The organism is Variovorax sp. OV329, assembly GCF_900114785.1.
Taxonomy (GTDB): Bacteria; Pseudomonadota; Gammaproteobacteria; order Burkholderiales; family Burkholderiaceae_C; genus Variovorax.
Window position 1 is genome coordinate 1 of the sequence record NZ_FOUG01000021.1, and the last position, 104,994, is coordinate 104,994.

The window sequence follows — 104,994 nt, forward strand, 5'->3', positions numbered from 1 at the left end:
CTGCCACTAAAAGCAGCAGGTTAGGGTTCTTACGTGGGTCAGATTTAGATGGAAATCGCCGGGGTTAGTGGGTCACTTCTAGATGGAAATCAACACTCTATGCATCAAATTGACGCTTTTGCATCTTGTTCTGCGCAAATTTTGGGTCAATGTAGGCAGCGTCCGCCCCATGTCTTCGGGATCGATCTGCCCTAAATGCGAGTTGAAGCGCCGCGGAAAACACGACTTGCATGGGCCTTTATGCCGATCCGGAGCAGCCGGACGCGCCCACCGATCGATCGGCCTACGGTCTTTGCTGGCCGAACGGCGCGCCTGCTTTGCCACTAGGCGCCGGAGGTGGGAGGCTCCAGGAGTTTCCAGATTCGCTTCGCGGATCTCGTGGTGTAGATCAGACCGCAGTTGGGTATCGGGTTGTCCTTGTCGAACGTCCAGAAGTGCTCCATGAGCTGTTTCGAGCTCCAGGTCGGGTGCATGAGGCGAAGGCGCATCGCTTGCATAAACTGACCGTGGCTGAAGGCGTACACGAGTGACTCTTGCGGGAGCACGTTCAGTCTCCCGAGGGTAGTTTGGACGCGCAGCAGCAACGTACTGAAGCTTTCAGCGCCTGGTCCATCGCAATACATTGGATCGGCGGTCGACCAGAACGCCTCGATGTGCGGAAGTCGTGACGACCGGGAGGTCCCGTTCCAGCGGGACGGCTCTAGATAAGTGAACTCCTCCATGGGCAGAACGTGCACTGCCGCATTGGGAAACCGAGAAGCTGACGGGGCCGCAGTTTGCTTCGTTCGCAGGTACGGCGAGGTAGCAATCACGTCTGGACTTTCGGACCAGCCCAACGCGATGGAACGCGCTTGGGCCACCCCTTGCTCAGTGAGCTCAATCGATGAAAGATCGTTGGTGGGAAGTCCCGCGTTCCCTGTGCTTTCTCCGTGACGTACGAAGACGACGTTCATTGATCGGATTGTGATGCCGGGTCGGCTCCTCCTTTGCCTGCTTTGCGACAAAGTAAGTACGAGCCCCACGCAGGAGCTTCGGGGGCTTCCAGGACAGCGGCGCAATTCGGTCTAACCTCCGCACGGGATTTCGCGTAGCCTTAAAGTTCCTCGTCTTCCGTTAGAAGCAGATCTATTTGGGCTTTGAGCCGGGCTTTGTCTGCTTCATGAAACTCATGCGGAATGAGCAACCATGCTCGTCTACCACCGGAAAGTCTCACGGGGATACGGTCGTGGCTCGATTCGTCAATCACCCGGTCATCCTTCGGGGGCTGAGCTCGAGAATTGGCGACAGACATGGACTGCGCCACTTGTACGGCAACCTCTTCTTCTTCGTCTGTCGCGACAGGCTGAGGGCCGGGCTCCTCAGCGGCACGCTGACCAAGTGCCTGCGCGAACTCAGCTGATCTGCGGAAAATGCCGACCAGGCTCTCTGCGGTACTGGGAAGAAAGTCCCGCTGTATGAGTTCATACCTCAGGTTGCCATCGGACGGTAACCCGGAAGAGTAGCGGTCAAGAAGCTCCGCAAAGATCGGCGGAGCAGCGAGGAACCGTCGAAGGTATGCTCGGCTCATTTCCCCTGTGGGAGCGAACTTGTAGTTCTCGACGTCCTTAGTGACGCTGAGCAGGCCGTTACTGTGGCGCTCTACCAGACCGTAGTATCTGAGCGATGCCAAGGCACCTAAAGCTCGCCCGTTGTTGGCGTCTTTGTAACCCATATGCTGAGCTACTACGTCCGTCGGTGCCGGATGAAGTCGCTCCCTGTCATAGACCTTGAGGGCTTTCTCTATGGCCTCGTCCAGCGGGATTGAAGGCGCACGGGGACTCTTCTTACGGGGAGACAAATCTGTAGCCGCCATACTCGCTCCTAGCTCTAGAGGTTGGAGTATAACTCGTCGTCTACTTCGGGTCAATACTTGATCCATATACTCATGAAGCATGTGAATGCGAGGTAACGGGTTAAAGGCTCATCGCTCGTGACATACACATGACCTGCATGCGTATTCGGATTTCGCGAAAACCGAATCGGTTGGAAAAGAAGTAGAAGTGCCAGTCGTTCTGTTTTCGCGAAACCCGAAACCGCCTGTCGGCCGCGACCTGCTAACCTTGACGTATGGCACACGACAAGCAGGACTCTATAAAGCCGTTCGACTTCGTTCTCGCGGTCAAGATCGCTGTCAACAAGGAGCAGGACTACCTGATCTCTCAACTGGCTGAAGAGTTTGGGGTATCGGTATCAACAGTTCATGCGGGGCTTCAGCGCGCAGTGCTAGCCAAACTGCTCAGCCGCTCTTCAGGCTCGCTCAGAGCGATACGTCCTGCATTGCAGGAGTTCGCCGTGCACGGCGTGAAGTACGCGTTCCCGGGTGCACTCGGTCGCTCAACGAGAGGCGTTCCCACTGCGATTGGAGCGCCCATTCTTGCCTCGCACTTTGAAAGCACGAATGCCTTGGTGCCTGTCTGGCCACATCCGGAGGGGAAGACATACGGATTTGAGTTGATTCCGCTCCATCCTGCCGTGCCCAGGGTCGCACTTCACGATCAGTCGCTGTACGAGGTGTTGGCACTTGTGGACGCTATCAGGGTTGGTGCGGCCAGAGAGCGAGAGATTGCGGTAGAGGAACTGAAATGGAGACTCTGATGAACGAAGACCCAAACCTGTCGGTCGTGAGTCTTGTGGCGCATGCCCTGGGCAATCTGCGCGAGGAGTTCATGTTGGTCGGCGGCTGCGCTGTGGGCCTACTGATTACCGATACGGGCCGGCCGTCAGTACGTCAAACGGCAGACGTCGATATGGTCACGGAGGTGACATCATTCGTTGACTACTACAAGGCGCTGGAGCCTTTGAAAAAAACCGGATTCTCTGAGGATCACACTGCTGAGCACATGTGTCGCTGGCGGAAGGGCGAGCTAATTCTGGATGTGATGCCAAGCCAAGAGGTCCTTGGGCACTCAGTGAATCGGTGGTACGCGGAAGCGGTCAAGGCGCCACAGAAAGTAGTGCTGCCAAGTGGGGATGCGATCCACATAATCACGGCTCCCTTCTTTGTGGCCACCAAACTCGAATCGTTCAACAGTCGGGGTGAGCAGGACTACCTGCATCATGATATGGAGGACATTCTGAATATCGTCGATGGCCGGGAAGAGTTGCTTACGGAACTCGCCTCCGCACCTGAGGCGGTAAGAATGTTTGTTCAAGAGGAAATCGACGGGTACTTGGCGGACGAGACATTTGTCGATCGGCTGGAGTGGATGTTCCCCGACGGTCGAGCCGAGCTGGTCATCAAGCGCCTGAGGACGCTCGCCGGTGTGTAGGTTGATGGGCGCATCCGCTCTCTCGGCGAAACAGCTGCAGTTTCAGCACAGTTCGCGACCCCGCGTTTAGGCCCCGTCGTAGGCCGTCAAAGTGGCGCAATGGGATCGGCACGTTCCGGCGCCAATGATCGCGCGACTGCCTTCTGGCCATTAACCAAAGCGGCTAGGGCGCAGCCAACGAACGGTTCCCTCCGCCTCCTCATCGGCTCTACGGAAGTTCAACAGCACTAACCGTTGAAGCAAGGTATCGGTGTCGGCGGCCAAGTTAAGGTCAGGCCAGCCGTAGGCCTGCAGAACGCGTCATCAAGATCGTCGTGCAGTGTCTTGAGAACAGCGGGCCGTCTCGGGTCAAAGCGCCTCGAATCGCCCTTTGAGGAACTTACCCGCTCCGCCCTTCAGCTCGCTTCTGTCAAAGAGGCGACCTCGGAATTGGAAGTCTCGATCAATGCGAACGATGAGCAACTGCTGAAAGCTGCCTTGGCTCTTGACGTGTACCTCGTCGCCGGCTTTCTCAGGCGAGATGGTCTTGACCTCCACAAGCCGTCCGGCAATGGTGCCGTCCGAGCCCGGCGAGTGCGTCGCGTGACGGCGCAGCCCGAACTTGATTTCAGCGTAGATCTCGCCCAGCTCGCCCCACACCTGCAAGTACCTACCTGTGTTTTCGAAGTGGCGCCTTGCGCAGTCGACCAGGTCTTCCAGGATCTGAGCTTGCTTTAGCACGCTAAAGGGAAAGCCCTCCCGACTCTGAAAGGGCTGAACCGATGAGGCATCGTCCTCAGGTTCGTCCTCAAGCTGAGCATCGATCCACTCCCTGCTTACGTACTCCTCGTGCCAAGGCGCATAGCCAGCGCCTGCAGCGTCATTGATTTCCTCTGCGCTGTAGCCACGGTCCCGCATCTCGTGAAGAAAATCCCAATCGCTCATCGTCGTCTCGCTGGTTGTGTGCAAGCGCCTCGCGGCGTCATCGCTCTTGTGCTTGCTTGCAGCTGGTTCCTTGCTTGAGGGTGTCGGATCCCGAGCAGAAATAGACCTTGCCATTGCACATGGCGGTCCAAGAGGACGTGTACATATTCAACCGGTAGGCCGCGACAGAGATGTCGTCTGGACGGCAGCCGATTGCGCCGGAGGACGCCGATTGCAGGCTCGCTGTCGATGCAGCGCAACCGACAAGTAGCAGCAAAGGCGCAAGGCGCAGGCCTAGCCAATTATTTCTCAACTGGTCCCTCGATTCGCTACCTTGAGCTGGCAAGCCAGTCAGGCGAGAGGCCATGCAGGAATCGCCGCGTCAACGAGGACTTCGATTTCCATAGTCCGCTTAAGGGCCACAAGAATCCTCTTATAGGTTCCGAGGTCCTCGAACGTCAAAGCTCTGCCTACGCGGTCCCCCAACCACTTCCTAGCAACGGTGTACCCACCAACTCGGTAGCTCCAGACGCTTTGCGAAACCCCGTCAAAGAATTGACCTTCATTGATGTAGACACGCCCCACTTTGTCAAAGGAAAGATCATCGGCCGCTGCGCTCTCATCGACTGCAGCATTCGCTTGCTCGGTTGATTCAGCAAGCTGGAAGCTAACCGCTTCGACGAGGTTGGTCCCAGCAACTGGGAAGGAGATCGTGCCAGTATCCGAGTCCGATTTCAGCGTATGAAGAGAAACCAACTCTTCGCCTAACTGACAGAGGCTCTTGAACACTTTCTTGTCTGAAGTGAATGGCACTCTCGGGTGCTCACGCTTAAGCGGATCTGCATATCTGTCACGATACGTCGGCGAGAACAGCACCGCGTATATGTAGTGGAACACGTTTACAGGGCCGAACGAAGCGGCGAGGTCGCCACCGCCCTCGGGCAACCACTCGAATCCAAACCCCAGCGCGAGCTCGTCCACTAGTGCTGGATCCAAGTTTGCTCTGCGCTTTACCTCAAGGGCGGTGTCCTTCTCACCCAAGGAAGGCTGCGCTTCAGGCAAAGGGTAGACATACAGGGGGTAGAGGTAGTTGACCTCTTTGAGCGAGACCGTGTGGTGCGTAAAGAGCTTATCAACAACGAATGCATGCTCCCAGCCCACAGCGATGTCGATTGCTCGCGTCGAGCCAAGCGCAATGTTCTCTCCGTCCAGCATGTGTTGTGAGACCCTCTCGCGCCGATGGACTGCCACGTTTGAGTCGTAAACAGTCCACCGCGTATCAAACGGGCGATAGACAATGGGGCGAACGTTTTGCTCCCAAGAGTTGTCCTTGCTAAGGGCCTTTTTCGCTTCCGCATAGCTCCATTGATTAGTCCTGCAGAGGCGCCAGAGTTCTCTTGCCTTTCCTTCCGACTCGGTCGCAATTAGGGCCCGAACCTTTGCCTTCGCCTCGTCGGCTGACCACGAAATTGCGAACTGGTCGTGAGTAGTAACGATGCCAGGCGCTGGGTCTTTGGAGTTCTGATTGAAGATTTCGGGCAGCGACTTGTAGCTATGGAATTCCTTGACGTTGGTGTCGTCGTAGGGAACGAAAAGCCGCTGAGGAGGAATGGGGTCGAGCAACGCCCAAGGTGTATCGGCGATGTCGTGCGCGTCAAGCCACTCGTATTTGTCCTGACGCGAGCCCGTAATGCTGAAGTGGCGAACGGTCTGCTTGTCGGCGCGCACTGGACGCTTCACCATCACCGCGATCGAGACCCCCTGTTGAATATCGAAGACGTTCTCGTCCTTCGTGCCGTTTTCACCAACGTCCTGAGCCTTCGTGCTGCCCTTTAGGTCAAGGATAAAGATGTCGTCGAAGCTCTTTTGAAGGCTCGCCCGCATATCCATAAAGGTGGCGTTCTGCAGATATCGATTGTTGGTGACGAAGGCGAGTACCCCATGGCCTGTTTGGTCAATGCGCCACTGTGCGAAGCGAATGAACTTCGCATAGTCGTCTGAAAGCCATTTCGCTTGTCCAGGCTTCAAGAGAGCCGGGCTCTTCTTGTACTCGTCCATGAGCTCCCGAATCCAAGCTCCTTTGTTCACGCTATGGCCTGAGTAGGGCGGGTTGCCGACAACGACCATAATTGGGGTGGATTGTTTTACCTCGCTTGCCTGTGAGGCTTCAGCTGAAAGCCATTGAGTAAAGAGCGGAAGACCTGCCAACTCGTGCGCTTTCTCAAGGGTATTTGTTAGGAAAACACGAAGTCGCTCGTTGCTGGCGAAGTCATAACCCGTTTCGCGAAGTTGAACGCCAAGCTTCATATGAGCCACAGCGTAGGGTGCCATAAGCAACTCAAAGCCGTAGATGCGCGGCAAGAGATGCTCTGCAACGTAGCTCGGCCACATTCCTTCGTTGCCTGCAAAAGCATGGTGAATTTGGTCGACTACGTTAAACAGGAACGTTCCAGTACCAGCGGCAGGGTCCAATATCTGGACTCGATGTGTGAGCACCTTTTCCTTGAGAGGAACGCCCTTCTTGTTGGTCTTTCCAGTTGGTCTTTCTACTTCCACCTTGCTGTAATCTGCAAGGCCCTGGCCAAGTCCGAAGACGTCGCGCAGCACTCTGTCGACCGAACGGACGATGTAGCCGACGACCGGCTCTGGGGTGTAGTACACCCCCCGCTGCTCGCGAAGCGCAGGATCATATTCAGCGAGGAAAGTCTCATAAAAGTGGACAACAGGGTCTCGACGCTTCGATGCTTTACCGAAGTGCTTAAGCACTTTAGATATGTCTGCATGGTCGAGGAGGTCGGCCAAGTCGTCTACTGCCCAAGCGATACGCTCATCCAATTCCGCTCCAGCAATACTGGCAAAGAGCTGCCTTAGGAACGGGTTGGTCTTGGGTAGGTCGTATGCCGCGCCCTGGCGGGTGAAAGGCGTGCCTGGCTCGTGATTAAAGCGGGCAGCGAAGAGGCCGTAACATATAGTCTGCGCATACATGTCCGCAAACTGTTCCGGCTCCAACTCGTCGCCGAACAACACACGTTTGAAACCCTCAAATTGGGCGTTGAAATCGCCGTGGCCGTTCTCTAGTTCGAACGCCTTGGATATCAAGTCCCGAATCAATCGCGCCATTTGCGCCATACGAGTAGCCAAGTCTCGCGGACTCGTGGCGACGGGAAGTCCGGAGGTGATGAACGTCTGAAGCAACTGCTTTGCTGCGTCAAACTCCTCCGGAATGCGGATTATCGTCGCGCCGTTCCACTTTCCGAGTTGCGCGCTGGCGATTAGTTCGCCGTCTCGATACAGTCGAAATGCCAAGTAATCAGTGAGCACCAAGTTTCGCAGACTGGCGCGATATCGCTTGAGTTGACTGTCCTTTTCAACGGCGCTGAGGTCCTTGCCCACATCCTTAGCCTCTACGTATCCGATCGGAGTGGCAGCAGCATTTGATTTGGTAATAATGTAGTCTGGAGCCCCGCAGTCAATACGCTTTGGCTCATTTGTCGCGACAATTTTGCCCGCCGCTTCGAGGAGCTCCTTGAGCGCAGGTCGATGAGTATGCTCAGTCGCATTTCCGAGCTTCAATGCTTTGTCGATCGCGGCTAGGTACTTGTCAAAATCCATGGTTTTCAACGGCCTCCTTCATGCGGGCCAAGAGATAGATATTCGATTGAGGGTCGCGGGCCATCAGCGAAGCTGTTGGGCCGATTGCAGCAGTAGGCCTAAACGAGTTTACGAATGCCCTTGCATGCGGGGTAGGTCGAGCACCCCCAGAAGGTCTGGCCAACATTGCGGCCCTGCTTCGCAGTTCTCTTCACCATCTCAGCTCCACAAGAGGGGCATTGAAGACCTGGAGCCGGCGCCCATTGGGATTCGCGATGTGCGGCGGCAGCTGGCTCTGGCCGCGCGCCTATCGAAGTCTTTGCCTTGATGAGAAGTCCGAACAGCTTTGCTCCGTCAATCAAATGCAAGTTGCGACCACGCGCGAAGTCTCTCGCGTCACCGCTGAACGTGCCTGAGGTCACAACGAACCCGCCCGTTGCTCCTCGTGCGGCCATGACGCCATACAGCTCCCGCACCACATCGACGCCGACCTTATAGGCCTTCCATTGCTTGCACTGGACAAAGAATTTCTCCCCGCCTTTGATCAGCACGAGATCTACGCCGCCATCGGGACCCCCGCCACCTGCTTCAAGTACGCGAAACCCTTGCAGTCGAAACGCCTCGCCAACGAGCAGTTCGAACTGGCGCCACGACATCCCATCGAGCGCACTCGCGGTCTCGGCCTGTGTGACGCTGCCGACGAGCGCCTGACGGGTTCTGCGGCGCCAGGCCGACATACCCGCGCCGACAAGGCACAAGACCGGGACGATGTACTGCGCATATCCAGCGAGGCTGGCTCCGGCACTTCGGACAGCAGTCGTAGCCACGCTTCCTGGGTGAAAGGCCGTCGTCACCGGCTGTGCCCAGCGGTGGAGGATCAGATAGGCGACCAGCGCAAGGACGACGCCGCCCCACCAGGGCAGCATCGCAACCAGTTCCAGTAGATCCTCCAGCGGACTCGATTTTCTTCTTCTGCCCATTGTTCTTACCCAGCGTGGCCCGTTTAGAACAGGTCGAGTGCATCCCCTTCGTAGCCGGCATTTTGTATGGAATTGCATGAAACCCCGTGCAATCGATCACGTGGCCTACCCACTTACTGCCCCCAAATTTGGGGAGGTTTTCCGCGGTTGTGGGATTCAGGCGCAGGGTTTAGGCGCCCCGTCAATAACTTTGACCAAAGCGCAACTACTTTGACTCTCAACAACCTGATCGGGCGTGCAGCGGCAATTGCGCAGCCGCGAGCCCAGGTGGCCGCAGGGGCAGGGGTTCATGGCCGCGATCAACTGGAACTTCGCCGGGAACTCGGAACGCCGGGCGGCCCGGGCGATGGTGATGTGGCCGGTCTCCAATGGCTCTCGCAAAGCCTCCAGGGCGGACCTGGTGAATTCCGGAAGTTCATCGAGGAACAGGACTCCGTGATGCGCCAGCGAAATCTCGCCCGGACGCGGCGGCGACCCGCCGCCCACCAGCGCCACCCCGCTCGCGCTGTGATGCGGCGCGGCCGTGGGCCGCTGCATCCATTGCTCGGCACGGAAGCGCCCGGCCAGGCTGGCGATGGCGGCGCTCTCCAATGCCTCCTGCGGGCTCATCGGAGGCAGCAGCCCGGCGAAGCGCTGCGCCAGCATCGACTTGCCCGAGCCCGGCGGGCCGGCCATCAGCACGCTGTGCCCGCCCGCGGCGGCGATCTCCAGCACCCGCTTGGCGGCCGCGTGGCCCTTCACGTCCGACAGGTCCGGCAGCAATTGCGACATGCCGGCCGCGGCCGGGGGTTCGATGCGCGACCAGCCCGAGTCCTGCGCCCCGTCGGGCGGCATCGCGCCCTCGGGCAGGAACTGGGCCACCACATCCAGCAGATGCCGCGCGCCGTACACCTCGGTGCCGGGCACCAGGGCCGCCTCCAGTGCGCTGGCCTGCGGCAGCACCAGCCGTGCCGACGCAGGCCCCGGCGCGGCGGCCCGGGCCATCGCCATGGCCAGCGCGCCGCGCACCGGCCGCAGTTCGCCTGACAGGGAAAGCTCGCCGGCAAACTCGTGGCCCGCGAGCCGTTGCGCGTCCACCTGGCCGCTGGCCGCCAGGATGCCAAGCGCGATGGGCAGGTCGAAGCGCCCGGAGTCCTTGGGCAGGTCCGCGGGCGCCAGGTTCACGGTGATGCGCTTGTTGTTGGGGTATTCCAACCCCGCGTTCTGGATGGCGCAGCGAACCCGCTCCCGCGCCTCCTTCACTTCCACCTCGGCCAGACCCACCAGGGTGAAATTCGGCAAACCGTTGGCCAGATGCACCTCGACGGTCACGGAAGCCGCTTCCAGGCCCAGCAAAGCGCGGCTTTGCACCAAAGACAGACTCATATTCCTCCCTATCACCACTTTGGTGCGACATTGCGCGCACCAGATGGCATCTTGTATTTTTTTCAGACCTAGTTCATGACCGCCGGTGCTCTTAGTGTGAATGCTTTGACACACTTTGGCACGCTCCCTGCTTTGGAGGGTTGTCTCACAAACCACCACCAATCCAAACCGAGGAGTCCCCCGAATGATGCACCGCAAATCCGCTCTGGCATTGGCCGCCCTGGCAGCCGCGCTGACCGTCTCGAATTCCGCGCTGGCCCAGACTGCGGCCGCTGCGCCGGAGACCTCCCCGATCACGGCCAACGTCACGCTGACCACCAACTACAAGTTCCGCGGCCAGGACCAGGACGTGTTGGGCAGCAACGGCAACTTCAAGACCAGCGCGGTCAAGCCGGCCATCCAGGGTGGTTTCGACTACGCCCACGAGAGCGGCTTCTACATCGGCAACTGGAACTCCAGCGTCAACTGGCTGGACGGCAACAGCATCGAGATGGACGTGTACGGCGGCTACAAGTTCAAGGGCGCCGGCCTCGACTGGGACGTGGGCACGCTGGGCTACATCTACCCCGGCGCCACGCAGGGCAACACCTGGGAAATCTACGGCTCGGGCACCTATGCCAGCGACTTCGGCGCGTTCACCCTGAAGTACTCGCACACGGTGTCGGACGACTATTTCAACTGGGCCGGCGCCAAGGCCAACTCGGGCCTGTCGGGCCGCAACACCGGCTACCTGAACCTGGGCTATGCCTACGAGGTGATCCCCAAGCTGACGCTCAAGGCCGCGGTGGGCTACACCTTCTTCTCCTCCGACATCAAGGACAACACCTCGGCGGCCAACTACTACGACTACAACGTGGGCGCTGCCTACGACTTCGGCGCCGGGCTGGCGCTGGGCGCCTACGTGCAGGGTGCCAACAAGGGCAGCGCCTTCGAGGTGACGGGTGCCGACGGCAAGACCCTCAACCCCAACAAGGCCCGCTTCATCCTGGCCCTGACCAAGACGCTGTAATCGCCGCCAGGGCGGTGCCCTCGCCGGCATCGCCCTTCGAACATCTGTAGGAGAAACGTCCATGAAGCTGGTCACAGCCATCATCAAACCCTTCAAGCTCGACGAGGTGCGCGAGGCGCTCTCGGCCATCGGCGTGCAGGGCATCACCGTCACCGAGGTCAAGGGCTTCGGCCGCCAGAAGGGCCACACCGAGCTCTACCGCGGCGCCGAGTACGTCGTCGACTTCCTGCCCAAGGTGAAGATCGAAGCGGCCGTGGCCGACGAGCTGGTCGAACGCGTCATCGAAGCCGTCGAAGGCGCCGCCCGCACCGGCAAGATCGGCGACGGCAAGGTCTTCGTCTACGACCTGGAACAGGTCGTGCGCATCCGCACCGGCGAGACCGGCCGCGACGCGCTCTGAACACAAGGCAGGCAAGAAAGAATCCCAATGAAGAAACTGCTCATTTCCCTCGCGCTCGGCCTGAGCGTGCTCACCGCCGGCGTGTCCAGCTTCGCCCAGGCCCCGGCCGCGCCGGCTGCTGCCGAGGCACCCGCCGCCGCAGCTGCGGCCCCCGCGGCCGCTCCCGCCGCAGCGGCGCCCGCAGCCGCGGCACCGGCCGCCGCCGAGGCCGCACCGGCCGCACCCAAGTTCGACAAGGGCGACGTCTCCTGGATGCTGGTCTCCACCCTGCTGGTCATCATGATGACCGTCCCCGGCCTGGCCCTGTTCTACGGCGGCCTGGTCCGCAGCAAGAACATGCTGTCGGTGCTGATGCAGATCATGGTCACCTTCTCGATGATCGTGGTGCTGTGGCTCATCTACGGCTACAGCCTGGCATTCACCGAAGGCAACTCCTTCATCGGCGGCTTCGACAGGCTGTTCATGAAGGGCATCTTCGACGCCTCCACCGGCACCTTCGCGCCCGGCGCCACGTTCAGCAAGGGCGTGTACATCCCCGAACTGCTGTTCGCGGCCTTCCAGGCCACCTTCGCCGGCATCACCTGCTGCCTGATCGTGGGCGCCTTCGCCGAGCGCATCAAGTTCTCGGCCGTGCTGCTGTTCATGGTGATCTGGTTCACCTTCAGCTACGCGCCCATCGCCCACATGGTCTGGTTCTGGATGGGCCCGGACGCCTATGCCAGCAAGGACGTGGTCGACGCGATGAACGCCAAGGCCGGCCTGATCTGGCAATGGGGCGCGCTGGACTTCGCCGGCGGCACCGTGGTGCACATCAACGCTGCCGTCGCTGGCCTGGTGGGTGCCTACTGCGTGGGCAAGCGCATCGGCTACGGCAAGGAAGCCTTCACCCCGCACTCGCTGACGCTGACCATGGTGGGCGCCTCGCTGCTGTGGGTGGGCTGGTTCGGCTTCAACGCCGGCTCGGCGCTCGAAGCAGGCACCAGCGCCACGCTGGCCTTCATGAACACCTTCTCCGCCACCTCCGCTGCCGTGCTGGCCTGGTGCATCGGTGAAGCGCTGATGCGCGGCAAGGCCTCGATGCTGGGTGCCGCTTCCGGTGCCGTCGCCGGCCTGGTGGCCATCACCCCGGCCGCCGGCAACGTGGGCCTGATGGGCGCCATCGTGATCGGCTTCGTCGCCGGCTTCGCCTGCCTGTGGGGCGTCAACGGCCTCAAGAAGATGCTGGGCGCGGACGACTCGCTGGACGTGTTCGGCGTGCACGGCGTGGGCGGCATCGTCGGCGCGCTGCTCACCGGCGTGTTCAACAACCAGGCGCTGGGTGGCCCCGGCCTGGTGGGCGACTGGGTCACGGCAGCCGTCACCTCCAACGGCATCCTCGACCAGGTCTTGATCCAGCTGAAGGCCGTGCTGCTGACCATCGTGTGGTCCGGCGTGGTGGCCTTCATCGCCTTCAAGATCGCCGACCTCACCATCGGCCTGCGTGTGAGCGAAGAAGAAGAGCGCGAAGGCCTCGACATCTCCTCGCACGGCGAGACCGCCTACAACCGCTGATACAGCGTTCCGCCCCGCGGCGACCACCGCCGCGGGGACGACAAAGAGCAATCACTGCAAGTCTCCACTTGGATGTTTGCCCGCCAGAGCCTCGGCTCCGGCGGGCACTTTTTTTTGGCTGCCGCCCACCCTCGCGCAACAATAGGCGCCCATGTGGCAGACCCTTTCGAATTCGCAGTGCGAGCTGGGCGAATCGCCTTTCTGGCATCCGCAGGAGCAATCGCTCTACTGGCTCGACATTCCCGGCCGCGCCGCCTTACGCACGCGCGGCGACATCGCCGATCCGCGCATCGAACGCTGGCCCCTGCCCACCGAGCCCGGCTGCATCGCACCGGCGCGGCGCGGCGGCCTGGTGATTGCGCTGCGCGACGGCATCTACCGAGCGCATGAATGGGGCGGGGCGCTGCAGCCCGTGGTGCGCGTCGACCACGACGTGCGCACCATGCGCTTCAACGACGGCAAGTGCGATGCCTACGGGCGCCTCTGGGTGGGCAGCATCAACGAGGCCAAGGATGCGGCCAGCGCGAAGCTCTACTGCCTGGACGCCCGTGGCGGGCGCGAGCCCCGGCTCGCGGTGATGCAGGAGGGCGTGACCACCGCCAACGGCCTGGCCTTCTCGCCCGACGCCCGCACGCTGTACTGGGCCGACACCCCCACGCACCTGGTGCGCGCCTGGGACTGGGAGCCGCAGGCCAACACGCTGCAGGGCGAGCGCGTCTTCCACCGATTCGCCGCCAAGCCCGAGGGCTGGACCGTGGAGCAGCCGGCCGGCTACGGCGGCCGCCCCGACGGCGCGAGCGTGGATGCGCGCGGCAACTACTGGGCCGCGATGTACGAGGGCGCGCAGCTGGTGCGCCTGGGCCCCGACGGCGCGTTGCTCGATGCCCTGCCGGTGCCGGCGATGTGCCCCACGATGCCCTGCTTCGGCGGCGAAGACCTGTGCACGCTCTTCCTCACCACGGCGCGCCACGGCCGCCCGCCGGCCGAGCTGGCACGCCTGCCGGACTCGGGCAGCGTGCTCCATCGGCGGGTGGACGCGCCCGGCCTTCCGGTGGCCTTCTTCGACGACTAGGGTGGCGCTGACGGCCATGTCCTACCGCGCCATCCCGCCCATCCAGTGCCTGGTCACCTTCGAGACGCTGGCGCGGCTGCGCAGTGCCAGCCGCGCGGCCGACGAGCTGTGCGTCACCGTGAGCGCGGTGAGCCACCGGGTGCGCCAGCTGGAGGCGCACATCGGCTTCCGCCTCTTCGCGCGCGGCGACTTCGCGCTCACGGCCGAGGGCGCGGCCTACCTGGCGCAGGTGCGCGCCGGCCTGGGCACGCTGCAGCACCTGCCGGTGCGCCGCGGCGGCGAGCAGCCCACGCGGCTGAAGGTGGCCGTCACGCCCACCTTCGCCCGCACCTACGTGATGCCGCGGCTGGAGACCTTCCGCACCGCCTACCCCGAGGTGGAGCTGACCTTGCAGGTGTCCATTCCGCTGCTGGACGTGATCGCCGAGGACGCCGACCTGGAAGTGCGCTTCGGCGCCGGCGGCTACGCCGACCGCGAATCGCGGCTGGCGGCCAGGGGCGAGGTCACGCCCGCCTGCAGCCCCAACTTCCTGGCCGAGCACGGCCCCTTCACCGGCTTCCGCACGCTCTCCGAGGTCAGCCAGACCCGCCTGATCCGCAGCCCGCTGGAGCCCTGGAGCAACTGGTTCTCCGCCTGCGGCCTCCAGCTTCCCGAGCCCGACGTGGGCGCCCAGTTCAACGACCTGGGCCTGGTCTACGACGCCGCCGCGGCCGGCTTCGGCGTGGCGCTGGTGCGGCTGGACATGGGCGCGGGCTGGTTCGACAGCGGGCGGCTCATCCGGCTGTCCTCGCGCTCGGTGCCTTCGCCCAACGGCAACTACGTCTGCTGGAAGCCCGGCACGCTGGAGCGCTGGGAATGCGCCGCCTTCGTCGACTGGCTGGTGCAGGGGGCGGGCGCGCCGGTGCGCCCGGGCGACGAAGAAAACTCAACGCCGGCCTGAAAAATCTTCAAGACAGGCGTAGGGTGGGCGCCCTACATTCACGGCCGGGGCCGAAGAAGCCCCCCATTCCGAACATCAAACACAAAGAAACGGAGACACCGCCATGACGTGGCAGCAGATATACGACCCCTTCGGCAACATGATCATTTCCACGGCGCTGGCGGCCATCCCGGTGGTCGTGATGCTGGCCGCCCTGGGCTTCTTCCACATCAAGGCGCACGTCGCCGCTGGCATGGGCCTGCTGGCCGCCGTGCTGGTGGCCGTCTTCGCCTACGGCATGCCGCTGGACATGGCCGGCCGCGCGGCGGTGTTCGGCGGGCTCACCGGCCTGCTGCCCATCGGCTGGATCGTGCTGAACATCATCTTCCTGCACCAGCTCACCGAGCAGAACGGCAGCTTTGCAGTGCTGCAGGACTCGCTCTCGGGCGTGACCGAGGACCGGCGCATCCAGCTGCTGCTGATCGCCTTCTGCTTCGGCGCCTTCTTCGAGGGTGCGGCCGGCTTCGGCACGCCGGTGGCGGTGACCGCGGCCATCCTGATCGGCCTGGGCTTCTCGCCGCTGGCGGCATCGGGTCTCTCGCTGATCGCCAACACGGCGCCGGTGGCTTTCGGCGCCCTGGGCACGCCGGTGATCACGCTGGCCAAGGTGCACGGCTACGACCTGATGGAAGTCACGGCCATGATCGGCCGCCAGCTCCCGTTCTTCTCGCTGCTGGTGCCCTTCTGGCTGGTCTGGGCCTTCGCCGGACGCAAGGGCATGATGGAGATCTGGCCGGCCATCCTGGTGACCGGCGTGTCCTTCGCGGTGCCGCAGTACCTGGTGTCGAACTTCATCGGCCCCGAGCTGGTGGACATCATCGCGGCCATCGTCTCCATGATCAGCCTGGTGGCCTTCCTGCGTGTGTGGAAGCCCAGGAAGGTGTGGACCTCGCCCTCCCTGCGCGGCCACGACCCGAGCGCTGCCGAGGCCAAGCCGCCGCAGCCGGTGCGTCAGCACAGCCGTGAAGAGCTGATGCGCGCCTGGATGCCCTGGCTGATCCTGTCGGTGTTCGTGTTCGTCTGGGGCCTGCCCGCGGTGAAGACCTGGCTCAACGGCCTGTTCTCGCCTTCCTTCCCCATCAACGGCCTGCACAACCTGGTCGAGAAGATGCCGCCGGTGGTGCCCAAGCCCACCAAGGAAGGCGCGGTCTACGTGCTGAACCTGCTGTCGGCCACCGGCACCGGCATCCTGCTGTCGGCGGTGGTGAGCGCCTTCCTGATGAAGTACAGCCCCGTGGCCATCGTGCGCACCTTCTTCAAGACGCTGTGGCTGGTGAAGTACTCGCTGCTGACCATCGTGCTGATGCTGGCGCTGGGCACGCTCACCCGCTACTCGGGCACCGACACCACGCTGGGCCTGGCCTTCGCCAACACCGGCGTGCTCTATCCCTTCTTCGGCACGCTGATGGGCTGGCTGGGCGTGGCGCTCACCGGGTCGGACACGGCGTCCAACGTGCTCTTCGGCGGCATGCAGAAAGTAGCGGCCGAGCAGCTGGGCCTGTCGTCCAATTTGATGGGCGCGGCCAACAGCTCGGGCGGCGTGATGGGCAAGATGATCGACGCGCAGTCCATCGTGGTGGCTTCCACCGCCACGCGCTGGTTCAACCATGAAGGCGACATCCTGCGCTACGTGTTCTTCCACTCGATCGCGCTGGCCTGCCTGGTGGGCCTGTACGTCACGCTGCAAGCCTACGTGTGGCCGTTCACGCTGATGGTCGTGCACTGAGCGGCGACAGCGGCCCGGCCGGCGGCCGGGCCTGGATGAACAGAACAAGGAGACCACGATGAACGCTCCGCTCACTCCCCGCCAGGAAGGGGCCCTGTCGCGCACCGAGCGCCAGGCCGAGGTGGTGCGCGCCCTGCAGGCGGTGCTGCCGGCGCATGCCCTGCTGTGGCAGTCCGAAGAGACCGTGCCCTACGAGTGCGACGGCCTCACCGCCTACCGCACGCGGCCGCTGGTGGTGGCCCTGCCCGAGACCGAAGAACAGGTGGCCGCCGTGCTGCGCACCTGCCACGGCCTGGACGTGCCGGTGGTGGCGCGCGGCGCGGGCACCGGCCTGTCGGGCGGCGCCATGCCGCACGCGCTGGGCGTGACGATGTCGCTCGCCAAGTTCAACAACATCCTGAAGATCGATCCGGTGAGCCGCACGGCCGTCGTGCAATGCGGCGTGCGCAACCTAGCCATCAGCGAGGCGGCGGCGCCTTACGGCCTGTACTACGCGCCCGATCCGTCGAGCCAGATCGCCTGCACCATCGGCGGCAACGTGGCGGAGAACTCGGGTGGCGTGCACTGCCTCAAGTACGGCCTCACGCTGCACAACGTGATGCGGGTGCGCGGCTTCACCGCCGAGGGCGACGCCATCGAGTTCGGCTCCGAGGCGCTGGACAGCGCCGGCCTGGACCTGCTGGCGCTGGTGATCGGCAGTGAGGGCATGCTGGCCGTCACGGTGGAAGTGACGGTGAAATTGGTGCCCAAGCCGCAGCTGGCGCGCTGCATCATGGCTAGCTTCGACGACGTGCGAAAGGCCGGCGACGCGGTGGCGGCGGTGATCGCCGCGGGCATCATCCCCGCCGGCCTGGAGATGATGGACAAGCCCATGACGGCGGCCGTCGAGGACTTCGTGCAAGCCGGCTACGACCTCACGGCCGAGGCCATCCTCCTGTGCGAATCCGACGGCACGCCCGAAGAGGTGGAGGAAGAGATCGGCCGCATGAGCGAGGTGCTGCGCAGCTCCGGCGCCACCGCCATCACCGTGAGCCAGGACGAGGCCGAGCGCCTGAAGTTCTGGAGTGGCCGCAAGAACGCCTTTCCGGCATCGGGGCGCATCAGCCCCGACTACATGTGCCTGGACTCGACCATTCCGCGCAAGCGCCTGGCCGACATCCTGCTGGCCATCCAGCAGATGGAGAAGAAGTACGGGCTGCGCTGCTGCAACGTGTTCCACGCGGGCGACGGCAACCTGCACCCGCTGGTGCTCTTCGATGCCAACGACCCCGACGAGCTGCACCGCTGCGAGCTGTTCGGCGCCGACATCCTGGAGACCAGCGTGGCCATGGGCGGCACCGTGTCGGGCGAGCACGGCGTGGGCGTGGAGAAGCTCAACAGCATGTGCGTGCAGTTCAGCGCCGAGGAAAACGAGCAGATGTTCGGCGTCAAGCGCGCCTTCGACCCCAAGGGCACGCTCAATCCGGGCAAGGTGATTCCCACGCTCTCGCGTTGCGCCGAGTACGGCAAGCAGCTGGTGCGCGGCGGACGGCTGCCGCACCCCGAACTTCCCCGCTTCTGAAAGAACAAGAGACGTGGCGGCACTGGACGACATCATCGAGCGCATCCGCGAAGCGGGCGCCAAGGGCACGCCGCTGCGCATCCGCGGCGGCGGCAGCAAGGACTTCTACGGCGGCGCGCTCGCGGGCGAACTGCTGGACACGGCGGGCCACAGCGGCATCAGCAACTACGAGCCCAGCGAGCTGGTGGTGACGGTGCGTGCGGGCACGCCGCTGGCCGAGCTGGAAGCGCTGCTGGCGCAGCAGGGCCAGTGCCTGCCCTTCGAGCCGCCGCGCTTCGGCCTGGGGCAGGGCACGGTGGGCGGCATGGTGGCGGCCGGCATCGCGGGGCCCTCGCGCGCCAGCGTGGGCTCGGTGCGCGACTACGTGCTGGGCGCCACGCTGGTCAACGGCCGCGGCGAGCTGCTCAGCTTCGGCGGGCAGGTGATGAAGAACGTGGCGGGCTACGACGTCTCGCGCGTGCTGGCCGGCTCGCTGGGCGTGCTGGGCGTGATCGCCGAGCTCAGCCTCAAGGTGCTGCCGGTGGCGCCGGCCGAGGCCACGCTGGCCTTCGAATGCACGCAGGCCGATGCGCTGCGCCTGCTCAACCAGTGGGGCGGGCTGCCGCTGCCGCTCAACGCCAGCTGCTGGGCGGAGCAGGATGGCCAGGGCTGGCTCTACCTCCGGCTGCGCGGCGCCCAGGCGGCGGTCGAGGCCGCCTGCCACGGCCTGGGCGGGGAACGCGGCGACGCCGCCGAGGCCGCCGCCAGCTGGACCGCGCTGCGCGACCAGTGCATCCCCTTCTTCGCCGAACGCGCCAGCGACGAGGAGCTGTGGCGCGTGTCGGTGCCGCAGACCGCGCCGGTGCTGGCCATTGCCGGCGCGAAGCCGCCGCTGGTCGAATGGCATGGCGGCCAGCGCTGGTACCGGGTGCCGCGCGGCCAGGCGACGAAGGTGCGCGAGGCAGCGCGTGCCGCCGGCGGCCATGCGACGCTGTTCGCCGCCGCGAGTGCCGACGCCGGTGCATCGCGCAACGCCCAGCCCTTCGACAGCCTGAGCCCGGCGCTGCAGAAGATCCATGCCGCGCTCAAGCGGGAGTTCGACCCGCACGGCATCTTCAACCGCGGCCGGCTCTACGCCGACTATTGATCGAGAACGCCCTTCGATGCAAACCGAACTCGCTCCCGAATTCCGAGGCACGCCCGAAGGCGAGGAGGCCGAAGCCATCCTGCGCAAGTGCGTGCACTGCGGCTTCTGCACCGCCACCTGCCCGACCTACCAGCTGCTGGGCGACGAGCTGGACGGCCCGCGCGGCCGCATCTACCTCATCAAGCAGGTGATGGAAGGCCACGCGCCCACGCGCGCCACTCAGCTGCACCTGGACCGCTGCCTGACCTGCCGCAACTGCGAGAGCACCTGCCCCTCGGGCGTGCAGTACGGCCACCTGGTGGACATCGGCCGCAAGGTGGTCGATGCCAAGGTGCCGCGGCCGGCGGGGCAGCGTGCGCTGCGCTGGGCCTTGAAGGAAGGCCTGCCTTCGCCGCTCTTCGGCCCCGCCATGGCGCTGGGCCAGAGCGTGCGCGGCCTGCTGCCGGCAAAGCTCAAGGCCAAGGTGCCGCCGCGCGAGGACGCCGGCGCGTGGCCCACCCGCACCCATGCGCGCAAGGTGCTGCTGCTGGCCGGCTGCGTGCAGCCTGCGATGGCGCCCAACATCAACAGCGCCACGGCGCGCGTGCTCGATGCCGCCGGCATCCAGGGCGTGGTGGCACCCAAGGCCGGTTGCTGCGGTGCGGTGAAGTTCCACCTCAACGACCAGGAAGGCGGCATGGCGCAGATGCGTGCCAACATCGACGCCTGGTGGCCGATGGTTGAACGGGGCGAGGTCGAGGCCCTGGTCATGAACGCCTCGGGCTGCGGCGTGACGGTGCGCGAGTACGGCCACACGCTGCGGGGCGATGCGGCCTATGCGCAGAAGGCCGCGCGCATCAGCGCGCTGACGCGCGACCTGAGCGAGCTGCTGCCCGACCTGGTGCCGGTGCTCAAGGCCCGCGTGAAGCCGCCGGCCGGCGTGGTCGCCTACCACCCGCCCTGCACGCTGCAGCACGGGCAGAAGTTGCGCGGCGGCGTCGAGACGCACCTGCGCGCGCTCGGCTTCGACATCCAGGTGGCGCAGAGCGAGTCGCACCTGTGCTGCGGGTCGGCCGGCACCTATTCCGTGCTCCAACCCGAGCTGAGCTACCAGTTGCGCGACCGCAAGCTGGGCCACCTGAAGCAGCTGCAGCCCAGGGCGATCGTCTCGGCCAACATCGGTTGCATCACCCACCTGCAAAGCGGCAGCGGCGCCACGCCGGTAAGCCACTGGGTGGAACTGCTGGACGCGGCGCTGGCCACGGCCTGAACGTACTACAGGCATTGCAGGCCCGGTCCGACGCGGGCGCGCGGCCCTGCGGGGCACCATGGGTGGATCACAGGACTCCTGAAAGGAGTTGCCATGTCAAAGCCCAACCGCATCCAATCCTGGCGTTTCAGCTTCGCAGCCTTGTGCTGCGCCTTGGGGGCAGCCGGCGTGCAAGCCCAGCCCGAGCCACCGGTGACCATGCCGGCGGAGAAGGTCTCCCCACGCATCATTCCGGCCGAGGTGCCTGCCAGCAACGCCTCGGTGGCTGCGCGCCACCGCTGCGGCGGCGTCGGCTCCGACGAGTCGACCGCGATGCGGGCGCAAATGAAGGAACACCCGCTCTCGCTGCTCTTCGCCGCCAGCGGCGGTGCCTATCTGGCCGACGTCGACGTCGCCATCCAGGGCCCGTCGGCAGTTCAGCCGCTCATGTTCCGCGCCAACGGCCCGGTCTGCCTGGTCGACCTGCCGGCCGGCAGCTACACGGTGGTGGCCACCAGCGGCGGCGTCAGCAAGAAGGAAAGCGTCACCCTGGGCGCAGGGTCCAAGACGCTGGACTTCCGCTTCTGACCACCTGGGCGAGCGCTCAGGCCGCGGCCAGCGCCGCCTCGATGTCCTTGGCCAGCCCTTCGGGCTTGTCGATGGGCGCGTAGCGCTTGATCACCTTGCCGTCGCGGCCCACCAGGAACTTGGTGAAGTTCCACTTGATCGCCTTGCCCAGCAGCCCCGGCTTCTGCTCCGTGAGCCACTGGTAGAGCGGCGCCGCGCCTTTGCCCTTGACCTCGATCTTCTCCATCATCGGAAAGCTCACGCCGAAGTTGCGCGTGCAGAACGCGCCGATCTCCTCGTTGCTCCCCGGATCCTGCCCCCCGAACTGGTTGCTGGGAAAGCCCAGGACCGTCAGCCCCTGGTCCGTGTAGCGCTTGTACAGCGCCTCCAGCCCCGCGAACTGCGGCGTGAACCCACACTCGCTCGCCGTGTTCACGATCAGTAGCACCCGCCCCCGAAACGCCGAGAGCGGCGCCGTCTGGCCGTCGATGGTGCGTGCTTCGAAGTCGTAGACAGTGCTCATGGGTCACCTCGGAAAAGGAGCGCCAGTTTAGGCGCGTGGGAGGTTAGCGGATGAAGCCAGTGCCGCACCGGGGAACTGGCTTTGCCAGGCCCCAGGTGGGGTCTCCCCCTCGGGGGGTGGCGAATTACACGCAGCGAAGCGAAGTGAAAAGCCGGGGGGCTAATGGTGTTTATCGCTGCGAGCAATGGCCAGCAGGTGCTCGACCTCTTCCGGATACTTGCGCAGGTTGCTCTGGTGCCAGCGGCGGATCAGCCACATGAAGCCGGCGACCAGGGCGCCGAAGGCGCTGATGGCCGTGTAGGCCGACAGGCCCAGGCCGGTGCAGGCGCTGTAGAAGGCGCCCAGCAGCAGGATGCAGGACTGCTCGTTGAAGTTCTGCACCGCGATCGAGCGGCCGGCGCCCATCAGGTTGTGGCCGCGGTGCTGCAGCAGCGCGTTCATCGGCACCACCAGGAAGCCGCCCAGCCCGCCCAGCAGCACCAGGAAGGGCACGGCCAGCCAGACGTTGTCGATGAAGTTCATGCCGATCACCAGCACGCCCATGCCGATGCCCATGGGGATCACGCTGGTGGCCATGTCCAGCCGCATGCGCATCGAAGCGACCACGGCGCCGATGGCGGTGCCGATGGCCACCACGCCGGTCAGGGCCGAGGCCTGCGCCGTGTTGTAGTCCAGCGCCAGCGCCGCCCAGGCCAGCACGATGTACTTGAGGTTGCCGCCCGCGCCCCAGAACAAGGTGGTGGTGGCCAGGGAGATCTGCCCCAGCTTGTCGCGCCACAGGCGCGAGTTGCAGTGCCAGAAGTCGGGCAGCAGGGCCAGCAGGTTGCGCACCATGCCGTGGTCGCGGTTGGAGCGCAGCGGGCGCATCTCCACGCCGGTGTGCGGGATGCGGGTGTTGAACCAGGCAGCCAGGGCGTACACGCCGATCAGCACCGTGATCGCCGCCTCGGGCGGCGAGTTGACGCCGGTGTCGATCATGGGGAAGTCGAAGGCCAGCAGCCGGCTGGAAACCGGGTGCCCCACCAGGATGCCCCCAAGCACGATGCCCAGGATGATCGAGGCGATGGTCAGCCCCTCGATCCAGCCGTTGGCCTTGACCAGCTGAGAGGCTGGCAGCAGTTCGGTCAGGATGCCGTACTTGGCCGGCGAGTAGGCCGCCGCGCCCAGGCCGACCACCGCATAGGACAGGAGCGGATGCGAGCCGAACAGCATCATCAGGCAGCCCGCCACCTTGATGGCGTTGCTGATGAACATCACCTTCCCCTTGGGCAAGGCGTCGGCGAAGGCCCCCACCAGAGGCGCCAGCGCCACGTAGAACACCGCGAAGATGGGAACGAGGGCAGCGCGCTGCCACTCGGCCGCACCTGCACTACGCAAGAGTTCGACGGCCGCAACGAAAAGCGCTTGGTCGGCCAGTGACGAAAAAAACTGGGCCGACATGATGGTGTAGAAACCGCGCTTCATCGATGGGCAAGATGGCCAGAGGGCGTCTCGTGGCGGTAGTGGAGTTCTGTCCCCTACTTTGAGGGGTGCGTGGTTATAGCATGGGGGTACGGTGCCAAAATGACCGCGTCTTCCCTCATCTCTGTGCAACTTTTATCGCTGTGCCACGCCCGATTCTCGCCACCGTCCATTCCGCAGCCCTCGCCCACAACCTCGACCGCGCGCGCCGCGCCGCCGTCGAATCCCGCGTCTGGGCGGTGGTCAAGGCCAATGCCTACGGGCATGGCATCGAGAACGTCTTCGAGGCCTTCCGTGCCGCCGACGGCTTCGCCCTGCTGGACCTGGACGAGGCGCAGCGCGTTCGCCAGCTGGGCTGGCGCGGCCCCGTCCTGCTGCTCGAAGGCGTGTTCGAGGCCCGCGACCTGGAGCTGTGCTCGCGCCTGGACCTGTGGCATGCGGTGCACTGCGACGAGCAGATCGACATGCTGGCGGCGCACAAGACCCAGTCGCCGCACCGGGTATTCCTCAAACTCAACTCCGGCATGAACCGCCTGGGCTTCGCGCCCGAGCGCTTCCGCTCGGCCTGGACGCGGCTGAACGCGCTGCCGCAGGTGGACGAGATCTCGCTCATGACCCACTTCAGCGACGCCGACGGTCCCAAGGGCATCGGTCCGGCGCTGGCCGCCTTCGAGCGCGCCACCCAGGACCTGCCCGGCGAGCGCTCGCTGGCCAACAGCGCCGCCGTGCTGCGCCATGCCCCGCAGACCCGCGCCGACTGGGTGCGCCCGGGCATCGTGCTGTACGGCAGCGCGCCCGACTTTCCGGAAAACGACGCGGCGCACTGGCAACTGCAGCCGGCCATGAGCCTGCGCACCCGCCTGATCGGCATCCAGGACCTGCAGCCCGGCGACAGCGTGGGCTACGGCTCGCGCTTCACCGCCGAGGCGCCCATGCGCATCGGCATCGCCGGGGTGGGCTACGGCGACGGCTACCCCCGCCATGCCGCCACCGGCACGCCGGTGCTGGTCAACGGCGTGCGCACCCGCATGGTCGGCCGCGTGAGCATGGACATGATCACCGTGGACCTCACGCCGGTGCCCGACGCCGGCTTCGGCAGCGAGGTCACGCTGTGGGGCCGCGCGTCCGAAGGCACGGTGCTGGGCATCGACGAGGTGGCGCAGGCGGCGGGCACCGTGGGCTACGAGCTCATGTGCGCGGTGGCGCGGCGCGTGCCGATGGCGCAGGACTGACGGCCGGTCCCGCCAGCGCATGCAGGTCCTCTCCAACTGGGGCTCGATCCGGATCTGGGAAACGCGGCTGGAGCGCCGCCTTCACGAGCGCTACAGCCTGCGCGGCCATGGCGTGCTGATCGGCACGCTGACGCTGCTGCTGACCTGGGGGGTGTCCACGCTGCTGATGCACGCGGGCGTCGACGCGCTGGCCAAGCGCTATCTCCTGAGCCTGGGCGTGGGCTACTGGCGTACCTGGGAATGCTGCGGCTCTGGGCGCGTCGGCTGGTGCGCCGGATCGAGGAGGAGGAGCAGGATCGCGGCCAGGACGGCAGCTTCGACGCGTCCTTCGACGTGGTGCCCGGCTCCGGTGGAAGCGGGGGTGGAGGCGGCAGCCTGCGCGAAGCCTCGCCCCCGCTCCTGCGCTCTGGCGGCGGCGGCGACTTCGGTGGCGGTGGCGCCTCGGGTGACTTCGGCAGCGGCGCCGCCGATGCCGCGCAGGCCGCGGCGGACGGAGGCGGCGGCTTGTCGGAGATGGCCGGCGAAGCGCTGGGTGCCGCGGCAGGCGCCGACGAAGGCGCCGTGATCGTGGTGCCGGTCGTAGCGGTCTTCCTGGCGGGGCTGGCGGTGCTGCTGGGCGCCGGATCGCTGGTGCTGCTCTTCTTCGGCTTCGACGTGCTGCTCGCGGTGGCGATGGAACTGGCCTTTGCCTATGCCAGCGCGCGGGCGGCCGCGCGCGTGGTGCGGGAGGGCTGGCTCACCGCTGCCGTGCGCCTCACCTGGAAGCCCTTGCTGGGCGCCCTGCTGTGCGCCGTGCTGCTGGGCGCCGTGGTCGACCATCTCGCGCCGCACGCCGACTCGCTGCCGGGCGCGCTGCGCATCCTCGCGCGCGGCTAGCGCTTAGTCACGCACCATCCTGGGTCTGACGCCAGCGCCCGCGCGGCATCGGGCCGTCCGCCTACGTGAACAAGCGCAAGCAGCACCGTCCGCGCAGCGCTCGATTGTCTAGCATGTCGCCATGCTTATCCGCATCGGTTACGACATCGAACTGGCCTTCACCACGCCCGGCGCGCCCACCGCGCTGGTCTACATGCTGCAGGTCCATCCCTCGCACGAGGACAGGTTGCTGGGTGGGGAGCACATCGGCATCAGTCCGCCGCTGCGCACCGACCACTACCTGGACGCTTTCGGCAACCACTGCGCGCGCGTGCACGTGGATGCCGGCGTGCAGACGGTGCGGCTGCGCAACGAGGCACTCATCCAGGACAGCGGCCAGCCCGATCCTCAGGATCTGGGCGCCATCCAGTGGGGCCAGGCCGACCTGCCGGTGGAGACGCTGCGCTTCCTGCTGCCCAGCCGCTATTGCGAGGTCGACAGCGATCTGCTCGCCTTCGCCTGGCAGAACTTCAACAACACGCCGCTGGGCTGGGCGCGCGTGCAGGCCATCTGCGACTTCGTGCACAACCACCTGCGCTTCGACTACCAGAGCGCGCGCCCCACCCGCAGCGCGCTCGAGGGCTTTCGCGAGCGCGTGGGCGTGTGCCGCGACTTCACGCACCTGGCCATCTCGCTGTGCCGCTGCATGAACATTCCGGCACGCTACGTCACCGGCTACCTGGGCGACATCGGCGTGCCGGCCGTGCCTTCGCCGATGGATTTCAGCGCCTGGTTCGAGGTGTGGCTGGGCGACCGGTGGCATGCCTTCGATGCCCGCCACAACAAGGCGCGCATCGGGCGCATTCCCCTGGCCCGCGGCCTGGACGCGGCCGACGTGCCCATCGTCATGGCCTTCGGACAGCACACGCTCAAGCGCTTCGAGGTCATCACCGAAGAGGTGAGCGAAGGGACGCAGGCCTGGAATCAGGCTTCCAGCGTCTCGTGGAAGTCGGCGGCGCCGGGCTTCCAGTAGACCGCGACCTTCATTGACTCCTTGGGATGCTGCTTTTCAGCGAGCAGCACGCCGCGCAGTTGCGCCATCACGGCCGCCTCGCCGGCGCACCACGCATAGCCTTCGCCTTCGGGGAGCGTGAGCGCGCGCAGGGCCTGCACCATGGCTTCACCGTTTTCGACCCACTGCACTTCCAGCGACGCGGCGCTGGCGAGTTCGCGGCGCGCCGAGGGCTCCACGGCCTGCGCGATCACGATGGCGCGGGTGCCGGCGGGCAGTTCTTCCAGCCGGCGGTGGATGGCGGGCAGGGCGGAATCGTCGCCCACCAGCAGGTGCCAGTCGTAGTCCGTCGGCACGATCATCGAACCACGCGGCCCGCCGATGAGGGCGCGCTGCCCCACCTGGGCCTTGCGCGCCCAGTCGGCGGCGGGGCCGTCGCCGTGCAGCGCGAACTCGATGGTCAACTCGCGGCGCACGGCGTCGAAGCGGCGCGGCGTGTAGTCGCGGCGCACCGTCTCGCCGGTGGCGTCGTCGTCGATCATGAACTTGACGTGGTCGTCGAAGCCGTCGGAGCGGAAGTCGGCCAGCGCCTGGGCATGGAAGGTGACGGCGACGAAATGCGGGCCCATCGGCTCGACGCGCACCACCTCGACGTCGCGGCGGTGCAGCTCGTGGCGCACGCGCTGCACGCGGCGCACGGGGGCGGAAGAAGCTTCTGGATTCATGGATGGGAAGGGTCTTGCGATATGGTTGATAATGTCATCCATCATGCGCAAATCAGTTGACCATGTCAACCATAAGGCTTCCGCTGCGTCCCCGTCGGCCGACGAGGACGTGCTGGAGTCGGTCCACGCCCTCATGCACCTGTTCCGTTCGCGCCAGCACCGCGTGCTGCGCGAGGGCGCGCACGACGTGAGCCACATGGAGGCCAAGGCGCTGGGCTTCTTCGCCCGCCGTCCGGGCGCGACGCTCAGCGACTTCGTGCAGCACTCGGGACGCGACAAGGGCCAGATGGCGCGCCTGGTCGGTGGCCTGCGCGAGCGCGGCCTGCTGGAGGGTGTGGCCGACGAGACCGATCGTCGCAGCCTGCGGCTGAGCGTGAGCGCGGTGGGCAAGGAGATCCAGGCGGCGCTGGCGCTGCAGGGCAAGCGCCTGTCGGCGCAGGCGGTGAAGGGGCTGGGCGCGGAAGAGCGTGCGCAGCTGCTGGCGCTGCTCGCGCGGGTGCGCGGCAACCTGGAACAAGAGTAGGGGCAGATGTCGGTCGGAGACTTGCAGCCCACGCTGCGTCCGCCGACCGGAACTCCGGGCTAGTACAGACCCAGCTGCCGCGCCTGCAGCCGCGACAGGCCCAGCAGCGCGTCGGTGAAAGGCGTCGCCACGCCGGTGAGCTGACCCAGCTCGCGCACCGAGGACACCAGCGCATCCAGCTCCACCGCGCGTCCGGCTTCCACGTCCTGCAGCATCGAGGTCTTGAAGGCGCCTAGCTTGCGCGTCACGGCGTGGCGGTCTTCCGGCGTCTCTGCGATGGGCACGCCGATGCGTTCGCCGATGTCGCGCGCCTCCAGCATCACCGCGGAGATGAAGCCGCGCACCAGGTCGTCGCCCAGGATGAGGTCGGTGGTGGCCCGCGTCAGCGCGCTGATGGGGTTCACCGTCATGTTGCCCCAGAGCTTGTACCAGACGTCCTTCTGGATCTGCGGCGAGAGCTTGGCGTCGAAGCCCGCCTTCTGCAGCAGCGCATGCAGCGCCTGCACCCGCGGCGAGGCCTCGCCCGAGGGCTCGCCCACGATCAGGCCGTTGCCGAAGTGCAGCCGCACCTTGCCCGGGCCGTCGAGCGCGCAGCTGGCATGCACCACCGCGCCGATCACGTGCCTGGCCGGGATGGCCGCGTCGATGGCGCCGCCCGGGTCCACCGCCGCCAGGCGCTGGCCGGTGAACTCGCCGCCGAAGCCGCCGGAGAGGAACCACCAGGGCACGCCGTTCATGGCGGTCATGACCAAGGTGTCGGGGCCAATGAGCGGTGCGATGCGCTCGGCCACCGAAGCCAGGGCCGGGGCCTTCACCGCGATCACCACCAGGTCCTGCACGCCGAGTTCAGCCGGGTCCTCGCTGGCCTTCACCGGCACGCTGCTGCGCTGCTCGCCGTGGGACAGCACCAGGCCATCGCGCTGCAGCGCTTCCAGCGTCGCGCCGCGCGCGACCACGCTCAGCTCGCAGCCGGCCTGGGCCAGCTTCACGCCGATCCAGCCGCCGATGGCGCCGGCGCCGTAGATGCAAACCTTCATTCGAAATCGCTCCCTGTCCTGTCGATCAATTCTTGTAGCTGGCGTCGATGCGGTCCACCTGCCGCACCAGCGCATCGAACACGTCCTGGCCGGCGCCATGCGCCGGATTGAACTGCAGCGCATCGGCGGTGCAGCGCGCGGCGATCGCCTCGCTCACCGGGATCGGCTGGCCCATGGACAGCGTGGCCATCTGGATCTCGCAGGCGCGCTGCAGCGTCCACAGCACCGCGAAGGCTTGCGGCAGGGTGTGGCCCCAGGCCAGCAGGCCGTGGTTGCGCAGGATCACCGCCTGCCTGTTGTCCATGCTCTTGAGCAGGCGCGGGCCTTCGTCGGCATGGATGGTGATGCCCTCGAAGTCGTGGTACGCCACCTTGCCGTGCAGCTGTGCGCTGTAGAAGTTGCTCTGGCTCAAGCCGCCCTGAAGACAAGCCACCGCCACGCCCGCCGTGGTGTGCGTGTGCATCACGCAGTGCGCGTCGGACAGGCCGTCGTGGATGGCGGCATGCACCGTGAAGCCGGCCGGGTTCACCGGGAAGGTGGAGCCGTCCAGCACTTTGCCCTGCAGGTCGATCTTCACCAGGTTGCTGGCGGTGACCTCGCTGTAGTGCAGGCCGAAGGGGTTGATGAGGAAATGCTTCTCGCCACCCGTCACCGAATCGGGCAGGCGCACCGTGATGTGGTTGTAGATCATCTCGGTCCAGCCCAGCATCGCGAAGATGCGGTAGCAGGCCGCGAGCTGCAGGCGCGCGGCGCGCTCGTCGGGATGCAGGGCAGGGTGCGTCAGCGATGACGACGGGGTGGCAAGAGCATTCATGGTGTTTCCTGGTGGGTCAGCCCTCCGCGGTGAAGCCCACTTCCTTCACGATGGGGCCCCACTTGGCGGTGTCTTTCTTGATCAGCTCGGTCAGTTCGGCCGGCGTAGAGGACATGGTTTCCAGCCCGAAGGTGGCCAGGCCGTCGATCACGTCCTTCTGCGCCAGCGCTGCCTTGGCAGCCGCGTTGGCGCGCGCCACCACCTCGGGCGAGGCCTTGGCGGGCAGCAGGAAGGCGAACCATTCGCTGTGCGTGGCGTTCTTGATGCCCTGTTCCTCGAAGGTGGGCACGTCGGGCGCGAAGCGGCTGCGCTTGGCACCCGAGACGCCCAGGATGCGCACCTTGCCGGTGGGCAGGTGCTGCGTGATGTCGCCGATGGGGCCCGACACCGAGGACACGTTGCCGCCCAGCAGGTCCAGCATGGCCGGCTGCGTGCCGCGGTAGGCGGCGTGCTTCAGGTCCACGCCCACGTTCTTGCCCAGCAGCGCGCCGATGAAGTGCGGCGTCGATCCGGCGGCGGGCGAGCCGAAGTTGGCGCCGGCCGGATTGGCCTTGGCCCACTCCAGGAACTCGGGCACCGACTTCACCGAGGCCGGCACGGCCGGGCCGACCGCGAAGCCGAAGTCGAACTGGCAGGCGACGGTCACCGGCGCCAGGTCCACCAGCGGCTCGTAGGGCAGCTTCTTGTAGATGTGTGGATAGATGGTGAGGATCGAGGTGGGCGTCTGCAGGATGGTCGAGCCGTCGGCCGGCTGGTCCTTCACATAGGTCACCGCGATCTGGCCGCCGGCGCCGGTGCGGTTCTCCACCACCATGGCCTTGGCATAGTCCGGCTGCATGCGCACCGCCGTGCGGCGGCACAGCGTGTCGGAGGTGCCGCCGGCCGCGAAGCCGGTGATGAAGCGCGCCGTCTCGAAGGGGGCGCCGCTCTGTGCCAGCGCATGCTGGCCCAGGCCGGCCAGCAGGGCGGCGGCGCCGCCTTGTTGCAGCATCTGGCGTCGGGTGAAAGTCATGGCTCGTCTCCGTTGGTTATGAAAGTGAGCGGAGTATGGAGCGCGCTCAATAGCCGGAGGTCGAGGGGCTTCCCGGGGTGCCTTGCTTCTTGTATTTCATGGCTAGCTGCTGCGCGGCGGCGGTGAGCACCATGGTGTCGACGCCCACGGCCACGAATCGCGCGCCCGCGGCCAGCCATTTCTCGGTCTGCTCGTGCGTGGTCGCCAGGATGCCCGGCGCCTTGCCGGCCGCCAGGATGCGCTTGATCGCGTCCTCGATGGCCGCCTGCACTTCTGGGTGGCCGGGCTGGCCCGAATAGCCCATGGAGGCCGACAGGTCGGCCGGCCCGATGAACACGCCGTCGATGCCCGGCGTGGCGGCGATGGCATCGATGTTCTTCAGGGACAGCGCCGACTCGGCCTGCACCAGCAGGCAGACCTGGTCGTTGGCCTCGTGGATGTACTGCGGATAGGCCTGCCAGCGCGAGGCGCGCGCCAGGGCGCTGCCCATGCCGCGGATGCCGTCGGGCGGATAGCGCGTGGCCTGCACCAGCTGCGCCGCCTGCTCGGGCGTGTCGACCATGGGGACCAGCAGTGTTTGCGCGCCGATGTCCAGGAACTGCTTGATCAGGGTGGTGTCGCCCACCGGCACGCGCACCACCGCCTGCGAGCGCTCGGCCTCGGGCTGCGCCGACCAGGCGCTCGCCAGGCCCTGCAGTTGCTCCAGCACCGAGCGCACGTCGTTGGGCGCGTGCTCGCCGTCGATCAGCAACCAGTCGAAGCCGGTACCGGCCAGGATCTCGGCGACGTAGCCGTTCGCGAGGCCCACCCACAGGCCGATCTGCGGCGTGGGGTTGAGCAGGGCCTTCTTGAAAGCGTTGACGGGCAGTTTCATCCGGGGGCTCCTCGGGCTCAGTTGAATCGGAAGGCGATCGAGCCCAGGGGCCCGTAGTCGGCATGGAAGGTGTCGCCCACCTTGGCGTTGGTGGGCCGCGTGAAGGAGCCGCCCAGCACGATCTCGCCCGGCTCCAGGCACTCGTCCCAGGGCGCCAGCTTGTTGGCCAGCCAGGCCACGCCGTTGGCCGGGTGGTTGAGCACGCCGGCGGCCACGCCGGTCTCCTCGATCACGCCGTTGCGGTAAAGCAGCGCGCTGACCCAGCGCAGGTCCACCGCGTCGGGCTTCACCGGCCGGGCGCCCAGCACGAGCCCGGCATTGGCCGCGTTGTCGGCGATGGTGTCGAAGACCTTGCGTGGCGCCTGGGTGTGGCGGTCGAACTGCTCGATGCGGGCATCGATGATCTCGATGGCCGGCACCACGTAGTCGGTGGCGGCCAGCACGTCGAAGATGCTCACGCGCGGCCCGCGCAGGCGCTTGCCCAGCACGAAGGCCAGTTCCACTTCCACGCGCGGCGCGATGAAGCGGGTGAAGGGGATGTCGCCGCCCTCGGCGAAGAGCATGTCGTCCAGCAGCGTGCCGTAGTCGGGCTCGTCGATCTGGCTGGACTGCTGCATGGCCCGCGAGGTCAGGCCGATCTTGTGACCGATCGGCCGGCGCCCCGCGGCGATTTTGGCGGCCACCCATTCGCGCGAGATGGCGTAGCCGTCCTCGATGCTCATCTCGGGATGGCGCTTGGAGAAATGCTCCACCTGCACGCGCGTGCCCTCGGCCTCGTGCAGCTCGGCGGCCAGCGACTTGATCAGGGATGGGGACAGCATGGTCAGCCGAAGAAGGCGTGCAGGTTGCCGATCTTGGCGTCATACACCTGCCCCGGCGCCTCGTCGATCTGGAAGGTGATGCCCACGTGCCGCCTGGCCAAAAGCGGCGCGAAATGCGCCTTGGCGGTGGCCGTGATCGCATCGCCGATGCGCTTCTTCACCGCGTCGCTGCGGCCCGAGGCCATGCGCAGGTTGAGGTAGGCGAAGGCATGGTCGTCGCTGCCGTCGGCCACCGCGTAATGCGCCGCCGGGAAGGCCATCACGCGCGTGCCGCCGGTGGGATAGACCTGCCGGCCCTCGTCGTCCTTCTGCGCGAGCATGGTGTCGGCCAGCTTGCGTGCCAGCCCCCCCATGTCGGCGTCGGCCTCGAGGTTGGGGGTGTAGAGGATGACCAGGTGCGGCATGTTCTTGCTCCTTGCTTTTCTTCAGGCCAGCGGCGTGACCGGGAAGATCGCGTTGATCTGCCCGGTGCCCGAGCTGCCGAAGTAGGGGGTGACGATTTCTGCAGGCGCGCTGTATCGGTCCCAGCCCAGCAGGCCCAGCAGCATCGCAGTGTCGTGCATGTCGCCTTCCCCCCAGCACTTGTCGGCATACATGGGCAGCATGCCGATGAAGCTCTTCCAGTCGCCCTGTTCCCACAGCTGCACCACGCGGCGGTCCACCTGTTCCAGGAAGGGGTCGTAGACCTTGTGCATGAACTCCGGCGCGCGGCCGTTGTCGGCGAAGTGGTGAGACAGCGAGCCGCTGGCGAACACCGCCACCGTGCCGTCGTAGCGCTCCTCGATCGCTCGGCGCACCGCCAGGCCGAAGCGGCCCGACTCCTGCAGGTCGTGCCAGTCGCACCAGCCGCTGATGCTGATGACCTGGTAGTGCTGGTCCGCGTTCATGTAGCGCATCGGCACCAGCGTGCCGTACTCCAGGTCCAGCGTGGTGTCGCTGTGGGCACGGCTCTTCACGCCCATCTCGTTGGCCATGTCGCCGATCAGGTGCCCGAGCGTCGGGTTGCCCGGGTAGGCGTAGGGCATGTTCTTGATGAAGTGCGGCAGCTCGTTGCTGGTGTAGATGCCTTCGAACTTCGGCCCGCAGTTGATGTGGTATTCGCTGTTGACCTGCCAGTGCACGTCGAAGACCACGATGGTGTCCACGCCCAGCGCGCGGCAGCGGCGGTCGATTTCCTTGTGGCCGTTGATGGCCGCGTCGCGGCAGCCGAAGTTCGGGCCGGGGAATTCCGAGAGGTACATCGACGGCACATGTGTGATCTTGGCCGCCAGCGCGAGCTTGCCCATGGTCAGACTCCCCAATGCGGAATGTGGTGCGAACCCAGCGAGACCGCCACGTTCTTCGGCTCGCAGAAGACCTCGTAGCTCCAGGTGCCGCCTTCGCGCCCCGTGCCGCTGGCCTTGGTGCCGCCGAAGGGCTGGCGCAAGTCTCTTACGTTCTGGCTGTTGACGAAGCACATGCCCGCCTCGATGGCCGCGGCCACGCGGTGCGCCTTGCCGATGTTCTCGGTCCACACGTAGCTCGACAAGCCGTACTGGATGTCGTTGGCCAGGCGGATGGCATCGGCTTCGTCCGTGAAGGGAATGAGGCAGGCCACCGGGCCGAAGATCTCGTCCTGCGCGATCTTCATGCGGTTGTCCACGTCGGCGAAGACGGTGGGCGCCACGTAGTTGCCCTTCTTCACGCGATCGGGGAGCAGGGGCGCCTCCAGGCCGCCGCACAGCAGCGTCGCGCCCTCCTTGGGCCCCAGCTCGATGTAGCTGCGCACCTTCGCGAGATGGGCCTGCGAGATCATGGGGCCGACGATGGTCTTTTCATCCAGCGGATCGCCCACCGTGATGCGCCTGGCGCGCTCGGCGAACTTCGCGGCGAAGTCGGCATAGATCGACTTCTGCACCAGGATGCGCGAGCCCGCGGTGCAGCGCTCGCCGTTGTTGCTGAAGATCATGAACACGGCGGCGTCCAGCGCACGGTCCAGGTCGGCGTCCTCGAAGATCACGAAGGGGCTCTTGCCGCCCAGCTCCATGCTGAACTTCTTCAGGCCCGCGCTCTTCACGATGCGGTTGCCGGTGGCGGTGGAGCCGGTGAAGCTGATGGCGCGCACGTCCGGGTGCGCCACCAGAGGCTCGCCGGCGTCGTTGCCGTAGCCGTGCACCAGGTTCAGCACGCCCGGCGGAATGCCCGCTTCCAGCGCCAGTTCGCCAAGCCGCGCGGCCGTCATGGGCGAGAGCTCGCTCATCTTCAGCACCGCGGTGTTGCCGAAGGCCAGGCAGGGCGCGACCTTCCACGTCGCGGTCATGAAGGGCACGTTCCACGGCGAGATCAGGGCGCACACGCCCACCGGGTGGAACAGCGTGTAGTTCAGGTGCGTGGGCGTGGGGTAGGTGTGGCCGTCCACCCGCGTGCACATCTCGGCGAAGTAGTAGAAGTTGTCGGCCGCGCGCGGCACCAGCTGCTTGCCGGTCTGGGCGATGACCTGGCCGCAGTCGTCGGTCTCGGTCTGCGCGATCTCGGGCACGTTCTTCGCGATGAGATCGCCCAGCTTGCGGATCAGCCTGGCGCGCTCGGGCGCGGGCAGGCCGGCCCACTTGGGAAAGGCTTCCTTCGCGGCGGCGACCGCGGCATTCACTTCCGTCTCGCCGCCTGCGGCGACTTCGGCCAGCACGTCCTGCGTGGCGGGGTTGACCGTCTCGAAGTAGTCGCGGCCGGCAACGCGTTGGCCCCCGATGAGGTGATCGATTCTTTGCACGAAAAAGCTCCAGTCGTCGTGTTCGGGTCAGTCCAGCTTGATGTCGCGCGCCTTGATCAGCGCCTGCCACTTCCTGCGTTCAGCTTCCGTGTAGCGCGCCATCTCGCTGGCATCGGCCGGGCGGACCTCCCAGCCGGCGTCGTAGAGCCTCTGGCGCACGCCCGCATCGCCCATGGCCTTCTGCAGCTCGGCGCCCAGTCTGGCCTGCAATTCCTTGGGCGTGGCCGCGGGCGTGACCAGACCCTGCCAGGTGTAGGCCTCGACCTCGGCCAGGCCCAGTTCCTTCGCGGTGGGAATGCCCGGCAGCTGCGGCACGCGCTCGGCCGACATGGCCAGCAGCGGCACGACCTTGCCGGCCTTGATGGCGCTCACGCCGCTGGGCAGGTCCAGCATCATCAGCGGCACCTGTCCGCCCATCAGGTCCTGCAGCGCCGGCGCGCCGCCCTTGTAGGGCACGTGCAGCAGCGACACGCCCGCCTCGCGCTGGAAGAGTTCCAGCGCCAGGTGGTGCGGGCTGCCGGTGCCGGGCGTGGCGATGCTGTACTTGCCCGGCGAGGCCTTGAGCGTGGCGAGCAGCGCCTTGGCGTCGGCGATGCCGGCGTTGGGCGCGGCCGTGATGATCAGCGGCGAGCGGCCCATCATGCCCACCGGCGCGAAGTCCTTCTCGGCGTCGTAGGGCAGCTTCTTGTAGAGCGCCGGGTTGTAGACGAGCACGCCGTTGTCGGCAGTGAACACCGTGTAGCCGTCGCCCGGCGATCGCGCCACCAGTTCCGAAGCGATGATCGCGCCCGCGCCGGGGCGGTTGTCCACCAGCACCGGCTGGCTGATCTGCTGCGACACCTGGGCACCCACGGTGCGCGCCAGGAAGTCGGTGCCGCCGCCGGCCGGATAGCCGACCACCCAGCGCACCGGCTTGACGGGATAGCTGCCCTGGGCGCTCGCGCCGGCCGATGCGGCCAACGCCAGCGCGAAAGCCGCGATGCGGACGAAATTCTTGGCGACGATCATCTCGTGTTGTCTCCTGCGAAGTGCACTGCCCGTCCGGCAGCGGGACGGCGCGCCTCGGAGGCGCGCCCGTTCAGGCAGCGGCGATGGTGTTGACCAGTGCGCCTATGCCCTCGATCTCGGTCACGACCACGTCGCCCGGCTGGCAATCGACCACGCCATCGGGCGTGCCCGTCAGGATCAGGTCGCCGGGCGACAGGGTCATGAAGCGGCTGAAGTACTCGATGAGGAAGGGCGCGTCGAAGATCATGTCTCGCGTGCTGCCCTGCTGCGTCAGCTTGCCGTTGACGGTGGTGCGCAACGCCAGCGCCATCGGGTCGGCCACGTCCTTCGCGTCGACGAACCAGGGGCCCAGCGGCGTGCAGGTGTCGCGGTTCTTCACGCGCAGGTTGGGGCGGTACCAGTTCTCCAGGTAGTCGCGGATCGCGTAGTCGTTGGCCACGGTGTAGCCGCCGATGAAGTCGTAGGCGTCGTCTCGCCTGACCTTGCGCGCGGTCCTGCCGACCACGATGGCCAGCTCGCATTCGTAATGCATGAACTGCACGCCGGCCGGGCGGCGGGTGAGCTGGCGGTGGCCGATGAGCGCGGCCTGGCCCTTCACGAACACCAGCGGTTCTTCCGGCGCCTTGAATTCCAGCTCCTTCGCATGGTCGGCGTAGTTCAGGCCCAGGGCGAGGATGGTGCGCGGCCTCGGCGTGGGCGCGAGCGGTGGCAGCCAATTCAACATGTCCTGCGGCACGATGCGGCCGTCGTCCAGGCGCACCGCTGCATCCGCTTGGCCCTGGTACTCATGCGCGACACCGTGCTGCTCGCGGCCTTCGAAGATGACGCGGGCGTGCTTCATGCGGCCTCCTTCACCAGCGTGTTGGCGAGGGTGGCGAAACCCGGCGCCGAGATCTCGATGCGCTGTCCCGCGCGGCCCAGCGGGCGGCCCAGGTCGCAGCCGAGCATCAGCACGTCGCCGGGTGCGAGCGTCATGAATTCGGTGACGTCGGCCAGGAGGCGCGCGGCCGGGCGCTGCAGTTGGGAGAAGTCGATGGACTGCCTCAGCTCGCCATCGACGCGTACCTCGACGCGGATCGCGGCCGGGTCCGGCACGTCTGCCGCATCGCGCACCGCGGGGCCGATGCCGAGAAAGCCGTCCAGGCATTTGAACTTGACGGGCGGGCGGAAGAAGCTCGAATGCGGCACCGAGAGATCGTTCATCAGCACGTAGCTGGCGACCTTGCCGCCTTCGCCGACGACCATGCCTACGCTCGCGCCTATCTCCACTTCAGGTACGTTGGCAGGCACTGCGATCTCGCTGTCGTGCGCGCTCCAGGTGTTGGCCGTCTTCACGTAGAGCACCGGCGCATTGGGCGGTGCCTTGTAGGGCGGCTGCGTCATCTGCGGCGCCAGCGCCTTCAGTTCGGCGCGGAAATTCAGCAGGGTCCCGTACACCGTGCCGGCGGGAATGAAGTGCGTCATGCCGAAGGTTGCTCCAGGGCGATGAGTTCGTCGAGCAGTTCATAGAGCTGCTTGAGCTTGGCCTTGCCCAGCGATTTCTCCATGAACTCGTAGTGGGCCTCGATGCTGGTGGACAGGCGCTTGACCAGCTTCATGCCCTGCGGCGTCGCTTCCACCACGGTGCGGCGCTGGTCCTCGGGATCGCGCGATCGGGTGAGGAGCCCGTCACGTTCCATGCGGGCCAGCACGCCGGTGAGGCTGGGGCCGAGGATGAAGGCTTCGCGCGCCACCCGGCCCACTTCCACCGCGCCGTGCTCGCCCAGCACCCGCAGCACGCGCCACTGCTGGTCGGACAGCTGGTGCTCGCGCAGGCTCGGCCGGGTGTGGCCCATCACGGCTTCGCGCGCCTGCAAGAGCAGGCGAGGCAGGTTGCGGTGGGTGAAGGCGGTGCCCATGTCTTGTCTGTTGCGATTCGAATTACTTAATATATTAAATGTTTTGCCGCCGGGCACGCAAGCGGTGCAAACCCGCGGGGCCTTGCCGCCCTGCCTACACTTGGCAACATGGCCAAGGAAAAAAACATCTACGTCTGCAGCGAGTGCGGCGGTACCAGCGCGAAGTGGCTGGGCAAGTGCCCCAGCTGCGGCGCCTGGAACACGCTGGTGGAGCAGAGCGCATCCGCGGTGAGCGGCGGCAACAACCGATTCGGCAACACGGCGCAGTTCGCCTCGCTCGCGGGCTCCTCCGAGCTGATGCTGCTGTCGGAGATCGAGGCGGTGGATATCGCCCGCACGCCCACGGGGCTCGACGAGCTCGACCGCGTGCTGGGCGGCGGCATCGTGGCCGGCGGAGTGACGCTGATCGGCGGCGACCCGGGCATCGGCAAGTCCACGCTGCTGCTGCAGGCGGTGGACGCCCTGCAGCGCGCGGGGCAGAACGCGCTGTACGTCACCGGCGAGGAAAGCGGCGCGCAGGTGGCGCTGCGTTCCAAGCGGCTGGGCCTGTCGCAATCGCAGGTGCAGGTCATGGCCGAGATCCAGCTGGAGAAGATCCTCGCCACGCTGGACGCCTCGCGCCCGACCATCGCGGTGATCGACTCGATCCAGACCGTGTATTCCGACCAGCTCACCTCCGCCCCCGGCTCGGTGGCGCAGGTGCGCGAATGCGCGGCGCACCTCACGCGCTTCGCCAAGACCAGCGGCACGGCGGTGGTGCTGGTGGGTCACGTCACCAAGGAAGGCGCGCTGGCCGGCCCGCGCGTGCTGGAGCACATGGTCGACACGGTGCTGTACTTCGAGGGCGACACGCATTCCAGCTTCCGCCTGGTGCGCGCCATCAAGAACCGCTTCGGCGCCGTCAACGAGATCGGCGTGTTCGCCATGACCGAGCGCGGCCTCAAGGGCGTGACCAACCCCAGCGCCATCTTCCTGTCGCAGCACAGCGAGCCGGTGCCCGGCAGCGTGGTGCTGGTCACGCTCGAGGGCACGCGCCCCATGCTGGTGGAGATCCAGGCGCTCGTGGACAACGGCGGGCCCAGCCCGCGGCGCCTGTCGGTGGGCCTGGACCGCGACCGCCTCGCGATGTTGCTGGCGGTGCTGCACCGCCATGCCGGCGTGGCCTGCATGGACCAGGACGTGTTCGTCAACGCGGTGGGCGGCGTGCGCATCGGCGAGCCGGCGGCCGACCTGGCGGTGATGCTGGCCATCACCTCCAGCCTGCGCGGCAAGCCGATGCCCAAGGGCTTCATCGCCTTCGGCGAAGTGGGACTGGCGGGCGAGGTGCGGCCCGCGCCGCGCGGGCAGGAACGGCTGCGCGAGGCCGCCAAGCTGGGCTTCTCCGTGGCCATCGTGCCCAAGGCCAATGCGCCCAAGAAGGGCGCGCGCGACTTCGAGGGCCTGACCATCCACGCCGTCGACCGCATCGAGGAGGCGATGGACGTGGTGCGCACGCTGGCCTAGCACGGCGACGCGGCGACAATAGAGGGGTTATGAACTTTCGAAGACTCCTCGTTCCGGCCGCCGGTGCGATCCTCATCGTCGCGGCCTACCGCTCCTTCGGCTGGCCGGGCGTGGCCCTGGTCTCGGGTGCGCTGGTGCTGTACCTGCTGCTGCATTTCAACCGCACGATGGCCGTGCTGCGGCGCGCTGCGGACCGCCCCATCGGCACCGTCGCCAGCGCGGTGATGCTCAACGCCAAGCTGCGCAAGGGCGTGAACCTGCTGCACGTGATCGCGATGACCCGCGGCCTGGGAGAACTGCGCTCGCCCAAGGACGAACAGCCCGAGCTGTACCGCTGGAGCGATGCGGGCGGCTCCTATGTCGATGCCGAGTTCCATAACGGCAAGCTCAAGAGCTGGACACTGACGCGCCCGGACGCGCAGGAGCCCGCCGAACCCGCCGACGCCGGTCCGGTCTAGTTCGCCGCCTTCGCCAGCGCGCGCGGCGTGCCGTCCAGCGCCAGGTAGGTCGCCAGGGCCAGCAGCGGCAGCAGGGCACCTGCCGTCGCCACCGCCCACCAGCCCTGGTGGAACAGCAGGCCAGCCACCGACGAGCCAATGGCGCCGCCGATGAAGAAGGTGCCCATGTAGACGCTGTTGGCCCGGTTGCGCGCCACCGGGTCCAGGCTCAGCACCTCGCGCTGGCCGATCACGTGGTTGGCCTGCACGCCGGCATCCACCAGCACCGCAGCCACCAGCAGCAGCCACAGTGGTCCGCCTGCTGCGGTCGCGCCGAAAGAAACGGCGCTCACGCACATGGCGATGACCGTGATGGCGCGCGTGTGGCCGTGGTCCGCCAGCTTGCCGGCCCAGGGCGCCACGAAAGCACCGCCGGCGCCGGCGAGTGCGAACCAGGCCAGGCCGTGCTGCGTCATGCCGCGCTCCAGCAGCAGCCAGGGCACGGCCGTCCAGAACAGGCTGAAGGTGCCGAACATCGCGGCCTGCGAAAGCGCCCGCTTGCGCAGGGGGCGGTGCGTGGCAAAGAGGCGCAGCATCGAGCCGACCAGTTCGCGGTAGGGCGCATGCACGCCCGGATGCAGCGGCGGCAGCCGGCGCCACACCACCGCCAGCATCATCACCGTGAGCACTGCGGCGGCCGCGAACACGCTGCGCCAGCCGGCCAGCCCCGCCACCGTGCTGGACACAGGCCGCGCCAGCAGGATGCCCAGCAGCAGCCCGCCGGTCATCTTGCCGATCACCTGCCCGCGCCGCTCGGGCGGTGCCATGTGTGCAGCCAGCGGCACCAGCATCTGCACCGCGCAGGCGCCGATGCCCACCAGCAGGCAGGCCAGGAGGAAGCTGTGCTGCGTGGGCGCGGCCGCGGCCAGGCACAGGGCCAGCGCGGCGCAGCCCATGGTGCCCAGCACCAGGCGCTTGTTCTCCACGATGTCGCCCAGCGGCGTGAGCAGGAACAGGCCCACGCAGTAGCCCAGCTGCGCCAGCGTGACCACCAGGCCGGCCGCCTGCGGGCTCAGGCCCAGCTCGGCGCCGATGGGCGCGCTCAGCGGCTGTGCGAAATAGAGGCTGGCCACCAGCAGGCCGCAGGTGGCGGCCAGCAGCGTCAGCAAGGCGGGGCTGAGCTGCGGGACGGTGTTCTTGTTCGCTGTCGACATGAAGTTCCTTCATGCCGCGCCCGCTCGCCGTGGGCGCAGTCGGGTGCGCGGCGCTGCGGATTGTCGCGGCGCGACCCAATCACCCGCGCCGGCACGGTCAATGCGGCTGTGCCAGCGCCTGCCGGGCGGCGGCGATCAGAAGGGCGCTTCTTCCTCTTGCGGCGCGGCCACGGCGGGCGCACCGGCCGTGGGCGCCGCCTGGGCCGGCATCACGTCCGCGGCGGCTGCGCCAATCTCCATCTCGCCGCCCAGCGCGTCGATCAGCGCCGGGATCAGCTGGCCCAACTCGCCGGTGGCGATGGCCACGTCGGCGTCGAAGTCGTCTTCCTTCTTGTCGCCGGGCGCGGCCTCGTCCGTGCCCTCGAGGAACACCAGCTTGCGCAGCTGCAGGCCCTCGGTCAGCTCGAAGCTGACGCGGTCGTCCCAGGTCATGGCCAGGCGGGTGGCACGCTTGCCGCTCTCGATGTGCTGGCGCACCTCGTCGATGTCCAGCGCGTGCTTGGCATAGCGCACCACGGCCTTCGACTCGTCGGTGGCCTTGAGCTCGCACTCGCGGTCGACGCTGAACTCGGCTGGGGGCTCCTGCGTGTGCAGCCAGCCCGACATGGCGGCGGCCGGCTCGATCTTCGTGTTGATCAGGCTCACGCCGAAGCCGGGCAGCGCCTGCACCAGGCTGCTCACGATCTCGTCGGCGCGCGCCGCGTTGGCGGCGTTCACCACCAGGCGGCGGTGCTCGCGGTCGACCCAGACGGTGACGCGCGCGTGGCGGCTGAAGGCCATGGGCAACAACTCGCGGGCGATGTCTTCCTTGAGTTCCTTCTGTTCCTTCTTGCCGGGCTTGCGGCCCTCGGTGGCCTCGATGTGGGCCAGGCGCTCCTCCAGCTTGCGGCGCACCACCGAGCCGGGCAGGGACTTGGCCTCGATCATGAATTCGAGCAGCCACTGGCCGCCCACCGATTCGAGCAGCGGGCCATGCTCCTCGCCGCGGGGCGGTACCCAGCCGACGGACTTTTCCTGGCTGGCGCCGCAGGGCACGAAGCGCTGGGCCTGCAGCGCCTCCTCGGCGGCGGCCAATTCCTGCGACCAGGTGGGTTCGATGCGATAGACGATGACGTTCTTGAAGACGGACACGGATTCCCTTTGACTAGCGAGATGGCGAGCCGGCGGCATGGCGGCGACTCACTGGCGGATGGACGGACGGATGAAACTGGCGAGACAGACCGCCATTGTCACAGCCCGGCGCCCCGGGACGCGTCAGGCGCGCGACCGGTAAAATCTGCGCCTTTGCGTTTTCCCCCACCCCAAGGACAAGACATGAGCGCGCTTCCCTCGATGGCCGACCGCGACGGCAAGATCTGGATGGACGGTGAACTCGTGGAATGGCGCGACGCCAAGATCCACGTGCTGAGCCACACGCTGCACTACGGCTGCGGTGCCTTCGAAGGCGTGCGCGCCTACGACACCAAGGACGGCACGGCCATCTTCCGCCTGGAAGAGCACACCGACCGCCTCTTCAACAGCGCCAAGATCCTGCGCATGAAGATCCCCTTCAGCAAGGAACAGCTGAACGAGGCCCAGAAGGCCGTGGTGCGCGAGAACAAGCTCGAGAGCTGCTACCTGCGCCCGCTGGTGTGGATCGGCTCCGAGAAGCTGGGCGTGAGCCCCAAGGGAAACACCATCCACGCGATGGTTGCCGCGTGGCCCTGGGGTGCCTACCTGGGCGAAGAGGGCATGAAGCGCGGCATCCGCGTGAAAACCTCCAGCTACACCCGCCACCACGTCAACATCACCATGACGCAGGCCAAGGCGGTGAGCAACTACAGCAACTCCATCCTGGCCAACATGGAAGCCACGGAAGACGGCTACGACGAGGCCCTGCTGCTGGACGCCACCGGCTTCGTGTCCGAAGGCGCGGGCGAGAACGTCTTCGTCATCAAGGACGGCGTGGTCTACACCCCCGACCTGTCGGCCGGCGCGCTCAACGGCATCACCCGCAACACGGTGCTGCACATCTGCGAGGACCTGGGCATCAAGCTGGTCCAGAAGCGCATCACCCGCGACGAGATCTACATCGCCGACGAGGCTTTCTTCACCGGCACCGCCGCCGAAGTCACGCCCATCCGCGAACTCGACCGCATCGAGATCGGTGCCGGCTCGCGCGGCCCGATCACCGAGAAGATCCAGAGCGCCTTCTTCGACATCGTGAACGGCCGCAATCCCAAGTACGCCAAGTGGCTCAGCAAGGTCTGAGCAATAACAACATGAACGCCAAAGCCGTCGTCGAACTCCTCGCCAAGGACCTCAACTCGCAGGGCGGGGTCTTCTGCCCCAACCCCAAGGCCGACATGAAGCTGTGGAGCGGCCACCCCAAGGTCTACCTGGACGTGGCCCGCCTGGGCGAGGCCAAGTGCCCCTACTGCGGCACCGTCTACCGCCTCAAAGCGGGCGAGGTGGCTGCGGGGCACCACTAGCCGGCGTCCCGCTCTGCAGGATGCCCGAGAAGCGCGGCGGCAAGACGCCGCGCCACGGGCTTCCTTCCTCCTGGGCCAGGCGCAGGCACAGGAAGGTGATCCACAGCAGGCTCAGCCCGATCTGGGCATCGCGCATCGCCGAATTGAGGCTGGCCGCGATCAGCATGGTCAGCATGGCCACGAAGCCGATGCGCCCCGTGAGGTCGGCGCGCCGCCAGCACACCCACACGCCCCACGCCAGGATCAGGAACAGCGTCGCGAAGCCCGGGATGCCGGCTTGCGAGCCCATCCACAGGTAGTCGTTGTGCGGCATGTTCTTGTAGTCGAGCACCTTGGGCGCGCGCTTCTTCCATTCGCTGGTCCAGGCGCCGATGCCCAGGCCGGTGGCGGGTGCGTCCAGCATCATCTCGCCGGTCAGCTTGTACATGTAGTAGCGCGTGACCCAGCTCGCGTCCGATTGCACGCCGGCCTGCGCCTGCTCCAGCTCGGTCACGCCGAGCTCGAACTTGTTCTTGATGGACTGGGGCATCTGCCAGACGCCCAGGCCGGCGATGAGGATGGCCGCGCCCAGCGCCACCAGCAGCCCGCGCGGATGGCGGCGGAACTGGTGGAAGCAGGCGGCGAACACGCAAATCAGCATGGCCAGCAGCGAGGTGCGCGAAGGCAGCGCCAGGCTCACCACGATGGCCATCAGCACCGTCACCGTGAAGGCCGGACCGGCCCAGTGCCAGCGCTGCGCGTCGCTCAGGTGCGCCAGGCCCAGCACCGCTGCGCCGGCGCCGAGGGTGGCGAAAAGCAGCGCGTCGTTGATCGACTTGTTGCCCTGCATGGAGGTGACCGCGCGCCAGATCTGCGCGTCGGGCAGCACGCCCAGGTGGTACAGCACGATCAGCAGCAGCCCCAGCGCCGAAGCCAGCAGGAAGGCCCGCAGCGCCCAGATGCATTCCTCGCGAGACAGCGCCAGCGCCATCAGCATGGTCAGCGCGATGCGGATGCCGTGGAAGAGGTCGAGCCCTGTTTCCTTGTAGTGCGGACGGAATGCCAGCACCACCAGCGTCCAGCCCACGTAGGCGGCGATGGGCCAGAACAGCGGATGCTGGCGCACCCGCGCCGCGCGCTCGCGCCAGCTGCCGCCCACGGCCATGGCGATCATGAGGAACAGGAAGGCGGCGTAGTTGACGCCCACCGGCATGTAGACCACGAAGCCCCAGAAGGCGGCCGCATGGCGAGCAAGACGAGTACGGAACATGGGCCGCGATTCTAGGCAAGCGCCCCGCAGCAGGAACATCAGGTGAATTCTTCGCCAGCCCCGCACCGCGGAACCGGCTCTGCCGGGCCGCAGGTGAGGTCCCCTCCTCGGGAGGTGGCGAACTACACGCAGCGAAGCGAAGTGAGAAGCCGGGAGGCTCGTCTACCGCGGCAGCGTGATGACGAAGCTGGCGCCGCCGCCCGGGCGGCTTTCGCAGCGCACGGAGCCGCCGTGGCGCTCGGCGATGGACTTCACCAGCGCCAGGCCCAGGCCCACGCCGCCTTCGCGCTCGCTGGCGCCGGGCAGGCGGTAGAAGGGCTCGAAGATGCGATCGCGCAGGGCGGGCGGAACGCCCGGGCCGCGGTCATTCACCACCACCTTGGCCTGCGGGCCCTCGGTCTGCAGTTCCAGGCTGATGTCGTTGCCGCCGTAGCGGCGAGCGTTCTCCAGCAGGTTGCGGATGGCGCGGCGCAGCAGGCGCGGCACGCCGCGCACCGTGAGCGCGCTGGCATCGGTGCCTTCGCTCAGTTCCAGCTCGGCGTTGGTGCGGGCGCATTCCTCGGCCGCCAGGCCCACCAGCTCCACGCTTTCCACCGTGCCCATGTCGGCCTCGCGCGCATCGAGCCGGCTGGCCAGCAGGATCTCGTCGATGAGCTGGTCCAGCTCGGCGATGTTGCGCGTGATCTCGGTACGCGTGAGTTCGCTGGGATGCTGGCCCATCAGCTCCACCGCCATGCGGATGCGGGTGAGCGGCGAGCGCAGCTCGTGGCTGGCATTGGCCAGCAGCGACTTGTGCGAGCGCACCAGGGTCTCGATGCGCGCGGCCGACTCGTTGAAGCGCTCGGCCAGGTCGGCCACCTCGTCCTCGCCGTCCTGCGGCACGCGGGCGGACAAGTCGCCCTCGCCCCAGCGCTGCACGCTGCGCTGGAGCACTTCCAGCCGCTTGGTCATGCGCCGCACGATGGGATAGACGCCCAGCGCCACCGCCATGCCCACCAGCACGATCAGCCAGCCCGGGCCGTAGGGCGTGCGCCACCAGGGCGGCGGCGTGCGGCGGCCGTCGGGGCCGGGGATGTCCTCGCGGCGGGCCATCTGCAGGCTCAGCTTGCGGCCGTCGTCCAGGGTCACGTCGAACTCGATGCCCTTGCCGGGCACGCGCAGGGCGCTGCCGCTGCCGATCTCGCGGTCGTTGTCGTCCAGCACCACCACCGAGCGCGGCACGTTCGCGACCCGCTCGCGTTCGTTCTCGACCGCGATGCGCATCAGCCAGCTGGCCGTGAGGGTGAGCACGACGACGCCGCCGGCCACGGCCAGCCAGATGCGCACGTAGAAATGGCGCGAGTACGGGTTGAACATGGCCGGCGCCCTAGTCCTGCTGCTTGGCGAAGACGTAGCCCACGCCGCGCACGGTGAGGATGCGCTTGGGGTTCTTCACGTCGGCCTCGATGGCCGCGCGGATGCGGCCCATGTGCACGTCGATGGAGCGGTCGAAGGCTTCCAGCTCGCGGCCGCGCACGGCTTCCATGATCTGGTCGCGCGTGAGCACGCGGCCGGCGCGCTCGGCCATGGCCACCAGCAGGTCGAACTGGTAGGAAGTCAGCTCGACCTCGTTGCCGGTCACCGTCACGCTGCGGGCGTTGCGGTCGATCTCCAGCGAGCCGAAGCGCAGCACCTCGGCCGCGGGCGCCTCGCTGGCGGGCGCGCCGTCGCCGCGGCGGCGCAGCACCGCGCGGATGCGCGCCAGCAATTCGCGCGGCTCGAAGGGCTTGGGCAGGTAGTCGTCCGCGCCGATCTCCAGGCCGATGATGCGGTCCATCGGGTCGCCCTTGGCCGTCAGCATCAGCACCGGCACCTTGGCCTGTGCGCCGGGCAGGGCGCGGATGCGGCGGCACACGTCCAGCCCGTCGGTGTCCGGCAGCATCAGGTCGAGGATGACCAGGTCGGGCGCCTTGTCCTGCAGGGCCGCCATGCCGCTGGCCCCGTCGCCCGCGTGGGCCACGGCCATGCCGGACTGCGTGAGGTACTCGCCGACCATCTTCGCCAGGCGCAGGTCGTCTTCGATCATCAGGAGCTGTGGGGTACTCATCCTGGGCATGGTCAGGCCTCCCCGGCAAGCGGGATTGAATGCTTTGTAAAGTTGCGTAAAGGAGGCCACGCCAGGTGGCTGGCGCGCCTTCCTTTCGGGGTGGGCCTCAGGCCAGCGGACGCAGCGACAGGCGCAGCGCCAGGCGGGCCGACAGCGGCATCGCCAGTTGCGCCTCGCCGCCGCGGGCCAGCGCCTCGAACAGCGGCAGTGCGTCGGCCAGGCTGTTGCCCCGGACGGCGCGCGCCGCGTCGGACTGCAGCGCCACCGGCTCGGCCGGGCCCTCGGCCAGCGACCAGTCGAAGGCAGCCAGCGAACGCTCGCTGCGCTGCGGCGAGATCACGATGGCCGCGGCCAGCATGCCCTCGCTGTGCACGGCCGAGGCCAGCGGGCCCACGGCCTGCACGTCGAAGCCGGTGAGCAGCACGGCCTGCTGGTCGCAGGCGCATTGGGCGGCGGCCTCCAGCAGGCCGGCGGCGAAGGTGGCCTCGAAGGAAGCCACCGAGTTGCTCGACGCCATGCAGCCGGTGCCGATGGTCCAGTAGCCCACCGCCGCGTTGTGCACCGAGTTGTGGAATTTGGTGGGCGAGAGCAGCGTGGGCTCGCTGGCGAGCGTGGCGCACATGTAGTCGTTGATGGCCAGGTCGCCATGCGCCGAGGCGAAGATGCAGGGCAGGTCGGCGGCCTGACGGCCGGCGGCGGCCACCGAGGCGGCCGCCACTTCGAGCGCGATGGCCACGGAGTCGGGCGCGCGGCGGCGCTCGGCCGGGGCCAGCACCTGCGGCGCGGGGCGCTTCGCCGGCGGATCGACCGGCGCGCCCTCGCCGCGGAAGGCGGCGCGGGCGACGTCCCAGCTGGGCAGGGTGGGCGCCCAGAAGGCTGGGCCCTCGATGTAGAGCGTGGGGGTCGTGGCGTTCGAACTCATGCGGCGGCTCCCTGGCCGAAGATCAGGGCGCAGTTGTTGCCGCCGAAACCGAAGGAATTGCTCAGCGCGTGGCGCACGGCGCCGCGCGCGCCCTGCAGGCGCACCTGCGGGCCGCAGTCGGCATCGAGCTCGCTGCTGTTGATGGTGCCGGGCATCCAGCCGGTTTCCAGCGCCAGCAGGCTGATGACTGCCTCCACGATGCCGGCCGCGCCCAGCGTGTGGCCGGTGAAGCCCTTGGTCGAGCTGGCGTGGGTGCTGGCCGGGAAGCGACGAGCCACCAGGCCGGCTTCGACCTCGTCGTTCTTGGTGCTCGCCGTGCCGTGCAGGTTGATGTAGTCGATGGCGTCGGTGGACAGGCCCGCGCGGGCCAGGGCGTCGTCGAGCGCGCGCTCGGCGCCCAGGCCCTGGGGGTGCGGCGTGGACATGTGGTGGGCGTCGCTGGCCTCGCCGTAGCCCAGCAGCAGCGGCGCGCCGGCGGCGCCCGCATCGGCGCGCTCCAGCAAGGCGTAGCCGGCCGCCTCGCCCAGGCTGATGCCGTCGCGCTGCGCATCGAAGGGGCGGCAGGGCGCGGAGGAGACCAGCTCCAGCGAGTTGAAGCCGAACAGCACGCTGCCGCACAGCGTGTCGACCCCGCCCACCACGGCCGCATCGGCCAGGCCCAGGCGGATCAGCCGCTCGGCCGACGCGAAGGCCTTGGCGCTGGAGGAGCAGGCGGTGGAGATGGTCTCGCAGGGCCCTTCCAGGCCCAGCGCGTCCTGCACGAACATGCCCAGCGAATGGGGGGTGTGCACCAGCGGTCGGCGCTGCGCCGGCTGGAAGCGGCCTTCGGCGTCGACCTGCGTGTAGGCCTCCTCGGTCTCGCCGATGGCGGAGGTGGAGGTGCCCAGGATCAGGGCCACGCGGCTCGCGCCGTAGCGCGAGCGCGCGGTGGCCACCGACTCGAGGAAGCCGTCGGCCTGCAGGCCCAGCCACGCCAGGCGGTTGTTGCGGCAGTCCCAGCGGGACAGGTGTTCGGGCAACTTCAGGGACTCGAGGCCGTCGACGCGGCCGATGAAGGTGGGCAGCGGCGCGTCGCCGAAGTCGTTGGCGCGCAGGCCGCTGCGCGCGGTTTGAAGGGCATCGGCCAGGGCCGTCTTGCCCACGCCCACGGCCGTGGTGGCGGTGTAGGCGCTGATGCGAAGGGGAGGAATGGGAGAGGGCACTGGAGGAATGGGAAAACGAAGGACGAAAGGCTGTTTGTAGCAGCTAGCGGGTGGGCGCCGGATCGGGCAATGCCGAATGGCCCTTGCCGGTGCTGCGCAGCGCCAGCGCCACCAGCACCACCACCGGCAGGCCCAGCGCGGCGGTGGCATTGAAGAAGGCGGCGTAGCCGAAGTGGTCGACGAATTCGCCCGAATAGCCCGCGATGTACTTGGGCAGCAGCAGCATCATCGAGCTGAACAGGGCGTACTGCGTGGCCGAGTAGTTCACGTTGGTGAGGCTGGAGAGGTAGCCGACGAACGCGGCCGAAGCGATGCCGCCGGCCAGGTTGTCGGCCGACACCACCGCAATCAGGCCGCGAAGGTCGTGTCCCTGCCCGGCCAGCCAGGCGAACAGCAGGTTGCTGGCCGCGCTGAGCACCGCGCCGAGCATCAGGATGCGGGCGACGCCGAAGCGGGCCGACAGCACGCCGCCCACGAAGGCGCCCACCAGCGTCATGATCACGCCGAACACCTTGCTGACCGAAGCCACCTCGTCCTTGGTGTAGCCCATGTCCACGTAGAAAGGGTTGGCCATGATGCCCATCACCACGTCGCTGATGCGGTAGACGGCGATCAGCGACAGGATCAGCACCGCCTGCCAGCGGTAGCGGCGCACGAAGTCGGCGAAGGGCTCCACCAGCACGTCCTGCAGCCATTCGCGGGCATTGCGGGGCGCGGGCAGTTCGCGCCGCTGCGGCTCTGGCGAGAGCAATACCGCCAGCACGCCCACCACCATCGACGCGGCCATGGCCAGGTAGGCCACCTTCCAGGCGCCGTTCTGGTAGCCGCCCATGCCGCTCACCTCGGCCCGCGCCGCGATCCACAGCACGCCGGCGCCGGCCCAGATCATGGCCACGCGGTAGCCGGTCTGGTAGGCCGCGGCCAGGGCGGCCTGCTTGTCGGTGGCGGCGGACTCGATGCGGTAGGCATCCAGCGCGATGTCCTGCGTGGCCGAGCCGAAGGCCACCACGAGCGCGCACCACACCAGCGGCTCCAGGCGGGTGCTCGGATCGATGAGCGCCATGCCGGCCAGGCCGGCGATCACGATGGCCTGGGCCAGCAAAAGCCAGCCGCGCCGGCGGCCCAGCAGGGTGGTGAGCGGTGGCAAGGGCAAGCGGTCCACCAGCGGCGCCCATGCCCATTTGAAGGCGTACATCAGGCCCACCCAGCTCAGGTAGCCGATGGCCGCCCGGTCGATGCCGGCCTCGCGCAGCCTGAAACCCAGGGTGCCCAGCACCAGCAGCAGCGGCAGGCCGGCGGAGAAGCCCAGGGCCAGCATGCGCAGCGTGGCCGGCTCGCGGTAGACGGCCAGGGCTTCGCGCCAGGAGCGGGCGGGCGGGGCGGATTCCGGGGCAGGGGCGTTGGACGGCTCGGCGCCCTTGGAGGGGAAATGCATGCAGACAGTGAGGTGGGCTGTCCTTATTATTCCCGCATGTGTCTGAACTGCCACTTTTCTTCCGGGCGCCTGAACCCCCGTCGCGCCTTCCTGCTGGCCGCCGGTGCCGGCCTGGCGGCGCCCGCGCTTGCGCAGGTGAGCGTGGGCGCGCCATCAGCGGCGCGCAACATCGTGCCGGCCGAGAACCTGGAGCAGGCCGGCGCGCAGCAGTACGCGCAGCTGCTGGCGCAGGCGAAGCAGAAAGGCGCCCTGGCGCCCGACGGCAACGCGCAGCTCAAGCGCCTGCGCGCCATCGCGGCGCGCATCATTCCCTTCGCGCCGCAATGGAACCCGCGCGCCGCGCAATGGAAATGGGAAGTCAACCTGATCGGCAGCAAGCAGATCAACGCCTTCTGCATGCCCGGCGGCAAGATCGCCTTCTACACCGGCATCCTCGACCAGCTGCAGCTCACCGACGACGAGGTCGCCATGGTGATGGGCCACGAGGTGGCGCACGCGCTGCGCGAGCATGCGCGCGAGCAGCTGGCCAAGAGCACCGGCACCGGCCTGGCGCTGTCCATCGGCGCGCAGCTGCTGGGCCTGGGCCAGATGGGCGACCTGGCCGCCCGCGGTGCCACGCAACTGCTGACGCTGCAGTTCAGCCGCACCGACGAATCCGAGGCCGACCTGGTCGGCCTGGAGTTGGCCGCCCGCGCCGGCTTCAACCCGCGCGCCTCCGTCACCCTGTGGCAGAAGATGGGCCGCGCCAGCAAGGACAGCGGCGGCACCAGCTTCCTCTCGACCCACCCCAGCGGGCCGGACCGCATCCGCAACCTGGAAGCGAACATCCCCAAGGTCGAGGGGCTGTACCAGTCGGCGAAGCGCTAGGCCGACGCCGACTCACACGTGGCGGGTGATCCCGCCATCCACGCGGATGTTCTGCCCGGTGATGTAGCCCGCATCGTCCGAGAGCAGGAAGGCGGCGGTCTTCGCGATCTCCTCGACCTTGCCCAGCCGCGCCATCGGCACGGCCTGCGCGATCTCCGGCTTGTGGGCCAGGCTGTCGACATAACCCGGCAGCAGCGCGTTCATGCGGATGTTGTTGGCCGCGTAGCGGTCGGCGTAGAGCTTGGTGAAGGCGCCCACCGCCGCGCGGTACACGCATGACACCGGGAATTTCGGCGAGGGCTCGAAGGCCGCGAAGGTGGTGATGTTGACGAAGGCGCCCCGGCCCTGGGCCAGCATCAGCGGCGTCACCAGCCGGGCCATGCGCTGCACCGACAGCACCATCATGTCGTTGCCCAGCATCCAGCTCTCGTCGGCAATGTCCAGCAGCTCGCCCTTGGGCGGATGGCCGGTGTGGTTGACCACGGCGTCCACGCGGCCGAAGGCCTGCACCGTGCCCTCCACCAGGCGCTGCAGGTCCTCGAGCCTGGCGACCGAGCCGCTGACGCCGAAGCCGCCCAGTTCCTTGGCGAGGGCCTCGGCGCTGCCCGACGGTGACATCAGCGCGAGCTTGTAGCCGCGCGCATGCAGCTCGCGCGCAATGGCCGCGCCAATGCCGCGCCCGGCGGCGGTGACGATGGCGACGGGGGCGTTGTCCTGTGTGTTCATGGGTGCTTCTTTCTGTTGCTGATGTCGCAGCGCGATCAGACCGCGCAGCTTGGCACATTGTTTGCAATGCATCTTGTACACAAGACAGGATGCTTGATGATGGTGCACGGTTTCGACGCAGCGGCAGACACGACGGCCCAGGAGCAAAGCGGCCCCGAGGCCGCATGGATCACCCGCCTCGGTACGCCGCTGCAGGGCGCGTCCAACGGCGCGCTGGCCGGGCTGGTGTTCGCGGCCAAGGACAACATCGACGTGGGCGGCCTGCCCACCACTGCGGCCTGTCCGGCCTTCGCACGCACCGCCCCGGCGCATGCGCATGTGGTGCAGCGGCTGCTCGATGCCGGTGCGGCACTGGCGGGCAAGACCAACCTGGACCAGTTCGCCTGCGGCCTCAACGGCACCCGTTCGCCCTACGGCGCGGTGCCCAACAGCTTCGATGCCAGCTTCGTGTCGGGTGGCTCCAGCTCGGGTTCGGCCTACGTGGTGGCCACCGGGCAGGTGGACTTCGCGCTGGGCACCGACACGGCCGGTTCGGGCCGAGTGCCGGCGGGGCTGAACAACATCGTGGGGCTCAAGCCTTCCAAGGGACTCATCAGCGCACGCGGCGTGGTGCCGGCGGCGCAAAGCGTCGACTGCGTCTCCATCTTCGCGCGCACGGTGCAGGTGGCGGTGCAGGTGCTGCGCGCGGCCATGGGCTTCGATGCGCAGGATCCCTTCTCGCGATCGCTTGCTCTCGAGCGTGAGCCCTTCGGCCCGCGCTTCCGGTTCGGCGTGCCTTCCGAGCTGCAGTTCTTCGGCGACGAGCAGGCCGCGCAGGCCTTCGTGCAAGCCATCGAGAAGCTCCAGGCCCTGGGCGGCGCGCCCGTGCAGATCGACTACGAGCCGCTGGCCCAGGCCGCCGAGCTGCTCTACGACAGCGCGCTGGTCGCCGAGCGCTATGCGGCGGTGCGCGGCTTCTTCGACGAGCACGAAGCCGAAGTGATGGAGCCGGTGCGCAGCATTCTCGCCAGCGGCCGCCGCTACGACGCGGCCGACCTGGTCGATGCGCAGGCCCGGCTGCGCGCACTGGCGCAGCAGGCCGCGCCCATGTGGGAGGACATCGACGTGCTGCTGCTGCCCACCGCGCCCACGCACTACCGGATCGACGCCATGCGCGCCGACCCGGTACAGCTCAACAAGAACCTGGGCGCCTACACCAACTTCGTCAACCTGCTGGACTACGCGGCGCTGTCGGTGCCCAGCAGCCTGCGGCCCGACGGGCTGCCCTTCGGCATCACGCTGGTGGGGCCCTGCGGCAGCGACCTGCAGCTGGCCGAACTGGGGCAGCGCTACCACCACGCCAGCGGCCTCGCGCAGGGCGCGACCGGCGAGCCCCTGCCGCCGCCTGCCGATCTGGGCCTGTCCAGGCCGGCCACCGTGAAGGTGGCGGTGGTGGGCGCGCACCTGTCGGGCATGCCGCTCAACGGCCAGCTCGTGGAGCGCGGCGCGCAGTTGCTGGAGAAGACCCACACCGCCTCGCAGTACAGGCTGTACGCCTTGCCCGGCACCGTGCCGCCCAAGCCCGGCCTGGTCCGCGTGCCGCCGTCCGAAGGGGCTGCGATCGCGGTGGAGGTCTGGCAGATGCCGCTGGCGCACTACGGCAGCTTCGTCGCGCTCATTCCGGCGCCATTGGGCATCGGCACCCTGCAGCTGGCCGACGGCAGCAGCGTGCAGGGCTTCGTCTGCGAGGCGCTCGCCACCGAGGGGGCCACCGACATCACCCACCTGGGCGGCTGGCGCCGCTACATCGAATCGCGGCAGCCGATCGCTGCCGCCTGAATCCGCCATCTCTCACGAGGAGCTTCCACCATGAAACGCACGACGACCCCATCCCAAGCCCCATCGAGCCAACGCCGCCAGCTGCTGCAGGCGGGCGCCGCAGGCCTTGCCGTGCTGGCCGCCCCGGCCATCGTGCGCGCCCAGGCCGCGGTCAAGGTGCGCGTGGGCTATTGGCCGATCGCCGCCGGCCTGCCCTTCTACGCGGCGGTGGAGCAGGGCTACTTCAAGGCGGCCGGCGTCGACGTGGAAGTGCAGCGCTACGCCGGCGCGCAGCAGATCATGGAAGCCATGCTCGCCGAGCGCTGCGACGGCAGCGCCAACGGCACCGGCTCGGCCAACATCGCCATCGGCGAGATTGCCGCGCCGGGCAGCTTCAAGATCTTCTGCTCCAACCCCAGCAACGTGAAGAACGTGCTCGACCAGGTGCTGGTGCCCACCGCCAGCACGGCGAAGGTGATGGCCGACCTGAAGGGCAAGCGCGTCGCCTCGGGCCCCGGCATCCAGAACGTGACGCTTGCCAAGGCGGTGCTGGAACGCGGCGGCGCCACCGGCGCCACGGTGGTGGAGCTGCCCATCGGCCAGCACGTGGCGGCGCTCGCCGCGGGCCAGGTCGACGGGTGCTACACGCTGGAGCCCACCGGCACCATCGGACGGCTCAACGGCTCCACCCGCGTGCTGGAGTCCGGCGTGATCGCGAAGTACGTGCTGGGCGACCCGATGGCGCCCTGGTTCGGCGGCTCGGCCTCGCTCACCTCGGCCTTCATCAAGAAGAACCCCGAGGCGGCGAAGAAGTACATCGGCGCCTACGCACAGGGCGTGCAGTATGTGCGCAGCAAGCCGACCGAGGCGCGCCAGTACCTCAAGGGCTACACCGCCATCGAGGGCCCGCTCACCGGCGAGGTGCCGCTGGCCGCCTACACGCTCTACAACGAGTTCACGCCGCAGGACGTGGCGCACTTCCAGAAGTTCTTCGACCTGTTCGCCGAGAAGGGCATCTTCTCCTCGCGGCTGATGGTCGACAGCATGCTCTACAAGGGGTAGGCCGTGGCTGACTCCGCACAGCAAGCCCCCGCCGCGCCCTGGTCGCCGCCCGCAGCGGGCGCCGCTGGCGCACCCGCGGCGCCGCGCCCCTCGCCCTGGCTCAAGGGCCTGCCCTTCATCGGGCCGGTGCTGCTCTTCATCGTGTGGGACCTGGCGGTGCGACTGGGGCTCGTCAAGGCCATCCTGCTGCCGCCGCCGGCCGACACCATCGCCACGCTCATCACCGGCCTGGCGGGTGGTTCCCTGCTGCTCGACTTCGCCGTCACGGTGTGGCGCACCCTGCAGGCCTTTCTCATCGCGGCCCTGGTCGGCGTTCCGCTGGGCGTGCTGCTGGGCAGCAACGAGAAGGCGTACCGCAGCGTGGAGTTTTTGATCGACTTCTTCCGCTCCACGCCCTCGTCGGCGCTCATTCCGCTCTTCCTCATGATCTTCGGCGTGAGCGACGTCAACAAGGTGGCCATCGCCGCCTTCGGCGCGTTGCTCATCGTGGTCTTCAACAGCGCCTACGGCGTGATGAACGCGCGCAAGCAGCGCGTCATGGCGGCCAAGGTGATGGGCGCCTCGCGCTGGCAGATCTTCCGCGACGTGCTGGTGTGGGAAAGCCTGCAGCCCACCTTCGTGGGCCTGCGCTCGGCCGTCTCGATGGCACTGGTGATCGTGATCGTGGCCGAGATGTTCATCGGCTCGGATTCGGGGCTGGGCCACCGCATCATCAACTCGCAGCAGGTGATGAACGTGCGCGACATGTACGCCTCGATCCTGGCGGCCGGCGCGCTGGGCTATGCACTGAACATCCTCTTCCTCGTGGCCGAGCGCCGCATCGTGCACTGGAGCGGACGATGAGAAGCGTCGACAACGTCATCAACGGCCCGGTGTTCGCCGACGTGCCCAAGGCGGCCTTCGTGCCGGGCCCGGCGGGCACGCACATCACCATCCGCGGGCTCACCAAGTACTTCGCCGGCTGGCCGCTGTACGAGAACTTCGACCTGGACATCCCGAAGAACCGCATCGTCTCGGTGTTCGGGCCCAACGGATGCGGCAAGAGCACGCTGATCAACATGATCGCCGGGCTCGTCCCCATCGATTCGGGCGAGATCCTGTTCGACGGCAAGTCGCTCAAGGACACCAAGATCGGCTACGTGTTCCAGAACTACCGCGAGGCGATGTTCCCGTGGATGCGCACCATCGACAACATCGCCTACCCGCTCAAGCTGGAAGGTCGCAGCAAGGCGCAGGTGGACCGGCGCATGGAAGAGCTGGTGGCCTCCTTCGACGTGAAGTTCGACCTCAAGCGATTTCCCTATGAGCTCTCGGGCGGGCAGCAGCAGACCGCTTCGATCATGCGGGCGCTGGCACCCGAGCCGGAGGTGTTGTTCCTCGACGAGCCTTTCTCGGCCCTGGACTTCGAGATGACCCTCTTCATCCGCGAGAAGCTGCAGGAAGTGTTCATGCAGACCGGCACCACCATGCTGCTGGTCTCGCACGACCTGGAAGAAGCGGTGTACCTGGCCGACCAGGTGCTGCTGCTCACCAAGCGGCCCACGCGCGTGGCCGAGATCCTGCCCTACGGCGATGCCCGGCCGCGCACGGTGGAGACGCTCAGCGAGCCCGGCTTCGTCGCCACCAAGAAGCGCAGCCTGGAGATCTTCCAGCGCGAGGTGCGCCGATGAGCCTGCGTCCCGAGCAGATCGAAGCCTTCGTCGACGCCAGCGCCGCTGCGCTGGAGCTGAACCTGCGGCCCGAGCACCGCGAGGGCGTGCTGCGCTACTTCGCGCTCGCGGCCGACATGGCGGCGCTGCTGGACGCGGTGCCGCTGGACCCGCACGTGGAACCGGCGGTCAACTTCGCGCCGGTGCCGCCAGGCAGGCGCCACGCGGAATGAGCGCCGCGCCGGGCCGCCCCAAGCAAGCTCGCACCGCAGTGCGAAGCACGAAGGTACTCGGAATGAACTCCGCGCCGGGCTGCCCCAAGCAAGCTCGCACCGCAGTGCGAAGCACGGAGGTATTCGAATGAACGCGGCCACCGATCTCCTGCGCCAGAGCGCCGCCACCATGGCCGGCGCGGTGCGCGCGGGCAACGTGAGCGCCGGCGCGCTGGCGCAGGCCTCGTTCGCCCGAATCGAGGCCACCGACGACCGCGTCAACGCCTTCACCGCGCGCACGCAGCAGCGCGCCTTGCAACGTGCAGCGGCGCTGGACGCACAACTGGCGGCCGGGGGCGAAGCGGCCCAGGCCCTGCGCGCGCTGCCGCTGCTGGGCGTGCCTTTCGCGGTGAAGAACCTGTTCGACATCGAGGGACTGCCCACGCTGGCCGGCTCCAAGATCGAGCAGGACAGTCCGCCGGCCCGGCTCGACGCCGTGCTGGTGCAGCGCCTGGAAGCCGCGGGCGCGGTGCTGGTGGGCGCGCTCAACATGGACGAGTACGCCTACGGCTTCACCACCGAGAACAGCCACGTGGGGCCGGCGCGCAATCCGCACGACCTCACGCGCATCGCCGGCGGCTCGTCCGGCGGTTCCGGTGCGGCGGTGGCGGCCGGGCAGGTGCCGCTCACGCTGGGCTCGGACACCAATGGCTCCATCCGCGTGCCCGCCTCGCTGTGCGGCGTGTTCGGCCTCAAGCCCACCTTCGGGCGGCTGCCGCGCACGGGCAGCTATCCCTTCGTGTCCAGCCTGGACCACCTCGGGCCCTTCGCGCGTTCGGCGCGCGACCTGGCACTCGCCTACGACGCCATGCAAGGCCCGGAGACGGGCCCCGTGCGCGACCCCGGCTGCCTGCAGCGAGCGGTCGAGCCGGTGGCGCCGCTGCTGGCGAAGAACACGAGCGGATTGCGCATCGGCGTGCTGGGCGGCTACTTCCGCGCCCGTGCCACGCCCCAGGCCCTGGCCGCGGTGGACCGTGTCGCGGCGGCGCTGGGTGCCGCCGAGACGGTGGAACTGCCGATGGTGCAGGCCGGCCGCGCGGCCGCCTTCCTCATCACCAATTCCGAAGGCGCGGCCCTGCACCTGCAGGACCTGCGCACCCGGCCGCAGGATTTCGAGCCGCTGTCGCGCGACCGCTTCCTGGCCGGCACGCTGATTCCGGCCGCGTGGACGGTACGGGCCCAGCGGGTGCGACGCCTTTATGCCGAGAGCGTGGCCCGCGTCTTCGAGCGCTACGACGTGCTGCTGGCACCGGCCACGCCCTGTGCCGCCACGCCCATCGGCGCCGAGCATTTCGAGATCGGCGGGCAGCGCCTGCCGGTGCGACCCAACATGGGCGTGCTGACGCAGCCCATCTCCTGCATCGGCCTGCCTGTGTGCGCGGTGCCCGTGTGGGGCAGCGAGGAACGCCGGTCGCCGTTGCCCATCGGCGTGCAGGTCATCGCCGCGCCCTGGCGCGAGGACCTGGTGCTGCGCGTGGCCGCCGCGCTGGAAGCGGCCGGCGTGGCCCATGCGCCCGTGGCCGAACCTGGAGCCCGCGCATGATCGACGAGAAGACCGACATCGACATCCCCGAAGTGCTGGCCGAGGTGACGGCCGCCTTCGCGCGCTACGAGGACGCGCTGGTCAACAACAAGGTCGAGGTGCTCGACGAGCTGTTCTGGGCCAACCCCCGCACGCTGCGCTACGGCGCCAGCGAGAACCTCTACGGCTACGAAGCCATCCAGGCCTTTCGCGCCTCACGACCCCCGCAGGGGCTGGCGCGCGAGGTGCTGCGCACCGCCATCACCACCTACGGCCGCGACTTCGCCCACACCGCCATCGAGTTCCGCCGCACGGGCGGCACGCGCGACGGCCGCCAGACCCAGACCTGGGCGCGCACTGCGCAAGGTTGGCGCGTGGTGGCGGCGCACGTGAGCCTGATCGGCTGAAACCGCACCGCCTTGATGCGCAGAGCCTGCCGACAAGGCCCTTTTTCTGCGGCACGCTTTATGCATCCTGTCTTGTATCCAAGATCAGAACTCGTCAGCCAACCCTAGTTCGGAGAGCACCATGCAGATCAAAGTCAATCGCCGCGACTCCATCAAGTCCATCGCCGCACTCGGCGCAGCTGGCACCCTGGGCGGATGGAGCGCCCTGGCGCAGGCGCAGGCCAAGCCCCTCACCGTGGGCGTGATCTACGTCGGCCCGCGCGACGACTACGGCTACAACCAGGCGCAGGCCATGGCGGCGGCCGAGCTGAAGAAGCTTCCGGGCGTCAAGCTGGTCGAGGAAGAGAACGTGCCCGAGACCGCGGCCGTCCAGAAGACCATGACCGGCATGATCTCGCAGGACGGCGCCAAGCTGCTCTTCCCCACTTCCTTCGGCTACTTCGACCCGCACATCCTCGCGCTGGCGCCCAAGAACCCCGACGTGCGATTCGCCCACTGCGGCGGCCTGTGGTCCGAGGGCAAGCCCAAGAACGTCGGCAGCTTCTTCGGCTACATCGACGAGTGCCAGTACCTCAACGGCGTCATCGCCGGGCACATGAGCAAGAGCAAGAAGATCGGCTTCATCGCGGCCAAGCCGATTCCGCAGGTGCTGCGCAACATCAACGCCTTCACCATGGGTGCGCGCTCGGTGGACCCGTCCATCACCACCGCGGTGATCTTCACCGGCGACTGGTCCATGCCCGTGAAGGAAGCCGAGGCCACCAACAGCCTGGCCGACCAGGGCGTGGACGTGTTCACCATGCACGTGGACGGCCCCAAGGTCATCGTCGAGACGGCGGCCAAGCGCGGCAAGATGGTCTGCGGCTACCACGCCAGCCAGGCCAAGCTCGCGCCCAATGCCTACCTCACCGGCGCCGAGTGGAACTGGATCACCGCCTACAAGACCATTCTGGATGCGGCGCAGACGGGCAAGCCCCATCCCAACTTCCTGCGCGGCGGCCTGAAGGAAGGCTACGTGAAGATGTCCGCCTACGGCCCGATGGTGCCCGAGGCCGCACGCAAGAACGCCGACGACATCAAGGCCAAGATGGTCGCGGGCAGCTTCGACATCTTCAAGGGCGGCCTCAAGGACAACAAGGGTGCGGTCGTGGTGCCGGCGGGCAAGTCCTTCAAGCAGACCGACGTCGAGCTCGAGAAGATGAACTACCTGGTCGAAGGCGTCGTCGGGACCCTCTGAGGCACGGCGCTTCACAAGGTGTGACATGCGTGATTCGCTGCGCGAATTCACCCTGCCGGTGGCCGCCATCGCGGCGGCGCTGCTGCTGTTCGGGCTGCTGGTGTCCTTCACTGGCGTCAGCCCGCTCGAAGTCTGGTTCATCCTCTTCAAGGGCGCGTTCGGCGACTGGTTCTCCTGGCAGAACACGCTGCAGCGCGCCGCGCCGCTGATGCTCACCGCCTTGTGCGTGGCCATTCCGGCGCGCGCGGGGCTGGTGGTGATCGGCGGCGAGGGGGCACTGGTGCTGGGCGGCCTGGCCTGCGCTGCGGTGGCGCACGCGCTGCCGCTGCCCTTCAACTTCGTGGGCACCGCCATCGCCTGCCTGGCGGGGGCGGTCGCCGGCGCGGCGTGGATCGCGCTGGCCGGCTGGCTGCGCCAGTACCGCGGCATCAACGAGACCATCAGCAGCCTGCTGCTGGCCTACATCGCCATCGGCATCTTCAAGCACCTGGTCGAAGGCGTGCTGCGCGACCCGGCCAGCCTCAACAAGCCCTCGACCTACTCGCTGGACGCGGGCCTGCTCATCGGCGGCATCGCGGGCTCGGACGTGCACTGGGGGCTGGTGATCGGCATCGTGGCCTGCATCGCGCTGGGCTTCTGGCTGCGCGCCACGGCCTCGGGCTTCTCGGTGCGGGTGGTGGGCGGCAACCCGCGCACCGCGCAACTGGTGGGCCTGCCAGCCAGCAAGCTCATCATCGGTGCCTGTGCCGTCGGCGGCGCCTGCGCCGGCATCGCCGGCGCGGTGGAGGTGGCGGCGGTGCACACCAATGCCAATGCCTCGCTGATCGCGGGCTACGGCTACGCGGGCATCCTGGTGGCCTTCATCGCGCGGCACAACCCGCTGGCCATCATCCCGGTGGCCATCCTCTTCGGCGGCTTCGGCGCGGCGGGCAGCATGCTGCAGCGGCGGCTGGGGCTGCCCGATGCGTCGGTGATGGTGCTGCAGGGCATCGCCTTCGTGCTCATCCTGGCGAGCGAAGGCCTGCGCGCGGTGGATTGGAAGCGCGTGGGCGCGCAGCGGCTGCAGCGCCTGCGCCTGTTGCAGAAGGCGCCCACATGACGGCCGACCAGTGGATCGCCCTGGTCGCCGGCATCGTCGGCGGTGCCCTGCGCGTGGGCGCGCCCTTCCTGTTCGTGAGCCTGGGCGAATGCCTCACCGAGAAGTCGGGGCGCATCAACCTGGGCCTGGAAGGCGTGCTGGTGCTCTCGGCCATGGCCTCCTTCGGCGGCGCCTACCTCACCGGCTCGGCCTGGCTGGGCGTGCTGATCGGCGCCGGCGCGGGTGCCTTGCTGGCGCTGCTGCACGGGCTGCTGTGCTCCATCGAGCGGGTCAACGACGTGGCCACCGGCATCGCACTGATGCTGCTGGGCACCGGCCTGGCCTTCTACCTGGGCAAGCCGCTGATCCAGCCGCAGGCGCCGCAGATCCCCGCCATTCCACTGGGCGACTGGAGCAGCAACGCCGCCGTGCGCGCCGCGCTGCAGGTCAACGCCCTGGTGCCCATCGGCATCGCGCTGGCCGTGCTGATGTGGTGGGCCTTCGCGCGCACGCGCTTCGGGCTGCTGGTGCGGCTGGCGGGCGATTCGGCTTCTGCCGCGCGGGCGCTGGGCTACTCGGTCTCGGGCATCCGCATCGCGGCCACCACCGCGGGCGGCTTCATCGCGGGGCTGGGCGGCGCGTCGCTCACGCTCTTCTACCCCGGCAGCTGGAACGAAGGCATCAGCAGCGGCCAGGGCCTGATCGCGGTGGCGCTGGTGATCTTCGCGCGCTGGAGTCCGCTGCGCTGCGTGGGCGCGGCACTGCTCTTCGGCGGCGCCGGTGCCATCGGGCCGGCGCTGCAGTCCGTGGGCGTCGGCTGGGGCTACCACCTGTTCAACACCGTGCCCTATGTGCTGACCCTGGTGATCCTGTACCTGAGCTGCCAGCCCGGCAAGGTCGCCGCGGGCAGCCCGGGCGAACTCTCTTCCGTCCGCTGAGCGAGAAGCCAAGCATGAAGACCGAACGCTACGTCGACGCCAACCCCTACCCCTGGCCCTACAACGGGGCGCTGCGGCCGGACAACACCGCCCTGGTCGTCATCGACATGCAGACCGACTTCTGCGGCAAGGGTGGCTACGTGGATGTGATGGGCTACGACCTGTCGCTGACGCAGGCGCCCATCGAGCCGATCCGCAAGCTGTTGGCGGTGATGCGTGCCCAGGGCTTCCACATCATCCACACCCGGGAAGGCCATCGGCCCGACCTGGCGGACCTGCCGGCCAACAAGCGATGGCGCTCGCGGCAGATCGGCGCCGACGGCGTGGGCATCGGCGACGACGGGCCCTGCGGGCGCATCCTGGTGCGCGGCGAGCCCGGATGGGAAATCATCCCGGCGCTGGCGCCGCTGCCGGGCGAAGTGGTCATCGACAAGCCGGGCAAGGGCTCCTTCTACGCCACCGACCTGGAACTGGTGCTGCACACCCGCGGCATCCAGAACATCGTGCTCACCGGCATCACCACCGACGTGTGCGTGCACACCACGATGCGCGATGCCAACGACCGCGGCTTCGAATGCCTGCTGCTGTCGGACTGCACCGCGGCCACCGACCCTGCCAACCACCTGGCGGCGCTGAAGATGATCACCATGCAGGGCGGCGTGTTCGGTGCGCATGCGATCTCGCACGCGCTCATCGCCACGCTGGAGGCCGCCGCATGATCGCCCCGCTGGACCCGCATCCGCGCGAGAGCGGCGCACTGGCGCTGGACACCTACGAACTGACCAAGCGCTTCGGCAGCTTCACCGCGCTGGACCACGTGACCATGCGCGTGGAGCCTGGCAGCGTGCATGCCCTGCTGGGCGAGAACGGCGCGGGCAAGAGCACGCTGGTGAAGTGCGTGGCCGGCTTCCAGGTGGCGGAGGAGGGCAGCATCCTCGTCGACGGGCGCGAGCAGGCCATCGCCAACCCCATCGTGGCGCGTGCCCTGGGCATCGGCATGGTCTACCAGCACTTCACGCTGGCGCCGGGCATGACGGTGGCCGAGAACCTGCTGCTGGCCGGCGGCCAGACGCCGGCCGTGATCGACTGGAAGGCCAAGCGCGCCGAGCTCAAGGACTTCCTGGCCACCACGCCCTTCAGCCTGGACCTGGATGCACGGCCGGCCGAGCTGGCGGCCGGCGAGAAGCAGAAGCTGGAACTGCTCAAGCAGCTCTACCTGAAGCCGCGCCTTTTGATCCTGGACGAGCCCACCTCGGTGCTCACGCCCCAGGAAGCCGACGAGGTGCTGGGCCACGTGCGCGACTTCGCCCGCAGCGGCCTGTGCAGCGTGCTCATCATCACCCACAAGTTCCGCGAAGTGATGCAGTACGCCGACGGCGTCACCGTGCTGAGGCGGGGCAAGGCGGTGCACCACTGCAGCGTGGCGAGCACGCAGCCGGCGCAGCTGGCGGCGGCCATGATGGGCGAGGCGGCCAGCTCGCCGCAGGTGGCGGCGGAGGCCTCCTCGTCGCGCATCCCGCGGGTGCCTGTTCCGTCTGCCGCGCCAGTCGCCTTGAAGGTGGAAGGCCTGCGTGCCCTGGGCGACCGCGGCACGCTGGCCGTGCACGACCTGAACCTGCAGGTGCGCGCCGGCGAGATCCTGGGCGTGGCCGGTGTTTCCGGCAACGGGCAGCGCGAACTGGTCGAGGCGCTGGTGGGCCAGCGCATGCGCCTGGGTGGCCGCGTGCAGGTCAACGGCCAGCCCTACCTTGCACGACGCGAAGAGAACCGCCGATTGAAAGTGCGCAGCCTGCCCGAGGAGCCGCTGCGCAACGCCTGCGTCGGCGATCTCAGCGTGGCCGAGAACATGGCACTGCGCGACTTCGACGTGGCGCCGCTGTCGGCGGGCGGCGTACTGCGCTTTCCGGCCTGGCGCAGCCGTGCACGCGACTGGATCAAGGAATACGGCGTCAAGACCCAGGGCGAGGACGCGCCGATCCGCAGCCTCTCGGGTGGCAACGTGCAGCGCGCGGTGCTGGCGCGCGAGCTGGCCGGCGAGATCGCGGTGCTGATCGCGGCCAACCCGGTGTTCGGCCTGGACTTCGCGGCGGTGGCGGAGATCCATTCGCGCCTTCTTGACGTGCGCGCCCGCGGCGGCGCGGTGCTGCTCATCAGCGAGGACCTGGACGAGTTGCTGGAGCTGGCCGACTGCATCGTGGTGATGAGCGAAGGCCGCATCGTCTTCGAGACGCCGGCCGCCGGCGCGCAGCGCCACGTGCTGGGCGCGCACATGGGCGGCGGCGACCATGCCGCCCACGCGAGTCCGGCGTCGGCCCCCATTCCCATGGCCGCATGAGGTGCGCATGACGACAAGGCAATTGCAAGTCGACGCCCAGCCCTTCGTCTTCGACTGCGAGGTGCAGCGCACCGCGCTGGTCATCATCGACATGCAGCGCGACTTCATCGAGCCCGGCGGCTTCGGCGAGAGCCTGGGCAACGACGTGGCGCTGCTGGCTGCCATCGTGCCGGCCTGCCAGGCGGTACTGGCCGCTTGGCGCGAGGCCGGCGGCATGGTGGTGCACACCCGCGAGTCGCATCGCCCCGACCTGGCCGACTGCCCGCCGGCCAAGCGCAACCGGGGCAACCCGCGGCTGCGCATCGGCGACCCCGGGCCCATGGGCCGCATCCTCGTGGCCGGCGAGCCGGGCAACCAGATCATCGACGCGCTCAAGCCCGCGGTGATGGAGACGGTGATCGACAAGCCCGGCAAGGGCGCCTTCTATGCCACGCCGCTGCAGGCGAAGCTGCAGGAGCGATCGATCCGCAAGCTGCTCTTCATGGGCGTGACCACCGAGGTCTGCGTGCAGACCAGCATGCGCGAGGCCAACGACCGCGGCTACGATAGCCTGCTGCTGGAAGACTGCACCGAAAGCTATTTCCCGCAGTTCAAGGCGGCCACGCTGGAGATGGTGCGGGCCCAGGGCGGCATCGTGGGCTGGACTACACCGAGCAGCAGCTTGCTGTCGGCCATGGGCAAAGCCTAAGATTTGCCCGTGTCCGTCGTCCGACCCCCTTCCTCCAAGCGTTCCGCCACGCCACCAGCCGAAGCCGCCGTGTTCCGCACGCGCGCAGACGAGGTCTACGCGCAGCTCAAGCGCGACGTCGCCGAGTTCCGCCTGGTGCCCGGCGACCGATTCACCGAGAACGAGATCAGCGAGCGCCTGAACGTCTCGCGCACGCCGGTGCGCCAGGCCCTGTTCAGGCTGCAGCAGGAAGGCTTCGTCGAGGTGCTGTTCCGCAGCGGCTGGCGCGTGCTGCCCTTCGACTTCGACCAGTTCGAGCAGCTCTACGACCTGCGCATGGTGCTGGAGACCACCGCCGTCCACCGCCTGTGCGAGGGCGACCATCGCGTCGACCGTGGCCTGCTGGATGCGCTGGCCGCGATCTGGCTGGTGCCGGCGGCGCAGCGCAGCGCCGACACGGTGCAGGTCGCGCAATGGGACGAGGAGTTCCACTGCGCCCTCGTGGCCGCCGCCGGCAACCAGGAGATGGCGCGCATCCACCGCGACGTCACCGAGCGCATCCGCATCATCCGCCGCCTGGACTTCACTATGCAGCGGCGCGTGGACGCCACCTACGACGAGCACGCCAAGATCCTCAAGGCCATCCGCGCCAACCGCGGCGACCAGGCCGCCATGCTGCTGCGCGCCCACATCGAGACCAGCCAGGCCGAGGTGCGCAAGATCACGCTGCACCAGGTGCACATGGCGCGGCACGCGGCGGGCTGAGGCATGCTTCGCGCATGAGCACTGCCATCGACTGCGCCTGGCTCCTCGCCGAGCCGGGCACCCGTCCCGCACAGGCCCGCATGCGCATCGCCATCGGCGCGGACGGCCGCATCGCCTCGGTCGCGCCCAGCGGCGCGAACGCCGGCGGCCCGCGGCGGCTGGTGCTGCCGGCCCTGGCCAATGCGCACGACCATGGGCGAACTTTCCGCAATTCCACGCTGGGCGCATGCGGGCATCCGCTGGAGAGCTGGCTGTTCTTCCAGGGCCTCGCGCCGGGCGTCGATCCGTACCTGTGCGCGGCCACCTCCTTCTCGCGCTCGCTGCGCCAGGGTGTGGCGAATCTCATGGTGCACTACACGCGCGTGCAGGGCGTGGTGCCTTATGTGGAAGAGGCGAGGGCGGTCGCGCGCGCGGCGCATGACGTGGGCGTGCGCATCGGCTTCGCCATCGCCATGCGCGACCGCCATGGGATGGGCTACGGACCGGACGAGTCCGTGCTGCCCTCGCTGCGCCCGGAGATCCGCGACGAGGTGGCGCGCCGGCTGTCGGTGAAGCCGGTGGCGCCGGCGCAGCAGGTCGCGCTGGTCGACGAAGTGGCAGAGGCCATCGAGGCCGACGGCCATGCCGACCACGCCACGGTTCAGTATGGCCCGACGGCAGTGCACTGGTGCAGCACGCCGCTGCTGGAAGCCATCGCCCGCGCCTGTGCCGACAGCGGCCGGCCCGTGCACATGCACCTGCTCGAAACACCTTACCAGCGCGCCTGGGCCGACCAGAACCACCCGGGCGGCATCGTGAAGTTCCTGGACGACATCGGCTTGCTTACGCCACGTCTGACGCTGGCGCACTGCGTCCACGCGCGCCCGGAGGAGCTGGCGCTCATCGCCGAGCGCGGCGCCACCATCGCGGTCAACACCAGCTCCAACCTGGGCCTGCGCTCGGGCATCGCGCCGCTGGCCGAGATGCTGCGCCAGGGCTGCCGCGTGGCCATGGGCCTGGATGGCGGTGCGCTGGACGAGGACGACGACGCGCTGCGCGAGATGCGCCTGGCGTGGTCGCTGCACCGCGGCTGGGGCTTCGAGCAGCGCATGAGCGTGGACCAGCTCTGGGGCTTCGCATCGCGCAACGGCCCGCGCAGCGTTCGCGGCGCCACGCGCGTCGATCCGCTGGCGGGCAGCATCGTGCCCGGTGCACCGGCGGACCTGCTGGTGCTCGACTGGGACGACATCGACGACGAGCACCTGTTCGACGAGGTCGACCCGCTGCAGCAGTTTCTGGCGCGCGCCACCGGCCGGCACATCGCGAAGGTCATCGTCGGCGGCCGCAGCGTGGTGCAGGGCGGACGCGTGCTTGGCGTGGACGAGCCGGCCTTAGTGGCCGAACTGCTGGCACGCACGCGCACCGCGCTCGCGGCCAACCCGGCGCATGCGGACTGGCGCGCGGCAGTGCGCGCCATGGCCGAGGACCTCGGCCCGCTCTACCTGCGCAGCGCCTTCGCGGGCTGCGCCTGAGCTGCCTCAGATCGTGAAGTCGTAGTCCACCGTGATCGGCGCGTGGTCGCTGAACTTGATGGTCTTGAAGATCTCTTCGTTGCGCGCCAGCTTGGCGAAGGCCGGCGTCGCCAGGTGGTAGTCCAGCCGCCAGCCCACGTTCTTCGCATAGGCCTGGCCGCGGTTGCTCCACCAGGTGTAGCAGGCGTCGGTGGTGTCGGGCTTGAGCATCCGGTACACGTCCACCAGGCCTGCGCCCTCGGCGCCGGCGTCGAGCAGGCGCGTCATCCAGGCGCGCTCCTCGGGCAGGAAGCCGCTGTTCTTCTTGTTGCCCTTCCAGTTCTTCAGGTCGGCTTCCTGGTGGGCAATGTTGATGTCGCCGCACAGCACGAACTCGCGCTCGCGCTTGAGCCGCTGCAGGTGCGGGAAGAAGCCGGCCAGGAAGCGGAACTTGGCCGCCTGCCGTTCCTCGCCCGAGGAGCCGCTGGGGAAGTAGCAGCTGATCACCGAGAACTTGCGCTTGGGGGTGTCGAAGCGCAACTCCAGGTAGCGGCCTTCGGCATCGAACTCCCTGTCTCCCCAGCCCACCGCGATGTCGCTGGGGGCGTGCTTGGTGTAGACGGCGGTGCCGGCGTAGCCCTTCTTCTCGGCGAAATGGAAGTGGGCCTTCAAGCCGGCCATTTCCTCGAAGCGGCCTTCGATGTCGCTGGCCTGCACGCGGATTTCCTGCATGCAGATGCAGTCGGGTGCGCGTTGCGCGACCCAGTCGGCAACGCCCTTGGTGGTGGCCGAACGCAGGCCGTTGAGATTGAGGCTGGTGAGTGTGAACACGTTTTTTCGAAGGAGAGAGATCAGTGGTGGGGCATCGTCGGCGACGTCCCGGCGTCGGCGATTCGAAGGTGCTCGGGCGCCAGGCCCTGGCGCCGCCGCGCCTGCATGGCGTCGTAGGCGGCCTCCAGGTTCAATGTGAAGCGCGGAGTGTCGAACAAGGGGCTGGTCGCGCGGTTGGCGGCCAGTCGACCGCGCAGCTCGGCCAGTCGATCGGGCGAGCGCGCCAGCGCGAGCGCCAGGGCTTCGTAGCCGGGCAGGTCCCGGGTGATCAGCTCGGGCAGCCCGACGGCCTGCAGCAGGCTGGCCGCCACGCGGGAAGCGAAGCTCGCGCCCGCCAGCGTCAGCACCGGCAGCCCGGCCCACAGCGCGTCGCTGCAGGTGGTGTGGGCGTTGCAGTAGAGCGTGTCGAGGAAGAGGTCGGCGTGCGCGTGGCGCGCGAGGTGCACGTCCAGCGGCGCGCGAGCGGCCCAGACGATGCGCGCCGGGTCGATGCCGCGGCGGCGCGCCTCGTCGTCCAGCCTGTTCCTGGCCGTTGCGTTTCCTTCCAGCAGCCACAGCACGCTGCCGTCGACTGCGCCAAGCAGCCGCATCCAGACATCGAACATGTCTGGCGTGATCTTGTAGTTGTTGTTGAAGGACGCGAACACGAAACCCTGCGCAGGCAGGCCCTGGCTGGGACGATCGCCCGCTTGGGGGGCGATCCGCTTGGTGTTGTCGTTGGGCTGGTAGCTGTGGGGCAGGCGCACCACCTTCTCGCTGTAGTGGACGGCCTCGTCGTCCAGGATGAGCGTGCCGTCCGCCACGATGTAGTCCATGTAGTCGCAGCCCATGGTGCCCGGAAAGCCCAGGAAGTTGACCTGGATCGGCGCCGCACGGTGGGCGAAGATGTCGACGCGGCTGTCCTGGGTGAAGCCCTTGAGGTCGACAGCGATGTCGATCCCCCTGCTGCGGGCCAGCGCCGCGATCTCCGCGTCGCCCAGGTCGGACACCTCGATGAAGTGGTCGAAGGCCGCGACCAGCCGCTCACGCATGCCGTCGTGCACCTGCTTGCCGAAGGCAAAGGCGAACAGTTCGAAACGGGTGCGGTCATGGCACTCGAACATCCGTGCCATCAGCTGCGAGGTCGCATGCTCGTGGAAGTCGGCCGAGAAGTAGCCGATGCGGATCCTGCCTTCGTCCTTCGCCTCGGCGAAACCGCTGACAGCGACTCGCGCGGGGTGCTTGTCGCCCATGAAGCCGCGTGCGCAGGCCAGGAGCACGCCGGGGTCGGCGGGCGTCGCGGCCAGTGCGAACGGCGTCGAGGCCTTCTCGCCCCGGCGCACGCGCTCGAAGAGTTCCTGCCAGCGGCTTTCGAGGCCCTGCCAGTCGCAAAGATGCATGCGCGCATGCAGCGCCATGCCGTGCACGTATTCGGCATCCGGTGCGATTCGCTTGAGCTCGTCGAGGCAGGCCAGCGCTTCCTCGTAGCGCCGGGTGCCGCTGAGGGTCGCGGCCTTGTTCATCAGGACCTCGACGTCGCCGGGTTGCAGCGCAAGGGCGCGGTCGTAGCTCTGCAGGGCCTCGGCCGTGCGTGCGAGCTGGCTCAGCGTGACGCCGCGGTTGCTCCATGCAGCGACCATCCGGGCGTCCAGCCGCAGCGCCTGCTCGTAGCTCGCCAGTGCCTGCTCGAAGCGGTGCAGCGCGTCCAGGCTGCAGCCCATGTTGAAGTGCAGCTCGGGTGCATTGGGCTGCAGCCGGGCGGCTGCGGCCCAGCGGCGCAGGGCGGCTTCGTGCTCGCCCAGCCGGCTGTGGGCCACGCCCAGCTCGTGCAGGGCCTCGAAGAAGTCGCCGGCCTGCGCGATGGCGCGCTCGAAGGAAGCCATTGCGGCCCGGGCGTCGCCGCGCTCGAGCTGCGACCTGCCCAGGTAGAACCATGTCTCGGGCGAGCAATCCGGCCGCCCCGTGGCCTGCAGCAGCAGGCCCTCGCAGGCGGGCAGGTCGCCGCGGTTGCCCGCGATGTAGGCCAGCAGTTCGAAGGCGCGAGCCGGCGTGCTGCCGCCGCGGGCAACCAGGCTCTTGAGTACGGCCTCGGCCATGCCGGTCTGGCCGGCGCGGAAGTACTGGGTCGCGATCGCCAGATCGTGTTGCACGCCGTGGGTGCCGGAGGCCATTAACTACAATCCTTCACGGTCTTCGGCGCCCCGTTCGGCGGGCGTCAACCGGCAGCGGCCACTGGCGTTGCTGTTCAGTTCGTACAAGGGAATCACTTCAATGCCATCAGATTCGGTGAAGAACGGCGCGGGGCCCGCCGCCGGCGACAGCGCGCAGATCGCGCAGCAGTTCGTGCAGTTCGCGCTGGATTCGGGGGTGCTGCGCTTTGGCCAGTTCAAGACCAAGGCGGGCCGCATGAGCCCCTATTTCTTCAATGCCGGCCTGTTCGACGACGGGGCCAAAATGGCGCGGCTGGCCGAATTCTATGCAGACCGGCTGATCGCCAGCGGCCTGCAGTTCGACATGATCTTCGGCCCGGCCTACAAGGGCATCCCCCTGGGCGCTACCGTTGCCGCCGAACTGGCGCGGCGCGGACGCAACATTCCTTTTGCCTACAACCGCAAGGAAGCCAAGGACCACGGAGAGGGCGGCTCGCTGGTCGGCGCCCCGCTCAAGGGCCGGGTGCTGATCGTGGACGACGTGATGTCCGCCGGCACCGCTGTCAGAGAGTCGATCGCCCTGATTCGCTCGGCCGGCGCTTCGCCGCACGCGGTCGCGATCGCGCTGGACCGGCAGGAAAAGGCGACCGAAAACGGCGTCGACGTAGACCACAGCGCCGTGCAATATGTGCGCAACCAACTCGGCATGCAGGTTGTCGCGATTGCCACGCTGGACGACTTGCTTCAGTATCTGAACAGTCGGGCCGATAACGCCCTGACGGAGCACAAGGAAGCCGTGCTTGCCTACCGGGCCCGCTACGGGGCGGCCTGAAAAGCCACGGTATCCCGGCTTCGCCGATCCACTTCTTCCACTGACCGACCGAGGTGTTGCGGGTGCAGCAGTCCACCGTTCTTGCCATTGCCACCGGTTTCGTCCTGTTGACCGGCCCTGGCGCCGTCCAGGCCCAGCAGCCTTCCCGCGAGGCGGCGGCCGCCGGCATCTATTCCTGTGTCGATTCCAAGGGCCGGACCATCACGGCCGACCGGCCGATCGCCGACTGCGTCGACCGCGAGCAGCGCGAGCTCAACCCGAGCGGCACGGTCAAGCGCCGGGTCGACCCCACGCTCACCGCGCGCGAGCAGGCCGAGCGCGAGGAAAAAGACCGCCAGGCCCAGCAGGCGCTGCTGCGCGCCCAGGAAGAGCGCCGCCGCGAGCGCGCCCTGCTGATCCGCTACCCCACGCCGGCCGCCCACGACCGCGAACGCACCGAGGCCCTGGCCCAGATCGACGCCGTCATCCAGGCCGCCCGCAAGCGCCTGTCCGAGCTGGCGGTGGACCGCAAGAAGATCGACGAGGAACTGGAGTTCTACGCCAAGGACGTGAGCAAGGCGCCCAGCTCGATCAAGCGCGAGCTCGACGACATCCAGCAGAGCGTGGCGGTGCAGAACCGCTTCATCGGCGACCAGGACGACGAGAAGAAGCGCGTGAACGCGCGCTTCGACGACGAGCGCGCGCGCCTGTCCAAGCTGTGGCCGCCGCAGGCGGCGGCCACCGGCGTCACCCCAACCGGGACTTCAGCAAAGCGTTGACCTGGGCCGGGTTGGCCTTGCCCGCGCTGGCCTTCATCACCTGGCCGACCAGGGCGTTGAAGGCCTTGTCCTTGCCGGCGCGGTATTCCTCGATGTTCTTCGCGTTCTTGGCGAGGACGTCGTCGACGATCTTCTCCAGGGCGCCGGTGTCGTTCATCTGCTTGAGGCCCTTGGCCTCGATGACGGCATCCACGTCCTGGCCCTCGCCGCTCCAGAGCGCGTCGAAGACCTGACGCGCGGCGTTGTTCGACACCGTGCCGTCGCCGATGCGGGCGATCAGCTGGGCCAGCTGCTTCGCGTTCACCGGCGCGGCCTCGATGCCGATCTCCTGCGCGTTCAGCCGCCGCGCGATCTCGCCGGTGATCCAGTTGCTGGCCAGCTTGGGCGCGGCGCCCGCGGCCACCGCCTCGTCGAAGTAGCGCGCCAGCGCCACGCTCTGCGTGAGCTGGGCGGCGTCGTAGGCCGACAGGCCATGCGCGGCCTGGTAGCGCTCGGCCATGGCACGCGGCAGCTCGGGCATGGCCGAGCGCACGCGTTCGATCCACTCGGCCGGGATGGCCAGCGGCGGCAGGTCCGGATCGGGGAAATAGCGGTAGTCGGCCGCATCTTCCTTGGTGCGCATGGCGCGCGTCTCGCCCGTGTCGGGGTCGAAGAGCACCGTGGCCTGCTGGATCGCGTGGCCGTCCTCGATCTGCTCGATCTGCCAGCGGATCTCGTAGTCGATCGCCTGCTGCATGAAGCGGAAGCTGTTGAGGTTCTTGATCTCGCGCCGCGTGCCCAGCGGCTGGCCGGGCTTGCGCACCGAGACGTTGGCGTCGCAGCGGAAGGAGCCTTCCTGCATGTTGCCGTCGCAGATGCCGATCCAGGTCACGATCTTGTGCAGCTCCTTGGCATAGGCCACGGCCTCGGCGGTGGAGCGCATGTCGGGCTCGGTCACGATCTCCAGGAGCGGCGTGCCGGCGCGGTTCAGGTCGATGCCCGACTGCCCCACGAAGTTCTCGTGCAGCGACTTGCCGGCGTCTTCCTCCAGGTGCGCGCGCACCAGGCGCACGGTCTTGAACTCCTCGCCCAGGTAGAAGGACACCGTTCCGCCCTGCACCACGGGGATCTCGTACTGGCTGATCTGGTAGCCCTTGGGCAGGTCGGGGTAGAAGTAGTTCTTGCGCGCGAACACGCTGCGCGGCGCGATCGTGCTGCCCAGCGCCAGGCCGAGCCGGATCGCGCGCTCGACGGCGCCCTTGTTCATCACCGGCAGCGTGCCCGGCAGTGCCAGGTCCACCGCGCAGGCCTGCGTGTTGGGCGCGGCGCCGAAGGCGGTGGCCGCACGGCTGAAGATCTTGCTCGCGGTGGACAGCTGCGTGTGCGTCTCGAAGCCGATGATGACTTCATAGCCCTGCACCAGCGGGCCGGTGGGGCGGCCCTGCTGCTGGGCCTCGAAGGTGTTCACTTGTTCGCTCATGTCAGAAGCCCTCGGGCGTGCGCGTGTGCCAGTCGGTGGCCTGCTGGAAGCGGTGCGCCGCGTTCAGCAGCTTGGCCTCGCCGAAGTAGTTGCCGATCAGCTGCAGGCCCACGGGCAGGTGGCCGTCGAAGCCGGCCGGCACGCTCATGCCGGGCAGGCCGGCCAGCGAGCCGGGCAGGGTGAAGATGTCGGCCAGGTAGTCGGCCACCGGGTCGTCGCCGTGCTCGCCGATCTTCCAGGCCACCGTGGGCGCGGCGGGGCCGGCAATCACGTCGCAGTCCTTGAAGGCGTTCTGGAAGTCGTCGGCGATCATGCGGCGCACCTTCTGCGCCTGCAGGTAGTAGGCGTCGTAGTAGCCGTGCGAGAGGACATAGGTGCCGATCATGATGCGGCGCTTGACCTCGTCGCCGAAGCCTTCCTCGCGCGTCTTGCGGTACATGTCGTTGAGGTCGGTGTACTGCCTGGCGCGGTGGCCGAACTTGACGCCGTCGAAGCGGCTCAGGTTGCTCGACGCTTCGGCGGCGGCCAGGATGTAGTACACGGGAATCGACAGCTCGGTGCGCGGCAGCGAGACCACCACGCGCTTCGCGCCCAGCTTCTCGTATTCGGCCAGCGCGGCATCGACGGCCGCGCGCACGCCGGGCGCCACGCCATCGCCCAGGAATTCCCTGGGCACGCCGATGCGCAGGCCTTCCAGCGAGTCGTTCAGCGAGCGGGTGTAGTCCTCGGCGGGGCGGTCCAGCGAGGTGGAATCGCGCTCGGGGTCCGGGCCGCACAGGGTGCTCAGCAGCAGGGCGCAGTCCTCGGCGCTGCGCGCCATCGGGCCGGCCTGGTCCAGGCTGGAGGCGAAGGCCACCATGCCGTAGCGCGAGGCACGGCCGTAGGTGGGCTTGATGCCGGTGACGCCGCAGAAGGAGGCCGGCTGGCGGATCGAGCCGCCGGTGTCGGTGCCCGTGGCCGCAGGTGCCAGGCGCGCGGCCACGGCCGCGGCGCTGCCGCCCGAGGACCCGCCGGGAATGCGCTCCGGGTCCCAGGGGTTGCGCACCGGCACGGCCTTGTCGTGGCCCAGGGCCGGCACGGCCACGTTCTCGTTGGCCGAGCCCATGGCGAACTCGTCGCAGCTGAGCTTGCCCAGCGTCACGGCGCCGGCCTCGGCCAGCTTGCGCACCACGGTCGCGTCGAAGGGCGACTGGTAGCCCGCCAGGATCTGCGAGCCGGCGGTGGTCGGGAAGTCGGTGGTGACGAAGATGTCCTTGTGGGCGATGGGCACGCCGGCCAGCTTCGGCGCGTTGCCGGCGGCGAGCTTCTGGTCGGCGGCGCGGGCCTGCGCCAGGGTCGCGTCCTCGTTCAGCGCGACGAAGGCGCCGAGCTCGGGATGGGATTTCACCCGGGCGAGGAAATGCTGGGCGGCCTCGGTCGCAGAGACCTGGCGCTGCGCCAGGGCCTGCGAGAGTTGCGCCACGCCCAGGTTGTGGAGGTCCTTGTTGCTGTTGCTGCTCATCACTCGATCACCTTGGGCACGAGGAACAGGCCGGCTTCCACGGCCGGGGCGCTCTTCTGGTTGGCCTCGCGGTTGTCCGGCTCGGTCACCACGTCGTCGGCCAGGCGCAGGGTGATGTCCTCGATGGCCGCCACGGGGTGGGCGAGAGGCTCGACGCCGGTGGTGTCGACCGCACGCATGCGCTCGACCAGGTCGAAGAAGCCGTTGATTTGGGTGAGCATGCGCTCGCTTTCGTCCGCGCCCAAGTCAAGCTTGGCAAGCGACGCGATGCGCGCGATATCGGAAGAGGTCAGGGACATCGTTGGAATGGCCTTCGCGGCCGGCTGAAAACGCGGCCTGCAAAGGTGCCGCGAACGCTGTATCCAGAGGGGATTCGGGTATTATCCCGCCTTTGCCGCAACGCCCGCGAACGCGCCGGCATTGGCCGCAAAAGCGACCCTTCCACCCCCTTCAAAACGAAAAAGTGGGCGACGACATGCCGAAGCGCATGCGTGTCCCAGAGGATCCTGCACATGTTCGGAGCATTCCGTCGGTATCTTTCCACCGACCTCGCCATCGACCTCGGAACTGCCAACACCCTGATCTTTGCCCGCAACAAGGGCATCGTGCTCGACGAGCCCTCGGTCGTCGCTATCCGCCATGAAGGCGGCCCGCACGGCAAGAAGGTGATCCAGGCCGTGGGCCGCGAGGCCAAGGCCATGCTGGGCAAGGTGCCGGGCAACATCGAGGCCATCCGCCCGATGAAGGACGGCGTGATCGCCGACTTCGTGATCACCGAGCAGATGATCAAGCAGTTCATCAAGATGGTGCACCCGCGCTCGCTGCTGACCCCCAGCCCGCGCATCATCATCTGCGTGCCCTGCGGCTCCACCCAGGTCGAGCGCCGCGCCATCAAGGACGCGGCCGAAGCGGCCGGCGCCACTTCCGTCTACCTCATCGAGGAGCCGATGGCCGCCGCGCTGGGCGCGGGCCTGCCGGTGTCGGAAGCCTCGGGCTCAATGGTGGTGGACATCGGCGGCGGCACCACCGAGGTAGGCGTGATCTCGCTGGGCGGCATGGTCTACAAGGGCTCCGTGCGCGTGGGCGGCGACCGCTTCGACGAGGCCATCATCAACTACATCCGCCGCAACTACGGCATGCTCATCGGCGAGCCCACGGCGGAAGTCATCAAGAAGAGCATCGGCTCGGCCTTCCCCGGCTCCGAGGTGAAAGAAATGGAAGTCAAGGGGCGCAACCTCTCCGAGGGCGTGCCGCGCAGCTTCACCATCAGCTCCAACGAAGTGCTGGAAGCGCTCACCGAGCCGCTGAACAACATCGTCTCCTCGGTCAAGAACGCCCTGGAGCAGACCCCGCCCGAGCTGGGCGCGGACATCGCCGAGCGCGGCATGATGCTCACCGGCGGCGGCGCGCTGCTGCGCGACCTGGACCGCCTGCTGGCCGAGGAAACCGGCCTGCCGGTGCTGGTGGCCGAAGACCCGCTGACCTGCGTGGTGCGAGGCTGCGGCATCGCACTGGAACGCATGGACCGCCTGGGCAGCATCTTCACGAGCGAATGACCGGCCGCCCCTGCTGCGCACACCGCGTGTGCCTGTGGGGCCAAAGCTTCCCAATCGCTCAGCACGTGGCATAAACACGCATGCCGCTCGGCACCCTTGATCGAACCGCGCCGCCCCTGTTCAACCAGGGGCCGTCGGCGCTGAGCAAGCTGATCTTCTTCAGCGCGCTGGCCCTGTTCCTCATGGTGGCGGACGGGCGCTTCCACCTCGTCCAGCCGATCCGCAGCGTGATCGGCACCGTGCTCTACCCCGCCCAGTGGCTGGCCCTCAAGCCGGTGCAGATGGTGCTGGGCGGCAGCAAGTACTTCGACGACCTGCAGACCGCGCAGGGCAACGAGGCGCAGGCGCGCAAGGCGCTGGCCAGCCAGGCCGAGCGCGCCAGCCAGGCCGACGCCATGGCGCAGGACAACGCCCGCCTGCGCGGCCTGCTGGAACTGCGCCAGACCACCATCACCCCCGGCCGCGCGGCCGAGGTGCTCTACGACGCAGCCGACCCCTACAGTCGCAAGGTGGTCATCGACCAGGGGCAGACGCACGGCATCACGCCCGGCTCGCCGGTGATCGATGCCGACGGCGTGCTCGGCCAGGTGACGCTGGTGCAGGCCTTCACCAGCGAAGTGACGCTGGTGATCGACCGCGACCTGTCCATCCCCGTGCAGAACACCCGCACCGGCGCGCGCAGCGTGGCCTTTGGCGATGCCACCGCGCACAGCGCCGGCATGGAACTGCGCTTCATGGGCGCGAACGCCGACCTGCGCGAAGGCGACCTGCTGGCCACCAGCGGCGTGGACGGCGTCTACCCGGCCGGCATCCCGGTGGCGAAGATCGATCGCATCGAGCGCCGCGCCGACTCGGCTTTCGCCCGCATCTACTGCGTGCCCATCGCCACCGTCTCGGGCGCGCGCTACGTGCTGGTGCTGGCGCCGGTGGGCGAGCAGGTGCCGCGCATCGCGCCCGCCACGCCCGACCCGGCCGCGGCCAAGAAGAAGGACAAGGACGCCAAGGCCAAGGCCGACGCGAAGAACAACAAGGGCAAGCCGGGCGACAAGGCGCCGGCGGACAAGCCCGCGGACAAGGCGGCCGAGGCATCTGCGCAAAAGCCCGGCGCAGCGCAGCCCGCGGCCAAGCCGGCCGAGTCGAGCGCGCAGAAGCCCGCCGCCCAGCCCGCCGCGAAGCCCGCAGCCGCGCCCGTTTCCAGGCCGCCGGCCGCCGCCGCGCCCAAGCCTGAAGGGAGGACGCCATGATCATGCGCCCCGGCCAGCAACAGCTCCTGCTGCCGCTCAGCCCTGCCTTCATGTGGGCCACGCTCTTCGTGGCCATGCTGCTGAACATGCTGCCCCTGGGCCGCATCGGCTGGATGCCCGACCTGCTGGCGCTGGCCATCGTCTTCTGGGGCGTGCACCAGCCGTCCCGCGTCAGCATCGGCATCGCCTTCATGTTCGGCCTGGCCATGGACGTGCAGCAATCGGCGATCCTGGGCCAGCATGCGCTGTCCTACACCACCCTGGGCTACTTCGCGACCAGCATCCACCGGCGGCTGCTGTGGTATCCGGTGTTCTCGCAATCGCTGCAGGTGCTGCCGCTGTTCGCGCTCTCGCACCTGATCGAGCTGGGCATCCGCATGATCGGCGGCGGCGTGTTCCCCGGCTGGTCGCTGATGCTGGCGCCGGTGATCGAGGCGGCGCTCTGGCCGCTGGCCACCAGCGTGCTGCTGGCGCCGCAGCGCCGCGCGCCCGAGCCGGACGCCAACCGGCCCTTGTGAAACTAAGAGCGGCTTCCTAAGCTCTCAAGGCGCATGACCGAGATTCGCAACGTCGCAGCCGACCTGGCGCGCTTTCGCCGGCGCGTGGTGGTGATCAGCCTTGCCGTGCTGTTCGCCTTCGGCCTCCTGTGCGCGCGTCTCGTTTTCCTGCAGGTGGTGCGCCACGAGGACCTGGCCGAGCAGGCCGAGAGCAACCGCACCGCGGTCGTTCCGGTGGTGCCCAACCGCGGCCTCATCCTGGACCGCAACGGCATCGTGCTGGCCTCCAACTACTCGGCCTACACGCTGGAGATCACGCCCTCGAAGGCAGGCGACGTGGAAGAGACCATCGACACCCTGTCCGAGGTGGTCGACATCACGCCGCGCGACCGCCGCCGCTTCAAGCGCCTGCGCGAGGACTCGCGCAGCTTCGACTCGGTGCCCATCCGCACGCGCCTGTCGGACGAGGAGGTGGCCCGCTTCGCCGCCCAGCGCTACCGCTTCCCGGGCGTGGAGATCAAGGCGCGCCTGTTCCGCAACTACCCCCACGGCGAGACCGCCAGCCACGTGCTGGGCTACATCGGCCGCATCAACCAGCGCGAGAAAGTGGCGATGGAGGACTGGGAGGAAGAGGACCAGGCCAACTACAAGGGCACCGACTACATCGGCAAGCTGGGCGTGGAGCAGAGCTACGAGAAGCCCCTGCACGGCCAGACCGGCGTCGAGCAGATGGAGACCTCGGCCGGAGGCCGCGCGGTGCGCCGCCTGGCCAGCCACCCGTCCACGCCCGGCGACACGGTGATGCTGGCGCTGGACATCAAGCTGCAGAAGCTGATCGAGGACATGTACGGCGATCGCCGCGGCGCCGTGGTGGCCATCGACCCCAAGACCGGCGAGGTGCTGGCCTTCGTCAGCAAGCCCACCTTCGATCCGAACCTGTTCGTGGAAGGCATCGATACGGAAAGCTGGAAGGAGCTGTCCGAATCCATCGACAAGCCGCTGCTCAACCGCGCGCTGCGCGGCACCTACCCGCCCGGCTCCACCTACAAGCCCTTCATGGCGTTGGCGGCCCTGCAGACCAACAAGCGCGCACCCGGCACGCAGGTGCTCGACCCGGGCTACTTCAACTTCGGCGGCCACCGCTTCGGCAGCCCCGAGGGCTACCTGGGCAACGTGGACATGCGCCGCTCGATCCAGGTGTCCAGCAACATCTACTACTACTCGCTGGCCAACGAGATGGGCGTGGACCTGATCCACGACCAGATGAAGCCGCTGGGCTTCGGCCAGATCACCGGCATCGACATCGGCGGCGAGGTGCGCGGCGTACTGCCCAGCACCGAGTGGAAGCGCAACGCCTACAAGCGCGCCGAGGCGAAGAAGTGGTATGCCGGCGAAACCATTTCGCTGGGCATCGGCCAGGGCTACAACAGCTTCACGATGCTGCAGCTCGCGCAGGCCACCAGCATCGTGGCCGCGAACGGCATCAAGCACCGCCCGCACTTGGTGCTGGCCACGCGCGATACCGTCACCAGCGAAACCAAGCCCCTGCAGCAGCCGCCCGGCGAGGACATCGGCCTGAAGCCTGCCAACGTCGCCGTCATCCGCGAGGGCCTGGCCAGCGTGGTCACGGGCGGCACCGCGCGCGGCGTGTTCGCCGGCGCGGGCTACGCGGCGGCTGGCAAGACCGGCACGGCGCAGGCGGTGGGCATGGCGCAGAACGCCAAGTACAACGCCAAGGCACTCGAAGAGCACCAGCGCGACCATGCGCTGTTCACGGCCTTCGCGCCGGTGAACGATCCGAAGATCGCAGTGGCGGTGATCGTCGAGAACGCGGGCTGGGGTGCCGGCGCCGCTGCGCCCATCGCGCGCCGTATCTTCGACTACTGGCTGCTGGACCAGTACCCCAGCGAGGCCGACATGGCCGCCATCCGCCAGGGCAAGGCCACCGCGCCCATCGGCAAGCCGCGCGTGGCCAGCGAAGTGGCCTGGCCCGCACCCGCCAGCGCGCCCTCGGCGCCCTGATCGGCCGGCCGGCGTTGCGCCCGCCTGCGGGCTACTTGAAGAAGGCGTCGTACGCCGTCTTCACGATGAGCGCGCTCACCACCACCATGAAGACCTTGCGCACGAAGCCGGCGCCGTGCTTGAGCGCCACCCGCGCGCCCAGCACGCTGCCGATCACGTTGGCCACCGCCATCATCAGGCCGTAGTGCCACCACACGTGGCCCTTCATGGCCAGCAGCAGCAGGGCGCCCAGGTTGGTGGTGGTGTTGAGCAGCTTGGCCGAGGCCGAGGCGTTGAGGAAGTCGTAGCCCAGGATGCGCACCATCGCGAAGATGAAGAAGCTGCCGGTGCCCGGGCCGAAGAAGCCGTCGTACACGCCGATCACGAAGCCGATGCTGCACATCACGGCCATCTCGGCGCGCGCAGCGAAATTGGGCGAATGGTGGCGGCCGAGGTCCTTGCGCGCCAGCGTGTAGAGCAGCAGGCCCAGCAGGATGACGGGCAGCAGCTTGCGCAGGAATTCGCCCGGCACCAGCGTGAGGACCCAGGCCCCGGTGAGGGCGCCCGCGAAGGCGCAGCCGGCGGCGGGCAGCAGCGCATGCCAACGCATGTGCACGCGGCGGCTGAACTGGGCGGTGGCGGCGGCCGTGCCCCAAACCGAGGCGCTCTTGTTGGTGCCGAAGAGGGTGGCTGCCGGTGCGCCGGGGAAGACCGAGAACAGCGCCGGGACCAGGATCAGCCCGCCACCGCCAACGATCGAGTCCACGAAGCCCGCGAACAGCGAAGCGAGGGTGATGACGATCCATTCCATGAGGGGCGGGATTGTCCCATCGTCGCCGCTATGGAATTGATAGCGCCCAAATGCGGTGCACAAAAGAAAAGGCGCCGACCAGCGGCGCCTTTATCAAAAAAACGGCATCTCGACGGATGCCTTGTGTCTCGTGTCTTCGAATTCTCTGGATACCGAATTTGTCTCCTCGGCCCCCGCGCTGCGGGAGGCCCCCGGCTGCGAGTGCATGGACTTTAAAGGCATGCACCGCCCAAGTGCATTGGGATTAACCCGCCTCGTGCACCATCATGGTAGCGCTGTCCTGGCGCACCCAGGCGGCGGCCTTCTCCGCGATCATCAGCGTGGGGCTGTTGGTGTTGCCGCTGGTGATGGTGGGCATGGCGCCCGCATCCACCACGCGCAGGCCGGCGATGCGCCGGCCGCGGCCGTCGCGCACGCGCAGGCGCGAATCGAGCACGGCCATCGTGTCGTCGTCCGCACCCATCTTGGTGGTGCCCACCGGGTGGAAGATGGTGGTGGCGATGTCGCCCGCCAGGCGCGCCAGTTCCTCGTCGCTCTGGTATTGGACGCCCGGCTTCCATTCCTGCGGCTTGAACTTCGCCAGTGCCGGCTGGGCTGCGATGTGGCGCGTGACGCGCAGCGAGTCGGCCGCCACCTTGCGGTCTTCATCGGTGCTCAGGTAGTTGGGCGCAATCGCCGGGGCATCGGCAAAGCGGGGGCTGCGGATGTTCACCGTGCCGCGGCTGGTCGGGTTGAGGTTGCACACGCTGGCGGTGAAAGCCGGGAAGCTGTGCAGCGGCTCGCCAAAGGCATCGAGCGAAAGCGGCTGCACGTGGTACTCCAGGTTCGGCCATTCGAGCGTGGGCGAGCTCTTCGTGAACGCGCCCAACTGCGAGGGCGCCATGCTCATCGGGCCGCTGCGCTTCATGGCGTATTCCAGGCCGATCTTCGCCTTGCCGAACAGGGAGGAGGCCAGCACGTTGAGCGTGGGCGCGCCCTCGATCTTGAACACCGCGCGGATCTGCAGGTGGTCCTGCAGGTTGGCGCCCACGCCGGGCAGGTCGGCGAGCACCTCGATGCCTTGGCTGCGCAGCAGCTCCGCCGGCCCGATGCCCGAGAGCTGCAGGAGTTGCGGCGAGCCGATGCTGCCCGCGCACAGCAGCACCTCGCGGGTGGCGTGCGCATGCACCATCTCGTGCCCGTCCCACACCTGCGCGCCGGTGCAGCGCAGGCTGCCGTCGTCCTGGCGCTCGATGTCGAGCCGGGCGACCTGCGCGTTGGTCCACAGCTCGAAATTCGGCCGGCCATAGCAGGTGGGCCGCAGAAAGGCCTTGGCGCTGTTCCAGCGCCAGCCGTCCTTCTGGTTGACCTGGAAGTAGCCCACGCCCTCGTTGTTGCCGCGGTTGAAGTCGGTGGAGTGCGGCACGCCGGCCTGCTGCGCGGCCTGCGCGAAGGCGTCGAGGATGTCCCAGCGCAGGCGCTGCTTCTCGACACGCCATTCGCCGCCCGCGCCGTGCAGTTCGTCGGCGCCCAGGTAGTAGTCCTCGTGCTTCTTGAAGGCCGGCAGCACCTCGCTCCAGCGCCAGGTGTCGTCACCCGTGACCTGCGCCCAATGCTCGTAGTCGCGAGACTGCCCGCGCATGTAGATCATCCCGTTGATGCTCGAGCACCCGCCCAGCGTCTTGCCGCGCGGGTAGCGCAGGCTGCGGCCGTTCAGGCCCGCGTCGGGCTCGGTGTTGTAGAGCCAGTCGGTGCGCGGGTTGCCGATGCAGTAAAGGTACCCCACCGGGATGTGGATCCAGTGGTAGTCGTCCCTGCGCCCCGCCTCGATCAGCAGCACCCGCTTGCTCTTGTCCGCAGACAGGCGGTTGGCCATCAGCGCGCCGGCCGTGCCGCCGCCGATGACGATGTAGTCGAAGGTCGTGTCGCTCAAGGGATGTCTCCTTTTTATTCTGGGCAAGTCCGTCGCTCATCAACCCGCGAGGCCAGCAACACACCGAGGAACCGGCTTCGCCGGGCCTCAGGTGTGGTCGCCTCCTCGGGAGGTGGCGAACTACACGGAGCGAAGCGAAGTGAGAAGCCGGGAGGCCTCAGTGCTGGTGGCGAATTACACGCCGCGTGAGCGGCGTGAAAAGCCGGGGGGCTTCAGTGCGCAGTCGGCATTGCGAACTCGGCACCCTTGCCGATGCTCTCCGGCCAGCGCTGCATCACCGACTTCTGCTTGGTATAGAAGCGCACGCCTTCCTCGCCGTAGGCATGCATGTCGCCGAACAGCGAGCGCTTCCAGCCGCCGAAGCCGTGCCAGGCCATGGGCACCGGGATCGGCACGTTGATGCCCACCATGCCCACCTGGATGCGGCGCGAGAACTCGCGCGCCACGTTGCCGTCGCGCGTGAAGCACGAGACGCCGTTGCCGAACTCGTGCGCGTTGATCAAATCGACCGCCTCTGCCAGGTCGTGCACGCGCACGCAGGACAGCACCGGGCCGAAGATCTCTTCCTTGTAGATGCGCATCTCGGGCGTGACGTGGTCGAACAGCGTGCCGCCCATCCAGAAGCCGTCGCCACAACCCGCGCCGGCGGTGTTCGCATCGAAGCCGCGGCCATCCACCAGCAGCTGGGCGCCTTCCTTCACGCCCTGCTCGATGTAGCCGGTGATGCGCTGGTGCGCCGCGCGGGTGACGATGGGGCCCATCTCGGCCGCCAGGTTCTCACCATGAAGCACCTTGAGCGTCTTGGCGCGCTCCACCAGCTTGGGCAGCACCTTGTCGGCCGCATCGCCCACCAGCACCGCCACGCTGATGGCCATGCAGCGCTCGCCGGCCGAGCCATAGCCCGAGCCGATCAATGCGTCCACCGTCTGGTCGATGTCCGCATCGGGCATCACCACCATGTGGTTCTTCGCGCCGCCCAGCGCCTGCACGCGCTTGCCGTGCCGCGCCCCGGTCTCGTAGATGTAGTTGGCAATGGGCGTGGAGCCCACGAAGCTGATCGCCTTCACGTCCGGATGCTCCAGCAGCGCGTCCACCGCGACCTTGTCGCCCTGCACCACGTTGAACACGCCGTCGGGCAGGCCGGCCTTCTTCAGCAGCTCGGCCATCAGCAGCGAGGGGCTGGGGTCGGTCGGGCTGGGCTTGAGGATGAAGCAGTTGCCCGCGGCGATGGCCACCGGGAACATCCACATCGGCACCATCACCGGGAAGTTGAAAGGCGTGATGCCCGCCACCACACCCAAAGGCTGGCGCAGCGTCCAGTTGTCGATGCCGGTGGAGACCTGCTCGGTGTAGTCGCCCTTGAGCAGCTGCGGGATGCCGCAGGCGAACTCCACGATGTCGATGCCGCGCGTGACCTCGCCCTGCGCGTCGGTGAACACCTTGCCGTGCTCGGCGGTGATCAGGTGCGCCAGTTCGTCGCGGTGCTGGTTGAGCAGCTCCAGGAACTTGAACATCACCCGCGCGCGGCGGATCGGCGGCGTGTCGGCCCAGGCCGGGAAAGCGGCCTGGGCGGCAGCCACCGCAGCGTTCACGTCCTCGGCAGACCCGAGCGCCACCTTGCCGGTGACGCGACCGCTGGCCGGGTTGGTCACGTCCTGCGTGCGGCCGGAGGTGTTGGCCGCAGGGCGGCCGCCGATGTGGTGCTCGATATTTGCAATGCTCATGGTGGTTCTTTGCGGGCTGATGACGGGCGAGTGTCATTCCTTCAAGAGGAATTCGCCAATGATTTCGCCTAAATGGGTTTATAAATCGCCCAAATACCATGACTCAGGCGGCCGATCTGCAGATTCTGCGCGCCTTCGCCGCCGTGGCGCGCGAGGGCAACGTGTCACGAGCGGCGCAGCGGCTGCACCTGTCGCAGCCGGCGGTGAGCCTGCAGCTCAAGCGCCTGGGCGAGCTCACCGGCCTGGCGCTCTTCTCGCGCACGCCACAGGGGCTGGCACTGACTTCCGACGGCGCGGCGCTGCTGCCGCAGGCCGAGCGGGTGCTGGCGGCGCTCGCGGACTTCCAGCATTCCGCCCAGCGCCTGCAGAGCACGGTGCGCGGCACCTTGCGCATCGGCACCATCCTCGACCCCGAATTCACCCGCCTGGGCGCCTTCCTGCGCGAGCTGGTCGAGGGCGCGCCGCAGGTGGCCACCGAGCTGCGGCAGGGCATGAGCGGCAGCGTGCTGGCGCAGGTGCAGGCGGGTGAGCTGGACGTGGGCTTCTACCTCGGCGATGCGGCCGAGGATTCGGACGGCCTGCTGGCCGCGCGCACGCTCAGCCGCTTCCACTACCGGGTCGTCGCGCCCGCCGGCTGGGGTCCGCAGGTGCTGGGGCGCGACTGGAAAGGCCTGGCCGCCTTGCCCTGGGTGGCCACGCCACCCGAGTCGGCGCACCACCGCATGCTGGCCGGCGTGTTCGGCCCGCGCGGCCTGGCGCCGCGTCGCGTGGCGCTGGTGGACCAGGAGGCCTCGATGCTGGACCTGATCAAGTCCGGCGTGGGCCTGAGCCTGGTGCGCGACGCCATCGCCATCCGCGAAAGCCAGGCGCATGGCCTGGTCATTGCCGACCGTGTGCAGCTGGCCTGCGCCCTGCAGTTCGTGTCGCTGGCGGCGCGCGCCGACGAGCCGGTCATTGCCGGTGCATGGGCAGCACTAGGACGGGCGTGGCCATGACGTTAGGATGGCGGGCTTCAAGTGTTGCCGAATGCATCCGGCAGGCCGACCCGGCACCCAACCGTTGACCATGCCTCCGTCCGCGCTGCAAGCAGCGCCGTCCTCATCCCGTTCCTCCGATCCGAACGCGTCCGACGCGGACCGGCCCCGTCTGGAACGGCCCGCGTCCGGCGCCATCGAGGCGCACGGCTGCTGGACCGCGCTCGCCTTCTCCTCGCAGCGCGACTGGAAGGCGCTGGCCGCGAGCCTGCGCAACGCGCCGGCGGCCGACGCGGCATGGGACCTGCGCGCCATCGGACAGCTCGACCACATCGGCGGCCAGATGCTGTGGAACCACTGGCAGCACCAGTGGCCGGCGCAACTGGAAATGAGCCCGCCGCAGCGCGCGGTGCTCGAGCAGGTGGCCCAGTACACGGTGCGCGAGCCGGAAGACCCGAAGCCCACGCTGTGGGACTTCTTCCTGCGCTTTGCCGACCGCGGCCCGCACATGCTGGAGACCACGCGGCGCTTCGTCACGCTGATCGGCCAGTTCGTGCTCGACCTGGGCACCATGCTGCGCGCGCCGCACCGCGCGCCCTGGCGCGACATCTCCGGTCACCTCTACAGCACCGGCGCGACCGCGCTGCCCATCACCGCGCTGGTGGGCCTGCTGATCGGCGTGGTGCTGGCCTACCTGACCTCGCAGCAGCTGCGCCAGTACGGCGGCGAGACCTTCATCGTCAACATCCTGGGTCTGTCGCTGATCCGCGAACTGGGGCCGGTGCTGGCGGCGGTGCTCATCGCCGGGCGCTCGGGCTCGGCCATGACGGCGCAGATCGGCGTGATGCGCGTCACCGAGGAGCTGGACGCGATGCGCGTCATGGGCATTCCGCACGGCTTCCGGCTGGTGCTGCCGCGCGTGCTGGCGCTGGCCGTGGCCATGCCGCTCATCAGCCTGTGGACCTCGGCGGCCGCCATGCTGGGCGGCATGATCGCGGCCGACCTCAGCCTGGGCATCTCGCCCGGGTACTTCATGCAGGCTCTGCCGCGCGCCGTGCCGCTGGCCAACATCTGGCTGGCGCTGTCGAAGTCGGCGGTGTTCGGCGTGCTGATCGCGCTCATCGCCTGCTACCACGGCATGCGCGTGCTGCCCAACACCGAGAGCCTGGGCCGGCGCACCACCAGCTCGGTGGTGATCTCGATCACCATCGTGATCCTGGTCGATGCGCTGTTCGCGGTGCTCTTCAAGGGCGTGGGGTTCCGTTGATGAGCGAGCCGATCATTTCCTTTCCTTCCGCCGACGGTGAGCCGGCCCCCGCCGACGAAAGCGCGGTGGAGATCCGCAAGCTGTGGACCGTGTTCAAGTCGCCCGGCCGGCCGCCCCAGGTGGTGCACCGCGACCTGGACCTGAGCATCCGGCGCGGCGAGGTGCTGTCGCTGGTGGGCGGCTCGGGCACCGGCAAGACGGTGCTGCTTCGCCAGATCCTCGGGCTGGAGAAGCCCACGCGCGGCGAAGTCTCGGTGTTCGGCGCCAAGCCGGGCGAACTGAGTGCGGCCGGCGCCGCCCGGGTCGGCATGCTGTTCCAGCGCGGCGCGCTGTTCTCGGCCTTCAACGTGCTGGACAACATCGCCTTCGCGCTGCGCGAACTGAAGGTGCTGCCCGACGAGCTGATCCGCGATGCCGCGATGGTGCGGCTGCAGATGGTGGGCCTGGGCCCCGAGCATGCGCACAAGATGCCCTCGGCCCTGTCGGGCGGCATGATCAAGCGGGTGGCGCTGGCGCGCGCGCTCATCATGGACGCGCCGCTGCTGCTGCTGGACGAGCCCACCGCCGGCCTGGACCCCGAGAGCGCCGACGACTTCTGCGACCTGCTGCGCAGCCTGCACCGCGAGCTGGGCCTCACGGTGGTGATGGTCACGCACGACCTGGACACGCTGTTCGACCTCAGCACGCGCATCGCGGTGCTGGCCGACCAGCACGTGGTCATCACCGGCACCGCGTCCGAGGTGATGGCCAACCCGCATCCCTTCATTCAGAAGTACTTCCTGGGCGGACGGGGGCTGCGCGCGGCGCAGGCCCTGCACGAGCCGCCCTCGCAACCCGGAAGGTAGAACGACATGGAAAACAAGGCCCATGCTTTTGTCGCCGGCGCCTTCGTCATCGGCCTGATCGGCCTGATCGTGGCGCTGGTGCTCTGGTTCACGCACGACACGGCGGTGCGCAACATCTACGAGATGTCCACCAGCGACCCTGTCAGCGGCTTGCAGCCGCAGGCCACGGTGCGCTTCCGGGGCGTGTCGGTGGGCAAGGTGCAGTCCATCGACTTCGACCCCAAGGTGCGCGGCAACGTGCGGGTGCGCATCTCGGTGGACGAGCGCGTGCCGCTCACCAAGTCCAGCTATGCCGCGCTGAGCTACCAGGGCGTGACCGGGCTGGCCGCCATCGCGCTCAACGACGACGGCACTTCGCAGGAACAACTGGTGCCCGACAACAGCAACCCGCCACGCATTCCGCTCAAGCCCTCGACGCTGGCCAAGCTGCAGGAGCGCGGCGAAGCCATCCTGGAGCAGGTGGAGGACGCTGCGCAAAAGGTGAACGCGCTGGTGAGCGACGAGAACCGCCAGCGCGTGGCCGAGGCGCTGGAGAACATCGCGCAGGCCGCCAAGAGCGCCAACCAGCTCACGAAGAACCTGGATGCCACCGTCAAGGAAGGCCTCACGCCCGCCCTCAAGGCCATTCCTCCGCTGGCCGACAACACGCGTGCCGCGCTGGGCACGGTGAAGCAGGCCGCGAGCGACGTCTCGCGCGTGGCCAACAACCTCAACAGCACGGTCACCCGCATCAACGCCGAGGGCGGCCCGCTGGACCGGCTGGCCGCGGGCACCGAAGGCCTGGGCCAGGCGCTGGACTCCTTCAACATGACCACGCTGCCGCGCGTCAACCGGGTGGCGGACGACGCCGCGGTCGCGGTGCGCCGCCTGGGCCGCGCGGCCGAGAACATCAACGAGAACCCGCAGTCGCTGCTCTTCGGCAGCGGCAGCGTCGTGCCCGGTCCGGGCGAGCCTGGTTTCGCCACGCCGGCCGTTCCCGCCACCGCGGCACGCCCCTGAAAGCCCGCCATGACCCTGAACAAGTTCACTTCCTTCGGTGGCCTGGCATGCGCCGGCATCGTCGTGGCCAGCGTGCTCGTCGGCTGCGGCGCGCTGCCGGACAAGCCGGCGCGCGCCACGCTGTACGACTTCGGCGCCGGCCCGCTGCCGCGCAGCACGGCCGCGGCCACCGCCTCGCCCACGCGCAAGCCGCCCATGCTGCTGTCGCACATCGAGGCGCATGCGCGGCTGGACGGCGCGCAGATCCTCTACCGCTTCGGCTATTCCGACAGCAACGAGCTGCGCCCCTACTCGCAGGCGCGTTGGAGCGTGCCCGCGACGCAGCTGCTGGAACAGCGGCTGCGCGATGCGCTGTCGCAGCGCCGCGTGGTGCTGGGCACCGAAGAGGGCACCAACATCGCCCGGGTGGAGGGCAAGGTGCCCAACAGCCTGCGCCTGACCCTGGAAGAGTTCTCGCAGTACTTCGACACGCCGACCAGCAGCTACGGCCTGGTGCGCGTGCGTGCCACGCTGATGAACACCACCGGCGCCGGCGACCGGGTGCTGGGCCAGCGCACCTTCAGCGCACAGGAGCCCGCGCTCAGCGCCGATGCACCGGGTGGCGTGCGCGCCCTGGCCGCGGCCAGCGATGCCGTGGTGGCGCAGGTGGTGCTGTGGGCCGACGAGCTGCAGCAGCCGGCCCAGTGAGCGCGAGCTGGCCATGAGCACGCGCATCGGACTCATCTCGGACACGCACGGCCTGCTGCGGCCGGAGGCGCTGGCGTACCTGCAGGGCAGCGACTTCATCGTGCATGGGGGCGACATCGGCTCGCCGCAGATCCTGGAGGAACTTGGCAGGATCGCGCCGGTGACGGCGGTGCGCGGCAACAACGACCGCGAGGGCTGGGCCCTGCAGGTGCCCGAGACGGAGTTCCTGCAGGTGGGCGAGCTGTTCATCTACGCGCTGCACGACCTGGCGCTGCTGGACATCGACCCGGCCGCCGCCGGCGTGCGCGTGGTGGTCACCGGGCACTCGCACAAGCCGCTGGTGCAGGAGCGCGAGGGCGTGATCTACGTGAACCCCGGCAGTGCAGGGCCGCGCCGCTTCACGCTGCCGATCTCGGCGGGCGAGCTGATCGTGGACGGCCCGCGCATCGAGGCGCACATCGCGCAGCTGGTGCAATGAGCGCCGGATTCGATCCCAGCCGGGTGAAGGCCCTGCTGTTCGACCTGGGCGGCGTGGTGTTCGAGTTCGACTTCGCGCATGCGCTGGAATACTGGGCGCCGATGTCCTCGCTGCCGGCCGACGAGTTGCGCGCCGCCTTCTCGCACGACGAGGACTACCAGCGCCACGAGCGCGGCGAACTGACGGGCAGCGAGTACTTCGACACCCTGCGCCGCAAGCTGCGGCTTGACGCCACCGACGCGCAGATCGAGGCCGGCTGGAACGCCATCTTCCGCGACGAGATCGGCCCCACGCTGGATGCGATCGAGGCCGCGCGCCGCTTCATGCCGTGCTATGCCTTCAGCAACACCAACCGCAGCCACCATGCGGCCTGGCGCGCGGCCTATCCGCGCATCGAGCCGGCCTTCGACCAGGTGTTCGCTTCCTCGGACATCGGCTTGCGCAAGCCCGAGCGTGCCGCCTTCGAGCACGTGTGCCGCGAGATCGGGCTGCCGCCGCAGTCGCTGCTCTTCTTCGACGACCTGGCGGAGAACGTGGCCGGCGCGCGCGCCTGCGGCCTGCAGGCGGTGCAGGTGCGCTCGCCGCAGGATGTGCGCAGCGCGCTGCTCGCGCTGGGCTGCCTGCGCTGAGCCGCCTCAGCGGCCGCCGCTGACGTCGAGGGTCGCGCCGGTCACGTAGCTGGCTTCGGGCGAGAGCAGCCACACGATGGCGTTGGCCACTTCCTCGGCCGTGCCGGTTCGTTTCATCGGCACCGTATGGGCCAGCTGGAAGGCCCGCTCTGGCATGCCGCCCGAGGCATGGATCTCGGTGTCGATCAGGCCCGGCCGCACGCCGTTGACGCGGATGCCTTCCTCGGCCACTTCCTTGGCCAGGCCCATGGTGAGGGTGTCGATGGCACCCTTGCTGGCCGCGTAGTCGATGTACTGGTCGGGCGAGCCCAGCCGCGCCGCTGCGCTCGACAGGTTGACGATGACGCCACCCGAGCCGCCATGTCGCGTGCTCATGCGCTTGACGGCCTCCCGGGCGCAGACGAAGGCGCCCACCACGTTGATGCGCATCATGCGTTCCAGCCGCTGCACGCTCATCTCGTCCACTCGCGCCTTCACGTCGACGATGCCGGCGTTGTTGACCAGGGCCGAGATGCGACCGAGCTTCGCATCGACCTGCGCATACATGGCCAGCACCTGCGCCTCGTCGCCCACGTCGGCCTGCACCGCGATCGCCCTGCCGCCCTCGGCCTCGATGCGCTGCACCAGCGCGTTCGCCGTGTCGGCCTGCCGGGCGTAGTTGATCGCCACCGCGAAGCCGCGACCGGCGAGCAGCAATGCCGTGGCCGCACCGATGCCGCGGCTGCCGCCGGTGATCAGGACGATGGGTGGGTTCATTCAGATTTCTCCTGCAGGATTCACATAGCTCGGTTACAACCGCAGGCCGATTACAGCAGCCTCAGACAACCAGGAGTGTCGAACATGGGTCAATTCATCGATCTGACAGCCAAGGATGGCTTCGTCTTCCCCGCCTACGTCGCCGAGCCGGCGGGCAAGCCCAAGGGCGCCGTGGTGGTGGTGCAGGAAATCTTCGGCGTGAACTCGCACATCCGCTCGGTGGCCGACGGCTACGCGGCGGACGGCTACCTGGCGGTGGCGCCCGCGACCTTCCAGCGCGTCAAGCCCGGCGTGGAGATGGGTTACACCGAGGAAGACATGAAGGCCGGCTTCGCGCTGAAGATGGCCGTCGAAGGCCTGCCGGCGCCCGGCGTCATGCAGGACCTGCAGGCCGCCGTGGACTACGCCGCCAAGGCCGGCAAGGTGGGCATCGTCGGCTACTGCTGGGGCGGCCTGCTGACCTGGCGCGCTGCCGCAGAACTCAGCGGCCTGTCGGCCGCCGTGCCCTACTACGGCGGTGGCATGACCACGCCGGAAGAGGCGGCGCGCAAGCCCAAGGTGCCGGTGCTGGCGCACTTCGGCAACAAGGACCACTGGATCCCGCTCGAATCGGTGCAGGCCTTCGAGAAGGCGCACCCCGAAGTGGTGGTGCACGTGTACGCGGCCGATCACGGCTTCAACTGCGACCAGCGCGGCTCCTACTCGGCCGAGCCGGCACAGGTGGCGCGCGAGCGCACGCTGGCCTTCTTCCAGAAGCACGTGGGCTGAGGCCGATGCGCAGGGCGCTCGCGGCGCTGCTGCTCGGCTGGGGCCTTGTGCAGGGCGGACACGCCCTGGCGGCGGACTACGCCGGCCCCATCTTCGACGCGCACCTGCACTACAACGAGGAGGCCTGGAACGGCCGCGCCGGCCCCTATCCGCCCACCGAGGCGGTGGCGCGCATGCAGCGCAACGGGGTGCGGGCCATCGTCGCCAACTCGCGGCCCAACACCGGCACCCACACGCTGGCCGGCGCGAAGGAGGGTGCAGACGCCGGGATCACGGTGGTGCCCTTCGTGCGGGTCTACCGCAACCGCGCCGACTACACGAACTGGTTCCGCGACGAGAGCATCTACGAGATGGTGCAGGACGAGCTGGCACGCGGCAGCGCGGCCGGGCCGTTCCGCGGCATCGGTGAATTCCACTTGTACGAAAGCGCCAATGCCAAGGGTCCGGTGGCGCGCAAGTTCGTCGAACTGGCCGAGCGCAGCAAGCTGGCGCTGCTGGCGCATGTGGACGACGAAGCGATCGAGCTGCTGATGGCGGCCTCGCCAACGGGCGGCCAGAAGCTGCGCCTGATCTGGGCCCACACCGGCATCGGCGGTGCGCCGGTGGCGCGGGTGCGCGAGCTCTTCGAGCGCTATCCGCTGCTGGTGGGCGAGCTGTCCTACCGCCCCGGCCTGGCCTGCGCGGGCGGGCAGCTGTGCCCGGAGTGGCGCGAGCTGATCGAGCGCTTCCCGACCCGCTTCATGGTGGGCTCGGACACCTGGGTCAATGAACGCTGGGGCAGCTATGACGAGATCATGCGCAACTACCGCGTGTGGCTGGGCGGCCTGCCACCCGAGCTGGCGCGGCGCGTCGCCTGGGGCAACGCGGCCGATCTCTTCGGTGTGAAGCCGCCGTCGCCGTAGCGGCTGCGCGGCTCGTGCGGCCTCAGGCGGGGGTCTTGCGTGCTGCCAGCGCCTTCGCGCGCTTGCCGATGTTGCTTTCCAGGAAGTCCAGCAGCGCCCGCAGTGCGGCGCTGTTGTGGCGGCGTTGCAGGTACGCGGCGTAGAGCCACATGTCCTTGCGCACATAGTCCTGCAGCACCGGCTGCAGCTCGCCGTGGTCGATGTGCGGCTGCACCAGCAGCCCGGGGAGGTAGACCACGCCGAAGCCCTGCAGCGCCACGTGCACCAGCGGCCCGCCCTCGGTGGCGTCCATGCGGCTCTTGAGCGGCACGTCCACTGGTTCGCCGTTCTCCTCGAAGCGCCATTGAGGGTTCGGCCCCAGGCTGGAACTGGTCAGGGCGACATGGTCCGCCAGGTCTGCCGGCCGCTTGGGAATGCCGTGCTTGCGCCAGTAGAGCGGCGAGGCACAGGCGACCAGGTTCACCTGCACCAGCCGGCGCACGATGAGGTTCTGGTCCTCGATGGGGCCCAGCCGAAGGGCGACGTCGATGCCTTCGTCCACCATGTCCACGAAGCGGCTGCTCAGGTGCAGGCTGATGCTCACTTCCGGGTAGTGGCGCATGAACTGGGCGAGCAGGTTCGGCAGGTCGCCCTGGCCCATGCCGTGCGGCGCGGAGATCTTCAGGCGGCCGGCCGGCTGGCTGGCCCGTTCCTGCAGTTCCGTCTGCGTCAGCTCCACCATCTCCAGCACCGGGGTGCTGCGCTCCAGCAGGAGGGCGCCGGCGTCCGTCAGGCTCACCGAGCGGGTGGAGCGGTTGAGCAGGCGGACGCCGAAGCGTTCCTCCAGCTCTGCGATGTACTTGCTGATGGTGGCCTTCGACATGCCGAGGCGGGTGGCCGCCTTGGAGAAATTGCCCTGCTGGGCGACTTCCCGGAAGGCCCGGATGAGTTCGAGACTGTCCATGGATATGTGAATGATTGTTTCAGTATTCGGTCGAATCCTGGATCACTGAGTCTTGGAACGCGCGATTGTTTCGAATCCGTGAACACGGTGATTCGAATTCTGCGGGTTTTTACTTAGATTTTTCGATCAAACTTCGCTGCACAGGCAAGCAATTCAGCAAGCCTGGGTGAACAAGGCCCGAGCGAGGAGCCGTTGCGAATCGAAGGACGGCATCACCCACCAGACCCGTTCGAATTTGTTGAACATCCAAAGGAACTGATATGAACACCGCCACCAAGATCATCTCCGCCGCCGCCGTTGCCCTCATGGCCGTCGCCGGTGCCGCCCACGCCGAGGAATACAACGGCGTGCTGACCGTCAACAGCCAGCGCAGCCGCACCGAAGTGCAAGCCGACGCCACCGCCGCCGCAAAGGCCGGCGTGAACCTGTACGGCGATGCCGCCCAGGCTGGCGTGACCCAGGTGGCCGGCAACGTGGACCGCAATGCGATCCGCGCCCAGGCCGTGGCCGCCTCGCACGACCCGACGTGGAACCTGGACCGCAAGGCTTTCGTGAACAGCACGATCCCCTCGCAGTACACCAACGGTTCGCTGGCCGTGCGCCGCCAGGCCACGCAAAACCAGGCAGCCCTGTAATCCCGGCCCCTTCGGGGGCTTTTGCCCCCTCAAGGGCTTTTCATCCAACCGGTCACATAACTCGACTTCCAAGGACCCAGACATGAAGACTTCGCATCTTTTCGCCGCCGCCGCGCTGGCTTTCGTTGCCGCCACCGGCGCCCAGGCAGAAACCTACGATGGTGTTCAGGCGCCGGTATCGGCCATGAAGCGTGCCGACGTGGAGGCCCAGGCCATCAACGCCGCCAACGCCAAGGACCAGAACGTGGTCCGTGGCTCGCGTGGCGCCGAGACGGTGGCCGTGTCGCGTGACCGCGCTGGCGTGGAAGCCGAGGCGATCCGCGCCGCTGCTGCGCCGGACCAGAACGTGAGCTCCGGCTCGCGGGTGAACAGCAAGGTCATCTCGACCATGCAGAACCCGGTGGATGCGCGCGCCGAAGCTGCCAAGAGCAACGCAAGCAAGCTGTAATCCAGCCGCGTCACAGAGAGTTTCGAGAGCCAGGACAGCCGGTCGGTGCGCAAGCGCCGACCGGCTTTCTTTTTTTCTACTGCGTCGTGCGCGCCAGGTAGCGCTTGCGCCAGAAGACCAGCGTCAGCACCAGCGCGACGGCCAGCATGGCCGCCATCGCGATCCAGAACCCGTCCGCCTTGTGCAGCAGCGGGATGGTGTCGAAGTTCATCCCGAAGATGCCGGCGATGAGGTTCAGCGGCAGGAACACCGCGGTCAGCACCGTCAGCACCCGCATGATGTCGTTGGTGCGGTGGCTCTGGATGCTGAAATGCATCTGCACCGCGGTCTCCGCGTCCTGCTCGAGGCGGCGCACGTGGTGCACCACGCGCTCGATGTGCTCCAGCACGTCGCGGCTTCGCACCAGCACCAGTTCGCGCTCTCGCGCATCCTCGTGCTTCTGCTGCGCCGGCAGCGTCTCGATCTCGTCGATCCAGTCCTGCACGGCGTCGCGCTGGTCCTCGCAGATCTCCAGCAGGTGGCGCAGCGACTGGCGGGCCTTCATCAGGGCGCCCCAGTTGTTGAAGCGGCTCTTGGCGTCGGTGAGCTCGGTCTGCCAGTGGTCGAGCTGCCTGGACAGCTCCTTGCGCAGGTCCAGGTAGCCATCCACGATGTGGTTGACCACCCGCAGCATCAGGTCGGCCGGGCTGGTGGGCAGCCGCGCGGAGGTGGCGCGCTCGTCCAGGGCGGGCGCGGCGGAGCCCGCCGCCACCGCCATCAGCTTCTTGGCGAAGGTGTCGCGCACCTGGTTGTCCTGCGGATGCACCGAGAGCAGCACCCGGTCGAACACCGCGAAGCCGACCGGCCGCGTGTCGATGCGCCGAAGCGCAGGCGGGCCGCCACGCGGCGCCGGGTCCGGGACCACGATGTCCTGCGCCGGCGGGGCCGCAGGCACCGCCGCGTCGACGGCGGCCTGCACGGCGGCCAGGCGCCGGATCACCAGCAGGTCGTACTCGGAGGTGTAGTCGTAGTGCGAGGGCAGCTGCTCGTTGAGCAGGTCGCTCACGTGCAGGTCCACCAGCTGGGCGTCGCACAACGACTGCAGGATGGCCTGCACCTGCGGCAGCGTCGCCTGCAGCTCGTCGCGCGTGAGCGAGACCCAGAGAAAGGCGTTCTGGCAGGCGCCCGGCAGTGCCAGCGGGGCGAGTGCCTGGTGTTCCGTGACCTGGGTGGCGCTGATCTCGAAGATGCGCATGGCCTTTGATCAGGCCTGCTGCCTGAGCTTGCGCGCCGCGTCCAGCGCGAAGTAGGTCAGGATGCCGTCGGCGCCGGCGCGCTTGAAGGCCAGCAGGCTTTCCAGCATCACGGCGTCGTGGTCCAGCCAGCCGTTCTGCGCCGCCGCCTTGAGCATCGCGTATTCGCCGCTCACCTGGTAGGCGAAGGTCGGAATGCGGAACTCGTCCTTCACGCGGCGCAGCACGTCCAGGTACGGCATGCCGGGCTTGACCATCACCATGTCGGCGCCCTCGGCGATGTCCATGGCCACCTCGCGCAGCGCCTCGTCGGTGTTGCCCGGGTCCATCTGGTAGACCTTCTTGTTGCTCTTGCCCAGGTTGGCGGCCGAGCCGACGGCATCGCGGAAGGGGCCGTAGAAGGCGCTGGCGTACTTGGCGCTGTAGGCCATGATCCGGGTGTGGATGTTGCCGGCCGCTTCCAGCGCCTGGCGGATGGCGCCGATGCGCCCGTCCATCATGTCGCTGGGTGCCACGATGTCGACGCCGGCCTGCGCCTGGGCCAGGGCCTGGCGGGTGAGCACCTCGACGGTGGGGTCGTTCAGGATGTAGCCGCTGTCGTCCAGCAGGCCGTCCTGGCCATGGCTGGTGTAGGGGTCCAGTGCCACGTCGGTCATCACGCCCAGTTCGGGAAAGCGCGACTTCAGGGCGGACACCACGCGCGGGATCAGGCCGTCGGGGTTGAAGGCCTCGTCGCCGGCGGGCGTCTTCAGTTTCGTGTCGATCACCGGGAACAGCGCCATCACCGGGATGCCCAGCTTCACGCAATCTTCCGCCACAGGCAGCAGCAGATCCAGGCTGAGCCGCTCCACCCCGGGCATGGAGGGCACCGCGTCCCGGCGCTGGTTGCCTTCCTGGACGAATACCGGGTAGATCAGGTCATGGGCGGTGAGTGCATGCTCGCGCACCAGGTTGCGGGTGAATTCGTCGCGGCGCAGCCGGCGCGGGCGGCCGGCGGGGAAGGGGGCGAAGGCGGGAGTGAAGCGGGTCATCCGAAAATTGTGCCTGAAGCGTTCAGGCTGTTGTATTTTCGGAACGATCGTTCGTACGAATTAACCCTTGGACCTGAGTGCGAAAGTACTCGGATGTTCACAGATGTTGTTCAAGGCCATCGGTGACCTTGCTTGATAGATCATTAATGATTTGTTAAATTTCCAAGTGGGCGGCTTGCCGCTCCCCGCTTTTCCTCCCTGAGCGGGTGCCTTGATGTGTGACAGCAAAAGGGCTTCCCGCCCGGCGTTCATTCGCCGGGCTTTTTTTTGCCCGGAAACAAGGCAGCCCAGCAGGGCGCTCGCCTAAGGGTGGCCCACTAAACTTGGCCCGATGCTCTGGGTCAAATCGCTGCACATCGTCTTCATCGCCAGCTGGTTCGCGGGCCTTTTCTACCTGCCCCGCATCCTGGTGAACCTGGCCATGGTGCCGCCGGGCTCCGAGGCCGAACGCGCCCGGCTGCTGCTGATGGGGCGCAAGCTCTACCGCTTCACGACGATGCTGGCCGTTCCGGCCCTCGGATTCGGCCTGTGGCTCTGGCTGGGCTACGGCATCGGCCGCCTGGGTTCGGGCAACGGCTGGATGCACGCCAAGCTGGGCCTGGTGCTGGTGGTGATCGGCTATCACCACGCCTGTGGCGCGCTGCTGCGCCGCTTCGAAGCCAACACCAACCGGCGCAGCCACCGCTGGTACCGCTGGTTCAACGAGCTGCCGGTGCTGCTGCTGCTGGCCATCGTCGTCCTGGTGGTGGTCAAGCCCTTCTGATGGCGCAGTCCGGCCACAAGTCCGCCGCGCTGCCGCTGGCGCTGGCCTACGTGGCGCTGATCGTCTACGCCAGCCTCTATCCCTTTGCCGACTGGCGCGACCAGGGCATCGTCCCCTGGGCCTTCGTGACGGCGCCCTGGCCGCGCTACTGGACCGGCTTCGATTTCGGCATCAACGCGGCCGGCTATGTGCCGCTTGGTTTCCTGGGCGCCATCTCGGTGCTGCGGCACCGGCCGGACACCCCCGTGGCCGTGGCCGTCGTGCGGGCCACCATTGCCGCGGCGGCGCTGTCCTTCCTGATGGAGACGCTGCAAAGCTACCTGCCGGCGCGCATCCCGTCCAACGTGGACTGGGCGCTCAACAGCGCGGGCGCCCTGGGCGGTGCGGTGCTGGCGGGGCTGCTTGAGCGGCTGGGGGCGGTGGCGCACTGGGACGGCACCCGCAGCAGCTGGTTCGTGGCCGAGGCGCGCGGCGGCCTGGTGCTGCTGGCGCTGTGGCCGGCGGCGCTGCTCTTTCCGGCTGCCGTGAGCTTCGGCCTCGGGCAGGTTTTCGAGCGGATGGAGGACGGCATCGCCGACTGGCTGGCCGACACGCCCTTCATCGACTGGCTGCCGGTGCGGCAGTTCGAACTGGAGCCGCTGGTGCCGGGCGCCGAACTGCTGTGCGTGCTGCTGGGCGCGCTGGTGCCCTGCCTGCTGGCCTTCGTCGTGGCCCGCTCGGTGCGCCGGCGTGCCGTGCTGCTGCCCCTCGTCTTGGGCGCGGGGATTGCGGCCAGCGCCCTGTCGGCCCTGCTCAGTTGGGGCCCGCAGCACGCTTGGGCCTGGCTGGACCTGCCAGTTCAGATCGGCGTGGTGGCCGCGGCGGTGATCGGCGCCGCGCTGCTGCCCGCATCGCGGCGCCTGTGTGCGGCGCTGGCGCTCATTGCCGTCATCGTGCAACTGGGCCTCATCAACGGGGCGCCGGAGAGCGCCTACTTCGCCCAGACCCTGGCCACCTGGGAGCAGGGGCGCTTCATCCGCTTCAACGGCCTGGTTCAATGGCTGGGCTGGATGTGGCCCTTCGCGACCATCGGCTACCTCGTGCTGGTCCTGTCGCGCGACATCCGGCACTCCTAGAATTCCCCGGATGACCCAAGCCGCCCAGGGCTACTACGCCCGCCACATCTTCTTCTGCCTCAACGAACGAAAGAACGGCGAGCAGTCCTGCGCGCAGTACAAGGCCCAGGAGGGCTTCGACCACTGCAAGTCGCGCGTCAAGAAGGAAGGGCTGGCGGGGCCCGGCCAGGTGCGGGTGAACAAGGCCGGCTGCCTGGACCGCTGCGCCGGCGGCCCGGTGGCGGTGGTGTATCCCGAAGGCACCTGGTACAGCTACGTGGACCAGGCCGACATCGACGAGATCGTCGACTCGCACCTGAAGAAGGGCGAGGTGGTGGAGCGCCTGCTGCTGGCGCCAGACGTGGGCCGTTGAGCGCGGGGCTGGCCAAACCATGAACTCCCGTACCGAGAAGCTTGTCTTCCAGGGCGCCGCTGGCGCCATCGAGGCGCAGCGCGACGCCTCCGCCGAGGGCATCGAGCCCCAGGGCATCGCGGTCATCGCCCATCCGCATCCCCTCTTCGGCGGCACCATGGACAACAAGGTGGTGCAGACGCTGGCGCGTGCCTTCGTCGCCAATGGCTGGACCGCCGTGCGCTTCAACTTCCGCGGCGTGGGCGGCAGCGCCGGCGTGCACGACGAAGGGCGCGGCGAATGCGAGGACATGCTGGCCCTCATCGAGCAGGCGGCGCCGCAGGGGCCGCTGGCCATCGCGGGCTTCTCCTTCGGCGCCTTCGTGGCGGCCAGCGCGATCGCCACGCTGTGGCCGGCGCGCGAGCCGAGGCAGATCGTGCTGGTGGGAACGGCCGCGGCCCGCTTCACCGTTCCCGCGATACCGCCGGAGGCGCACGACCGCACCCTGGTGGTCCACGGTGAGCATGACGACACCGTTGCGCTCGCTGCCGCCATGGATTGGGCACGTCCCCAGATACTTCCCGTCACAGTCGTCCCCGGGGGCGGCCATTTCTTTCACGGACAATTGCCGCTCCTGAAAAACCTCGTCAGCCGCCATCTGCGCGCCGGCGAGCGTCCCGCTTCCTGAAGATCCCCCCGCTCCCGTCTCCATGACCCGTTTCTCGAAAGCGCTTCGTGCGCTGGTGCTGGCCGCTGTCGCTCCTTTCTACCTTGCGGCGGCGCAGGCACAGGCCCCCGTGCCACCCGAAATCGCGGCCCGCAGCTATCTGCTGCTCGATGTCACGGCCAACCAGACGCTGGCGCAGAAGGACGTCGACCTGCCGGTCGAGCCGGCTTCGCTGACCAAGCTGATGGCGGCCTACATCGTGTTCGACGCGATCAAGGCCCGGAAGATCACCCTGAGCCAGACCCTGCCGGTGAGCGAGCGCGCCTCGAAGATGCCGGGCTCGCGCATGTTCATCGAGCCGAAGATGCAGGTACCGGTCGAGGATCTCATCAAGGGCATGGTCGTTCAGTCGGGCAACGACGCCACCCTGGCGCTGGCCGAAGGCGTGGCCGGCAGCGAGGAGCGCTTCGTCCAGATGATGAACGACCAGGCCAAGGCCCTGGGCATGAGGAACACGACCTACAAGAACGCAGGCGGGCTGTCGGCCCCCGGTCACACCACCACCGCGCGCGACCTGGGCATCCTGGCCACGCGGCTGATCCGCGACTTCCCGGAAGAGTTGCACTTCTATGCGATCAAGAAGTACCGCTACCCGGGCACGCCGTCGACCAACGACACCAACCGCAACGCGCTGTTGTTCCGCGACCCGACCGTGGACGGCCTGATGACCGGGCACACCGACGCGGGCGGCTACGGCATGGTCGCCACCGCCAGGCGCGACTTCCCGAATCTGAAGGGCGGGCGCCGGTTGCTGTCTGTCGTGCTGGGCACCAACGGCGAGACCGCCCGCGCCAACGAGACCCAGAAGCTCCTGAACTGGGGCTATACCGCCTATGACGCCGTGCGTCTGTTCGACGCCGGCCAGCCGGTGGCCACGCCGCGCGTCTGGAAGGGCACGACCAACGAGTTGAAGCTCGGCCGCGTCGAGCCGATCGTGGTGGCGGTGCCCAGCGGCACGGCCAGCAAGGTCGCCACCCAGGTCGCGCGTCCGGATCCGCTAGTGGCGCCGTTCACCAGGAACCAGGGCGTCGGCTCGCTGAAGGTGCTGCTCGGCGACCAGGTGGTCACCGAACTGCCGCTGGTGGCACTGGCGCCGGTGGAGCAGGCGGGGGTGCTGGGCCGCACCTGGGATTCGGTTCGTCTCTGGATCAAGTAATAGAGCCTCCCGGCTTCTCACTTCGCTTCGCTGCGTGTAGTTCGCCACCTCCCGAGGAGGGGACCCCACCTGCGGCCTGGCAAAGCCAGTTCCGCGGTGCGGGGCTGGCTTTGACCCGGGCGCATTGGCGCTTGAGCGCAGACTTAGGGTTTCCATTGCCCTGAAACACGCCGGTCGCTATAATCGAGGGCTTTTCGGAATTTTCCGAAGGGTTTCACGTTCTTGTCGTCTGCCAGCCTTCCCAGGCAACTGGGGTCACGAAGGCTGGGTCAACCGGGCGACTTTTTGGGATTATTTTTTACATGCCTACCATCAATCAACTGGTGCGTCAGGGCCGCGAAGTCGAAAAGACGAATTCGAAGAGCCCTGCCATGCAGAACTCGCCGCAGCGTCGCGGTGTCTGCACCCGGGTCTACACCACGACCCCCAAGAAGCCGAATTCCGCTCTGCGCAAGGTTGCCAAGGTGCGCCTGACCAACGGTTTCGAAGTCATCTCCTACATCGGCGGCGAAGGCCACAACCTGCAGGAACACAGCGTCGTGCTGGTTCGCGGCGGTCGTGTCAAGGACTTGCCCGGTGTGCGCTACCACATCGTCCGCGGTTCGCTGGACCTGCAAGGCGTGAAGGATCGCAAGCAGTCGCGTTCCAAGTACGGCGCGAAGCGTCCGAAGAAGGCCTAAGGTCTTCGAGTCTGTTCAACGGTGTTCGCTCGCCTGGCCGGCGAATCGAACGAAGTGACCCAATGTCGGGTCGAGTAAGTGAGAGTCTCGCTTGGCTCTCGCGGTGTCGGAAACGATGCCAACTGAAGCAAAGAGGTTAAGAAAATGCCACGTCGTCGCGAAGTTCCCAAACGTGAAATCCTGCCGGACCCGAAGTTCGGCAATGTCGAGCTGTCCAAATTCATGAACGTGATCATGGAAGGCGGCAAGAAGGCTGTGGCCGAACGCATCATCTACGGTGCGCTCGAGTTCATCGAGTCGAAGAACCCGGGCAAGGATCCCGTGGAAGCCTTCACCATGGCCATCAACAACGTCAAGCCGATGGTGGAAGTGAAGTCCCGCCGCGTCGGTGGCGCGAACTACCAGGTGCCCGTCGAAGTGCGCCCGGTCCGTCGCCTGGCCCTGTCGATGCGCTGGATCAAGGAAGCCGCCCGCAAGCGTGGCGAGAAGTCGATGGCCCTGCGTCTGGCCAACGAACTGATGGAAGCCACGGAAGGCCGTGGCGGCGCGATGAAGAAGCGCGATGAAGTGCATCGCATGGCAGAGGCCAACAAGGCCTTCAGCCACTTCCGCTTCTAAGAAGCTGGCCCTTTTCTAGCGCCCTTTTCAAGTACTGGCTGGAAGCCCGACCCACCGTGTGGTGGGCGGGCTTTCATCCGTTAACGGAGTAATTTTCATGTCCCGCAAGACCCCCATCGAGCGCTACCGCAACATCGGTATCTCGGCGCACATCGACGCCGGCAAAACCACGACGACCGAGCGCATCCTGTTCTACACCGGCGTGAACCACAAGATCGGCGAAGTGCACGACGGTGCCGCCACGATGGACTGGATGGAGCAGGAACAAGAGCGCGGCATCACGATCACCTCGGCTGCCACCACCTGCTTCTGGAAGGGCATGGCGCAGAACTTCCCCGAGCACCGCATCAACATCATCGACACCCCCGGGCACGTGGACTTCACCATCGAAGTCGAGCGCTCGATGCGCGTGCTCGACGGCGCCGTCATGGTCTATGACGCCGTCGGCGGCGTGCAGCCCCAGTCGGAAACCGTCTGGCGCCAGGCCAACAAGTACAAGGTGCCGCGTCTGGCGTTCGTCAACAAGATGGACCGCACCGGCGCCAACTTCCTGCGCGTTCGCCAGATGATGATCGACCGCCTGAAGGCCAACCCGGTCGTGATCCAGATCCCGATCGGCGCCGAAGACAAGTTCCAGGGCATCGTCGACCTCGTGAAGATGAAGGCCATCATCTGGGACGAGGACAAGGGCGTGACCTTCACCTACGGTGAGATCCCGGCCGACCTGGTCGACGTCTGCAACGAATACCACGAGAAGCTCGTGGAAGCCGCTGCCGAAGCCAGCGAAGAGCTGATGAACAAGTACCTCGAAGGCGAGAAGCTGTCCGAGGAAGAGATCAAGGCGGCCATCCGCCAGCGCACCATCGCCGGCGAAATCCAGCCGATGCTGTGCGGCTCGGCCTTCAAGAACAAGGGCGTGCAGGCCATGCTCGACGCGGTCATCGAATACATGCCCGCGCCGACCGACATTCCCCCGGTGGCCGGCACCGACGAAGACGAAGCACCCGTGGTGCGCAAGGCCGACGACGGCGAGAAGTTCTCGGCCCTGGCCTTCAAGCTGATGACCGACCCGTTCGTGGGCCAGCTGACCTTCGTGCGCGTGTACTCGGGCGTGCTGTCCAAGGGTGACAGCGTCTACAACCCGGTGCGCGGCAAGAAGGAGCGCATCGGCCGTATCGTGCAGATGCACGCCAACAACCGCGAAGAAGTCAGCGAAATCCGCGCCGGCGACATCGCCGCGTGCGTGGGCCTGAAGGAAGTGACCACGGGCGAAACCCTGTGCGATCCGGATGCCATCGTCACGCTCGAGCGCATGGTGTTCCCCGAGTCGGTGATCTCGCAGGCCGTCGAGCCCAAGACCAAGGCCGACCAGGAAAAGATGGGCATCGCCCTGCAGCGTCTGGCGCAGGAAGACCCCTCGTTCCGCGTCAAGACCGACGAGGAATCGGGCCAGACCATCATTTCGGGCATGGGCGAACTGCACCTCGAAATCATCGTGGACCGCATGAAGCGCGAGTTCGGCGTGGAAGCCAACGTGGGCAAGCCGCAAGTGGCCTACCGCGAAACGATCCGCAAGACCGTCGAAGAAGCCGAAGGCAAGTTCGTTCGCCAGTCGGGCGGCAAGGGCCAGTACGGCCACGTGGTCCTGAAGATCGAACCCCAGGAAGCCGGCAAGGGCTTCGAGTTCGTCGACGCCATCAAGGGCGGTGTGGTTCCTCGCGAATACATCCCCGCGGTGGAAAAGGGCGTGGTCGAGGCGCTGACGCAAGGCGTGCTGGCCGGCTACCCGGTCGTGGACGTCAAGGTCACGCTGCACTTCGGTTCGTACCACGACGTGGACTCGAACGAAATGGCCTTCAAGATGGCTGCCATCTTCGGTTTCAAGGAAGGCGCCCGCAAGGCCAGCCCCGTGATCCTGGAGCCGATGATGGCCGTGGAAGTCGAGACGCCTGAAGACTACGCCGGCAACGTGATGGGCGACCTGTCGTCCCGCCGCGGCATGGTGCAGGGCATGGACGACATGGTCGGTGGCGGCAAGGCCATCAAGGCCGAAGTCCCGCTGTCGGAAATGTTCGGCTACTCGACCACCCTGCGCTCGATGTCGCAAGGCCGCGCCACCTACACGATGGAATTCAAGCAGTACGCGGAAGCCCCGCGCAACGTTGCCGAAGCCATCGTCGCCGCACGCGCCAAGTAAGCGTGTGCCCCAGGGACGAGGGCGGCCGCGCCGCTCTTGTTCCGACCCAGTTCTGTCTGCGATTTCGTGCCCTTCGTTGCCCGTGGCGAAGGAAGAAGCAACGGGATGCAGACGTAAAACCAACACACGGGCCTGCTCTTTCAAGGATTGAAAATGGCAAAAGGTAAGTTTGAGCGCACCAAGCCCCACGTGAACGTGGGCACGATCGGTCACGTCGACCATGGCAAGACCACGCTGACGGCGGCCATCGCCACGGTGCTGTCGGCCAAGTTCGGCGGCGAAGCCAAGGCCTACGACCAGATCGACGCGGCTCCCGA

102 protein-coding genes and 2 pseudogenes are annotated in these 104,994 nt (G+C 67.8%); 62 read left to right on the plus strand and 42 right to left on the minus strand.

The window, feature by feature from the left end; translation table 11 throughout:
* Positions 1-323 precede the first annotated feature (323 nt).
* On the minus strand, positions 324-953 hold the full coding sequence (locus tag BM345_RS25445) for a histidine phosphatase family protein (protein WP_093385421.1): 630 nt from the start codon (positions 951-953) through the stop codon (positions 324-326).
* 140 nt (positions 954-1,093) lie between these two features.
* Positions 1,094-1,711, minus strand: a complete 618-nt coding sequence (locus tag BM345_RS29890) for a hypothetical protein (protein WP_175545150.1) — start codon at positions 1,709-1,711, stop codon at positions 1,094-1,096.
* 395 nt (positions 1,712-2,106) lie between these two features.
* Here BM345_RS29890 and BM345_RS25450 point away from each other — a divergent pair, with 395 nt between their 5' ends.
* Both BM345_RS25450 and BM345_RS25455 read left to right on the plus strand, forming a co-directional pair.
* Complete coding sequence (locus BM345_RS25450) at positions 2,107-2,634, plus strand: hypothetical protein (RefSeq protein WP_093385424.1); 528 nt, start codon at positions 2,107-2,109, stop codon at positions 2,632-2,634.
* Complete coding sequence (locus BM345_RS25455; protein WP_093385426.1) at positions 2,634-3,308, plus strand: hypothetical protein; 675 nt, start codon at positions 2,634-2,636, stop codon at positions 3,306-3,308. The genes BM345_RS25450 and BM345_RS25455 overlap by 1 nt, the downstream gene beginning before the upstream one ends.
* A gap of 348 nt (positions 3,309-3,656) precedes the next feature.
* Here the strand turns inward: BM345_RS25455 and BM345_RS25460 are convergent, their stop codons facing one another.
* The 4 genes and pseudogenes from BM345_RS25460 to BM345_RS25475 all read right to left on the minus strand — a co-directional run.
* Entirely contained in the window at positions 3,657-4,232 is a 576-nt protein-coding gene (locus BM345_RS25460) for a hypothetical protein (protein WP_093385664.1), read from the minus strand.
* Between the two features lie 330 nt (positions 4,233-4,562).
* Complete coding sequence (locus BM345_RS25465; RefSeq protein WP_093385429.1) at positions 4,563-7,823, minus strand: type ISP restriction/modification enzyme; 3,261 nt, start codon at positions 7,821-7,823, stop codon at positions 4,563-4,565.
* A gap of 98 nt (positions 7,824-7,921) precedes the next feature.
* On the minus strand, positions 7,922-8,782 hold the full coding sequence (locus BM345_RS25470) for a restriction endonuclease (RefSeq protein ID WP_093385432.1): 861 nt from the start codon (positions 8,780-8,782) through the stop codon (positions 7,922-7,924).
* A 222-nt stretch (positions 8,783-9,004) separates the two neighbouring features.
* Positions 9,005-10,147 (minus strand): annotated as a pseudogene (locus tag BM345_RS25475) (YifB family Mg chelatase-like AAA ATPase); the annotation flags it as partial.
* A gap of 184 nt (positions 10,148-10,331) precedes the next feature.
* On the opposite strand from BM345_RS25475, the gene BM345_RS25480 reads away from it, so the two are divergent.
* The 10 genes from BM345_RS25480 (at position 10,332) to BM345_RS25530 (ending at position 21,387) form a co-directional block, all read left to right on the plus strand.
* Positions 10,332-11,156: a TorF family putative porin gene (locus tag BM345_RS25480; RefSeq protein WP_093385437.1), complete on the plus strand. Its 825-nt coding sequence runs from the start codon at positions 10,332-10,334 to the stop codon at positions 11,154-11,156.
* 61 nt (positions 11,157-11,217) lie between these two features.
* On the plus strand, positions 11,218-11,556 hold the full coding sequence (glnK, locus tag BM345_RS25485) for a P-II family nitrogen regulator (protein ID WP_093385440.1): 339 nt from the start codon (positions 11,218-11,220) through the stop codon (positions 11,554-11,556).
* A 27-nt stretch (positions 11,557-11,583) separates the two neighbouring features.
* Positions 11,584-13,107 (plus strand): ammonium transporter, encoded by a 1,524-nt coding sequence (locus tag BM345_RS25495; RefSeq protein ID WP_175545151.1) that lies wholly within the window; start codon positions 11,584-11,586, stop codon positions 13,105-13,107.
* Between the two features lie 151 nt (positions 13,108-13,258).
* A complete protein-coding gene (locus BM345_RS25500) occupies positions 13,259-14,179 on the plus strand; it encodes an SMP-30/gluconolactonase/LRE family protein (RefSeq protein ID WP_093385448.1) in 921 nt (306 codons plus the stop codon).
* A 16-nt stretch (positions 14,180-14,195) separates the two neighbouring features.
* Complete coding sequence (locus BM345_RS25505) at positions 14,196-15,119, plus strand: LysR substrate-binding domain-containing protein (protein ID WP_093385666.1); 924 nt, start codon at positions 14,196-14,198, stop codon at positions 15,117-15,119.
* 103 nt (positions 15,120-15,222) lie between these two features.
* Entirely contained in the window at positions 15,223-16,884 is a 1,662-nt protein-coding gene (locus tag BM345_RS25510) for an L-lactate permease (protein ID WP_093385451.1), read from the plus strand.
* Positions 16,885-16,942: 58 nt separating this feature from the next.
* Entirely contained in the window at positions 16,943-18,445 is a 1,503-nt protein-coding gene (locus tag BM345_RS25515) for an FAD-linked oxidase C-terminal domain-containing protein (RefSeq protein ID WP_093385453.1), read from the plus strand.
* A 13-nt stretch (positions 18,446-18,458) separates the two neighbouring features.
* Positions 18,459-19,571, plus strand: a complete 1,113-nt coding sequence (gene glcE / locus BM345_RS25520; RefSeq protein WP_093385456.1) for a glycolate oxidase subunit GlcE — start codon at positions 18,459-18,461, stop codon at positions 19,569-19,571.
* 16 nt (positions 19,572-19,587) lie between these two features.
* Positions 19,588-20,820, plus strand: coding sequence for a glycolate oxidase subunit GlcF (glcF, locus tag BM345_RS25525; RefSeq protein WP_093385459.1), 1,233 nt, complete (start codon positions 19,588-19,590; stop codon positions 20,818-20,820).
* 93 nt (positions 20,821-20,913) lie between these two features.
* On the plus strand, positions 20,914-21,387 hold the full coding sequence (locus tag BM345_RS25530) for a hypothetical protein (RefSeq protein WP_093385462.1): 474 nt from the start codon (positions 20,914-20,916) through the stop codon (positions 21,385-21,387).
* A 16-nt stretch (positions 21,388-21,403) separates the two neighbouring features.
* Here the strand turns inward: BM345_RS25530 and BM345_RS25535 are convergent, their stop codons facing one another.
* Together BM345_RS25535 and lplT are read right to left on the minus strand one after the other, a co-directional pair.
* Positions 21,404-21,889: a glutathione peroxidase gene (locus BM345_RS25535; RefSeq protein WP_093385464.1), complete on the minus strand. Its 486-nt coding sequence runs from the start codon at positions 21,887-21,889 to the stop codon at positions 21,404-21,406.
* A gap of 159 nt (positions 21,890-22,048) precedes the next feature.
* Positions 22,049-23,353, minus strand: coding sequence for a lysophospholipid transporter LplT (lplT, locus tag BM345_RS25540; protein ID WP_093385467.1), 1,305 nt, complete (start codon positions 23,351-23,353; stop codon positions 22,049-22,051).
* Between the two features lie 140 nt (positions 23,354-23,493).
* Here lplT and alr point away from each other — a divergent pair, with 140 nt between their 5' ends.
* From alr to BM345_RS25555, 3 genes and pseudogenes are all read left to right on the plus strand, one after another.
* Positions 23,494-24,582 (plus strand): alanine racemase, encoded by a 1,089-nt coding sequence (gene alr, locus BM345_RS25545; protein ID WP_093385469.1) that lies wholly within the window; start codon positions 23,494-23,496, stop codon positions 24,580-24,582.
* Between the two features lie 19 nt (positions 24,583-24,601).
* Positions 24,602-25,458, plus strand: a pseudogene (locus tag BM345_RS25550) (hypothetical protein).
* A gap of 121 nt (positions 25,459-25,579) precedes the next feature.
* Positions 25,580-26,470, plus strand: coding sequence for a transglutaminase-like domain-containing protein (locus tag BM345_RS25555; protein ID WP_093385472.1), 891 nt, complete (start codon positions 25,580-25,582; stop codon positions 26,468-26,470).
* On the opposite strand, the gene BM345_RS25560 is transcribed toward BM345_RS25555, so the two are convergent.
* The gene (locus BM345_RS25560) at positions 26,422-27,174 is read right to left on the minus strand and encodes a siderophore-interacting protein (RefSeq protein ID WP_093385475.1); all 753 of its coding nucleotides are present in this window, start codon (positions 27,172-27,174) and stop codon (positions 26,422-26,424) included. The two genes, BM345_RS25555 and BM345_RS25560, sit on opposite strands and share 49 nt — an antisense overlap.
* A gap of 43 nt (positions 27,175-27,217) precedes the next feature.
* Here BM345_RS25560 and BM345_RS25565 point away from each other — a divergent pair, with 43 nt between their 5' ends.
* Positions 27,218-27,697: a MarR family winged helix-turn-helix transcriptional regulator gene (locus tag BM345_RS25565; RefSeq protein WP_093385669.1), complete on the plus strand. Its 480-nt coding sequence runs from the start codon at positions 27,218-27,220 to the stop codon at positions 27,695-27,697.
* 59 nt (positions 27,698-27,756) lie between these two features.
* On the opposite strand, the gene BM345_RS25570 is transcribed toward BM345_RS25565, so the two are convergent.
* From BM345_RS25570 to hpaR, 12 genes are all read right to left on the minus strand, one after another.
* Positions 27,757-28,734 carry a 2-dehydropantoate 2-reductase gene (locus tag BM345_RS25570; protein WP_093385478.1) on the minus strand — a complete coding sequence of 326 codons (978 nt, stop codon included), beginning with the start codon at positions 28,732-28,734 and terminating at the stop codon, positions 27,757-27,759.
* A gap of 25 nt (positions 28,735-28,759) precedes the next feature.
* Positions 28,760-29,548, minus strand: a complete 789-nt coding sequence (locus tag BM345_RS25575; protein ID WP_093385480.1) for a class II aldolase/adducin family protein — start codon at positions 29,546-29,548, stop codon at positions 28,760-28,762.
* A 16-nt stretch (positions 29,549-29,564) separates the two neighbouring features.
* Positions 29,565-30,560 (minus strand): Bug family tripartite tricarboxylate transporter substrate binding protein, encoded by a 996-nt coding sequence (locus tag BM345_RS25580; protein WP_093385483.1) that lies wholly within the window; start codon positions 30,558-30,560, stop codon positions 29,565-29,567.
* Positions 30,561-30,606: 46 nt separating this feature from the next.
* Positions 30,607-31,434 (minus strand): 4-hydroxy-2-oxoheptanedioate aldolase, encoded by an 828-nt coding sequence (gene hpaI, locus BM345_RS25585; RefSeq protein ID WP_093385485.1) that lies wholly within the window; start codon positions 31,432-31,434, stop codon positions 30,607-30,609.
* A 17-nt stretch (positions 31,435-31,451) separates the two neighbouring features.
* Positions 31,452-32,255, minus strand: coding sequence for a 2-oxo-hept-4-ene-1,7-dioate hydratase (gene hpaH, locus BM345_RS25590; protein ID WP_093385488.1), 804 nt, complete (start codon positions 32,253-32,255; stop codon positions 31,452-31,454).
* Between the two features lie 2 nt (positions 32,256-32,257).
* Complete coding sequence (locus BM345_RS25595; RefSeq protein WP_093385490.1) at positions 32,258-32,659, minus strand: 5-carboxymethyl-2-hydroxymuconate Delta-isomerase; 402 nt, start codon at positions 32,657-32,659, stop codon at positions 32,258-32,260.
* Between the two features lie 21 nt (positions 32,660-32,680).
* Positions 32,681-33,541 (minus strand): 3,4-dihydroxyphenylacetate 2,3-dioxygenase, encoded by an 861-nt coding sequence (gene hpaD, locus BM345_RS25600; RefSeq protein ID WP_175545152.1) that lies wholly within the window; start codon positions 33,539-33,541, stop codon positions 32,681-32,683.
* 2 nt (positions 33,542-33,543) lie between these two features.
* On the minus strand, positions 33,544-35,004 hold the full coding sequence (gene hpaE, locus BM345_RS25605; RefSeq protein WP_093385493.1) for a 5-carboxymethyl-2-hydroxymuconate semialdehyde dehydrogenase: 1,461 nt from the start codon (positions 35,002-35,004) through the stop codon (positions 33,544-33,546).
* Positions 35,005-35,031: 27 nt separating this feature from the next.
* Positions 35,032-36,012: a Bug family tripartite tricarboxylate transporter substrate binding protein gene (locus tag BM345_RS25610; RefSeq protein WP_093385495.1), complete on the minus strand. Its 981-nt coding sequence runs from the start codon at positions 36,010-36,012 to the stop codon at positions 35,032-35,034.
* A 70-nt stretch (positions 36,013-36,082) separates the two neighbouring features.
* A complete protein-coding gene (locus BM345_RS25615) occupies positions 36,083-36,853 on the minus strand; it encodes a fumarylacetoacetate hydrolase family protein (protein ID WP_093385498.1) in 771 nt (256 codons plus the stop codon).
* A complete protein-coding gene (locus BM345_RS25620; protein ID WP_093385500.1) occupies positions 36,850-37,476 on the minus strand; it encodes a fumarylacetoacetate hydrolase family protein in 627 nt (208 codons plus the stop codon). The genes BM345_RS25615 and BM345_RS25620 overlap by 4 nt, the downstream gene beginning before the upstream one ends.
* On the minus strand, positions 37,473-37,910 hold the full coding sequence (gene hpaR, locus BM345_RS25625) for a homoprotocatechuate degradation operon regulator HpaR (RefSeq protein WP_093385503.1): 438 nt from the start codon (positions 37,908-37,910) through the stop codon (positions 37,473-37,475). The genes BM345_RS25620 and hpaR overlap by 4 nt, the downstream gene beginning before the upstream one ends.
* A 108-nt stretch (positions 37,911-38,018) precedes the next feature.
* On the opposite strand from hpaR, the gene radA reads away from it, so the two are divergent.
* Positions 38,019-39,413, plus strand: a complete 1,395-nt coding sequence (gene radA / locus BM345_RS25630; protein ID WP_093385505.1) for a DNA repair protein RadA — start codon at positions 38,019-38,021, stop codon at positions 39,411-39,413.
* 29 nt (positions 39,414-39,442) lie between these two features.
* Positions 39,443-39,871 (plus strand): glycerate kinase, encoded by a 429-nt coding sequence (locus tag BM345_RS25635; RefSeq protein ID WP_093385508.1) that lies wholly within the window; start codon positions 39,443-39,445, stop codon positions 39,869-39,871.
* Here BM345_RS25635 and BM345_RS25640 read toward each other — a convergent pair.
* Both BM345_RS25640 and BM345_RS25645 read right to left on the minus strand, forming a co-directional pair.
* A complete protein-coding gene (locus tag BM345_RS25640) occupies positions 39,868-41,064 on the minus strand; it encodes an MFS transporter (RefSeq protein ID WP_093385511.1) in 1,197 nt (398 codons plus the stop codon). The genes BM345_RS25635 and BM345_RS25640 overlap by 4 nt on opposite strands.
* Before the next feature lie 135 nt (positions 41,065-41,199).
* Positions 41,200-42,195 carry a recombination-associated protein RdgC gene (locus BM345_RS25645; protein ID WP_093385513.1) on the minus strand — a complete coding sequence of 332 codons (996 nt, stop codon included), beginning with the start codon at positions 42,193-42,195 and terminating at the stop codon, positions 41,200-41,202.
* 183 nt (positions 42,196-42,378) lie between these two features.
* On the opposite strand from BM345_RS25645, the gene BM345_RS25650 reads away from it, so the two are divergent.
* The gene (locus BM345_RS25650) at positions 42,379-43,314 is read left to right on the plus strand and encodes a branched-chain amino acid transaminase (protein ID WP_093385516.1); all 936 of its coding nucleotides are present in this window, start codon (positions 42,379-42,381) and stop codon (positions 43,312-43,314) included.
* A gap of 11 nt (positions 43,315-43,325) precedes the next feature.
* A complete protein-coding gene (locus BM345_RS25655) occupies positions 43,326-43,535 on the plus strand; it encodes a zinc-finger domain-containing protein (RefSeq protein WP_093385519.1) in 210 nt (69 codons plus the stop codon).
* Here the strand turns inward: BM345_RS25655 and BM345_RS25660 are convergent.
* The 6 genes from BM345_RS25660 to BM345_RS25685 all read right to left on the minus strand — a co-directional run bounded on the left by BM345_RS25660 (position 43,501) and on the right by BM345_RS25685 (position 50,429).
* Positions 43,501-44,784: an O-antigen ligase family protein gene (locus BM345_RS25660; RefSeq protein WP_093385522.1), complete on the minus strand. Its 1,284-nt coding sequence runs from the start codon at positions 44,782-44,784 to the stop codon at positions 43,501-43,503. The two genes, BM345_RS25655 and BM345_RS25660, sit on opposite strands and share 35 nt — an antisense overlap.
* Before the next feature lie 162 nt (positions 44,785-44,946).
* Positions 44,947-46,140: a sensor histidine kinase gene (locus tag BM345_RS25665; RefSeq protein ID WP_093385524.1), complete on the minus strand. Its 1,194-nt coding sequence runs from the start codon at positions 46,138-46,140 to the stop codon at positions 44,947-44,949.
* 10 nt (positions 46,141-46,150) lie between these two features.
* Positions 46,151-46,879: a response regulator gene (locus BM345_RS25670; protein ID WP_093385527.1), complete on the minus strand. Its 729-nt coding sequence runs from the start codon at positions 46,877-46,879 to the stop codon at positions 46,151-46,153.
* A gap of 97 nt (positions 46,880-46,976) precedes the next feature.
* Entirely contained in the window at positions 46,977-47,792 is an 816-nt protein-coding gene (locus BM345_RS25675) for a beta-ketoacyl synthase chain length factor (protein WP_093385529.1), read from the minus strand.
* Complete coding sequence (locus BM345_RS25680) at positions 47,789-48,994, minus strand: beta-ketoacyl-[acyl-carrier-protein] synthase family protein (protein ID WP_175545154.1); 1,206 nt, start codon at positions 48,992-48,994, stop codon at positions 47,789-47,791. The genes BM345_RS25675 and BM345_RS25680 overlap by 4 nt, the downstream gene beginning before the upstream one ends.
* Positions 48,995-49,037: 43 nt before the next feature.
* A complete protein-coding gene (locus BM345_RS25685; RefSeq protein WP_093385532.1) occupies positions 49,038-50,429 on the minus strand; it encodes an AmpG family muropeptide MFS transporter in 1,392 nt (463 codons plus the stop codon).
* Positions 50,430-50,465: 36 nt separating this feature from the next.
* On the opposite strand from BM345_RS25685, the gene BM345_RS25690 reads away from it, so the two are divergent.
* Positions 50,466-51,296, plus strand: a complete 831-nt coding sequence (locus BM345_RS25690) for a M48 family metallopeptidase (RefSeq protein ID WP_093385534.1) — start codon at positions 50,466-50,468, stop codon at positions 51,294-51,296.
* 12 nt (positions 51,297-51,308) lie between these two features.
* Here the strand turns inward: BM345_RS25690 and BM345_RS25695 are convergent, their stop codons facing one another.
* Positions 51,309-52,022, minus strand: coding sequence for an SDR family oxidoreductase (locus tag BM345_RS25695; protein WP_093385537.1), 714 nt, complete (start codon positions 52,020-52,022; stop codon positions 51,309-51,311).
* A 99-nt stretch (positions 52,023-52,121) separates the two neighbouring features.
* Here BM345_RS25695 and atzF point away from each other — a divergent pair, with 99 nt between their 5' ends.
* The 15 genes from atzF (at position 52,122) to BM345_RS25770 (ending at position 67,262) form a co-directional block, all read left to right on the plus strand.
* A complete protein-coding gene (atzF, locus tag BM345_RS25700; RefSeq protein ID WP_093385677.1) occupies positions 52,122-53,840 on the plus strand; it encodes an allophanate hydrolase in 1,719 nt (572 codons plus the stop codon).
* A 30-nt stretch (positions 53,841-53,870) separates the two neighbouring features.
* On the plus strand, positions 53,871-54,881 hold the full coding sequence (locus tag BM345_RS25705; protein ID WP_093385539.1) for an ABC transporter substrate-binding protein: 1,011 nt from the start codon (positions 53,871-53,873) through the stop codon (positions 54,879-54,881).
* Between the two features lie 3 nt (positions 54,882-54,884).
* The gene (locus BM345_RS25710) at positions 54,885-55,724 is read left to right on the plus strand and encodes an ABC transporter permease (RefSeq protein WP_093385542.1); all 840 of its coding nucleotides are present in this window, start codon (positions 54,885-54,887) and stop codon (positions 55,722-55,724) included.
* The gene (locus BM345_RS25715) at positions 55,721-56,551 is read left to right on the plus strand and encodes an ABC transporter ATP-binding protein (protein WP_093385544.1); all 831 of its coding nucleotides are present in this window, start codon (positions 55,721-55,723) and stop codon (positions 56,549-56,551) included. The genes BM345_RS25710 and BM345_RS25715 overlap by 4 nt, the downstream gene beginning before the upstream one ends.
* Entirely contained in the window at positions 56,548-56,763 is a 216-nt protein-coding gene (locus tag BM345_RS25720; RefSeq protein WP_093385547.1) for an AtzG-like protein, read from the plus strand. The genes BM345_RS25715 and BM345_RS25720 overlap by 4 nt, the downstream gene beginning before the upstream one ends.
* Before the next feature lie 127 nt (positions 56,764-56,890).
* Complete coding sequence (locus BM345_RS25725; RefSeq protein WP_093385549.1) at positions 56,891-58,345, plus strand: AtzE family amidohydrolase; 1,455 nt, start codon at positions 56,891-56,893, stop codon at positions 58,343-58,345.
* A complete protein-coding gene (gene hpxZ, locus BM345_RS25730; RefSeq protein WP_093385552.1) occupies positions 58,342-58,731 on the plus strand; it encodes an oxalurate catabolism protein HpxZ in 390 nt (129 codons plus the stop codon). The genes BM345_RS25725 and hpxZ overlap by 4 nt, the downstream gene beginning before the upstream one ends.
* Positions 58,732-58,852: 121 nt before the next feature.
* Entirely contained in the window at positions 58,853-59,968 is a 1,116-nt protein-coding gene (locus tag BM345_RS25735) for a BMP family ABC transporter substrate-binding protein (RefSeq protein ID WP_093385555.1), read from the plus strand.
* 25 nt (positions 59,969-59,993) lie between these two features.
* Entirely contained in the window at positions 59,994-61,067 is a 1,074-nt protein-coding gene (locus tag BM345_RS25740) for an ABC transporter permease (RefSeq protein ID WP_093385557.1), read from the plus strand.
* Positions 61,064-61,984: an ABC transporter permease gene (locus BM345_RS25745; RefSeq protein ID WP_093385560.1), complete on the plus strand. Its 921-nt coding sequence runs from the start codon at positions 61,064-61,066 to the stop codon at positions 61,982-61,984. Before BM345_RS25740 ends, BM345_RS25745 begins: the two co-directional genes overlap by 4 nt.
* 14 nt (positions 61,985-61,998) lie before the next feature.
* On the plus strand, positions 61,999-62,703 hold the full coding sequence (locus BM345_RS25750) for a biuret amidohydrolase (protein ID WP_093385563.1): 705 nt from the start codon (positions 61,999-62,001) through the stop codon (positions 62,701-62,703).
* Entirely contained in the window at positions 62,700-64,319 is a 1,620-nt protein-coding gene (locus BM345_RS25755) for an ABC transporter ATP-binding protein (protein ID WP_093385565.1), read from the plus strand. Before BM345_RS25750 ends, BM345_RS25755 begins: the two co-directional genes overlap by 4 nt.
* A gap of 7 nt (positions 64,320-64,326) precedes the next feature.
* The gene (locus BM345_RS25760; protein ID WP_175545155.1) at positions 64,327-65,007 is read left to right on the plus strand and encodes a cysteine hydrolase family protein; all 681 of its coding nucleotides are present in this window, start codon (positions 64,327-64,329) and stop codon (positions 65,005-65,007) included.
* A 69-nt stretch (positions 65,008-65,076) separates the two neighbouring features.
* Positions 65,077-65,751, plus strand: coding sequence for a GntR family transcriptional regulator (locus tag BM345_RS25765; protein WP_254790013.1), 675 nt, complete (start codon positions 65,077-65,079; stop codon positions 65,749-65,751).
* Positions 65,752-65,765: 14 nt separating this feature from the next.
* Positions 65,766-67,262, plus strand: coding sequence for an amidohydrolase family protein (locus BM345_RS25770; protein WP_093385573.1), 1,497 nt, complete (start codon positions 65,766-65,768; stop codon positions 67,260-67,262).
* Positions 67,263-67,268: 6 nt separating this feature from the next.
* Here the strand turns inward: BM345_RS25770 and BM345_RS25775 are convergent, their stop codons facing one another.
* Positions 67,269-68,072: an exodeoxyribonuclease III gene (locus BM345_RS25775; protein WP_093385576.1), complete on the minus strand. Its 804-nt coding sequence runs from the start codon at positions 68,070-68,072 to the stop codon at positions 67,269-67,271.
* Between the two features lie 20 nt (positions 68,073-68,092).
* Positions 68,093-70,222, minus strand: coding sequence for an O-linked N-acetylglucosamine transferase, SPINDLY family protein (locus BM345_RS25780; protein ID WP_093385578.1), 2,130 nt, complete (start codon positions 70,220-70,222; stop codon positions 68,093-68,095).
* A gap of 100 nt (positions 70,223-70,322) precedes the next feature.
* On the opposite strand from BM345_RS25780, the gene pyrE reads away from it, so the two are divergent.
* Positions 70,323-71,033, plus strand: a complete 711-nt coding sequence (gene pyrE / locus BM345_RS25785) for an orotate phosphoribosyltransferase (protein ID WP_093385581.1) — start codon at positions 70,323-70,325, stop codon at positions 71,031-71,033.
* A 62-nt stretch (positions 71,034-71,095) separates the two neighbouring features.
* Positions 71,096-71,791, plus strand: coding sequence for a DUF4124 domain-containing protein (locus tag BM345_RS25790; protein WP_254790011.1), 696 nt, complete (start codon positions 71,096-71,098; stop codon positions 71,789-71,791).
* On the opposite strand, the gene gatB is transcribed toward BM345_RS25790, so the two are convergent.
* Genes gatB through gatC form a run of 3 tightly spaced genes read right to left on the minus strand, consistent with a single transcriptional unit; the run spans position 71,760 to position 75,050 of the window.
* A complete protein-coding gene (gene gatB / locus BM345_RS25795) occupies positions 71,760-73,250 on the minus strand; it encodes an Asp-tRNA(Asn)/Glu-tRNA(Gln) amidotransferase subunit GatB (protein ID WP_093385586.1) in 1,491 nt (496 codons plus the stop codon). The genes BM345_RS25790 and gatB overlap by 32 nt on opposite strands.
* 1 nt (position 73,251) lies before the next feature.
* A complete protein-coding gene (gene gatA / locus BM345_RS25800) occupies positions 73,252-74,751 on the minus strand; it encodes an Asp-tRNA(Asn)/Glu-tRNA(Gln) amidotransferase subunit GatA (RefSeq protein ID WP_093385589.1) in 1,500 nt (499 codons plus the stop codon).
* Positions 74,751-75,050 carry an Asp-tRNA(Asn)/Glu-tRNA(Gln) amidotransferase subunit GatC gene (gatC, locus tag BM345_RS25805; protein ID WP_093385591.1) on the minus strand — a complete coding sequence of 100 codons (300 nt, stop codon included), beginning with the start codon at positions 75,048-75,050 and terminating at the stop codon, positions 74,751-74,753. Before gatC ends, gatA begins: the two co-directional genes overlap by 1 nt.
* 213 nt (positions 75,051-75,263) lie before the next feature.
* Here gatC and BM345_RS25810 point away from each other — a divergent pair, with 213 nt between their 5' ends.
* The 4 genes from BM345_RS25810 (at position 75,264) to mrdA (ending at position 80,070) form a co-directional block, all read left to right on the plus strand.
* On the plus strand, positions 75,264-76,307 hold the full coding sequence (locus BM345_RS25810) for a rod shape-determining protein (RefSeq protein WP_068643026.1): 1,044 nt from the start codon (positions 75,264-75,266) through the stop codon (positions 76,305-76,307).
* Positions 76,308-76,387: 80 nt separating this feature from the next.
* Positions 76,388-77,551 carry a rod shape-determining protein MreC gene (mreC, locus tag BM345_RS25815; RefSeq protein ID WP_093385594.1) on the plus strand — a complete coding sequence of 388 codons (1,164 nt, stop codon included), beginning with the start codon at positions 76,388-76,390 and terminating at the stop codon, positions 77,549-77,551.
* A complete protein-coding gene (gene mreD, locus BM345_RS25820; protein WP_093385596.1) occupies positions 77,548-78,069 on the plus strand; it encodes a rod shape-determining protein MreD in 522 nt (173 codons plus the stop codon). Before mreC ends, mreD begins: the two co-directional genes overlap by 4 nt.
* A 33-nt stretch (positions 78,070-78,102) precedes the next feature.
* The gene (gene mrdA, locus BM345_RS25825) at positions 78,103-80,070 is read left to right on the plus strand and encodes a penicillin-binding protein 2 (RefSeq protein ID WP_093385599.1); all 1,968 of its coding nucleotides are present in this window, start codon (positions 78,103-78,105) and stop codon (positions 80,068-80,070) included.
* A gap of 31 nt (positions 80,071-80,101) precedes the next feature.
* Here mrdA and BM345_RS25830 read toward each other — a convergent pair whose 3' ends face one another.
* The 3 genes from BM345_RS25830 to BM345_RS25840 all read right to left on the minus strand — a co-directional run bounded on the left by BM345_RS25830 (position 80,102) and on the right by BM345_RS25840 (position 84,496).
* Positions 80,102-80,860, minus strand: a complete 759-nt coding sequence (locus BM345_RS25830; RefSeq protein ID WP_093385601.1) for a sulfite exporter TauE/SafE family protein — start codon at positions 80,858-80,860, stop codon at positions 80,102-80,104.
* A 244-nt stretch (positions 80,861-81,104) separates the two neighbouring features.
* The gene (locus BM345_RS25835) at positions 81,105-82,772 is read right to left on the minus strand and encodes a GMC family oxidoreductase (protein ID WP_093385604.1); all 1,668 of its coding nucleotides are present in this window, start codon (positions 82,770-82,772) and stop codon (positions 81,105-81,107) included.
* Positions 82,773-82,984: 212 nt separating this feature from the next.
* On the minus strand, positions 82,985-84,496 hold the full coding sequence (locus BM345_RS25840) for a CoA-acylating methylmalonate-semialdehyde dehydrogenase (protein WP_093385607.1): 1,512 nt from the start codon (positions 84,494-84,496) through the stop codon (positions 82,985-82,987).
* A gap of 98 nt (positions 84,497-84,594) precedes the next feature.
* On the opposite strand from BM345_RS25840, the gene BM345_RS25845 reads away from it, so the two are divergent.
* The 7 genes from BM345_RS25845 (at position 84,595) to BM345_RS25875 (ending at position 90,375) form a co-directional block, all read left to right on the plus strand.
* Positions 84,595-85,491 (plus strand): LysR family transcriptional regulator, encoded by an 897-nt coding sequence (locus BM345_RS25845; protein WP_093385610.1) that lies wholly within the window; start codon positions 84,595-84,597, stop codon positions 85,489-85,491.
* A gap of 70 nt (positions 85,492-85,561) precedes the next feature.
* Positions 85,562-86,737 (plus strand): MlaE family ABC transporter permease, encoded by a 1,176-nt coding sequence (locus BM345_RS25850; RefSeq protein ID WP_093385679.1) that lies wholly within the window; start codon positions 85,562-85,564, stop codon positions 86,735-86,737.
* Entirely contained in the window at positions 86,737-87,582 is an 846-nt protein-coding gene (locus BM345_RS25855) for an ABC transporter ATP-binding protein (protein WP_093385612.1), read from the plus strand. Before BM345_RS25850 ends, BM345_RS25855 begins: the two co-directional genes overlap by 1 nt.
* 6 nt (positions 87,583-87,588) lie before the next feature.
* A complete protein-coding gene (locus BM345_RS25860; RefSeq protein WP_093385615.1) occupies positions 87,589-88,581 on the plus strand; it encodes an MlaD family protein in 993 nt (330 codons plus the stop codon).
* Positions 88,582-88,590: 9 nt separating this feature from the next.
* The gene (locus tag BM345_RS25865) at positions 88,591-89,268 is read left to right on the plus strand and encodes an ABC-type transport auxiliary lipoprotein family protein (protein WP_093385617.1); all 678 of its coding nucleotides are present in this window, start codon (positions 88,591-88,593) and stop codon (positions 89,266-89,268) included.
* A gap of 13 nt (positions 89,269-89,281) precedes the next feature.
* A complete protein-coding gene (locus BM345_RS25870) occupies positions 89,282-89,746 on the plus strand; it encodes a metallophosphoesterase family protein (protein ID WP_093385620.1) in 465 nt (154 codons plus the stop codon).
* On the plus strand, positions 89,743-90,375 hold the full coding sequence (locus BM345_RS25875) for an HAD family hydrolase (protein WP_093385622.1): 633 nt from the start codon (positions 89,743-89,745) through the stop codon (positions 90,373-90,375). Before BM345_RS25870 ends, BM345_RS25875 begins: the two co-directional genes overlap by 4 nt.
* A 6-nt stretch (positions 90,376-90,381) precedes the next feature.
* On the opposite strand, the gene BM345_RS25880 is transcribed toward BM345_RS25875, so the two are convergent.
* The gene (locus BM345_RS25880; RefSeq protein ID WP_093385625.1) at positions 90,382-91,131 is read right to left on the minus strand and encodes an SDR family oxidoreductase; all 750 of its coding nucleotides are present in this window, start codon (positions 91,129-91,131) and stop codon (positions 90,382-90,384) included.
* Positions 91,132-91,215: 84 nt separating this feature from the next.
* Between BM345_RS25880 and BM345_RS25885 the strand changes: the two genes are divergently transcribed.
* Positions 91,216-91,899: a dienelactone hydrolase family protein gene (locus BM345_RS25885; RefSeq protein WP_093385627.1), complete on the plus strand. Its 684-nt coding sequence runs from the start codon at positions 91,216-91,218 to the stop codon at positions 91,897-91,899.
* Positions 91,900-91,904: 5 nt separating this feature from the next.
* Entirely contained in the window at positions 91,905-92,801 is an 897-nt protein-coding gene (locus BM345_RS25890; protein WP_093385630.1) for an amidohydrolase family protein, read from the plus strand.
* A gap of 22 nt (positions 92,802-92,823) precedes the next feature.
* Here BM345_RS25890 and BM345_RS25895 read toward each other — a convergent pair whose 3' ends face one another.
* Positions 92,824-93,744: a LysR family transcriptional regulator gene (locus BM345_RS25895; RefSeq protein WP_093385633.1), complete on the minus strand. Its 921-nt coding sequence runs from the start codon at positions 93,742-93,744 to the stop codon at positions 92,824-92,826.
* Between the two features lie 260 nt (positions 93,745-94,004).
* On the opposite strand from BM345_RS25895, the gene BM345_RS25900 reads away from it, so the two are divergent.
* Positions 94,005-94,379: a hypothetical protein gene (locus BM345_RS25900; RefSeq protein WP_093385635.1), complete on the plus strand. Its 375-nt coding sequence runs from the start codon at positions 94,005-94,007 to the stop codon at positions 94,377-94,379.
* A gap of 82 nt (positions 94,380-94,461) precedes the next feature.
* On the plus strand, positions 94,462-94,827 hold the full coding sequence (locus BM345_RS25905; RefSeq protein WP_093385638.1) for a DUF4148 domain-containing protein: 366 nt from the start codon (positions 94,462-94,464) through the stop codon (positions 94,825-94,827).
* A 76-nt stretch (positions 94,828-94,903) separates the two neighbouring features.
* Here BM345_RS25905 and BM345_RS25910 read toward each other — a convergent pair whose 3' ends face one another.
* Both BM345_RS25910 and hemB read right to left on the minus strand, forming a co-directional pair.
* Positions 94,904-96,061: a magnesium transporter CorA family protein gene (locus BM345_RS25910; protein WP_093385641.1), complete on the minus strand. Its 1,158-nt coding sequence runs from the start codon at positions 96,059-96,061 to the stop codon at positions 94,904-94,906.
* A gap of 9 nt (positions 96,062-96,070) precedes the next feature.
* A complete protein-coding gene (hemB, locus tag BM345_RS25915) occupies positions 96,071-97,090 on the minus strand; it encodes a porphobilinogen synthase (protein ID WP_093385644.1) in 1,020 nt (339 codons plus the stop codon).
* A gap of 331 nt (positions 97,091-97,421) precedes the next feature.
* Between hemB and BM345_RS25920 the strand changes: the two genes are divergently transcribed.
* From BM345_RS25920 to BM345_RS25960, 9 genes are all read left to right on the plus strand, one after another.
* The gene (locus BM345_RS25920; RefSeq protein ID WP_093385646.1) at positions 97,422-97,853 is read left to right on the plus strand and encodes a CopD family protein; all 432 of its coding nucleotides are present in this window, start codon (positions 97,422-97,424) and stop codon (positions 97,851-97,853) included.
* The gene (locus tag BM345_RS25925; RefSeq protein ID WP_093385649.1) at positions 97,853-98,968 is read left to right on the plus strand and encodes a VanZ family protein; all 1,116 of its coding nucleotides are present in this window, start codon (positions 97,853-97,855) and stop codon (positions 98,966-98,968) included. Before BM345_RS25920 ends, BM345_RS25925 begins: the two co-directional genes overlap by 1 nt.
* Before the next feature lie 10 nt (positions 98,969-98,978).
* The gene (locus BM345_RS25930) at positions 98,979-99,320 is read left to right on the plus strand and encodes a (2Fe-2S) ferredoxin domain-containing protein (RefSeq protein ID WP_093385651.1); all 342 of its coding nucleotides are present in this window, start codon (positions 98,979-98,981) and stop codon (positions 99,318-99,320) included.
* 19 nt (positions 99,321-99,339) lie between these two features.
* On the plus strand, positions 99,340-99,987 hold the full coding sequence (locus BM345_RS25935) for an alpha/beta hydrolase (RefSeq protein WP_093385654.1): 648 nt from the start codon (positions 99,340-99,342) through the stop codon (positions 99,985-99,987).
* Between the two features lie 22 nt (positions 99,988-100,009).
* Positions 100,010-101,182, plus strand: coding sequence for a D-alanyl-D-alanine carboxypeptidase family protein (locus BM345_RS25940; protein ID WP_093385656.1), 1,173 nt, complete (start codon positions 100,010-100,012; stop codon positions 101,180-101,182).
* A gap of 302 nt (positions 101,183-101,484) precedes the next feature.
* Entirely contained in the window at positions 101,485-101,862 is a 378-nt protein-coding gene (gene rpsL / locus BM345_RS25945) for a 30S ribosomal protein S12 (RefSeq protein ID WP_027101803.1), read from the plus strand.
* A 144-nt stretch (positions 101,863-102,006) separates the two neighbouring features.
* Positions 102,007-102,480 (plus strand): 30S ribosomal protein S7, encoded by a 474-nt coding sequence (gene rpsG, locus BM345_RS25950; protein WP_093385659.1) that lies wholly within the window; start codon positions 102,007-102,009, stop codon positions 102,478-102,480.
* A 97-nt stretch (positions 102,481-102,577) separates the two neighbouring features.
* Positions 102,578-104,677, plus strand: a complete 2,100-nt coding sequence (gene fusA / locus BM345_RS25955; RefSeq protein ID WP_093385661.1) for an elongation factor G — start codon at positions 102,578-102,580, stop codon at positions 104,675-104,677.
* Positions 104,678-104,830: 153 nt separating this feature from the next.
* On the plus strand, positions 104,831-104,994 hold a 164-nt coding region (locus BM345_RS25960; RefSeq protein WP_254789784.1), incomplete at its 3' end, for a GTP-binding protein.

Bases quoted from the DNA above. Each gene is read 5' to 3' on its own strand.
- BM345_RS25445 (WP_093385421.1), bottom strand. From the start codon at position 953: ATGAACGTCGTCTTCGTACGTCACGGAGAAAGCACAGGGAACGCGGGA.
- BM345_RS29890 (WP_175545150.1), bottom strand. From the start codon at position 1,711: ATGGGTTACAAAGACGCCAACAACGGGCGAGCTTTAGGTGCCTTGGCA.
- BM345_RS25450 (WP_093385424.1), top strand. From the start codon at position 2,107: ATGGCACACGACAAGCAGGACTCTATAAAGCCGTTCGACTTCGTTCTC.
- BM345_RS25455 (WP_093385426.1), top strand. From the start codon at position 2,634: ATGAACGAAGACCCAAACCTGTCGGTCGTGAGTCTTGTGGCGCATGCC.
- BM345_RS25460 (WP_093385664.1), bottom strand. From the start codon at position 4,232: ATGAGCGATTGGGATTTTCTTCACGAGATGCGGGACCGTGGCTACAGC.
- BM345_RS25465 (WP_093385429.1), bottom strand. From the start codon at position 7,823: ATGGATTTTGACAAGTACCTAGCCGCGATCGACAAAGCATTGAAGCTC.
- BM345_RS25470 (WP_093385432.1), bottom strand. From the start codon at position 8,782: ATGGGCAGAAGAAGAAAATCGAGTCCGCTGGAGGATCTACTGGAACTG.
- BM345_RS25480 (WP_093385437.1), top strand. From the start codon at position 10,332: ATGATGCACCGCAAATCCGCTCTGGCATTGGCCGCCCTGGCAGCCGCG.
- glnK (WP_093385440.1), top strand. From the start codon at position 11,218: ATGAAGCTGGTCACAGCCATCATCAAACCCTTCAAGCTCGACGAGGTG.
- BM345_RS25495 (WP_175545151.1), top strand. From the start codon at position 11,584: ATGAAGAAACTGCTCATTTCCCTCGCGCTCGGCCTGAGCGTGCTCACC.
- BM345_RS25500 (WP_093385448.1), top strand. From the start codon at position 13,259: ATGTGGCAGACCCTTTCGAATTCGCAGTGCGAGCTGGGCGAATCGCCT.
- BM345_RS25505 (WP_093385666.1), top strand. From the start codon at position 14,196: ATGTCCTACCGCGCCATCCCGCCCATCCAGTGCCTGGTCACCTTCGAG.
- BM345_RS25510 (WP_093385451.1), top strand. From the start codon at position 15,223: ATGACGTGGCAGCAGATATACGACCCCTTCGGCAACATGATCATTTCC.
- BM345_RS25515 (WP_093385453.1), top strand. From the start codon at position 16,943: ATGAACGCTCCGCTCACTCCCCGCCAGGAAGGGGCCCTGTCGCGCACC.
- glcF (WP_093385459.1), top strand. From the start codon at position 19,588: ATGCAAACCGAACTCGCTCCCGAATTCCGAGGCACGCCCGAAGGCGAG.
- BM345_RS25530 (WP_093385462.1), top strand. From the start codon at position 20,914: ATGTCAAAGCCCAACCGCATCCAATCCTGGCGTTTCAGCTTCGCAGCC.
- BM345_RS25535 (WP_093385464.1), bottom strand. From the start codon at position 21,889: ATGAGCACTGTCTACGACTTCGAAGCACGCACCATCGACGGCCAGACG.
- lplT (WP_093385467.1), bottom strand. From the start codon at position 23,353: ATGAAGCGCGGTTTCTACACCATCATGTCGGCCCAGTTTTTTTCGTCA.
- BM345_RS25555 (WP_093385472.1), top strand. From the start codon at position 25,580: ATGCTTATCCGCATCGGTTACGACATCGAACTGGCCTTCACCACGCCC.
- BM345_RS25560 (WP_093385475.1), bottom strand. From the start codon at position 27,174: ATGAATCCAGAAGCTTCTTCCGCCCCCGTGCGCCGCGTGCAGCGCGTG.
- BM345_RS25565 (WP_093385669.1), top strand. From the start codon at position 27,218: ATGCGCAAATCAGTTGACCATGTCAACCATAAGGCTTCCGCTGCGTCC.
- BM345_RS25570 (WP_093385478.1), bottom strand. From the start codon at position 28,734: ATGAAGGTTTGCATCTACGGCGCCGGCGCCATCGGCGGCTGGATCGGC.
- BM345_RS25575 (WP_093385480.1), bottom strand. From the start codon at position 29,548: ATGAATGCTCTTGCCACCCCGTCGTCATCGCTGACGCACCCTGCCCTG.
- BM345_RS25580 (WP_093385483.1), bottom strand. From the start codon at position 30,560: ATGACTTTCACCCGACGCCAGATGCTGCAACAAGGCGGCGCCGCCGCC.
- hpaI (WP_093385485.1), bottom strand. From the start codon at position 31,434: ATGAAACTGCCCGTCAACGCTTTCAAGAAGGCCCTGCTCAACCCCACG.
- hpaH (WP_093385488.1), bottom strand. From the start codon at position 32,255: ATGCTGTCCCCATCCCTGATCAAGTCGCTGGCCGCCGAGCTGCACGAG.
- BM345_RS25595 (WP_093385490.1), bottom strand. From the start codon at position 32,659: ATGCCGCACCTGGTCATCCTCTACACCCCCAACCTCGAGGCCGACGCC.
- hpaD (WP_175545152.1), bottom strand. From the start codon at position 33,541: ATGGGCAAGCTCGCGCTGGCGGCCAAGATCACACATGTGCCGTCGATG.
- BM345_RS25610 (WP_093385495.1), bottom strand. From the start codon at position 36,012: ATGATCGTCGCCAAGAATTTCGTCCGCATCGCGGCTTTCGCGCTGGCG.
- BM345_RS25615 (WP_093385498.1), bottom strand. From the start codon at position 36,853: ATGAAGCACGCCCGCGTCATCTTCGAAGGCCGCGAGCAGCACGGTGTC.
- BM345_RS25620 (WP_093385500.1), bottom strand. From the start codon at position 37,476: ATGACGCACTTCATTCCCGCCGGCACGGTGTACGGGACCCTGCTGAAT.
- hpaR (WP_093385503.1), bottom strand. From the start codon at position 37,910: ATGGGCACCGCCTTCACCCACCGCAACCTGCCTCGCCTGCTCTTGCAG.
- radA (WP_093385505.1), top strand. From the start codon at position 38,019: ATGGCCAAGGAAAAAAACATCTACGTCTGCAGCGAGTGCGGCGGTACC.
- BM345_RS25635 (WP_093385508.1), top strand. From the start codon at position 39,443: ATGAACTTTCGAAGACTCCTCGTTCCGGCCGCCGGTGCGATCCTCATC.
- BM345_RS25640 (WP_093385511.1), bottom strand. From the start codon at position 41,064: ATGTCGACAGCGAACAAGAACACCGTCCCGCAGCTCAGCCCCGCCTTG.
- BM345_RS25650 (WP_093385516.1), top strand. From the start codon at position 42,379: ATGAGCGCGCTTCCCTCGATGGCCGACCGCGACGGCAAGATCTGGATG.
- BM345_RS25655 (WP_093385519.1), top strand. From the start codon at position 43,326: ATGAACGCCAAAGCCGTCGTCGAACTCCTCGCCAAGGACCTCAACTCG.
- BM345_RS25660 (WP_093385522.1), bottom strand. From the start codon at position 44,784: ATGTTCCGTACTCGTCTTGCTCGCCATGCGGCCGCCTTCTGGGGCTTC.
- BM345_RS25665 (WP_093385524.1), bottom strand. From the start codon at position 46,140: ATGTTCAACCCGTACTCGCGCCATTTCTACGTGCGCATCTGGCTGGCC.
- BM345_RS25670 (WP_093385527.1), bottom strand. From the start codon at position 46,879: ATGCCCAGGATGAGTACCCCACAGCTCCTGATGATCGAAGACGACCTG.
- BM345_RS25675 (WP_093385529.1), bottom strand. From the start codon at position 47,792: ATGAGTTCGAACGCCACGACCCCCACGCTCTACATCGAGGGCCCAGCC.
- BM345_RS25685 (WP_093385532.1), bottom strand. From the start codon at position 50,429: ATGCATTTCCCCTCCAAGGGCGCCGAGCCGTCCAACGCCCCTGCCCCG.
- BM345_RS25690 (WP_093385534.1), top strand. From the start codon at position 50,466: ATGTGTCTGAACTGCCACTTTTCTTCCGGGCGCCTGAACCCCCGTCGC.
- BM345_RS25695 (WP_093385537.1), bottom strand. From the start codon at position 52,022: ATGAACACACAGGACAACGCCCCCGTCGCCATCGTCACCGCCGCCGGG.
- atzF (WP_093385677.1), top strand. From the start codon at position 52,122: ATGGTGCACGGTTTCGACGCAGCGGCAGACACGACGGCCCAGGAGCAA.
- BM345_RS25705 (WP_093385539.1), top strand. From the start codon at position 53,871: ATGAAACGCACGACGACCCCATCCCAAGCCCCATCGAGCCAACGCCGC.
- BM345_RS25715 (WP_093385544.1), top strand. From the start codon at position 55,721: ATGAGAAGCGTCGACAACGTCATCAACGGCCCGGTGTTCGCCGACGTG.
- BM345_RS25720 (WP_093385547.1), top strand. From the start codon at position 56,548: ATGAGCCTGCGTCCCGAGCAGATCGAAGCCTTCGTCGACGCCAGCGCC.
- BM345_RS25725 (WP_093385549.1), top strand. From the start codon at position 56,891: ATGAACGCGGCCACCGATCTCCTGCGCCAGAGCGCCGCCACCATGGCC.
- hpxZ (WP_093385552.1), top strand. From the start codon at position 58,342: ATGATCGACGAGAAGACCGACATCGACATCCCCGAAGTGCTGGCCGAG.
- BM345_RS25735 (WP_093385555.1), top strand. From the start codon at position 58,853: ATGCAGATCAAAGTCAATCGCCGCGACTCCATCAAGTCCATCGCCGCA.
- BM345_RS25740 (WP_093385557.1), top strand. From the start codon at position 59,994: ATGCGTGATTCGCTGCGCGAATTCACCCTGCCGGTGGCCGCCATCGCG.
- BM345_RS25745 (WP_093385560.1), top strand. From the start codon at position 61,064: ATGACGGCCGACCAGTGGATCGCCCTGGTCGCCGGCATCGTCGGCGGT.
- BM345_RS25750 (WP_093385563.1), top strand. From the start codon at position 61,999: ATGAAGACCGAACGCTACGTCGACGCCAACCCCTACCCCTGGCCCTAC.
- BM345_RS25755 (WP_093385565.1), top strand. From the start codon at position 62,700: ATGATCGCCCCGCTGGACCCGCATCCGCGCGAGAGCGGCGCACTGGCG.
- BM345_RS25760 (WP_175545155.1), top strand. From the start codon at position 64,327: ATGACGACAAGGCAATTGCAAGTCGACGCCCAGCCCTTCGTCTTCGAC.
- BM345_RS25770 (WP_093385573.1), top strand. From the start codon at position 65,766: ATGAGCACTGCCATCGACTGCGCCTGGCTCCTCGCCGAGCCGGGCACC.
- BM345_RS25780 (WP_093385578.1), bottom strand. From the start codon at position 70,222: ATGGCCTCCGGCACCCACGGCGTGCAACACGATCTGGCGATCGCGACC.
- pyrE (WP_093385581.1), top strand. From the start codon at position 70,323: ATGCCATCAGATTCGGTGAAGAACGGCGCGGGGCCCGCCGCCGGCGAC.
- gatB (WP_093385586.1), bottom strand. From the start codon at position 73,250: ATGAGCGAACAAGTGAACACCTTCGAGGCCCAGCAGCAGGGCCGCCCC.
- gatA (WP_093385589.1), bottom strand. From the start codon at position 74,751: ATGAGCAGCAACAGCAACAAGGACCTCCACAACCTGGGCGTGGCGCAA.
- gatC (WP_093385591.1), bottom strand. From the start codon at position 75,050: ATGTCCCTGACCTCTTCCGATATCGCGCGCATCGCGTCGCTTGCCAAG.
- BM345_RS25810 (WP_068643026.1), top strand. From the start codon at position 75,264: ATGTTCGGAGCATTCCGTCGGTATCTTTCCACCGACCTCGCCATCGAC.
- mreC (WP_093385594.1), top strand. From the start codon at position 76,388: ATGCCGCTCGGCACCCTTGATCGAACCGCGCCGCCCCTGTTCAACCAG.
- mreD (WP_093385596.1), top strand. From the start codon at position 77,548: ATGATCATGCGCCCCGGCCAGCAACAGCTCCTGCTGCCGCTCAGCCCT.
- mrdA (WP_093385599.1), top strand. From the start codon at position 78,103: ATGACCGAGATTCGCAACGTCGCAGCCGACCTGGCGCGCTTTCGCCGG.
- BM345_RS25830 (WP_093385601.1), bottom strand. From the start codon at position 80,860: ATGGAATGGATCGTCATCACCCTCGCTTCGCTGTTCGCGGGCTTCGTG.
- BM345_RS25840 (WP_093385607.1), bottom strand. From the start codon at position 84,496: ATGAGCATTGCAAATATCGAGCACCACATCGGCGGCCGCCCTGCGGCC.
- BM345_RS25845 (WP_093385610.1), top strand. From the start codon at position 84,595: ATGACTCAGGCGGCCGATCTGCAGATTCTGCGCGCCTTCGCCGCCGTG.
- BM345_RS25850 (WP_093385679.1), top strand. From the start codon at position 85,562: ATGCCTCCGTCCGCGCTGCAAGCAGCGCCGTCCTCATCCCGTTCCTCC.
- BM345_RS25855 (WP_093385612.1), top strand. From the start codon at position 86,737: ATGAGCGAGCCGATCATTTCCTTTCCTTCCGCCGACGGTGAGCCGGCC.
- BM345_RS25860 (WP_093385615.1), top strand. From the start codon at position 87,589: ATGGAAAACAAGGCCCATGCTTTTGTCGCCGGCGCCTTCGTCATCGGC.
- BM345_RS25865 (WP_093385617.1), top strand. From the start codon at position 88,591: ATGACCCTGAACAAGTTCACTTCCTTCGGTGGCCTGGCATGCGCCGGC.
- BM345_RS25870 (WP_093385620.1), top strand. From the start codon at position 89,282: ATGAGCACGCGCATCGGACTCATCTCGGACACGCACGGCCTGCTGCGG.
- BM345_RS25875 (WP_093385622.1), top strand. From the start codon at position 89,743: ATGAGCGCCGGATTCGATCCCAGCCGGGTGAAGGCCCTGCTGTTCGAC.
- BM345_RS25880 (WP_093385625.1), bottom strand. From the start codon at position 91,131: ATGAACCCACCCATCGTCCTGATCACCGGCGGCAGCCGCGGCATCGGT.
- BM345_RS25885 (WP_093385627.1), top strand. From the start codon at position 91,216: ATGGGTCAATTCATCGATCTGACAGCCAAGGATGGCTTCGTCTTCCCC.
- BM345_RS25890 (WP_093385630.1), top strand. From the start codon at position 91,905: ATGCGCAGGGCGCTCGCGGCGCTGCTGCTCGGCTGGGGCCTTGTGCAG.
- BM345_RS25895 (WP_093385633.1), bottom strand. From the start codon at position 93,744: ATGGACAGTCTCGAACTCATCCGGGCCTTCCGGGAAGTCGCCCAGCAG.
- BM345_RS25900 (WP_093385635.1), top strand. From the start codon at position 94,005: ATGAACACCGCCACCAAGATCATCTCCGCCGCCGCCGTTGCCCTCATG.
- BM345_RS25905 (WP_093385638.1), top strand. From the start codon at position 94,462: ATGAAGACTTCGCATCTTTTCGCCGCCGCCGCGCTGGCTTTCGTTGCC.
- BM345_RS25910 (WP_093385641.1), bottom strand. From the start codon at position 96,061: ATGCGCATCTTCGAGATCAGCGCCACCCAGGTCACGGAACACCAGGCA.
- hemB (WP_093385644.1), bottom strand. From the start codon at position 97,090: ATGACCCGCTTCACTCCCGCCTTCGCCCCCTTCCCCGCCGGCCGCCCG.
- BM345_RS25920 (WP_093385646.1), top strand. From the start codon at position 97,422: ATGCTCTGGGTCAAATCGCTGCACATCGTCTTCATCGCCAGCTGGTTC.
- BM345_RS25925 (WP_093385649.1), top strand. From the start codon at position 97,853: ATGGCGCAGTCCGGCCACAAGTCCGCCGCGCTGCCGCTGGCGCTGGCC.
- BM345_RS25930 (WP_093385651.1), top strand. From the start codon at position 98,979: ATGACCCAAGCCGCCCAGGGCTACTACGCCCGCCACATCTTCTTCTGC.
- BM345_RS25935 (WP_093385654.1), top strand. From the start codon at position 99,340: ATGAACTCCCGTACCGAGAAGCTTGTCTTCCAGGGCGCCGCTGGCGCC.
- BM345_RS25940 (WP_093385656.1), top strand. From the start codon at position 100,010: ATGACCCGTTTCTCGAAAGCGCTTCGTGCGCTGGTGCTGGCCGCTGTC.
- rpsL (WP_027101803.1), top strand. From the start codon at position 101,485: ATGCCTACCATCAATCAACTGGTGCGTCAGGGCCGCGAAGTCGAAAAG.
- rpsG (WP_093385659.1), top strand. From the start codon at position 102,007: ATGCCACGTCGTCGCGAAGTTCCCAAACGTGAAATCCTGCCGGACCCG.
- fusA (WP_093385661.1), top strand. From the start codon at position 102,578: ATGTCCCGCAAGACCCCCATCGAGCGCTACCGCAACATCGGTATCTCG.